Annotated in this window: 99 protein-coding genes, 1 tRNA gene and 1 pseudogene (1 of these 101 running past the window's edge); 42 read left to right on the plus strand and 59 right to left on the minus strand. The window is 72.4% G+C overall.

All coding sequences use genetic code 11. The features are described from left to right. From ACF1AG_RS00005 to uvrC, 11 genes and pseudogenes are all read right to left on the minus strand, one after another. Positions 1-383 (minus strand): annotated as a pseudogene (locus ACF1AG_RS00005) (glucose-6-phosphate isomerase); the annotation flags it as partial. 141 nt (positions 384-524) lie between these two features. After that, positions 525-860 carry an RNA polymerase-binding protein RbpA gene (locus tag ACF1AG_RS00010; protein WP_078066843.1) on the minus strand — a complete coding sequence of 112 codons (336 nt, stop codon included), beginning with the start codon at positions 858-860 and terminating at the stop codon, positions 525-527. A gap of 212 nt (positions 861-1,072) precedes the next feature. Further along, entirely contained in the window at positions 1,073-1,309 is a 237-nt protein-coding gene (secG, locus tag ACF1AG_RS00015; protein ID WP_161107353.1) for a preprotein translocase subunit SecG, read from the minus strand. Between the two features lie 138 nt (positions 1,310-1,447). Then, positions 1,448-2,224 carry a triose-phosphate isomerase gene (gene tpiA / locus ACF1AG_RS00020; protein WP_359601837.1) on the minus strand — a complete coding sequence of 259 codons (777 nt, stop codon included), beginning with the start codon at positions 2,222-2,224 and terminating at the stop codon, positions 1,448-1,450. Positions 2,225-2,230: 6 nt separating this feature from the next. Beyond that, a complete protein-coding gene (locus ACF1AG_RS00025; RefSeq protein WP_359601838.1) occupies positions 2,231-3,442 on the minus strand; it encodes a phosphoglycerate kinase in 1,212 nt (403 codons plus the stop codon). A gap of 158 nt (positions 3,443-3,600) precedes the next feature. Continuing rightward, positions 3,601-4,608 carry a type I glyceraldehyde-3-phosphate dehydrogenase gene (gap, locus tag ACF1AG_RS00030; protein WP_006135274.1) on the minus strand — a complete coding sequence of 336 codons (1,008 nt, stop codon included), beginning with the start codon at positions 4,606-4,608 and terminating at the stop codon, positions 3,601-3,603. Positions 4,609-4,833: 225 nt separating this feature from the next. Further along, positions 4,834-7,788: a M14 family zinc carboxypeptidase gene (locus ACF1AG_RS00035; protein ID WP_391809131.1), complete on the minus strand. Its 2,955-nt coding sequence runs from the start codon at positions 7,786-7,788 to the stop codon at positions 4,834-4,836. A 169-nt stretch (positions 7,789-7,957) separates the two neighbouring features. Further along, complete coding sequence (whiA, locus tag ACF1AG_RS00040) at positions 7,958-8,947, minus strand: DNA-binding protein WhiA (protein ID WP_359601840.1); 990 nt, start codon at positions 8,945-8,947, stop codon at positions 7,958-7,960. Continuing rightward, a complete protein-coding gene (gene yvcK, locus ACF1AG_RS00045; protein ID WP_359601841.1) occupies positions 8,938-10,005 on the minus strand; it encodes a uridine diphosphate-N-acetylglucosamine-binding protein YvcK in 1,068 nt (355 codons plus the stop codon). Before yvcK ends, whiA begins: the two co-directional genes overlap by 10 nt. Further along, a complete protein-coding gene (gene rapZ / locus ACF1AG_RS00050; protein ID WP_359601842.1) occupies positions 10,002-10,985 on the minus strand; it encodes an RNase adapter RapZ in 984 nt (327 codons plus the stop codon). The genes yvcK and rapZ overlap by 4 nt, the downstream gene beginning before the upstream one ends. Continuing rightward, positions 10,982-13,093 (minus strand): excinuclease ABC subunit UvrC, encoded by a 2,112-nt coding sequence (uvrC, locus tag ACF1AG_RS00055; protein ID WP_359601843.1) that lies wholly within the window; start codon positions 13,091-13,093, stop codon positions 10,982-10,984. The genes rapZ and uvrC overlap by 4 nt, the downstream gene beginning before the upstream one ends. A gap of 340 nt (positions 13,094-13,433) precedes the next feature. Between uvrC and ACF1AG_RS00060 the strand changes: the two genes are divergently transcribed. Both ACF1AG_RS00060 and ACF1AG_RS00065 read left to right on the plus strand, forming a co-directional pair. After that, positions 13,434-13,610, plus strand: a complete 177-nt coding sequence (locus ACF1AG_RS00060) for a hypothetical protein (RefSeq protein ID WP_359601844.1) — start codon at positions 13,434-13,436, stop codon at positions 13,608-13,610. Positions 13,611-13,863: 253 nt separating this feature from the next. Continuing rightward, complete coding sequence (locus ACF1AG_RS00065) at positions 13,864-14,811, plus strand: hypothetical protein (protein ID WP_359601845.1); 948 nt, start codon at positions 13,864-13,866, stop codon at positions 14,809-14,811. Between the two features lie 38 nt (positions 14,812-14,849). Here ACF1AG_RS00065 and ACF1AG_RS00070 read toward each other — a convergent pair whose 3' ends face one another. After that, positions 14,850-15,272: a Rieske (2Fe-2S) protein gene (locus tag ACF1AG_RS00070; RefSeq protein WP_359601846.1), complete on the minus strand. Its 423-nt coding sequence runs from the start codon at positions 15,270-15,272 to the stop codon at positions 14,850-14,852. Positions 15,273-15,525: 253 nt separating this feature from the next. Between ACF1AG_RS00070 and ACF1AG_RS00075 the strand changes: the two genes are divergently transcribed. Both ACF1AG_RS00075 and ACF1AG_RS00080 read left to right on the plus strand, forming a co-directional pair. Further along, positions 15,526-16,560, plus strand: a complete 1,035-nt coding sequence (locus tag ACF1AG_RS00075; RefSeq protein ID WP_359601847.1) for a LacI family DNA-binding transcriptional regulator — start codon at positions 15,526-15,528, stop codon at positions 16,558-16,560. Beyond that, positions 16,557-17,477, plus strand: a complete 921-nt coding sequence (locus ACF1AG_RS00080) for a carbohydrate kinase (protein WP_359601848.1) — start codon at positions 16,557-16,559, stop codon at positions 17,475-17,477. The genes ACF1AG_RS00075 and ACF1AG_RS00080 overlap by 4 nt, the downstream gene beginning before the upstream one ends. Positions 17,478-17,541: 64 nt before the next feature. Here the strand turns inward: ACF1AG_RS00080 and uvrA are convergent, their stop codons facing one another. After that, positions 17,542-20,550, minus strand: coding sequence for an excinuclease ABC subunit UvrA (uvrA, locus tag ACF1AG_RS00085; protein WP_359601849.1), 3,009 nt, complete (start codon positions 20,548-20,550; stop codon positions 17,542-17,544). Positions 20,551-20,773: 223 nt separating this feature from the next. Between uvrA and ACF1AG_RS00090 the strand changes: the two genes are divergently transcribed. Both ACF1AG_RS00090 and ACF1AG_RS00095 read left to right on the plus strand, forming a co-directional pair. Further along, positions 20,774-21,463 carry a maleylpyruvate isomerase family mycothiol-dependent enzyme gene (locus ACF1AG_RS00090; RefSeq protein WP_387794762.1) on the plus strand — a complete coding sequence of 230 codons (690 nt, stop codon included), beginning with the start codon at positions 20,774-20,776 and terminating at the stop codon, positions 21,461-21,463. 39 nt (positions 21,464-21,502) lie between these two features. After that, positions 21,503-22,159 carry an MBL fold metallo-hydrolase gene (locus tag ACF1AG_RS00095; RefSeq protein ID WP_359601851.1) on the plus strand — a complete coding sequence of 219 codons (657 nt, stop codon included), beginning with the start codon at positions 21,503-21,505 and terminating at the stop codon, positions 22,157-22,159. A gap of 18 nt (positions 22,160-22,177) precedes the next feature. Here the strand turns inward: ACF1AG_RS00095 and aroQ are convergent, their stop codons facing one another. The 7 genes from aroQ to ACF1AG_RS00130 all read right to left on the minus strand — a co-directional run bounded on the left by aroQ (position 22,178) and on the right by ACF1AG_RS00130 (position 31,345). After that, positions 22,178-22,651: a type II 3-dehydroquinate dehydratase gene (gene aroQ, locus ACF1AG_RS00100; protein WP_359601852.1), complete on the minus strand. Its 474-nt coding sequence runs from the start codon at positions 22,649-22,651 to the stop codon at positions 22,178-22,180. 173 nt (positions 22,652-22,824) lie between these two features. Continuing rightward, a complete protein-coding gene (locus tag ACF1AG_RS00105) occupies positions 22,825-23,925 on the minus strand; it encodes an ionic transporter y4hA (RefSeq protein WP_359601853.1) in 1,101 nt (366 codons plus the stop codon). Between the two features lie 282 nt (positions 23,926-24,207). Beyond that, positions 24,208-25,209, minus strand: coding sequence for a TerC family protein (locus ACF1AG_RS00110; protein WP_359601854.1), 1,002 nt, complete (start codon positions 25,207-25,209; stop codon positions 24,208-24,210). 285 nt (positions 25,210-25,494) lie between these two features. Further along, positions 25,495-27,492: a TerD family protein gene (locus ACF1AG_RS00115; protein ID WP_387794759.1), complete on the minus strand. Its 1,998-nt coding sequence runs from the start codon at positions 27,490-27,492 to the stop codon at positions 25,495-25,497. An 84-nt stretch (positions 27,493-27,576) separates the two neighbouring features. Continuing rightward, positions 27,577-28,155 carry a TerD family protein gene (locus ACF1AG_RS00120; RefSeq protein ID WP_359601856.1) on the minus strand — a complete coding sequence of 193 codons (579 nt, stop codon included), beginning with the start codon at positions 28,153-28,155 and terminating at the stop codon, positions 27,577-27,579. A gap of 135 nt (positions 28,156-28,290) precedes the next feature. After that, a complete protein-coding gene (uvrB, locus tag ACF1AG_RS00125) occupies positions 28,291-30,441 on the minus strand; it encodes an excinuclease ABC subunit UvrB (RefSeq protein ID WP_359601857.1) in 2,151 nt (716 codons plus the stop codon). A 40-nt stretch (positions 30,442-30,481) separates the two neighbouring features. Then, positions 30,482-31,345, minus strand: coding sequence for an MHYT domain-containing protein (locus ACF1AG_RS00130; protein ID WP_359747382.1), 864 nt, complete (start codon positions 31,343-31,345; stop codon positions 30,482-30,484). A gap of 278 nt (positions 31,346-31,623) precedes the next feature. On the opposite strand from ACF1AG_RS00130, the gene ACF1AG_RS00135 reads away from it, so the two are divergent. Next, on the plus strand, positions 31,624-32,502 hold the full coding sequence (locus tag ACF1AG_RS00135; protein WP_387794758.1) for a glycerophosphodiester phosphodiesterase: 879 nt from the start codon (positions 31,624-31,626) through the stop codon (positions 32,500-32,502). Positions 32,503-32,577: 75 nt separating this feature from the next. Then, positions 32,578-33,132, plus strand: coding sequence for a methylated-DNA--[protein]-cysteine S-methyltransferase (locus ACF1AG_RS00140; protein ID WP_359601860.1), 555 nt, complete (start codon positions 32,578-32,580; stop codon positions 33,130-33,132). A gap of 25 nt (positions 33,133-33,157) precedes the next feature. On the opposite strand, the gene ACF1AG_RS00145 is transcribed toward ACF1AG_RS00140, so the two are convergent. Next, entirely contained in the window at positions 33,158-33,586 is a 429-nt protein-coding gene (locus ACF1AG_RS00145; protein WP_387794757.1) for a VOC family protein, read from the minus strand. Between the two features lie 99 nt (positions 33,587-33,685). Here ACF1AG_RS00145 and ACF1AG_RS00150 point away from each other — a divergent pair, with 99 nt between their 5' ends. Both ACF1AG_RS00150 and ACF1AG_RS00155 read left to right on the plus strand, forming a co-directional pair. Then, on the plus strand, positions 33,686-34,597 hold the full coding sequence (locus ACF1AG_RS00150; RefSeq protein WP_359601862.1) for a pseudouridine-5'-phosphate glycosidase: 912 nt from the start codon (positions 33,686-33,688) through the stop codon (positions 34,595-34,597). Beyond that, positions 34,594-35,505, plus strand: coding sequence for a carbohydrate kinase family protein (locus ACF1AG_RS00155; protein ID WP_391809132.1), 912 nt, complete (start codon positions 34,594-34,596; stop codon positions 35,503-35,505). The genes ACF1AG_RS00150 and ACF1AG_RS00155 overlap by 4 nt, the downstream gene beginning before the upstream one ends. Positions 35,506-35,670: 165 nt before the next feature. Here ACF1AG_RS00155 and ACF1AG_RS00160 read toward each other — a convergent pair whose 3' ends face one another. Both ACF1AG_RS00160 and ACF1AG_RS00165 read right to left on the minus strand, forming a co-directional pair. After that, a complete protein-coding gene (locus tag ACF1AG_RS00160) occupies positions 35,671-36,099 on the minus strand; it encodes a CBS domain-containing protein (protein WP_359601864.1) in 429 nt (142 codons plus the stop codon). Between the two features lie 169 nt (positions 36,100-36,268). After that, positions 36,269-36,901 carry a uridine kinase gene (locus ACF1AG_RS00165; RefSeq protein ID WP_387794756.1) on the minus strand — a complete coding sequence of 211 codons (633 nt, stop codon included), beginning with the start codon at positions 36,899-36,901 and terminating at the stop codon, positions 36,269-36,271. A gap of 219 nt (positions 36,902-37,120) precedes the next feature. Here ACF1AG_RS00165 and ACF1AG_RS00170 point away from each other — a divergent pair, with 219 nt between their 5' ends. Together ACF1AG_RS00170 and ACF1AG_RS00175 are read left to right on the plus strand one after the other, a co-directional pair. Continuing rightward, on the plus strand, positions 37,121-37,603 hold the full coding sequence (locus ACF1AG_RS00170; RefSeq protein WP_359601866.1) for an anthrone oxygenase family protein: 483 nt from the start codon (positions 37,121-37,123) through the stop codon (positions 37,601-37,603). Positions 37,604-37,720: 117 nt separating this feature from the next. Next, complete coding sequence (locus tag ACF1AG_RS00175; RefSeq protein WP_391809133.1) at positions 37,721-39,211, plus strand: glutamate synthase subunit beta; 1,491 nt, start codon at positions 37,721-37,723, stop codon at positions 39,209-39,211. 220 nt (positions 39,212-39,431) lie between these two features. On the opposite strand, the gene ACF1AG_RS00180 is transcribed toward ACF1AG_RS00175, so the two are convergent. The 3 genes from ACF1AG_RS00180 to ACF1AG_RS00190 form a co-directional block, all read right to left on the minus strand. Further along, positions 39,432-40,235, minus strand: a complete 804-nt coding sequence (locus ACF1AG_RS00180) for an SAM-dependent methyltransferase (RefSeq protein WP_387794754.1) — start codon at positions 40,233-40,235, stop codon at positions 39,432-39,434. A gap of 92 nt (positions 40,236-40,327) precedes the next feature. Further along, the gene (locus tag ACF1AG_RS00185; RefSeq protein ID WP_033273098.1) at positions 40,328-40,612 is read right to left on the minus strand and encodes a DUF397 domain-containing protein; all 285 of its coding nucleotides are present in this window, start codon (positions 40,610-40,612) and stop codon (positions 40,328-40,330) included. Beyond that, entirely contained in the window at positions 40,613-41,473 is an 861-nt protein-coding gene (locus tag ACF1AG_RS00190; RefSeq protein ID WP_359601869.1) for a helix-turn-helix transcriptional regulator, read from the minus strand. 196 nt (positions 41,474-41,669) lie between these two features. On the opposite strand from ACF1AG_RS00190, the gene ACF1AG_RS00195 reads away from it, so the two are divergent. Further along, positions 41,670-42,362 carry an ATP-binding protein gene (locus tag ACF1AG_RS00195; RefSeq protein ID WP_387794753.1) on the plus strand — a complete coding sequence of 231 codons (693 nt, stop codon included), beginning with the start codon at positions 41,670-41,672 and terminating at the stop codon, positions 42,360-42,362. Continuing rightward, entirely contained in the window at positions 42,359-42,811 is a 453-nt protein-coding gene (locus ACF1AG_RS00200; protein ID WP_359601871.1) for a hypothetical protein, read from the plus strand. The genes ACF1AG_RS00195 and ACF1AG_RS00200 overlap by 4 nt, the downstream gene beginning before the upstream one ends. Positions 42,812-42,840: 29 nt before the next feature. Here ACF1AG_RS00200 and ACF1AG_RS00205 read toward each other — a convergent pair whose 3' ends face one another. From ACF1AG_RS00205 to ACF1AG_RS00215, 3 genes are all read right to left on the minus strand, one after another. Continuing rightward, positions 42,841-43,026, minus strand: coding sequence for a hypothetical protein (locus ACF1AG_RS00205; protein WP_019525306.1), 186 nt, complete (start codon positions 43,024-43,026; stop codon positions 42,841-42,843). Positions 43,027-43,182: 156 nt separating this feature from the next. Beyond that, positions 43,183-43,872 carry a DUF899 domain-containing protein gene (locus ACF1AG_RS00210; RefSeq protein WP_387794752.1) on the minus strand — a complete coding sequence of 230 codons (690 nt, stop codon included), beginning with the start codon at positions 43,870-43,872 and terminating at the stop codon, positions 43,183-43,185. Between the two features lie 103 nt (positions 43,873-43,975). Then, positions 43,976-45,340: an amidohydrolase gene (locus tag ACF1AG_RS00215; RefSeq protein ID WP_387794751.1), complete on the minus strand. Its 1,365-nt coding sequence runs from the start codon at positions 45,338-45,340 to the stop codon at positions 43,976-43,978. 134 nt (positions 45,341-45,474) lie between these two features. Between ACF1AG_RS00215 and ACF1AG_RS00220 the strand changes: the two genes are divergently transcribed. Beyond that, positions 45,475-46,425, plus strand: a complete 951-nt coding sequence (locus ACF1AG_RS00220; RefSeq protein ID WP_359601874.1) for an endonuclease/exonuclease/phosphatase family protein — start codon at positions 45,475-45,477, stop codon at positions 46,423-46,425. Positions 46,426-46,635: 210 nt separating this feature from the next. Here the strand turns inward: ACF1AG_RS00220 and ACF1AG_RS00225 are convergent, their stop codons facing one another. After that, positions 46,636-48,495: an FUSC family protein gene (locus ACF1AG_RS00225; RefSeq protein WP_391809134.1), complete on the minus strand. Its 1,860-nt coding sequence runs from the start codon at positions 48,493-48,495 to the stop codon at positions 46,636-46,638. 344 nt (positions 48,496-48,839) lie between these two features. Between ACF1AG_RS00225 and ACF1AG_RS00230 the strand changes: the two genes are divergently transcribed. Next, positions 48,840-49,742 (plus strand): MIP family channel protein, encoded by a 903-nt coding sequence (locus ACF1AG_RS00230; RefSeq protein WP_359602846.1) that lies wholly within the window; start codon positions 48,840-48,842, stop codon positions 49,740-49,742. A gap of 42 nt (positions 49,743-49,784) precedes the next feature. Next, on the plus strand, positions 49,785-51,302 hold the full coding sequence (gene glpK, locus ACF1AG_RS00235) for a glycerol kinase GlpK (RefSeq protein WP_359602844.1): 1,518 nt from the start codon (positions 49,785-49,787) through the stop codon (positions 51,300-51,302). A 43-nt stretch (positions 51,303-51,345) separates the two neighbouring features. Here the strand turns inward: glpK and ACF1AG_RS00240 are convergent, their stop codons facing one another. Next, complete coding sequence (locus ACF1AG_RS00240; RefSeq protein ID WP_031018510.1) at positions 51,346-51,537, minus strand: hypothetical protein; 192 nt, start codon at positions 51,535-51,537, stop codon at positions 51,346-51,348. A gap of 220 nt (positions 51,538-51,757) precedes the next feature. Between ACF1AG_RS00240 and ACF1AG_RS00245 the strand changes: the two genes are divergently transcribed. Further along, positions 51,758-52,894: a glutathione-independent formaldehyde dehydrogenase gene (locus ACF1AG_RS00245; RefSeq protein ID WP_359747417.1), complete on the plus strand. Its 1,137-nt coding sequence runs from the start codon at positions 51,758-51,760 to the stop codon at positions 52,892-52,894. An 80-nt stretch (positions 52,895-52,974) separates the two neighbouring features. Here the strand turns inward: ACF1AG_RS00245 and pip are convergent, their stop codons facing one another. Both pip and ACF1AG_RS00255 read right to left on the minus strand, forming a co-directional pair. After that, positions 52,975-53,952, minus strand: coding sequence for a prolyl aminopeptidase (gene pip / locus ACF1AG_RS00250; RefSeq protein ID WP_387794750.1), 978 nt, complete (start codon positions 53,950-53,952; stop codon positions 52,975-52,977). A gap of 32 nt (positions 53,953-53,984) precedes the next feature. Continuing rightward, positions 53,985-54,707 (minus strand): uracil-DNA glycosylase, encoded by a 723-nt coding sequence (locus ACF1AG_RS00255; protein WP_359602839.1) that lies wholly within the window; start codon positions 54,705-54,707, stop codon positions 53,985-53,987. 53 nt (positions 54,708-54,760) lie between these two features. Between ACF1AG_RS00255 and ACF1AG_RS00260 the strand changes: the two genes are divergently transcribed. Beyond that, entirely contained in the window at positions 54,761-55,357 is a 597-nt protein-coding gene (locus ACF1AG_RS00260; protein ID WP_387794749.1) for an RNA-binding S4 domain-containing protein, read from the plus strand. A 288-nt stretch (positions 55,358-55,645) separates the two neighbouring features. On the opposite strand, the gene ACF1AG_RS00265 is transcribed toward ACF1AG_RS00260, so the two are convergent. After that, positions 55,646-56,344: a class I SAM-dependent methyltransferase gene (locus ACF1AG_RS00265; RefSeq protein ID WP_391809135.1), complete on the minus strand. Its 699-nt coding sequence runs from the start codon at positions 56,342-56,344 to the stop codon at positions 55,646-55,648. Positions 56,345-56,472: 128 nt separating this feature from the next. On the opposite strand from ACF1AG_RS00265, the gene ACF1AG_RS00270 reads away from it, so the two are divergent. Next, a complete protein-coding gene (locus ACF1AG_RS00270) occupies positions 56,473-56,748 on the plus strand; it encodes a DUF6343 family protein (RefSeq protein WP_359602833.1) in 276 nt (91 codons plus the stop codon). A gap of 10 nt (positions 56,749-56,758) precedes the next feature. Here ACF1AG_RS00270 and ACF1AG_RS00275 read toward each other — a convergent pair whose 3' ends face one another. From ACF1AG_RS00275 to rpsA, 4 genes are all read right to left on the minus strand, one after another. Then, positions 56,759-57,139: a tetratricopeptide repeat protein gene (locus ACF1AG_RS00275; RefSeq protein ID WP_391809136.1), complete on the minus strand. Its 381-nt coding sequence runs from the start codon at positions 57,137-57,139 to the stop codon at positions 56,759-56,761. A 50-nt stretch (positions 57,140-57,189) separates the two neighbouring features. Next, positions 57,190-57,801 (minus strand): dephospho-CoA kinase, encoded by a 612-nt coding sequence (gene coaE, locus ACF1AG_RS00280; RefSeq protein WP_391809137.1) that lies wholly within the window; start codon positions 57,799-57,801, stop codon positions 57,190-57,192. Positions 57,802-57,846: 45 nt separating this feature from the next. Next, a complete protein-coding gene (locus ACF1AG_RS00285; protein WP_359602829.1) occupies positions 57,847-58,785 on the minus strand; it encodes a PAC2 family protein in 939 nt (312 codons plus the stop codon). 204 nt (positions 58,786-58,989) lie between these two features. Beyond that, positions 58,990-60,483 (minus strand): 30S ribosomal protein S1, encoded by a 1,494-nt coding sequence (gene rpsA, locus ACF1AG_RS00290; protein WP_033273080.1) that lies wholly within the window; start codon positions 60,481-60,483, stop codon positions 58,990-58,992. Positions 60,484-60,847: 364 nt separating this feature from the next. Here rpsA and ACF1AG_RS00295 point away from each other — a divergent pair, with 364 nt between their 5' ends. Next, on the plus strand, positions 60,848-61,660 hold the full coding sequence (locus tag ACF1AG_RS00295) for a class I SAM-dependent methyltransferase (RefSeq protein ID WP_359602850.1): 813 nt from the start codon (positions 60,848-60,850) through the stop codon (positions 61,658-61,660). Positions 61,661-61,664: 4 nt separating this feature from the next. After that, complete coding sequence (locus ACF1AG_RS00300) at positions 61,665-64,310, plus strand: ATP-dependent RNA helicase (protein ID WP_391809138.1); 2,646 nt, start codon at positions 61,665-61,667, stop codon at positions 64,308-64,310. A gap of 16 nt (positions 64,311-64,326) precedes the next feature. On the opposite strand, the gene ACF1AG_RS00305 is transcribed toward ACF1AG_RS00300, so the two are convergent. Beyond that, positions 64,327-66,108 carry a lytic transglycosylase domain-containing protein gene (locus ACF1AG_RS00305; RefSeq protein WP_359602825.1) on the minus strand — a complete coding sequence of 594 codons (1,782 nt, stop codon included), beginning with the start codon at positions 66,106-66,108 and terminating at the stop codon, positions 64,327-64,329. 323 nt (positions 66,109-66,431) lie between these two features. Between ACF1AG_RS00305 and ACF1AG_RS00310 the strand changes: the two genes are divergently transcribed. After that, positions 66,432-67,295, plus strand: a complete 864-nt coding sequence (locus tag ACF1AG_RS00310; RefSeq protein WP_359602823.1) for a DUF4184 family protein — start codon at positions 66,432-66,434, stop codon at positions 67,293-67,295. Here the strand turns inward: ACF1AG_RS00310 and ACF1AG_RS00315 are convergent. Next, the gene (locus ACF1AG_RS00315; protein ID WP_359602821.1) at positions 67,213-67,650 is read right to left on the minus strand and encodes a hypothetical protein; all 438 of its coding nucleotides are present in this window, start codon (positions 67,648-67,650) and stop codon (positions 67,213-67,215) included. The two genes, ACF1AG_RS00310 and ACF1AG_RS00315, sit on opposite strands and share 83 nt — an antisense overlap. Before the next feature lie 355 nt (positions 67,651-68,005). Continuing rightward, positions 68,006-70,732, minus strand: a complete 2,727-nt coding sequence (gene polA, locus ACF1AG_RS00320; RefSeq protein WP_387794739.1) for a DNA polymerase I — start codon at positions 70,730-70,732, stop codon at positions 68,006-68,008. 657 nt (positions 70,733-71,389) lie between these two features. Here polA and ACF1AG_RS00325 point away from each other — a divergent pair. The 8 genes from ACF1AG_RS00325 (at position 71,390) to ACF1AG_RS00360 (ending at position 81,572) form a co-directional block, all read left to right on the plus strand. After that, positions 71,390-73,669: an FdhF/YdeP family oxidoreductase gene (locus tag ACF1AG_RS00325; protein WP_359602817.1), complete on the plus strand. Its 2,280-nt coding sequence runs from the start codon at positions 71,390-71,392 to the stop codon at positions 73,667-73,669. Between the two features lie 57 nt (positions 73,670-73,726). Then, positions 73,727-74,209 carry a PaaI family thioesterase gene (locus ACF1AG_RS00330; protein WP_037639034.1) on the plus strand — a complete coding sequence of 161 codons (483 nt, stop codon included), beginning with the start codon at positions 73,727-73,729 and terminating at the stop codon, positions 74,207-74,209. Positions 74,210-74,535: 326 nt separating this feature from the next. Further along, on the plus strand, positions 74,536-74,772 hold the full coding sequence (locus tag ACF1AG_RS00335) for a hypothetical protein (protein WP_391809139.1): 237 nt from the start codon (positions 74,536-74,538) through the stop codon (positions 74,770-74,772). An 889-nt stretch (positions 74,773-75,661) separates the two neighbouring features. Next, on the plus strand, positions 75,662-76,894 hold the full coding sequence (locus ACF1AG_RS00340; protein WP_359602814.1) for a branched-chain amino acid ABC transporter substrate-binding protein: 1,233 nt from the start codon (positions 75,662-75,664) through the stop codon (positions 76,892-76,894). Positions 76,895-77,006: 112 nt separating this feature from the next. Then, positions 77,007-77,939, plus strand: a complete 933-nt coding sequence (locus ACF1AG_RS00345; RefSeq protein WP_033273069.1) for a branched-chain amino acid ABC transporter permease — start codon at positions 77,007-77,009, stop codon at positions 77,937-77,939. 5 nt (positions 77,940-77,944) lie between these two features. Then, positions 77,945-79,771 (plus strand): branched-chain amino acid ABC transporter permease, encoded by a 1,827-nt coding sequence (locus ACF1AG_RS00350; RefSeq protein WP_359602812.1) that lies wholly within the window; start codon positions 77,945-77,947, stop codon positions 79,769-79,771. 5 nt (positions 79,772-79,776) lie between these two features. After that, entirely contained in the window at positions 79,777-80,859 is a 1,083-nt protein-coding gene (locus ACF1AG_RS00355; RefSeq protein WP_391809140.1) for an ABC transporter ATP-binding protein, read from the plus strand. Continuing rightward, entirely contained in the window at positions 80,856-81,572 is a 717-nt protein-coding gene (locus ACF1AG_RS00360; protein ID WP_006135514.1) for an ABC transporter ATP-binding protein, read from the plus strand. The genes ACF1AG_RS00355 and ACF1AG_RS00360 overlap by 4 nt, the downstream gene beginning before the upstream one ends. A gap of 70 nt (positions 81,573-81,642) precedes the next feature. On the opposite strand, the gene ACF1AG_RS00365 is transcribed toward ACF1AG_RS00360, so the two are convergent. After that, complete coding sequence (locus ACF1AG_RS00365) at positions 81,643-82,302, minus strand: response regulator (RefSeq protein ID WP_359601278.1); 660 nt, start codon at positions 82,300-82,302, stop codon at positions 81,643-81,645. A 106-nt stretch (positions 82,303-82,408) separates the two neighbouring features. Here ACF1AG_RS00365 and ACF1AG_RS00370 point away from each other — a divergent pair. Beyond that, positions 82,409-82,481, plus strand: a tRNA-Leu gene (locus ACF1AG_RS00370). Between the two features lie 92 nt (positions 82,482-82,573). Here the strand turns inward: ACF1AG_RS00370 and pyk are convergent. Next, positions 82,574-84,010, minus strand: a complete 1,437-nt coding sequence (gene pyk / locus ACF1AG_RS00375) for a pyruvate kinase (protein ID WP_359601279.1) — start codon at positions 84,008-84,010, stop codon at positions 82,574-82,576. 240 nt (positions 84,011-84,250) lie between these two features. Between pyk and ACF1AG_RS00380 the strand changes: the two genes are divergently transcribed. After that, positions 84,251-86,059 carry a 5'-nucleotidase C-terminal domain-containing protein gene (locus ACF1AG_RS00380; protein WP_359601280.1) on the plus strand — a complete coding sequence of 603 codons (1,809 nt, stop codon included), beginning with the start codon at positions 84,251-84,253 and terminating at the stop codon, positions 86,057-86,059. Positions 86,060-86,136: 77 nt separating this feature from the next. Here the strand turns inward: ACF1AG_RS00380 and pepN are convergent, their stop codons facing one another. From pepN to ACF1AG_RS00395, 3 genes are all read right to left on the minus strand, one after another. Further along, the gene (gene pepN / locus ACF1AG_RS00385) at positions 86,137-88,665 is read right to left on the minus strand and encodes an aminopeptidase N (RefSeq protein WP_391809141.1); all 2,529 of its coding nucleotides are present in this window, start codon (positions 88,663-88,665) and stop codon (positions 86,137-86,139) included. Between the two features lie 48 nt (positions 88,666-88,713). Next, positions 88,714-89,256, minus strand: a complete 543-nt coding sequence (locus ACF1AG_RS00390; RefSeq protein WP_391809142.1) for a two-component system response regulator — start codon at positions 89,254-89,256, stop codon at positions 88,714-88,716. 147 nt (positions 89,257-89,403) lie between these two features. After that, positions 89,404-89,742, minus strand: coding sequence for a chorismate mutase (locus ACF1AG_RS00395; protein ID WP_359601283.1), 339 nt, complete (start codon positions 89,740-89,742; stop codon positions 89,404-89,406). Positions 89,743-89,827: 85 nt separating this feature from the next. Here ACF1AG_RS00395 and ACF1AG_RS00400 point away from each other — a divergent pair, with 85 nt between their 5' ends. From ACF1AG_RS00400 to ACF1AG_RS00410, 3 genes are all read left to right on the plus strand, one after another. Next, complete coding sequence (locus ACF1AG_RS00400) at positions 89,828-90,727, plus strand: hypothetical protein (protein ID WP_359601284.1); 900 nt, start codon at positions 89,828-89,830, stop codon at positions 90,725-90,727. A 229-nt stretch (positions 90,728-90,956) separates the two neighbouring features. Continuing rightward, positions 90,957-91,883 carry a rhomboid family intramembrane serine protease gene (locus ACF1AG_RS00405; protein ID WP_359601285.1) on the plus strand — a complete coding sequence of 309 codons (927 nt, stop codon included), beginning with the start codon at positions 90,957-90,959 and terminating at the stop codon, positions 91,881-91,883. Further along, positions 91,880-92,794: a chitosanase gene (locus tag ACF1AG_RS00410; protein ID WP_387794735.1), complete on the plus strand. Its 915-nt coding sequence runs from the start codon at positions 91,880-91,882 to the stop codon at positions 92,792-92,794. The genes ACF1AG_RS00405 and ACF1AG_RS00410 overlap by 4 nt, the downstream gene beginning before the upstream one ends. Positions 92,795-92,890: 96 nt before the next feature. Here the strand turns inward: ACF1AG_RS00410 and ACF1AG_RS00415 are convergent, their stop codons facing one another. From ACF1AG_RS00415 to ACF1AG_RS00425, 3 genes are all read right to left on the minus strand, one after another. Then, positions 92,891-94,354: a glutamate synthase subunit beta gene (locus ACF1AG_RS00415; RefSeq protein ID WP_359601287.1), complete on the minus strand. Its 1,464-nt coding sequence runs from the start codon at positions 94,352-94,354 to the stop codon at positions 92,891-92,893. Beyond that, positions 94,347-98,960, minus strand: coding sequence for a glutamate synthase large subunit (gene gltB, locus ACF1AG_RS00420; RefSeq protein WP_391809143.1), 4,614 nt, complete (start codon positions 98,958-98,960; stop codon positions 94,347-94,349). The genes ACF1AG_RS00415 and gltB overlap by 8 nt, the downstream gene beginning before the upstream one ends. A gap of 369 nt (positions 98,961-99,329) precedes the next feature. Continuing rightward, the gene (locus tag ACF1AG_RS00425; protein ID WP_359601289.1) at positions 99,330-100,061 is read right to left on the minus strand and encodes a VIT1/CCC1 transporter family protein; all 732 of its coding nucleotides are present in this window, start codon (positions 100,059-100,061) and stop codon (positions 99,330-99,332) included. Between the two features lie 292 nt (positions 100,062-100,353). Between ACF1AG_RS00425 and ACF1AG_RS00430 the strand changes: the two genes are divergently transcribed. Genes ACF1AG_RS00430 through ACF1AG_RS00455 form a run of 6 tightly spaced genes read left to right on the plus strand, consistent with a single transcriptional unit; the run spans position 100,354 to position 107,178 of the window. Beyond that, a complete protein-coding gene (locus tag ACF1AG_RS00430; protein WP_359747463.1) occupies positions 100,354-101,358 on the plus strand; it encodes an ADP-ribosylglycohydrolase family protein in 1,005 nt (334 codons plus the stop codon). Continuing rightward, a complete protein-coding gene (locus ACF1AG_RS00435; protein WP_391809144.1) occupies positions 101,355-102,587 on the plus strand; it encodes an ADP-ribosylglycohydrolase family protein in 1,233 nt (410 codons plus the stop codon). The genes ACF1AG_RS00430 and ACF1AG_RS00435 overlap by 4 nt, the downstream gene beginning before the upstream one ends. 7 nt (positions 102,588-102,594) lie before the next feature. Then, positions 102,595-103,767, plus strand: a complete 1,173-nt coding sequence (locus ACF1AG_RS00440; protein WP_359747467.1) for an ADP-ribosylglycohydrolase family protein — start codon at positions 102,595-102,597, stop codon at positions 103,765-103,767. Next, complete coding sequence (locus tag ACF1AG_RS00445) at positions 103,755-105,131, plus strand: ADP-ribosylglycohydrolase family protein (RefSeq protein WP_359601293.1); 1,377 nt, start codon at positions 103,755-103,757, stop codon at positions 105,129-105,131. The genes ACF1AG_RS00440 and ACF1AG_RS00445 overlap by 13 nt, the downstream gene beginning before the upstream one ends. Continuing rightward, positions 105,128-106,351, plus strand: a complete 1,224-nt coding sequence (locus ACF1AG_RS00450) for a CaiB/BaiF CoA transferase family protein (protein WP_391809145.1) — start codon at positions 105,128-105,130, stop codon at positions 106,349-106,351. Before ACF1AG_RS00445 ends, ACF1AG_RS00450 begins: the two co-directional genes overlap by 4 nt. Continuing rightward, positions 106,348-107,178, plus strand: a complete 831-nt coding sequence (locus ACF1AG_RS00455; RefSeq protein ID WP_387794733.1) for an HpcH/HpaI aldolase/citrate lyase family protein — start codon at positions 106,348-106,350, stop codon at positions 107,176-107,178. Before ACF1AG_RS00450 ends, ACF1AG_RS00455 begins: the two co-directional genes overlap by 4 nt. 63 nt (positions 107,179-107,241) lie before the next feature. Here ACF1AG_RS00455 and lgt read toward each other — a convergent pair whose 3' ends face one another. The 10 genes from lgt to ACF1AG_RS00505 all read right to left on the minus strand — a co-directional run. Further along, the gene (gene lgt, locus ACF1AG_RS00460) at positions 107,242-108,276 is read right to left on the minus strand and encodes a prolipoprotein diacylglyceryl transferase (RefSeq protein WP_359601296.1); all 1,035 of its coding nucleotides are present in this window, start codon (positions 108,274-108,276) and stop codon (positions 107,242-107,244) included. Between the two features lie 85 nt (positions 108,277-108,361). Next, positions 108,362-109,138, minus strand: coding sequence for a thioredoxin domain-containing protein (locus ACF1AG_RS00465; protein ID WP_359601297.1), 777 nt, complete (start codon positions 109,136-109,138; stop codon positions 108,362-108,364). A 102-nt stretch (positions 109,139-109,240) separates the two neighbouring features. Then, a complete protein-coding gene (gene trpA, locus ACF1AG_RS00470; protein ID WP_359601298.1) occupies positions 109,241-110,056 on the minus strand; it encodes a tryptophan synthase subunit alpha in 816 nt (271 codons plus the stop codon). Then, positions 110,053-111,336, minus strand: a complete 1,284-nt coding sequence (gene trpB, locus ACF1AG_RS00475) for a tryptophan synthase subunit beta (RefSeq protein WP_359601299.1) — start codon at positions 111,334-111,336, stop codon at positions 110,053-110,055. The genes trpA and trpB overlap by 4 nt, the downstream gene beginning before the upstream one ends. Positions 111,337-111,461: 125 nt before the next feature. After that, the gene (gene trpM / locus ACF1AG_RS00480; RefSeq protein ID WP_387794731.1) at positions 111,462-111,653 is read right to left on the minus strand and encodes a tryptophan biosynthesis modulator TrpM; all 192 of its coding nucleotides are present in this window, start codon (positions 111,651-111,653) and stop codon (positions 111,462-111,464) included. A gap of 22 nt (positions 111,654-111,675) precedes the next feature. Continuing rightward, positions 111,676-112,482: an indole-3-glycerol phosphate synthase TrpC gene (gene trpC, locus ACF1AG_RS00485; RefSeq protein WP_033273045.1), complete on the minus strand. Its 807-nt coding sequence runs from the start codon at positions 112,480-112,482 to the stop codon at positions 111,676-111,678. A 119-nt stretch (positions 112,483-112,601) separates the two neighbouring features. After that, the gene (locus ACF1AG_RS00490; RefSeq protein WP_359601300.1) at positions 112,602-113,036 is read right to left on the minus strand and encodes a DUF2752 domain-containing protein; all 435 of its coding nucleotides are present in this window, start codon (positions 113,034-113,036) and stop codon (positions 112,602-112,604) included. A 76-nt stretch (positions 113,037-113,112) separates the two neighbouring features. Continuing rightward, positions 113,113-113,364, minus strand: coding sequence for an HGxxPAAW family protein (locus ACF1AG_RS00495; protein ID WP_359601301.1), 252 nt, complete (start codon positions 113,362-113,364; stop codon positions 113,113-113,115). 109 nt (positions 113,365-113,473) lie between these two features. After that, the gene (locus tag ACF1AG_RS00500; protein ID WP_359601302.1) at positions 113,474-114,115 is read right to left on the minus strand and encodes a TIGR02234 family membrane protein; all 642 of its coding nucleotides are present in this window, start codon (positions 114,113-114,115) and stop codon (positions 113,474-113,476) included. Between the two features lie 42 nt (positions 114,116-114,157). Continuing rightward, a protein-coding gene (locus ACF1AG_RS00505) for an anthranilate synthase component I (RefSeq protein WP_391809146.1) crosses the window boundary here: on the minus strand, positions 114,158-114,776 show its 3' portion. Its footprint extends 905 nt past the window's final position; only the last 619 of its 1,524 coding nucleotides appear in the window; its start codon lies off the right edge, out of view; the stop codon is at positions 114,158-114,160.

Here is a 114,776-nt window from a genome sequence, read left to right on the forward strand (position 1 = left end):
CGGTCCAGCACCGCGTGCACGGCCGGGACGACGTTCTCCCCGTCGACCTCGACCACCGCGTCCCGGGGCGCCCGCAGCGCGGTGTGCAGCACCGCGCGGTCCTCGGTGGTGTTGATCCGCTCCCCGCGGAACATCGCGTCCCGCAGACCGAACACGTCCGTGGCCGCGGCCAGTTCCCGCAGCAGCCGCAGCGTCTCGTCGGTGACCAGATGCTTGGAGTAGTCGACGTACAGGTCACCGACCCGGAGGGTGTAGCCGGTGCCGCGGTCCGGGTCGGCCTCGAAAAGCTCGCGCAGCCGCACCTCGCCGAGCTCCTCACGGTGCTTGGCCAGTGCGGTCCACTCGGGCGTCTGGTTGAGCCTGCTACGGCCGTCTGCGTTCATCTCGGACTTCAGCCTTCTTCCTTGGATGTCCCCGCTGTGCCGACTGCCATCAACCTAATTGATCAGTCGTGGGGAGGACGGAAGGGTCCGGAGAGCGAACCGGCCGTGCGGCAGGCGGAGGCGCCCGAGGCCTGCCGGGTCCTAGATCTCGCCCCGCAGCTTGGCGAGCGCCTCGGCGAGGATCGCCTCGCCGTCCGCGTCGCTGCGCCGCTCGCGCACGTACGCGAGGTGCGTCTTGTAGGGCTCGGTGCGCGGCGGGTCCGGCGGGTTGTCGCGGTCCTGCCCGGCCGGGAAGCCGCAGCGTGGGCAGTCCCAGGTGTCCGGCACCTGCGCGTCGCTCGCGAAGCTCGGCTGTGTCTCGTGCCCGTTGGAGCACCAGAAGGAGACGCGCAGCCGCGGCGCGGACTCGCCGCGCTCGGCCTCGCCCATCGGCCCCGCCCCGACCCGGCTTCCCCGGATCGCGTTGCCACTTGCCACGGTCGTAACTCCCTGCGTAATGGTGCCGCGAAGCGAGTCGGCGTACCGCTTCGCTGCGAGCGCCTCAGTCTACGTAAGGCCCAACGCGCGTCCAGTGATAGGAGTTACCTGTCTCCGCATCCAGACGCAAGCCCCATGATAGGCCGCGCTCAGCGGCGCGTACCGAACATGGGGCGTTACGTGGGGAATGCGGGCGGATCGCGCCGCGTGGGTCAGTTGTTCATCTTCATCGTGACGCCGAGCACCACGATGCACGCGAACCAGAGCAGACCGATCACGACCGTGATCCGGTCGAGGTTGCGCTCGGCGACCGAGGAGCCGCCGACGGACGACTGCATGCCACCACCGAACATGTCGGAGAGGCCGCCGCCCTTCCCCTTGTGCATCAGCACCAGCAGCATCAGCAGCAGGCTGAAGACGATCAGGGCGATGGAGAACCCCAGAACCACGGCTGGACCAACTTCCTCGGAAACGGATGGACGACACGGGGCCCAGCACGGGACTGGACCCCGCAAGAGTACGACGGATCGGCCCTGTGGCCTACTCCCGCTCCGGGGTGCGCCCGCGGGCGGGCGCACCCCGGCCGGTCACTGGTCGCGGAAGCGGATGATCTTGACGAACTCGTCGGCGTCCAGCGAGGCGCCGCCGACCAGGGCGCCGTCGATGTCGGCCTGCGCCATGATCTCGGCGACGTTGCCGGACTTCACGGAGCCGCCGTACTGGATGCGGACCTTGTCGGCCAGCTCCTGGGAGTACAGCTCGGCGAGCTTGCCGCGGATCGCCCCGCAGACCTCCTGCGCGTCCTCGGCGCCGCAGACCTTGCCGGTGCCGATGGCCCACACGGGCTCGTAGGCGATCACGACGGACTCGGCCTGCTCGGCCGGGACGTCCTTCAGGCCGCCCTCGACCTGGGCGAGGGTGTGGGCGACGTGGTTGCCCGCCTCGCGGACCTCCAGCTCCTCGCCGACGCACAGGATGGGGGTGATGCCGTGCTTGAAGGCGGCCTTGACCTTGGTGTTGACGACCTCGTCGGTCTCGGCGTGGTACTGCCGGCGCTCGGAGTGGCCGACCGCGACGTAGGTGCACTTCAGCTTGGCCAGCATGGGGCCGGAGATCTCGCCGGTGTAGGCGCCGCCGTCATGGGCCGAGATGTCCTGGGCGCCGTACTTGATCTTCAGCTTGTCGCCGTCGACCAGGGTCTGCACGGAGCGCAGGTCGGTGAACGGCGGCAGGACGGCGACCTCGACGGCCTCGTAGTCCTTGTCGGCCAGGGCGAAGGCGAGCTTCTGGACGTGGGCGATGGCCTCGAGGTGGTTGAGGTTCATCTTCCAGTTGCCCGCCATCAGCGGCGTACGGGTGGTCATTGAGGGTCAGTCCTCCAGTGCTGCGAGGCCGGGGAGCGTCTTGCCCTCGAGGTATTCGAGGGAGGCGCCGCCGCCGGTCGAGATGTGGCCGAATGCCTGCTCGTCGAAGCCCAGGGTACGGACCGCGGCGGCGGAGTCCCCGCCGCCGACCACGGTGAAGCCCGGGGAGTCGAGCAGGGCCTGGGCGACCGCCTTGGTGCCCTCGGCGTAGTCGGGGTGCTCGAAGACGCCCATGGGGCCGTTCCAGAAGACGGTGGCGGCGTCGGCGAGCTTCGAGGCGTAGAGCTTGCGGGTCTCCGGGCCGATGTCCAGGCCCATCTTCCCGGCCGGCATGGCGTCCGCGGCGACGGTCTCGGGGTTGCCCGGCGCCTTGGCCTTCATGTCGGGGAACTCGTCGGCGACCAGGGTGTCGACCGGCAGCACCAGCTCGACGCCGCTCTTCTCGGCGCGCTCCAGGTACTCCTGGACGGCCGGGATCTGGTCCTCCTGGAGCAGCGAGGCGCCGACCTCGTGGCCCTGGGCCTTGAGGAAGGTGTACGCCATGCCGCCGCCGATGAGGATGCGGTCGGCCTTGCCGAGCAGCTGGTCGATGACGGCCAGCTTGTCGGAGACCTTGGCGCCGCCGAGGGCGACCACGTAGGGCCGCTTGACGTCGTCGGTGAGCTTCTTCAGCACACCGACCTCGGTGGCGATGAGGTACCCGGCGTAGTGCGGCAGGCGGGCCGGGAGGTCGAAGACCGAGGCGTGCTTGCGGTGCACCGCGCCGAAGCCGTCGCCGACGTAGACGTCGGCGAGGGCGGCGAGCCGGTCGGCGAAGGCGCCGCGCTCGGCGTCGTCCTTGCTGGTCTCGCCCGCGTTGAAGCGCAGGTTCTCGACGACGGCGACCTGGCCGTCGGCGAGGCCGGCGACGGTCGAGGAGGCGGACTCTCCGACCGTGTCGGTGGCGAACGCGACGTCGGTGCCGAGGAGTTCACCGAGGCGCGTGGCGGCCGGGGCGAGCGAGAAGGCGGGGTCCGGGGCGCCCTTGGGGCGGCCCAGGTGTGAGGCGACGACCACCCGGGCGCCCGCGCCGGCGAGCGCCTTGACGGTGGGCACCACGGCGCGGATGCGGCCGTCGTCGGTGATGGTGGTGCCGTCCAGCGGCACGTTGAGGTCGGCGCGGACGAAGACCCGCTTGCCCGCGACCCCTTCGGAGAGGAGTTCGTCGATCGTCTTCATGAGGGCTCCCTGCTAGAGCAACGTGTTCAGCGACCTGTTCGCTCGTGATCGCTCGTGATCGAAAGAGGGCGACCGTTCCGATACGTGCGTCAGGGCTCGGACGGCGCGTCGTCGCACCGTCCGAGCCCTGCACTCATATCAGGCCGTCCGCTCCGCGATCAGAGCTGGTTGCCGATGAAGACCGTCAGGTCGACGAGGCGGTTGCTGTAGCCCCACTCGTTGTCGTACCAGCCGATGACCTTCACGTTCTTGCCCTCCTGGACCATGGTCAGGGAGGAGTCGAAGGTGCAGGACGCCGGGGCGTTGACGATGTCGGAGGAGACGATCGCGTCCTCCGTGTACTCCAGGTAGCCCTTCAGCTCGCCCTCGGCGGCCTTCTGGAAGGCGGCGTTGACCTCTTCCTTGGTGACCTCGCGGGAGAGCTCGACCACCAGGTCCGTGACGGAGCCGGTGGGGACCGGGACGCGCATGGCCATGCCGTCCAGCTTGCCCTTGAGCTGCGGCAGCACCAGGGCGGTGGCCTTCGCGGCGCCCGTGGTGGTGGGGATGATGTTCTCGGCGGCGGCACGGGCGCGGCGCAGGTCCTTGTGCGGGAAGTCCAGGATGCGCTGGTCGTTCGTGTACGCGTGGACCGTCGTCATCAGGCCCTTGACGATGCCGAAGTTCTCGTCGAGGACCTTCGCCATCGGCGCCACACAGTTGGTGGTGCAGGAGGCGTTGGAGATGACGTGGTGGTTCGCCGCGTCGTACTGCTCGTGGTTCACGCCCATGACGAGGGTGATGTCCTCGCCCTTCGCCGGGGCCGAGATGACGACCTTCTTGGCGCCGCCGGTGATGTGCTTCTCGGCGTCTTCCTTCTTGGTGAAGATGCCGGTGGACTCGATGACGATGTCGACGCCCAGCTCGCCCCACGGGATGTCGGCGGGGTTGCGCTCGGAGAGGACCTTGATCGTCTTGTCGCCGACGGTGATGGTGTCCTCGGTGTGCGAGACCTCCTGCTTCAGACGGCCCAGGATGGTGTCGTACTTCAGCAGGTGCGCGGTGGTCGCCGTGTCGCCCAGGTCGTTGACGGCCACGATCTCGATGTCGGCGCCCTGCTCCAGGAGCGCGCGGAAGTAGTTCCGACCGATGCGGCCAAACCCGTTGATGCCTACGCGGATCGTCACGAACCGATCTCCTCGTTGGTACGCCGGCTCTGACGCCGGCGAGCTGTATTTGGGATGTCCCCGACCACTGTCGACCCTACCTCTCCGGGGCCCTGGCCGTGACATCGAGTTGTCCCATACCCGGCAGTGCGGTCCGTACCCGCCAGTAGGGTACGGACCGCCCCAGGGCGACGGTCTTCGGTCACCCGTTTTCGCCGTGCGTGTCCGCTTCGACGGACGCGGATGTCACCCTCTGACCGCGGCCAGCGCCTTCCTCAGCAGGGCCGCCCGGTCGGCCGCCGAGGTGAGGTGTTCCAGGCCGAATCCCAGCAGCACGGTGTCCCTGGTGGTGACCGCAGCGTAGGTCCGGAACAGCTCGCCGGTGCGGGTCCAGTCCTTCAGGACGGCCGGACTGCCCGGAGGCGGCCCGGAGACCGACCAGGCGCCCAGGGACTCCTCGAAGCCCTCGGTCGCGGTGACCGTCCCGCCCACGACCAGGGAGGCCTCGTCGGCGAGGACGCCCCGGCCGCCGCTGCCCGGGTCGGTGACGTAGGCGACCGACACCTCGGCCGTCCGGCCCGCGTAGGCGCTCAGGTCGAACTCCACCTGCTGCCAGCCGCCGGAGGACCCGGTGAGGGCGTTCCACGCGCCGGTGGTGCCGGTGGCGGTGCAGCCGTCGGCGCCGAGCGTCAGGTAGTGCTCCAGCCAGGGGTGCCCGGCGATGTAGAACCCGGCCGCGCACTCGGCGGGCACGGTGGCGCGGGTCGCGCCGCCCGCCTCGGGCAGGGTCGTCCAGTCGTCGCCGCCGGCGGTCCGCGCCTCGACGATCACGTTGTCGTACCCGGGCTCGGTGTCCCACAGCAGGCGGGTGCGCAGCGTGGGCCGCTCGGCGGCGGTGACACCGGTGAGGTCGACGGTGCGGGTGAGGCGCTTGTAGCCGTCGTCGGTGTGCACGGCGGCCGCCATGGAGGAGCCCGCGTAGGGCCCGTACGGGTTGACCGTGCCGGTGAACGACCCGGCGCCGGCGCTCGTGAACTGCGGGTACGCGGCGGGCGGCAGCTCGTCCGAGGTGAGGGCGAAGCTGCCGGGCCGGTCGAGCGGGTTCCCGGGCGCGTCGTCCAGCGGCCCGCCGCTGCCGGCGAGGCGCCCGGCGCCCGTGAACGCGGTGGCGCCGGAGGTGGCGGTGCGGGAGTAGGCGCCCAGGTAGTACTGGCTGAAGTCGTCGGACAGGACTCCGTCTCCGAGGTCCACGCTGCCGCCTGCCTGCTCGCCCGCCTCGATCAGCCGGCCGCCTTCGTTCAGGTAGGCCCGCAGCTGGAGCTGGGTGGGGACGCCCGGGACAGCGGCCCCGGTGTGGTGGACGACGGTGCGGAAGTGGCTCAGCACGCCGAGCGCGTCCGGCGCGCCCTTCTCGGCCACGTCCCAGACGACGGCGCTGCGCCCGTTCGCCCGCAGCGCGTCGACGTACGTCTTCGTGGTAGCGGCCTTCGCGCCCTCCTCGGACACGACGAGGACGTCCGCGCGGGGCCGCTGCGCCACGGTGTACGTGAACGGCTTGCTGGACGCCTTCTCGGCGGCCCGGGCCTTGCCGGTGAACCAGACCTCGACCCGGTCGCCGGGCCCGGCGTGCCGGACCTTCGCACGGTACTCGTCGAAGTAGAGGTCGTCCTCGCCGCCGTAGCGCTCGCCGCCCCGCCAGGCGTTGAGGTCCGCGCTGTGCGTGCGTCCGCCGTTCACCCGGTACCGCAGCTCCTTGTCGCGCACCGACTTGCGGGCCACGACGGAGACCTCCTGGTCCTCACCGCGCGCGTAGGACGTCGTGAAGGCCGCCGGGGTGAAGTCCGCGGCCTCCAGGCCGGCCGCGGAGGACGGCCGGTCGGGGTGCGCGGCGGACTCGGCGACGGACAGCGCGAACGGGACGTTCTTGGAGAACTCCTGCTGGATCAGCTTCTCGTCGTCCGGGAAGGTGAAGATCGAGCGGCAGTCGCCGGGCTCCCAGGCGTCGTCGGGGTCGTACGCCGAGGCGGTCTGGCAGGTCGACATCTCCGGGGTGAACATCGCCATGCCGTTGACGTTGGCCGCGTGCCCGTCCGCCTCGCCGTTGGTGGTGTACAGCTCGGAGGAGAGCTGCGGATGGTAGCCGGGGATCGCCGAGTCGTCCGGCGTGCCCGCGAGCGCCTCGTACAGCACGTCGTCGGGGGTCGGCGTGGCCACCTGCCAGCCGACGCCGTAGAGGAGCAGCTCGGCCGCGGAGTGGTAGTTGATGCCGTAGGTGAAGCCGACGCGCTTCTGGAAGGCGTCGATCGCCTTGGTCTCGGGCTCGGAGCCCGGGGAGGCGCCCCGGTACGTCTGGCTCGACGGGCTGGGCGAGGAACCTTCGTCGTCGTAGCCCCACTTGTAGGGGAAGTTCCGGTTGAGGTCGACGCCGTCGCCGGAGCCGATCCTCCCGTCGCCGTTGACGTCCCGCAGGTTCTTGCGCCACAGACGGTTGGCGTCGTCGGCGAACGTGTGGTCGTAGCCGTCGGGGTTGGCGGAGAGGACGAACCACAGCTCGGTGGTGTCGACGATCCTCTTGATCCGCCTGTCGGTCCGGTAGCGGTCCAGGTAGTGGTGCATCAGCCGGCGGGTCATCTCCGGCGTGATCCACTCACGGGCGTGCTGGTTGGCCATGTAGAGAACGGCCGGCCTGGAGCCGTCCTTCTTCGTGCGGGCCTGCTTGCTGAGCTTCAGGGCGAGGATGTCCTTGCCCTGCACGGTCTTCCCGATGGAGACGACCTTGGTGAGGGAGGGATTGCGCTGCGCGGTGCGCAGGATCTCCTCCCTGAGGCCGCCCTTGCCGCTGTACGGCCGGAACACGCCCTCGGCCGCGTCCGCCACGCGCTTCTCCACCCGCGCGGGCAGCGTGTGCTCGGTGAGGCCGACGCCCTGCTTCTCCAGCTTCCGGGCCTGTCCCTCGGTGAGGTACACCTCGACGGCGGCCGTGCCCCGTTCGGGCACCCGTTCGCCGAGTTCATGACCGTCCTGCCCCGCCGCCAGCAGCAGGGGTACCTGCTGCCGTGTGACGTCGGCGCGGTAGACCTTGACCTCGCCGGGGTCACCGGACGAGGGCGGTGCGGGCTGTGCCTGGGCGACGGGTGCGAAGCCGGCTCCGCCGAGCAGGAGCGTGCCGACAGCGAGGATCGATCTCGCTCTTCGTCTCATGAGCCCCCCTGAAAGAGGTCCGCCACGACAGCGAACAGATGCCAGGCTCATGACACAACATGATCGAGTCAAGGGCGCCGCCACGACACACGGAACCGGCGCCGTTCACCCAAGCGGGCGGCGGCGCCGGTGTGTTGATCGTCCGTCAGGAGACGGTCACCCGTCCGGGTCAGACGCCGATCTTGTCGTCCAGTTCCTCGCCGAGGTTGGCCTCCGTGCCTGGGATCCCGAGGTCCTGGGCGCGCTTGTCCGCCATGGCCAGCAGCCGGCGGATGCGCCCGGCCACCGCGTCCTTGGTGAGCGGCGGGTCGGCGAGCGCGCCCAGCTCCTCCAGGGAGGCCTGCTTGTGCTCCATGCGCAGCCTGCCGGCGGCGGCGAGGTGCTCGGGAACGTCGTCCGCGAGGATCTCCAGGGCCCGCTGGACCCTGGCACCCGCCGCGACCGCCGCGCGGGCGGAACGGCGCAGGTTGGCGTCGTCGAAGTTGGCCAGCCGGTTCGCCGTGGCCCGCACCTCTCGGCGCATCCGGCGCTCCTCCCAGGCCAGCACCGACTCGTGCGCGCCGAGCCGGGTGAGCAGCGCGCCGATCGCGTCGCCGTCCCGGACGACCACGCGGTCCACGCCGCGCACCTCACGCGCCTTGGCGGCGATGTGCAGCCGGCGGGCGGCGCCGACCAGGGCGAGCGCGGCCTCGGGACCGGGGCAGGTCACCTCCAGGGAGGAGGAGCGGCCGGGCTCGGTGAGGGAGCCGTGCGCGAGGAAGGCGCCCCGCCAGGCCGCCTCGGCGTCACAGGTGGCCCCCGAGACCACCTGCGGGGGCAGGCCGCGGATCGGGCGGCCCCGCCCGTCCACCAGGCCGGTCTGACGGGCGAGCTGGTCACCGCCCGCGACCACGCGCACCACGTAGCGAGAGCCCCGGCGCAGTCCGCCCGGCGCCATCACGATCAGTTCGGAGCTGTGGCCGAAGATCTCCAGGATGTCCCGCTTGAGCCGCCGGGCGGCCATCGCGGTGTCCAGCTCCGCCTCGATCACGATGCGCCCGCTGACCAGGTGGAGGCCGCCGGCGAACCGCAGAATGGCGGAGACCTCCGCCTTCCTGCAGCAGGTACGGGTGACGGGGAGCCGGCTGATCTCGTCCTTCACCGCTGCCGTCATCGCCATGGGCCGATCCTTCCATGCATCCGAAAAATACGGTCGTACGCGGCGGCCAACAGCTCCGGGTCGTGCCGGGGGCTTCCGTCGGGCCGGGCCACGGGGGCCAGCTCGACCGCGGCGCCGAACCGCTTGGCGGCATCGGTCAGCAAGTCGCGGTCGGGCACGGCGGCCTCGTCGGCCAGCACCACGTCCAGGGCGAGTTTAGGGGCGTGTCGCCCCAAAACCTCCAAATGACGCTGCGGGGAGAAGCCCTCGGTTTCTCCGGGTTGCGGAGCGAGGTTCAGCGAGAGTACCCGCCGGGCCTTCGTCTCGACGAGGGCGTCCAGCAGCTCCGGGACCAGCAGGTGCGGGATCACCGAGGAGAACCAGGAGCCGGGTCCCAGCACCACCCAGTCGGCGTCCAGCACCGCCGCGACCGCCTCGGGCACGGCCGGCGGGTCGTTCGGCACGAGGTGCACCGACTGCACCTCACCGGGGGTGAGGGCGACGGTGGCCTGGCCGCGCACGGTGTCGATGTCGTCGGGGCGCTCCGGGTCGTGCCCTCTGACCAGCGCCTGGAGCTCCAGCGGCACGGCGGACATGGGCAGCACCCGGCCGTGCGCGCCGAGCAGCCGGCCCACCAGATCCAGCGCCTGGACGTGGTCGCCGAGCTGCTCCCACAGGGCGACGATCAGCAGGTTGCCGACCGCGTGCTCGTGCAGGTCGCCCCGGGACTGGAAGCGGTGCTGGATGACGCGCGCCCAGGTCTGCCCCCAGTCGTCGTCCCCGCACAGCGCCGCCAGCGCTTTGCGCAGGTCGCCGGGGGGCAGCACGCCCAGCTCGTCGCGCAGGCGGCCGCTGGAGCCGCCGTCGTCGGCGACGGTGACCACGGCCGTGAGGTCGCCGGTGATCCGGCGGAGAGCGGCGAGCGACGCGGACAAGCCCATGCCGCCGCCGAGGGCGACGACCTTCGGCTGGGCGCCTCTGCGGCGCGGGCGCGCGCCGCGCGTCTCGGCCGGCCGGTCGGCGCGGCCCTCGGGGACCGCCCTGCGCAGCCGGCTCAGCCGCGGAGTACGCCGTGTCATTCCCGTCCCATGTCCCGGTGGACGACCACCGTCTCCACGCCCTCGGCGGCGAGCCGGGCGGCGAGCTTCTCCGACATGGCGACCGAGCGGTGCTTGCCGCCCGTGCAGCCGACCGCGATGGTCACGTAGCGCTTGCCCTCACGGCGGTAGCCCGCAGCGACCATGCGCAGCAGCTCGGCGTACCGGTCGAGGAACTCCTTGGCGCCGGGCTGGTTGAAGACGTACGACGCCACCTCCTCGTTGAGGCCGGTGTAGGGGCGCAGCTCCGGGATCCAGTGCGGGTTGGGCAGGAACCGCATGTCCACGACGAGGTCGGCGTCGACCGGCAGACCGTACTTGAAGCCGAAGGACATCACGGTGGCCCGCAGCTCGGGCTCCTCCTCGCCGGCGAACTGCGCGTGCATCTTGGCGCGAAGCTCGTGGACGTTGAGCCCGGAGGTGTCGATGACGAGGTCGGCGTCGCCGCGCAGCTCGCGCAGCAGCTCCCGCTCGGCGGCGATGCCGTCGACGATCCGGCCGTCGCCCTGGAGGGGGTGCGGGCGGCGCACCGACTCGAAGCGGCGCACCAGGGCGTCGTCGGAGGACTCCAGAAAGACCGTGCGACGGGTGACCCCGCGCGCGTCGAGGTCGGCGAGGGACTCGCGCAGATTGTCGAAGAAGCGCCGGCCGCGGACGTCGACGACGACCGCGATCCGCGCCACGTTCCCCTGGGAGCGCGCGCCCAGTTCCACCATGGTGGTGATCAGCGCGGGCGGCAGGTTGTCGACGACGAACCAGCCGAGGTCCTCCAGGCACTTCGCGGCCGTCGACCGGCCCGCCCCGGACATCCCGGAAATGATCACCAGCTCGGGGATGCCCGCCTCGGGCACCCCGCCGTTGTCCTTGCCCGTCTTCACCTGTGCTCCGTTGTCCTGCCGGGCGCCGGCCCCGTCCGCCTGCTGTGCCGCCCGGTCCCCGGGCCCTGTCTCGTGCTCGGTCATCGCTCCTGCCCCCGTCGTTCGTCCGGGGCGCCCGTGGACACGGGCTCCCCCGGAGAACCCGTCTGCTGCCCGGGTTCTTCCGTGTCATCCATGATCTCGCCCGTGGCCGTGTTCACGGCGGGACCGCCGGGTACCGCCTGGGCGAGCGCCGCGACGATCGCCTCGGCCGTCTTACGGCCTATGCCCGGAACGTCACAGATCTGCTCGATTGTCGCCGACCGCAGCCGCTTCAACGAACCGAAGTGCTTGAGCAGTGCCTGCTTCCGGGTCTCGCCGAGACCGGGGACGTCGTCCAGAGGGCTGGAGCGGAAGCGCTTGGCGCGCTTGGTGCGCTGGTAGGTGATCGCGAAGCGGTGCGCCTCGTCCCTGATGCGCTGCAGCAGGTACAGGCCCTCGCTCGTACGGGGCAGCACCACCGGGTCGTCGTCACCGGGCAGCCACACCTCCTCCAGCCGCTTGGCGAGGCCGCACACCGCGATGTCGTCGATGCCCAGCTCGTCCAGTGCCCGGCGGGCCGCCGCGACCTGCGGCGCGCCGCCGTCCACCACGACGAGCTGCGGCGGATAGGCGAACCGCTTGGGGCGGCCGTCGTCCTCGGTGAGGGTGCTCGCGGGCGGCTCGGCGAGGCCCGCGGAGGCCGTCCCGGGGTCCGCCTGCGCACCGGGCTCGGCGCCCGGCTCCTCTCCGTCGGTCCACTCCCCCGTACGCTCCTTCTCCGCCAGGTAGCGGCGGAAGCGGCGGGTGATCACCTCGTGCATGGACCGCACGTCGTCCTGGCCGGCGAAGCCCTTGATCTGGAAGCGGCGGTACTCGCTCTTGCGGGCCAGCCCGTCCTCGAAGACGACCATGGAGGCCACCACGTCGTCGCCCTGCAGGTGCGAGATGTCGTAGCACTCGATCCGCAGCGGGGCGCTGTCCAGGCCCAGGGCGTCGCTGATCTCCTCCAGGGCGCGCGAACGCGTGGTGAGGTCGGAGGCGCGCTTGGTCTTGTGCAGCACGAGCGCCTGCTGGGCGTTGCGCTCGACGGTCTCCATCAGCGCCTTCTTGTCGCCGCGCTGCGGCACGCGCAGGGAGACGTTCGACCCGCGCCGGCCGGTCAGCCACTCCTGCACCGGCTCCACCGGGTCCGGCAGGGCGGGGACGAGCACCTCGCGCGGCACGGCGTCGCCGGTCTCCTCGCCGTAGAGCTGCTGCAGGGCGTGCTCGACCAGGGCGCCGGTGGTGATCTCCTCGACCTTGTCCGTGACCCAGCCGCGCTGGCCGCGCACGCGCCCGCCGCGCACGTGGAAGATCTGGACGGCCGCCTCCAGCTCGTCCTCGGCGACCGCGATCAGGTCGGCGTCGGTGGCGTCCGCCAGCACCACCGCGTTCTTCTCCATGGCCCTCTTCAGCGCGCCGATGTCGTCGCGCAGGCGCGCGGCCCGCTCGTACTCCATCTCCTCGGCCGCCTCCGCCATCTGCCTCTCCAGACGGCGCAGATAGGTGCCGGTGCGCCCGGCCATGAAGTCGCAGAACTCCCCGGCCAGCTCCCGGTGGTCCTCGGCGGAGATCCGCTCCACGCAGGGCGCCGAGCACTTGCCGATGTATCCGAGCAGGCAGGGGCGGCCGGTACGGGCGGCGTTCTTGAACACGCCCGCGGAGCAGGTGCGCACCGGGAAGACGCGCAGCATCAGGTCCACGGTGTCGCGGATCGCCCAGGCGTGCGCGTACGGACCGAAGTACCGCACGCCCTTCTTCTTGTGACCGCGCATCACCTGCACGCGCGGGTACTCCTCGTTCATCGTCACCGCGAGGTACGGGTAGCTCTTGTCGTCGCGGTACTTGACGTTGAACCGGGGGTCGAACTCCTTGATCCAGGAGTACTCCAGCTGCAGCGCCTCGACCTCGGTCGACACCACCGTCCACTCCACGGACGCGGCCGTGGTGACCATCGAGCGGGTGCGCGGGTGCAGCCCGGCCAGGTCCTGGAAGTAGTTCGCCAGGCGCTGGCGCAGGCTTTTCGCCTTCCCGACGTAGATCACCCGGCGGTGCTCGTCACGGAACCGGTAGACCCCCGGCGAGTCGGGGATCTCACCCGGTCTGGGGCGGTAGCTGGAGGGGTCGGCCATGCAACACACCCTACTGGCGGACACCGACACCACGGCGGGGCCGGGGGAGCGCGAGAGCCGGGCGCACGGCGTGGCCGGGAGGGGGCGGGGAGAGGCACCGCGAGCCTCGCGACAGGGGTCCGCGGGGCCAGGTCGGCAGGTCTGCCGGGGCTGATGCGGGCCGGATGGGTTACGGCGGCCGGTAAGCGGGAATGTGGGGGGTCCGTGCCTCGGGCGATCACCGAAGCCGGCGGACGGACCGCAGCAGCGGTCCGCCCGGCGGTCCGCACCGGCTCTCCTGCCGGTGGTCCGAGGCGGTCGTGACAGCGGTCACTCACGTGGCTGCGAGTCGGGAGGTCGTATGCGCCAGACGCGGATCGAGAAAACACGACGGCCGGCCCGGTACCGCCGGTACTCGGACGAGACGGCTGCCTTCCCCGAGTCCCTCGACCCGCGCGACCCCGACATCGTGCGCGCGAAGCGCCTCCGGGCCGCGGACTCGCGGCTCCGCGGCGGGAACCGTGCCGACGGGGCCTGATCCCGGACGAAGACGTACACACCTGAGGGGGCCGTACCGGCCGCACGGCCGGTACGGCCCCCTCGCGTGTGCCGCTCTTGCCGCCAGACGGTTGTCGGGACTTGGTCAACACGCTTCAATGCGGGGGAACTCGGGGCGCTGAACGACGGCGTACGCATGTGAAGACCGCGCCGTGCCGACGGGGGCGGGCTCCCGGGGTGCTCCGTGCGAACGGTCTGACCAGCCGTTGTGACATTCACAGAAAGGCCCCTGCATGCCGCACGCCACACAGCACGCGGACGCCGTCACCGCAGAACTGGACTCGGCCCTGCGCGGCGGCCCGTTCCACGTCGCCCTGCGCGCCGCCATCGCCGCGCGGGGCCTGCCGTTGCAGCGGGTGCAGCACCACTTGTCGCGTCACGGCGTGAAGGTGGGAGTCACCAGTCTGAGCTACTGGCAGCAGGGCGCCCGCCGCCCGCAGCGCCCGGAGTCGCTGCGCGCCGTCCGCGCGCTGGAGGAGATCCTGCAGCTGCCGGAGGAGTCGCTGATCCGTCTGCTCGCCGAGACGGACGACCGGGCCGGGGACCGCGGCTCCGCCGGCCGCACCTACCGCTCCCTCGTCGAGGCCTCGGGCGTCCTGGACAAGCTCCTGGCCGGGTTCGGCGCCCCGCGCGACGGCGGGCTGCACACCCTGGGCCATCACGAGCGCGTCCGCATCGGCACCCGCCGGGAACTGGCGGAACGCGAGTCCCACCACATCGTGCGCGCCCACCGCGACGGCGTCGACCGCTACATCGCCGTCCACCACGGCGACCCGGGCGCCGACCCGGAGCGCATGTACGTCCGCGCCCTGGAGAACTGCCGCATCGGCCGCATACGCCGGCACCACGACACCGGCGTCCTCGCCGCCGAGCTGCTCTTCGACATCCGGCTGCGCGCCGGCGACACCTTCCTCTTCCGGTACACCGTGGAGGACGGCACGGCAGACGTCTGCCGCGAGTACGTACGGGGCGCCGACTCCCCCGGCGGCCAGTACGCACTCCAGGTCTGCTTCGACACCGCCGCGCTTCCGGTGCGGTGCCACCGTTTCACCCAGCACTCGGCGGCGGCCCCGCGCGGGGGACGCCAGGAGCTGCCCCTCAGCGCCCGGCACCGCTCGGTGCACCTGGTGGAACCACGCCTGCGGGCCGGTTACGTCGGGATCACCTGGGACTGGGAGTGATCCCGGCCGGCCCCGGGTGACGCCTCCCCGCCCGGGAGTCAGTCCTGGGGCCTGGCGACCAGGGTGCCGTTTTTCACCTCGACGGCCAGCGGCTTCAGGGGCGCCACGGCCGGCTCCCGCAGCACCTTCCCGGTGGTGACGTCGAACTCGCTGCCGTGACACGGACAGACCAGTCGGGTCCCGTCCAGCTTGTTGATGGGGCACCCCGCGTGCGTGCACACGGTGTTGTACGCAGTGAAGGAACCGTCCTCGCCCCGGCTGACCACCACGTTGTGGTCCCGGTACAGCTTCGCGCTCCCCGCCGCCACCTCGCTCTGCGGGCCCAGCTCGACGGGCCCCGCCAGGGCGGCGGACCTGTTGTCGTCGCCGCCCCCGCACGCGGTGAGTCCCAGCCCTGCGACGGGTGTCAGGGCGGCGCCTCGCAGGACGGTCCGGCGGGTCGCGGCGGGTCGGGCGGACATGTGGGCTCCCACGGTCGGTACGCGGTGGACGAGTGTTCACCGGGACGATACCGGGGGTGAGCGGGGTGGCTGGACGCGGGTGGTAAACGCTCGCGTAAACGCTTACGCAAGCGTTTACGACCCCCACTCGCATGCGATACCGTCCCCACCCGAGCCGACTCGGCACCGAGCATCCTGCATCCCGGCCGTCCGGCACCGGGCACCCGGCGGTCGGCAGCCGGCCGGCACCCCGCACGAAGGAGAGCCCACGACGATGGCCACCATGGCGGACGTGGCGCGCAGCGCCGGGGTCTCCATCGCGACCGTCTCGCACGTGCTGAACGGCACCCGCCCCGTCCTCCCCCACACCCGCCAGGCCGTCCTGGACGCCGTGGAGGAGCTCGGTTACACCCCCAACACCCTGGCCCGCTCGCTGGTCACGGCCCGCACCCGGTCGATCGGGCTCGCGGTGTCCGCGATCAGCAACCCGTACTTCACGGAGATCCTCCAAGGCGTGGAGGCGGCCGCCCTGGAGCACGGGTACGGCCTCCTCATCGCCGACCCGCACGACGACCCGGCGCACGAGCGCATGGTCGTACAGCTGCTCCACGAGCGCCGGGTGGAGGGCATGATCCTGGCGCCCTCCCCCGAGCCCGGCGAACTCCTGGCCTACCTGAGGCGGCACCGGGTTCCTGCCGTGTTCCTGGACCGGCTGGTCGGCCCGCCCAGCGACGACGGCCCGCCTCTCTTCGACCAGGTCTGCGCCGAGAGCACCGAGCCGACCGCCGGCCTGGTCACCCATCTCGCGGGACTGGGCCACCGCCGCATCGGCCTGGTGGCCGGGCTGCCCGGGCTCAGCACGACCACGGAGCGGATCACCGGTTACCGCCTCGGGCTGGCGGCCTCGGGACTGCCGTTCGACGAGCGGATCCTGGTGCACGGCGACTCGGAGGTCTCGGGGGCCGAGCGCGCCACGGCCGGGCTGCTGCGCCTCGGTTCCCGCCCCACCGCGCTGGTCACCGCCAACAACGCCATGACCATCGGCGCCCTGCGCGCCCTGCAGGCCCACGGTCTGTCCGTGCCCGGGGACGTCGCCCTGTGCTGCTTCGACGACTTCGCCTGGGCCGACCTGTTCTCGCCCCGGCTCACCGCCGTGTCCCAGCCGAGCCGGGACATCGGCGCGCGGGCCGTCCGCATGCTGCTGGACCGTGTCGCCGGCCCGGACCGGCCGGCCCGCACCGAACGCCTCCCGTGCACCTTCGTGCACCGCACCTCGTGCGGCTGCCCGGAAGAAAGGAACCCCTCGTGATCGTCGTCGCCGGTGAGGCACTGATCGACCTGGTACCGCAGGGCGCGGGCGCGCTCGCCGCGCTGACGCCCGCGCTCGGCGGCGGTCCCTTCAACACGGCGGTGGCGCTGGGCCGCCTCGGCTCCCCCACCGCCTTCTGCTCGCGCGTGTCGCGGGACGCGTTCGGTGACGCGCTGCTGGAGCGGCTCAGGGAGACCGGCGTGGACGTGGCGTCCGTGCAGCGCGGTGACGAGCCGACGACGCTCGCCGTCGCCACGGTCGGCGCCGACGGCTCGGCGGCCTACTCGTTCTACGTGGAAGGCACGGCGGACCGGCTGTTCGGCGAGCCCGAGGCGCTGCCCGCCGGCACCCGGGCGGTGTCCTTCGGGACCTGTTCCCTCGTGCTGGAGCCGGGCGCGAGCGCGTACGAGGCGCTGATGCGTGAGGCGTCCGCGCAGGGCGTGTTCACGGCGCTCGACCCCAACATCCGGGCGGGGCTCATCCCGGACGCCGACGCCTACCGGGCCCGGTTCCGGAGCTGGCTGCCGTCGGTGTCGCTGCTGAAGCTGTCCGCGGAGGACGCCGAGTGGCTCGGCGGATCCCCGCGGGAGTGGCTGGCGGCGGGTCCCGCGGCGGTCGTGGTGACCAGGGGCGGGGACGGGCTGACGGCGTACACCCGGGACGGCGGCGAGTACGCGGTGCCGGGTGAGCGGGTGGAGGTGGTGGACACCATCGGAGCGGGCGACACGGTGAACGCGGCCCTGCTGCACGGGCTGGCCGAGCGTGACGCGCTCAGCCACGAAGGCGTGGCCGGGCTCGGCGCCGACGGCTGGGCGGGCCTGCTCCGGTTCGCGGCGCGCGCGGCGGCGATCACCTGCTCGCGCGCAGGTGCGGAGCCTCCGTACGCCCGTGAGCTGGGGGCCCATAAGGCCGTCTGACACGCACGTGCCGTGCCGCGGGGAGCGTCCCGGCGGCACGGCACACGTGCGAACGGCGAGCGGGTCAGGCCTTGGTGCCCCGTGTCGTCTTCCTCGCGGCGGTCTTGCCGGCCGTCTTCTTGGCGGTGGCCCCGACCGTCTTGGTCGTGGACTTCTTCGCCGTCGACCGGGCGGCGACCGTCTTCTTCGCCGCCTTGCGCGGGGCGCGGACCTGCTGGGCGTCGCTGATCCGCTCCGCGCCCAGGATCTCCCGCAGGAACTTGCCGGTGTGGCTGGCCGGCACGCCGGCGACCTGCTCGGGTGTGCCCTCCGCGACGACGAGGCCGCCGCCGGAGCCGCCCTCGGGGCCCATGTCGACGACCCAGTCGGCCGTCTTGATCACATCGAGGTTGTGCTCGATGACGATCACCGTGTTGCCCTTGTCCACCAGGCCGGACAGGACCGTCAGCAGCTTGCTGATGTCCTCGAAGTGCAGACCGGTCGTCGGCTCGTCGAGGACGTAGACCGTGCGGCCGGTGGAGCGCTTCTGCAGCTCGCTGGCGAGCTTGACGCGCTGCGCCTCGCCGCCGGACAGGGTGGTCGCGGACTGGCCGAGCCGGACGTAGCCGAGGCCGACGTCGTTGAGCGTCCGCAGGTGACGGGAGATCGCCGGGACCGCCTCGAAGAAGTGCATGGCCTCTTCGATCGGCATGTTCAGCACGTCGGCGATGGACTTGCCCTTGTAGTGGACCTCCAGCGTCTCCCGGTTGTAGCGGGCGCCGTGGCAGACCTCGCAGGGGACGTAGACGTCGGGCAGGAAGTTCATCTCGATCTTGATGGTGCCGTCGCCCGAGCAGTTCTCGCAGCGGCCGCCCTTGACGTTGAAGGAGAAGCGGCCCGGCATGTAGCCGCGGACCTTCGCCTCCGTGGTCTCCGCGAACAGCCTGCGGACGTGGTCGAAGACGCCCGTGTACGTCGCCGGGTTGGACCGCGGGGTGCGGCCGATGGGCGACTGGTCGACGTGGACGACCTTGTCGACGAGGTCGTCGCCCTCGACGCGCGTGTGCCGGCCGGGCACGGTGCGCGCGCCGTTCAGCTCGCGGGCGAGGTGCGTGTACAGGATGTCGTTGACCAGCGTGGACTTGCCGGAGCCGGACACGCCGGTGACCGCGGTGAAGACGCCCAGCGGGAAGGACACGTCGATGTCCCGCAGATTGTTCTCCCGGGCGCCGCGCACCGTGATGCGGCGCGACGGGTCGTGCGGGCGCCGCAGGTCGGGCAGCGGGATCGCCTTCCTGCCCGACAGGTACTGGCCGGTCTGCGACTCGGCGTTGGCGAGCAGCTCCTTGAGGGAGCCGCTGTGCACGACGTTGCCACCGTGCTCGCCGGCGCCGGGGCCGATGTCGACGATCCAGTCGGCGACCTTGATGGTGTCCTCGTCGTGCTCCACGACGATGAGCGTGTTGCCCATGTCGCGCAGTCGGACCAGGGTCTCGATCAGCCGGTGGTTGTCGCGCTGGTGCAGGCCGATGGACGGCTCGTCGAGCACGTAGAGCACGCCGACGAGGCCGGAGCCGATCTGGGTGGCCAGGCGGATGCGCTGGGCCTCGCCGCCGGACAGGGTGCCCGCCGCCCGGTTCAGCGAGAGGTAGTCCAGGCCGACGTCGACCAGGAACCGCAGGCGTTCGTTGACCTCCTTGAGGACCCGCTCGGCGATCTTCTTGTCACGGGCGGTCAGCTTCAGCTCGCCCAGGAAGTCCGCGCAGTCGCTGATGGACATCCCGGAGACCTCGGCGATGGACTTGCCCATGACCGTGACGGCGAGGACGACCGGCTTGAGGCGCGTGCCCTGGCAGGAGGGGCAGGGCACCTCGCGCATGTAGCCCTCGAAGCGCTCGCGGCTGGCGTCGCTCTCGGCCTCGCTGTGCCGCCGCTTGACGAACGGCACCGCGCCCTCGAAGGCCGTGGTGTAGCGCCGCTCGCGCCCGTAGCGGTTGCGGTAGCGGACCTCGACCTGGGTCTTGTGGCCGTGGAGCAGGGCCTTCTTGGCGCGCTGCGGCAGGCCGGCCCACGGGATGTCCGTGCGGAAGCCCAGCGCGTCCGCCAGGGCGCCGATCAGGCGGTCGAAGTAGTCCTTGGTGTGGCCGTGCGACCACGGGTGGATGGCGCCCTCGTCGAGGCTCTTGTCCGGGTCGGGGACGATCAGCTCGGGGTCGACCTCCATGCGCGTGCCGATGCCGGTGCACTCGGGGCAGGCGCCGAAGGGCGAGTTGAAGGAGAACGAGCGGGGCTCCAGCTCCTCGAACGACAGGTCGTCGTACGGGCAGTAGAGGTGCTCGGAGTACATGCGCTCGCGCTCGGGGTCGTCCTCGGGGAGGTCGACGAAGTCGAGCACGACCATGCCGCCGGACAGGCCGAGGGCGGTCTCCACGGAGTCGGTGAGCCGGCGCTTGGCGCCGTCCTTGACCGTGAGGCGGTCCACGACCACCTCGATGGTGTGCTTCTCCTGCTTCTTCAGCGTGGGCGGGCTGGACAGCTGGACGGTCTCGCCGTCCACCCGCGCGCGGGAGTAGCCCTTGGTCTGGAGGTCGGAGAAGAGGTCGACGAACTCGCCCTTGCGCTCGCGCACCAGCGGGGAGAGCACCTGGAAGCGGCTGCCCTCGGGCAGCTCCAGAACCCTGTCGACGATGGCCTGCGGCGACTGGCGGGAGATGGGCCGGCCGCACTCGGGACAGTGCGGCTTGCCGATGCGCGCGAAGAGCAGGCGCAGGTAGTCGTAGACCTCGGTGATGGTGCCGACCGTGGAGCGCGGGTTGCGCGAGGTGGACTTCTGGTCGATGGAGACCGCCGGGGAGAGGCCCTCGATGAAGTCGACGTCCGGCTTGTCCATCTGACCGAGGAACTGCCGGGCGTAGGAGGAGAGCGACTCGACGTACCGCCGCTGCCCCTCGGCGAAGATGGTGTCGAAGGCCAGCGAGGACTTGCCCGACCCCGACAGGCCCGTGAAGACGATGAGCGAGTCGCGCGGGAGGTCGAGCGAGACGTTCTTGAGGTTGTGCTCGCGCGCTCCACGGACGATGAGACGGTCGGCCACGCCGGTCCGCACCTTTCTTGAAGGGAAGTGACAGGGGCGGGCCCCCGTCTTCTTCAGACTAGGGGGAGCCACTGACAACGCCGGTTCGGATTCACGGATAGTCAACAAACCCCGGCTCTCCAGCATGCCCGACGCCGCACCCGACCTTATAGCACGTGCATTCGATTTCACCGTCCGGTTCACCTCCTTCACCCGAAGGTGTGACGCGGCTAAGGTCGGCGACATGATTGATCACGCTGATGACCTGGCGTCTGTACAGGCCGCGACCGAGCGGCTGCTCCATGCGGTCGGCGCACTGGACAACGCGGCTGTGACCCAGTCGTCACGCCTGCCCGGCTGGACCCGCGGTCATGTGCTGACCCACCTGGCCCGCAACGCGGATGCGCTGGTGAACGTCTTCGAGGACCGCCCCATGTACGTCTCCGCCGAGGCTCGGGACGCCGACATCGAGGCGGGCGCCGCGCGCCCCCTGGACGAACAGCTCGCGGACGTGCGGGAGAGCGCGGAGCGTCTCCGCGCGGCGGCCGCGGTCCCGGCGGACTGGTCACGCACCGTCGAGCTGCGCAACGGCGTCACCGACCGCGCCGAGCGGGTGCCCTTCCGGCGCTGGATCGAGGTGGAGCTGCACCACGTCGACCTGGGCATCGGCTACGAGCTGGAGGACCTGCCGGCCGCCTTCACGGAGCGGGAGATCGGCTTCCTCGCCGCCCGGTTCAGCGGTCACGCGGACGTGCCCGCCACCACCCTGTCCTGCACCGACGGCCGCACCTGGACCACCGGCGGCGGGTCGGACGGCGGCGCGGTCACGGTGGAGGGGACGCCCGCCGATCTGCTCGGCTGGCTCGCCGGACGCCGGGACGGCGCAGCCCTGACGGTGAAGGGCGGCGACCTCCCGAAGCTCCCGCCCCTGTGAGCACTGTCCGGCGCCGGTTCCGGCGTTAGGCTGACGCTCATGACGTACAGCGGGCGGGTGACGGTCGGCGGGCCGGCCGACGTGCACGAACTCAAGGACCTGATGATCACCAAGGTCGCGGTCGGCCCCATGGAGAACAACGCGTACCTGCTGCGCTGCCGGGCCACCGACGAGCAGCTGCTGATCGACGCGGCGAACGAGGCCGGGACGCTGCTGGGCATGATCGGTGACGACGGCATCGCGTCCGTCGTCACCACCCACCGGCACGGCGACCACTGGCAGGCGCTCGCGGAGGTCGTGGCCGCCACCGGCGCCCGCACCTACGCGGGCCGTTACGACGCCGAGGGCATCCCGGTGGAGACGGACGTTCTCGTGGACGACGGCGACGTGATCCGCGTAGGCCAGGTCGAGCTCACCGCCCGCCGGCTGGTCGGCCACACCCCCGGTTCGATCGCCCTCGTCTACGACGACCCCCACGGGCATCCCCATGTGTTCACCGGGGACTGTCTGTTCCCGGGCGGTGTGGGCAACACCCACAAGGACCCGGAGGCGTTCGCCAGCCTGCTGCACGACGTCGAGACCAAGATCTTCGACGTCCTTCCGGACGAGGCCTGGGTCTACCCGGGCCACGGCAACGACACCACGCTCGGCGCCGAACGTCCCCACCTGCCGAAGTGGCGCGACCGCGGCTGGTGAGCGGGCGGCGGGCCCGCGTCACGCCTCGGCCACGCCCGGTCCGGCCAGCGCCGCGATCCGCTCCACCGCGAACACGTACCCCTGGACGCCGCACCCCGCGATGACGCCGTCGGCGCGCAGGGAAACGTAGGAGTGGTGCCGGAAACTCTCCCGCCGATGGATGTTGGAGATGTGCACCTCCATCACGGGCATGCCGTCGCAGGCGTTGAGGGCGTCCAGGATCGCGACGGAGGTGTGCGAGTAGGCGCCCGGGTTGATGACGATGCCGCAGTGCTCGAGCCGCGCCTCGTGGATCCAGTCGACCAGCTCGCCCTCGTGGTTGGACTGGCGGAGGTCCACCGTGCCGTTGTGCGCGGCGGCGGCGCGGGCGCACATCGCCTCGACGTCGGCCAGCGTGTCACGCCCGTAGATCTCCGGCTGCCGCTGCCCGAGAAGATTCAGGTTGGGCCCGTTGAGGATCATGATCGGGGCGTCGGCCAGGTTGCGGGGCACGTTTCCTCCGGTCCGTCGAGGGTGCGGTCCCTCACCCGGAACCGCTGGTCGCCCCGGTGTATCACGTCGCGTCGGGGGCTCGTACGGGACGGCGCCCCGGATCTGACGCCCGCTCGCGGCGGGAACGCCCCGGGGCCGCCCGGACGCGCGGGCGGCCCCGGAGGTCTCGTCGGTCAGGGGTTGATCGTCAGTTCCAGGTAGGCGGCGAGCAGCACCAGGTGTACACCTCCCTGGAGCGGTGTGGCCCGGCCCGGGACCACGGTCAGGGCGCCGACCACCACGGTGAGGGCGAGCAGCACCATGTGGGTGTTGCTGAGGCCGAGGACGAGCGCGCCCGGCAGCCAGAGCGAGGCCACCGCGACGGCCGGGATGGTCAGGCCGATGCTGGCCATCGCCGAGCCCAGTGCCAGGTTCATGCTGGTCTGCACGTGGTTGCGGCGCGCCGCGCGCACCGCGGCGATGGTCTCCGGCAGCAGCACCAGCAGGGCGATGATCACACCGACCACGCCGTGGCCGAGGCCGGCCGCCTCCACCCCGGACTCGATGGTCGGCGAGACGCCTTTGGCCAGGCCGACGACGCCGATCAGGGCGAGGAGCAGCAGTCCGAGGCTGATCAGCGCGGTACGCGTGGAGGGCGCCTCGGCGTGCTGGTCGGGGGAGGGCACTTCCCCCTGCTTCACGACCGGGAGGAAGTAGTCGCGGTGTCTCACCGTCTGGGTCGCGACGAACAACCCGTAGAGGGTCAGTGAGGCGACCGCGGCGAAGGTGAGCTGGACGGTGGAGAACTCCGGGCCCGTCTTGCTCGTGGTGAACGTCGGGAGCACGAGGCTCAGCACGGCCAGCGTGGCCACGGTGGCCAGGGCGGCGCCGGTGCCTTCGGAGTTGAACACGGCCGTCTTGTGGCGCAGCGAGCCGACGAGCAGACTGAGCCCGAGGATGCCGTTGCATGTGATCATGACGGCGGCGAACACGGTGTCCCGCGCGAGGGTCGCGCTCTTGTCCCCGCCGTCGAGCATCAGGGTCACGATCAGCGCGACCTCGATGACCGTGACGGCGACCGCCAGCACCAGGGAGCCGAACGGCTCACCGACCCGGTGGGCGACCACCTCCGCGTGGTGCACGGCCGCGAGCACCGCCCCCGCGAGGACCAGGGTCACCACGGCGACGATGCCGCCTGGGAGGTCCCTGCCCCAGGTCAGGGCGAGGAGGACGACCGCGAGCACCGGAACGGCATGTGTCCAGCGGCCTGCGAGGGACTTGATCCGGTCCATCATGCGGCGATCGTCCCCGGCACGAGGGAATGCCGCACCTCAAGGACTGTCGACCACCGGGCGACCGTGGAGGGCGTCGGAACTGCTGTCACCGCCGAGCGGCGACCCCTTCCGCTCCGCGATCCTGATCGTCTCGGGGTCATCATGGTCACGCATGCCCTCCTTGTACTGGTCGGTTGCGATGGGCGCCGCCCAGGGGCGGCGCAGTGGAACGTGCGAGTCCGGGAGCGGGGCGGCGTCGCGCCTCCCCCGCTCCCGGTGCCCGTGTTCCTGGTGTCGACGGGGTCAGACGTCGATGTCGGTCTTCGCCGGGGTCTCGGCCGGCCCGGCGGCCGCCTCGGCCTGCGCCTGCTTGCGGGAGGCGCGGAGGCTGGTGATCGTGGTGACGATCAGCACCGAGCAGATCACGCCCAGGGAGACCGGGATGCTGATCTCGGGGACGTGCACCCCGGATTCGTGCAGCGCGTGCAGTACCAGCTTCACGCCGATGAAGCCGAGGATGATCGACAGGCCGTAGGACAGGTGGACCAGCTTCCGCAGCAGTCCGCCGATGAGGAAGTACAGCTGCCGCAGACCCATCAGCGCGAACGCGTTCGCCGTGAACACGATGTACGGGTCCTGGGTCAGGCCGAAGATCGCGGGGATCGAGTCCAGCGCGAACAGGACGTCAGTGGTGCCGATGGCGAGCATCACGACGAGCATCGGGGTCATGACCCGCTTGCCGTTCTGCTGGATCCACAGCTTGGTCCCGTGGTAGCGGTCGGCCACGCCGAAGCGGCGCTCTGCCGCCTTGAGGAGCTTGTTCTCCTCGAACTCCTCGTCCTCCTGGTCGGCCCGGGCCTCCTGGATGAGCTTCCAGGCGGTCCAGATCAGGAAGGCGCCGAAGATGTAGAACACCCAGGAGAAGCTGGCGATGATGGCCGCGCCCGCGGCGATGAATATCGCGCGCAGCACCAGGGCGATGAGGACGCCGACGAGGAGCACCCGCTGCTGGTACTTGGAGGGCACCGCGAACTTCGCCATGATCAGGACGAAGACGAAGAGGTTGTCGACGCTCAGCGACTTCTCGGTGATGTAGCCGGCGAAGAACTCGCCCGCCGGCCGGCCGCCTCCGAAGATCAGCAGACCGAATCCGAAGATCGCGGCCAGGACGATCCAGACGACCGTCCAGATCCCCGCCTCCTTGACGGACACGTCATGCGGTTTGCGGCCGATGAAGAAATCGACGGCGATCAGGGCGCACAGGCCCACGATCGTCATGACCCACAGGGTCAGGGAAACATCCACTGCGCCTCCGGCAGTACGTAACACGGCAAATGTCAGCGTCGTCGCTGCCGGAGGTCTCTTCCACCCGGCCCCTCGGGACGCGTGATGCGCTCCGACGGTCCTCGGGCCGACGCCCCGGGATCTGGCCTGATCCGTATTGACGGGGTCGCCGCACAGACAGGGAGTACTCCCCTCCGTGCGGCCAAGACTACCCAATCACCAAGGATTGGTAAAGAGATCGGTAAAGAAAGGCACAAAGACCCAGGTGGGGGTCTTTGCGCGTCCTTGGTCAAAGCACTCGGTCGGTCACCTGTTCCACGTGCGGCGGGCCTCGGCGACCTTGGTGAGGACCTGTCGGAGCACCTCGCTGCCGTGCGGCACCGCCGGCGGCTCGTACGTCCAGGCGTGTCCCACCCACGGGTCGGCGAGGTGGTCGTCGGGCACCGGGGTCAGGCGCAGCAGCGCGCGCCACAGCGGATCGAGCAGCGGACCGTAACCCGCGGAATCCTCGCGGTCCGCGACCATCATCAGGTGGACGCCGACGGACGGCCCCTCGTCGACGAGGTAACGCAGCTGGTTCACGGCCCGGTCGTCGAAGCCGTGCGGGAAGTCGTTGACGATCAGCAGCTGCTGCGAGGCGTCGAAGCCGGGCGGCAGTGCGTCCGGCGCTCCGCCGCGCAGCGCCATCTGCACCAGGTCGACCCGCTCGGTGAGCCGGGCCAGCACCTCCGTCACACCCGCGGCGCCCTGGGCGGGCGGCCCTGCGAGGACGCCGGTCTGGGTGAGCGGGGCCAGCGCCTGCGCGCCGGACCCGGCCGGGTCGACGACGTGCACGGTGAACTCACCGGCCGGGTAGACGGCGAGCAGCCGCGCGGCGTGCGCCACCGCGGTGTCCATGGCCAGGCGCCGCATGTCGTGGGAGTCGGTGAACGACCCGTCCAGGGAGTCGGTGCGTCCGCTGTCGATCCACAGTCCGCGCTCCAGCGGCAGCCGGAGCAGCATGGGAATACGGATCGACTCGGCCTCGGGCAGCCGTAGGTCGCCCAGGCGCAGCGCCATGGGTATCTCCATCGGCACCCGGTAGGCGTGCCAGCAGGGGTTGTCCCAGCGGGCGAACGCCGGGGGCAGCGCGGGCTCGACGACCTCGGACTCGGCGACGAGCTGGGCGACGTCCCGGTCGAGGGACGCCCGCGCCTGGTCGACGAGCTGCGAGTACCGCGCGCGGGCCGCCTCGCGGGCGGCGTCGCCCTGGCCGCCGATGCGGCTGCGCGGGTCGGACAGGGCCTGTTCCAGCTCCTTGTCCATCCGCGACTCGGCGAAGTCCGCTGCGCTGCGGTAGGCGGCGGCGGTGCGGGCCAGGTCCTCGAACATGCCCCAGACCTGGTTGTACAGCCGCTCCTCCATGGACCAGCCGGTCGCGTCGCCCGCCACGGGCTGCGCGGGCCGTCCGGGCTGCGCCGGGGGCGCCGCGGGCGGGGGCGGCGGCGGGGCGGACGTCTGCCGCCCGGGGTGGCTGTAGTTGACGGGCCCGCCCGAGGCCGCGTGGGGGTCGGTGGCACCGTCGTAGGCGGGCTGTGCTCCGCCCTGTCCCTGGCCGCCCGACGGCTGCCCGCCGTACGCCGACTGCACGGGGCCGGGGGCGCCCTGCGGCGCGGCGCCCTGGTCGGGGCCGACCGCGGGGGCCGCGGCCTGACGGGAGCGGTCGCCCTCGGACGTTCGGGGCGGCGGCGCCTGGACGGAGCGCGCGAGGCCACGGGCGAGGGCCTCGTCGATGCCGGACGCGAGCTGCGCGGCCTCGGCCAGCCCCTGGTCGGCGAAGAGTTCGGCCAGTCCGCCCGCGTAGCCCTGGCCGACGGCGCGCACCTTCCAGGCGCCCTGCCGCCGGTACAGCTCCAGCGCGACGACGGCGGACTCCAGGTCCAGGCCGGTGATGGTGTAACTGGCCACCTCGGTGCCGTCGAGGCCGGTGACGGCGACGAAGGGGGCGGCCACGGCACCGAAGCGGGCGGGTCCCGCGCCGCCGTTCGGGGCGGGCAGAGCGAGCAGCACGCTGACGCGGTGGACGGCTTCGGTCACGGCGTCCAGGTCCACCGCGAGACGGTGGTCGGCGGCCGCCTGGCGCGACACCTCCAGGCCGGGCTGCACGGGGGCGCCCGGGTGGGCCACCCATTCCGTGCCGTGGATCCGTCCGTTCTCGTCGCTCAGCGCCGCGGCGGCCGCGACCGGCGTGCCGGCCGAGATCCGGATCTCCAGACGGGACTGGGACAGCGGGTGGTTCTGCCCCCGCACCAGCTCGGCCGTCATCGCGTTGGTCCCCCTGTGTCGCGTCGATGTGTCGGGTGCGCCGAACCGGCCCCGCGACGGGGCCGGTTCGTCAGCCGCTGCTGCCTAGAGGACCGGCAGGATGGCCGGCATCAGGTCCTGGAACGTGCGGCCGTTGGCCGGGTTTCCGATGGCCGTCATCGTCCAGCCCGAGCCGGTGCGGTGCACCTTGGCCATGATCTGGGCGGTGTAGGGGCCGCCGCCGGCCAGCGTGTAGCGGGCGAGCTCCTCGCCGTTGGTCTCGTCGACCAGGCGGCAGAAGGCGTTCTGCACCTCCTGGAACGTCTGGCCCGTGAAGGAGTTCACGGTGAAGACGATCTGGTCGATGTGGACCGGGACGCGCGAGAGGTCGACGAGGATGGCCTCGTCGTCGCCGCCCTGGCCGACACCGCCCACGAGGTTGTCACCGGTGTGGCGCACGGAGCCGTCGTCGCTCACCAGGTGGCGGAAGAAGACGACGTCGACCGGCTGCTTGTCGGCGAAGAGGACGGCGGAGGCGTCCAGGTCGATCTCCCGGGTGCGGGAGCCGAACAGGCCACGCCGGGGGGCCGCCTGCCAGCCGAGACCCATGCGAACCGCGGTCAGGCTGCCGCCGTCGTTCTTCTGCAGACTGATGGCCTGACCCTTGGTCATATTGACGGTCACGCGCTGATTCCCCTCTCGACGTCCCCTGTTGCCGCGAAGACCGCGGTTGACCAGAACCCTACGCAGGTGCACCGACGGCGACGAACCCCGGTCCGCACTTTGTGTCGGTCTTGCAACACATTCCGTGTGCGGAGGTCAGGACAGGCCCGCCTCCTGCATCTGCCTCAGTTCCTTCTTCATCTCGGACACCTCGTCGCGCAGCCGTGCCGCGATCTCGAACTGCAGGTCGGCGGCGGCGGCGCGCATGCGCGTGGTGAGTTCCTCGATCTGCCCGGCGAGTTCGGCCGCGGGACGGTCGGTCGGCACGGTCTCGGCGGCCTTGCCCTTGGCGTTCTTCGCGGCCTTGGCGTTCTTCGCGGCCTTGCCTCCGAGGGCGGGCACGGGCGTCCTGGTGCCGCCGCCGTCCTTCTTGGCCTGGCGGTAGCCCGAGCCGAGCAGCTGCTCGGTGTCGATGTCCTCGCGGGCGATCTGCGCGACGATGTCGTTGATCTTCTTGCGCAGCGGCTGCGGGTCGATGCCTCTGGCCTGGTTGTACGCGATCTGCTTCTCGCGGCGGCGGTTGGTCTCCTCGATGGCCTTCTCCATCGCCGGCGTGATCTTGTCGGCGTACATGTGGACCTGACCGGAGACGTTGCGCGCCGCGCGGCCGATGGTCTGGATCAGGGAGGTGCCCGACCGCAGGAAGCCCTCCTTGTCGGCGTCGAGGATCGCCACCAGGGACACCTCGGGCAGGTCGAGGCCCTCACGCAGCAGGTTGATGCCGACCAGGACGTCGTACTCGCCGCTGCGCAGCTCCCGCAGCAGCTCCACCCGGCGCAGGGTGTCGACGTCGCTGTGCAGGTACCGCACCTGGATGCCGAGTTCGAGGAAGTAGTCCGTGAGGTCCTCGGCCATCTTCTTGGTGAGCGTGGTGACCAGGACGCGCTCGTCCTTCTCCACGCGTGTGCGGATCTCGTGCACCAGGTCGTCGATCTGGCCCTCGGTGGGCTTGACGACGACCTCGGGGTCGACGAGTCCGGTCGGACGGATGATCTGCTCGACGAAGCCGTCCGAGCGGGAAAGCTCGTACTGGCCGGGGGTGGCCGACAGGTACACCGTCTGGCCGACGCGCTCCTGGAACTCCTCCCACTTCAGCGGGCGGTTGTCCAGGGCGGACGGCAGCCGGAAGCCGTGGTCGACCAGGGTGCGCTTGCGGGAGGCGTCGCCCTCGTACATGGCGCCGATCTGCGGCACGGTGACGTGCGACTCGTCGATGACGAGGAGGAAGTCGTCCGGGAAGTAGTCCAGGAGGGTGTTGGGCGGCGATCCCGGTGTGCGGCCGTCGAAGTGCATCGAGTAGTTCTCCACACCGGAGCAGGTGCCGATCTGGCGGAGCATCTCGATGTCGTACGTGGTACGCATGCGCAGTCGCTGGGCCTCCAGCAGCTTGCCCTGCTTCTCCAGCTCGGTCAGGCGCTCGACGAGCTCCTTCTCGATGTCGTTGACCGCGCGCTCCAGCCGCTCGGGGCCCGCGACGTAATGGGAGGCGGGGAAGACGTAGAGGTGCTGGTCGTCGCTGATGATCTCGCCGGTGAGCGGGTGCAGCGTGGACAGCGCCTCGATCTCGTCGCCGAACATCTCGATGCGGACGGCGAGCTCCTCGTAGACCGGGAAGATCTCGATGGTGTCGCCGCGCACGCGGAAGGTGCCGCGGGTGAAGGCCATGTCGTTGCGCGTGTACTGGATGTCGACGAAGCGGCGCAGCAGCTCGTCGCGGTCGATCTCGTCGCCGACGCGCAGCGGGACCATGCGGTCCACGTACTCCTGCGGCGTGCCCAGGCCGTAGATGCAGGAGACGGAGGCGACCACGACGACGTCGCGGCGGGTGAGCAGCGAGTTGGTCGCGGAGTGGCGCAGCCGCTCGACCTCCTCGTTGATCGAGGAGTCCTTCTCGATGTAGGTGTCCGACTGCGGGACGTACGCCTCGGGCTGGTAGTAGTCGTAGTACGAGACGAAGTACTCGACCGCGTTGTTCGGCAGGAGCTCGCGGAACTCGTTGGCCAGCTGGGCGGCCAGGGTCTTGTTCGGCGCCATGACCAGGGTCGGGCGCTGGAGCTTCTCGATCATCCACGCCGTGGTGGCGGACTTGCCGGTGCCGGTGGCGCCGAGCAGCACGACGTCCTGCTCGCCGGCCTCGATGCGCTTGGCGAGCTCGGCGATGGCCGCGGGCTGGTCGCCGCTGGGCTGGTAGGGGCTGACGACCTCGAAGGGCGCCACCGTGCGTTCGATCTGGGAAACGGGCCGCATGTCATCCACGGTACGACCCCCCGCTGACAACGGGTCCGGGTCAGCGGCGCTGGGGGGTGCGGGAGCGGTGCTCGACGGGGCCGCGGGCGCGCAGCCGGGAGCGGACCGAGGGGTGGTGCGCCGGGGAGTGGGCGGGTATCCCGGGCAGGCGTTCGGCGGTGGGCGCAGGCTCCCGGCCCATGACGACCAGCGGGTCGAAGATCACTACGATCCCGGCGAGGACGAGGACGGCGAGCGGACCGACCATCATGGGGCCGAGGAGGGCGGTCGCGGACTCCCCCGTGGCGGGTTCGGCGGTGCCGTGCACGTGCACCTCGACGGCGGCCATGCCGATGTAGTGCATGCCGGTGACCGCGAGGCCCATGACCAGGCTGGCGCCGACGCTCCACAGGAACCCTCGGGCCTGTCCCGCCGCCCACAGCGCGGCGCTGGCGGCGGCCATGGCGACGAGGACCGAGGCGGCGACGGCGACGGTGTTGTACTCGACCCGCCCGTCGAGACTCATTCCGGCCATACCGAGGTAGTGCATGGAGGCCATGCCGAGACCGGTGACGGTCCCCCCGGTGAACAGGGCCGTCCCGGTGGCCCCCCGGTATCCGACGATGAAGATGCCTGTGCCCACCATGACGACGGCGACGGCGAGGCTCGCGTAGGTCATCGCGCGGTCGTAGTGGATCGGCGTTCCCTCGACGGTGAAGCCCATCATCGCGATGAAGTGCATCGTCCAGACGCCGGCGCCGATGGCGGCGGCCCCGAGGGCGAGCCAGCCGGGCCGCCAGGAACGCGGCCCGAGTCCGGCCCGGGTGGTGCAGCGCAGCCCGAGCGCGCCTCCGAGACAGGCCATGAGATAGGCCACCAGAGGTGTTACCAGCCCGTAACTGAATCCGTCGACCGTGCCTTGCATGCGCGGCTGCCCTTCCGCCCTGTACGTCCCGCGTTGCCCCGTTGTGCGCCCCCTCCCAGGACCGCTGCGGCGGCCAGGGTTTCGCAGAGAGTATGACCCCCACCGGAATGGTCGAACGACTATCCGGCAAAGAAACACGTCCTTGCCGCAGGTGTGTGGCACCGGTGTGCGGCGTTCGAGGGCCGTCGTTCAGCCTGTGGCCATCCTGCACCCGTCTCGCGTTGACCCTCTGCTGTCACAGTGGTTCCTACTGTGACCGTTCGACGCGAGGAGTACACATGCACGTACGCGCTGTTGCCGCCTCGACCACCGCGCTCGCGGGAGCCGCCGTCCTCCTGCTGCCGCTCTCCCCGGCCCGGGCCGTCGAGGGCGTCGCCGCGCCCGCACCCGTGGTCGTCGCGCACCGGGGCGCCTCCGGCCACGCGCCGGAGAACACGCTCGCGGCCGTCGACAAGGCGGCCGACCTGGGCGCCGAGTGGGTGGAGAACGACGTCCAGCGCACCAAGGACGGCGAGCTCGTCGTCGTCCACGACGACAGCCTGCAGCGCACCACCGACGTCGAGGAGGTCTTCCCCGACCGTGCGCCGTGGAAGGTGAAGGACTTCACCGCCGCCGAGATAGCCCGCCTGGACGCGGGCAGCTGGTTCGACCCGAAGTACGCGGGCGCGCGCGTGCCGACGCTGGAACAGTTCGTGCACCGGATCGACCAGCACCGGCAGAAGCTGCTGCTGGAGATCAAGAACCCGCAGCTGTACCCCGGCATCGAGCGGGACATCCTCAAGGTGCTCACCGACGAGGGCTGGCTCGACCCGGCGCATGTACGGCAGCGGCTGATCGTGCAGAGCTTCGACGCGGACAGCGTGCGCACGGTCCACCAGCTGGCCCCCGCGGTGAAGACCGGCTTCCTCGGCACGCCGCCGGTCGCGGACCTGCCGGCGTACGCGGCCTTCACCGACCAGATCAACCCCTCGCACGCGTCGCTCACCGCCGACTACATGACCGCGGTGCACGCCTTCAAGGGGGCGCACGGCAAGCGGCTGGAGACGTTCACGTGGACGGTGAACGATGCGGCCGCCGCCCGGCGGGTGGCCGGCTACGGGGTGGACGGGATCATCACCAACCACCCCGACGTGGTGCGTGACGCGGTGGGCGGCTGATCCCTCTGCCGTGGCTGTCCGCCCTGGTCGCCGTTCCGGCCGTTGTTGTCGGTGGCGGGCCGTACGGTGGGGCGCATGAACAGCGACGGGCGGTACGAGCAGCGGGTCGTGTGGGCCGTGGTGGACACCCGCATCGGCCCGCTGCTGCTGGCCGCGACCCTGGAGGGCCTGGTCAACGTGGTGTTCCACGCCACCGACGAGGTGCGTGACAAGGCGTTGGAGCGGCTGGCCTCCCGGCTCGGTTCCGACCCCGTGGAGGAGCCCACCTCCCCCCTGCTGGCCGAGGCGATACGCCAGTTCGACGCCTACTTCGCCGGTGAGCGGCACTCCTTCGAGCTGTCGCTGGACTGGTCGCTGATCTCGGGCTTCAACCGCGAGGTGCTGCGCGAACTGGCCACCACCGTGCCGTTCGGCACGGTGGTGGGGTACGGCGACCTGGCGGGCCGGGTCGGTCAGCCGGGCGCCGCGCAGGCCGTGGGCATGGCCATGGGCGCCAACCCGCTTCCCGTGGTCGTGCCCTGCCACCGGGTCGTGGAGAGCGGCGGCGGCATCGGCGGGTTCGGGGGCGGGCTGGAGACCAAGCGGCGGCTGCTCGCCCTGGAGGGTGTGCTGCCGGAGCCGCTGTTCTGACGGCGCGGGGCCTTGGACCCGCGGTTCAGTCGTAGTGGCGCGCCTCGAAGATGTTGCCGTCGGGGTCGCGGAAGTAGAAGCTGCGCTTGGCCGGGCCGCGTGCGCCGAAGGAGTCGTGGGCGATGTCCGACACCGGGACCGACTGTTCCCGGAGGCGGCCGAGCAGCGCGTCGAAGGCGTCCGCGGACAGCGACAGGCAGACGTGGTTGACGGGGTGGCCGGAGCTGTCGGCGGCCCCGGGAAGCATCGTCATGCGGTCCGCCTTGGCGCGCGGCATGAGGTCGAGGATCGTTTCCTCGCTGACGCGGACCGAGGGGAAGGGCGCCTCGCCGACCGAGAAGTCGGCGAGCCTGACCGGCTCCAGGCCGACGGCCTTCTCGTAGAAGTGCGCGGCGGCGATCGGGTCGCTCACCCAGAGGACGATGTGGTCGAGCCGGGTCGCGTGATCTGTCATGACACCAGCCTCCGTGAGCCGCGTGACGCGCCGCAAGGGTTTGGCCCGGCGTGCCGCCCGCCAGAGATGGAGGGAGAGGCGGCAGACGGGAGGCAACGCGTGGTGCTCATGGTGTCGGAAGAGGTACGGGACGCGATCGCGACGGGCCGGCCGGTGGTGGCCCTGGAGTCCACGATCATCGCCCACGGCCTGCCCCGGCCGCGCAATCTCCAGGTGGCGCGCGAACTGGAGGCCGCGGTGCGGCGGGAGGGCGCGGTCCCGGCGACGATCGCCGTGCTGGACGGCACGCCGCGCGTCGGCCTGGACAAGGAGCAGTTGGAGCGGGTCGCCAACGAGGACGGCATCCGCAAGCTGGGCCACCGTGACCTGCCGCTCGCGGTGGCCGCGGGGGCGAGCGGCGCGACGACGGTCTCGGCGACCGCGATGCTCGCGGCGGTCGCGGGCATCCGGGTCTTCGCCACCGGCGGGCTCGGCGGGGTGCACCGCGAGTGGACGGTCACCCAGGACGAGTCGGCCGACCTGGGGCTGCTGGCGCGCACCCGGATCACGGTGGTGTGCGCGGGAGTGAAGTCGATCCTGGACGTGCCGGCGACCCTGCAGCGGCTGGAGACGCTGGGCGTGGCGGTCGCCGGGTACGGCACGGACCGCTTCCCCGGCTTCTACCTGTCGGACTCCGGGCATGGCGTGGACTGGCGGCTGGACACCCCGGACGAGGTGGCCCGGGTGATGCTGGCGCAGGACGCTCTCGCCGGCCCGGAGTCGGCGCTGATCGTCGCCAACCCGGTGCCGGAGGACGAGCAGCTGGATCCCGGGGTGCACGCGCGGGTGCTCGACGAGGCGCTGCGGGCGTGCGAGGCCGCCGGGGTCACCGGTCAGGGCGTCACCCCGTTCCTGCTGGACCACCTGGTGAGGCACACCGACGGCGCCTCCCTCGAGGCCAATCTGGCGGCGGTGCGCGGCAATGTGGCGCTCGCCGCCCGGGTGGCGGCGGCCTGGGCCGCCCGGGCGTGACCGGGCCGGGCGGGGCGCTGCTGGTCGTCGGCGACGTGATCACGGACGTGGTCGCGTGCCATGCCGGGCCGCTCGCCCCGGGCACGGACACGGCGGCCGTGATCCGGACGGTGCCGGGCGGGGCGGGCGCGAACGTCGCCTGCTGGGCGGCCCGCCGGGGTGGATGCGAGGTGCGGCTGCTGGGACGGGTGGGTGCGGACGCGGCGGTCTGGCACGAACGGGAGCTGGCCGCCTGCGGGGTGCGTCCGCGGCTGGTCGTGGACGCCGACGTGCCCACGGGGACGGTCGTCTGCCTGGTCGACGAGGGTGCGGCGGCCGAGCGGACTTTCCTCACCGACAGCGGTGCGTCGCTGCGGCTCGGGCCCGAGGACTGGTCGGACGCCCTGCTGGACGGGGTGGGTCGGCTGCACCTGTCGGGATATCTGCTGTTCGGCGGGAGCAGCCGGGCCCTGCTGGCGGTGGCGGTGAAGGCGGCGGGGGCGCGCGGGGTGCCGGTGAGCGTGGACCCGGCGTCGGCCGGGTTCCTGGCCGAGCTGGGCCCGGACCGCTTCCTGTCGCTGGTGGAGGGCGTGGACGTGCTGCTGCCCAGCCGCGACGAGGCCCGCCTTCTGACGGGGTGTCCGGACGTGGCGGAGGCAGCGGCGTCGCTGAGCCGGTCGGTGCCGCTGGTGGTGGTCAAGCTCGGCGCGGAGGGTGCGCTGCTGGCGCGGTCCGGAAGGGTGTGCGCACGTGTTCCCGCGCTGCCGGTGACGCCGCGGGACACGACCGGCGCGGGCGACGCCTTCACCGGGTCTTTCCTCGCGGCGCTGCTGTCCGGTGCGGATCCCGTGCGGGCGGCGGAGGAGGGGTGCCGGGCGGGGGCGGCGGCGGTGGAGCGGGTGGGTGCACGGCCGCCGGTGCGGGACTGAAGGCCGTCGCCAAGGCGTGTCCCCCCCTTGTCCACAGGCCTTGTCCACGCGGGCCTTGTCCGCGGGCCTTGTCCGCAGGCCTTGTCCGCAGGCGGGCACCGGCCGGAAGCTGCCGTCCGCACAGGCCCGCACGCGCCCTCCCGTCGCCGGTCGCGGGCGGAGGGGTCAGCCGGAGGCGGACCGGGCGTAGACGCTCTCCGCAAAGGCGGCGATCTGTTCGCCCGTCAGGTGCTGGGCCAGATCGGCCTCGCTGATCATGCCGACGAGACGCTTGTCGTCGATGACGGGCAGCCGGCGGATCTGGTGGGTGCGCATCTCGGTGAGGACGTCGTCGACGTCGGCGTCGGACTCGATCCAGCGCGGTGTGCCCTTGGCCATCTCGCCCGCGGTGACCTTGGCGGGATCGTGGCCCATGGCGACGCAGCCGACGACGATGTCGCGGTCGGTGAGGATGCCGCACAGCCGTTCGTTCTCGTCGCTGATGGGGAGCGCGCCGACGTTCAGTTCGCGCATCAGCTGTGCCGCTCGGTCGAGGGTTTCGTGCGCGGGGATCCACTGGGCGCCGCGGTGCATGATGTCTCCGGCGGTGGTCATGAGGTACCTCCCGGTGCCGGACGGCCGGCGCGGCGCGGGGCGCGCCGCGAGTCCCGACGCCCTTCATTGTCGTCGCGCCGCTCCCGGACGGCACCCGCAGCGGAAGCCGGCGCGCCCTCGGCCCCGGCACGGCCCCGACTCCGGCCCGGCCCAGCTCTGCGCCGTGTTCTCAGCCACGCCAGGCCGGGCGGCGGGGATCGTCGGCCCGTACGAGCACGTCGGCGGTGCCGGCCGGGTCGGTCTCCTGCTCGTAGCGCTCGAAGGCGGGCAGGGTCCAGTGCTCTGCCTCCGGGGTACGGCGGCGCAGCGCACCGGGTGAGAGGAGGACGTGGACGCTCAGGTCGAAGGGGAACCAGTGGTGCAGGAGGAGCGGGCCGTGCAGCAACAGCACCCCGCCGGGCGGCAGTTCGACGTACGGGCTGCGGGTGGCGCGGTCGCTGACCGGGTCCCGGAGGTCGGGCAGCACCCGCCCGCTGCCGCCGGGGCCGAGCGGGCCGAACACCTCGCGCCACAGGGCGCCGGTGTCGTACCAGCCGCTGTAGTAGGACTCCAGGTCCTGGTGGCCGTACTCGAGCCGGACCGAGGCGGGGCGCAGGAAGTCCTCCGTGCCGACGACCAGGCCTGCGCGGCCGCGGACGCGCAGCGCCTCGGCGAGCCGTTCGGCGAGGTCTCCCGGGCGGGCGGCCGGGGCGCCGTCGAGGGCGACGCGGGGCCAGGGGGCGCCGTCGGCCGTGTCGAGGTCCAGCAGGCGTTCGGCGAGCAGGTCGACGAGCCGGTCCCAGGTGATCGCTTCGAGTCGCACACGGCCATGATGCGGCACGTCCCGGACGGCACCGGAATCGCCGGGAGGACCGGGCGCCCTGGGCGGGCGCGGGCGGTGGACGCTCGCGCATGGGTGCGCGTCGCACGGCCATGGTCCGGCGCGGCGGGGTCTCGTTCACTGGTGGTGCGGGCGGCCGGGGGAAGGGCCAGCCCGGAGGGACGGGGACGACGGGGACGACAGGGACGACGAGGTGACGACATGGGTGACGGGGCGTACGCCGTACTGACGGCGCTGGGTGTGCTGGGGACCGGGCTGGTGGCCGGGGTGTTCTGCGCGTTCTCGACGTTCGTGATGCGAGGGCTGGCGGCGCTGCCGGCGGCGCGCGGTGCGGCCGCGATGCAGGCGGTCAACGTGGCGGCGGTGCGGCCGCCGTTCATGGCGGTGTTCCTCGGCACGACGGTGCTGAGCGTGGTGCTCACGGTGGTGACGCTCGTGGCGTGGCCGGACGAGGGGGCGGTCGCGTCCGTGGTGGGAGGCGCGCTGTTCCTGTGCGGGTCGTTCGGGCTGACCGTGGCGGCCAACGTTCCCCGCAACGAGCGCCTGGCCCGTCTCGACCCGGGCGGTGCGGAGGCGGCCGCGTACTGGCCGGAGTACGTGCGCGGGTGGACGCGGTGGAACCACGTCCGCACCGTCGCCTCCGCCGGGGCCGCGCTGGCGTACCTCCTCGCCCTCACCGGCTGAGGCGCCGTACGCGCGCTGTCCGGCACGCTGCGTGCCGGGGTGGGCGGACGTATCGTGAGCGCAGGAGTGCCGCCCGACGACGCACGGCCTGTCCCCGCGCACGCAAGGAAGACGGCCATGGCAGATCCCAAGGGTTTCCTCACCACGCCCCGCCAGGAATGGCCGCGCCGGCCGGTGGAGGAGCGCGTACGCGACTGGGACGAGGTGTACGTACCCGGGGGACTGCTGCCGATCATCAGCGAGCAGGCCGACCGGTGCATGGACTGCGGTGTGCCGTTCTGCCACGAGGCCTGTCCGCTGGGCAATCTCATTCCGGAGTGGAACGACCTGGTCTCCCGGGAGGACTGGCGGGCGGCGGCGGAGCGGCTGCACGCCACGAACAACTTCCCCGAGTTCACGGGGAGGCTGTGCCCGGCGCCCTGCGAGGCCGGCTGTGTGCTCGCCATCAACCAGCCGGCGGTGACCATCAAGAACGTCGAGTGCGCCGTCGCCGACAAGGCGTGGGAAGAGGGGTTCGCCGCACCGGCCCCGCCGGACCGGCTGTCCGGGCGGACGGTCGCGGTCATCGGTTCGGGCCCCACCGGGCTGGCCGCCGCCCAGCAGCTGACGCGGGCCGGGCACACGGTCGCCGTGTACGAGCGCGACGACCGGATCGGCGGGCTCATGCGGTACGGGATCCCCGAGTTCAAGATGGAGAAGCATCACCTGGAGCGGCGCGTGGAGCAGATGCGGGCCGAGGGGACGAGGTTCCGCACGTCGACCACGGTCGGGCAGGACGTGGACGCGACGGAGCTGCGGAGCCGCTACGACGCGGTGGTGATCGCCACGGGGGCGACGGCGTGGCGGGAGCTGCCGGTGCCGGGGCGTGGCCTCGCGGGCATCCACCAGGCGATGGAGTACCTGCCGCTGGCCAACCGGGTGTCCGAGGGCGACCTGGAGAGGTCGCCGCTGTCGGCGGAGGGGCGGCACGTGGTGATCGTCGGGGGCGGGGACACGGGCGCGGACTGCCTGGGGACGGCGGTGCGGGAGCGGGCCGCGTCGGTCACCCAGCTGGACATCTACCGGAAGCCGGGCAGTGATCGCGACGAGGAGAACGAGCCCTGGCCGACGTATCCGAAGCTGTACCGGCTGTCGGCGGCGCACGAGGAGGCGGGCGCGCTGCGGACGGCGCCGGCGGCGGAGGCCGACGCGCGGTTGTTCGCCGCGTCGACGCTGCGGTTCGAGGGGGACGAGGAAGGGCGGGTGCGCGGGCTGCACCTGGTCGAGGTGGACGCGGAGCGCAGGCCGGTGGCGGGGACGGAGCGGACGCTGCCCGCCGATCTGGTGCTGCTCGCGCTCGGCTTCTCCGGGCCGGACCAGGGCGACGGGATCATCGCGCAGCTCGGTCTCGAACTGGAGCCGCGCGGCACGATCGCGCGCGGGCCGGACTTCGCCACGAACGTGCCGGGCGTCTTCGCGGCGGGAGACGCCGCCCGGGGGCAGTCCCTGATCGTGTGGGCCGTCGCGGAGGGGCGGGCGGTGGCGGCGTCCGTCGACCGTTGCCTCACGGGTGGCACGACCCGTCTGCCCGCGCCGATCGGCCCGTACGACCGGCCCATGACCGTCTGACCGAGTCCGCGCACATCTCTGCTCGGCCAGGCCCGCACGTCCGTCGTGGCGCGTCGCACCGTGGCCGGAATGCGTCCTCGCACCCACCCGGCGGACGCCTACCCGTCCGCGCTTCCGAAGCGCCGCCCGGCGACGCCCCCGAGGCGCCCGCATGCCGACGCCCCCGGGGATCCCGCCCGAGCCGGGCCCCAGGGGCGTCGAAGCCGAACGCGAAGCGTACCTACGGCTTGCGCGCCACCGCGCCGTAGCCGGGGATGACCCCGTCGTCCTGGCCGGGGACCGGGTCGCCCAGCTCGGGGTGCCACAGGTGCGGCACCTGGACGCCCGGTTCCACGAGGTCGAGGCCGTCGAAGAAGCGGGTGAACTCCTCGCGGCTGCGCAGGGCCAGGGTGACGCCCGCGCCCTTGAGCTTCGCCGTGGCCTCGTCCGACTCCTCCGGGGTGAAGTCGGCCGTGGCGTGGCTGATCACCAGGTGGCTGCCCGCGGGCAGGGCGTCCACCAGCCGCGCCACCAGTTCGTGCGCGCCGTCCTCGTCGGGCACGAAGTGCAGCAGCGCGATGAGCGACAGCGCGATCGGCTCGTCGAAGTCGAGGACCTTGCGCGCGCCCTCCAGGATGGTGTCCGGATCCCGGACGTCGGCCTGGAGGTAGTCGGTGACGCCCTCGTCCGTGCCGCGCAGCAGGGCCGCCGCGTGAGCCAGCACGATGGGGTCGTTGTCGCAGTAGACGACGCGGGCGTCCGGTGCGATCCGCTGGGCTATCTGGTGCAGGTTCGGCTCGGTGGGGATGCCGGTGCCGATGTCGAGGAACTGGCGCACGCCCTGTCCGGCGAGCCAGCGCGTGGCGCGCTGCATGAACGCGCGGTTGACGCGCGCCATGACCGGCACCCTCGGTTCCAGGGCGAGCATCTGCCGGCCCATGGCCTCGTCGACCGGGTAGTTGTCCTTGCCTCCGAGGTACCAGTCGTACATCCGCGCCGGATGCGGTCTGGTGGTGTCGATCTCCACGGGGTTCTGCCCGGTCATGACGGACTCCGTAACTGTCTGCAAGCGTTAGTGATCAATTCAGTGCCAAGTCGGTGCCAAGGGAAAAGCAAAGGTAGTGCGGCAATCGGAGGTCAGGACAGCAGGAAATCCGCCTCTCCGGCCTTGGCCCCTTCGATGAAGGCCGTCATCTCGGCGGAGGTGTAGATGAGCGCCGGACCGTCCGGGTCGGTGGACTGGCGGACGGCGATCCGGCCGTCGTCCAGCTTCATCGCCTCCAGGCAGTTGCCGCCGTTGCCGCCGCTCCAGGGCTTGTGCCAGCCCTCGCTGCCCAGCTCCCGGGCGGGCATGCCGTTGTAGATCCTCCTGGCGTGCGCCCGCGCACCCGGCTGGGTCTTCGGGGGCTTGATGAGTTCCATTCACAGCTCCTTGCGGAGATCCCGGAGGACCTCCTTCGTGCGATGTGCCGTGGCGGCCTGCGCCGCCATGCGGTCCATGACCTCGAGGTGGGTCGCCACCTCGGTGCGCGCGTCCAGGTAGACGGCGCCGGTCAGGTACTCGCTGTAGACCATGTCCGGCAGTTCGGGCATGGCAAATCGGAACAGCACGAACGGCCCGTACGTGCCTGGGTGGGGCCCGCTGTCGAAGGTCGCGATCTGCAGCGTCACGTTGGGCAGCGCCGACGCCTCGAGCAGCTTGTCGATCTGCGCGCGCATCACCTCCGGGCCGCCGACCCGGCGGCGCAGCACGGTCTCGTCCATGACGACCCACAGCCGGGGCGCGTCCTCGCGGGTGAGCAGTTCCTGCCGCCGCATGCGCAGGTCCACGTGGCGCTCTATGTCCTCGGGGCGGGTCTGCCCTATGGCGCCGGAGCGGAGCACGCCGCGCGCGTAGTCCTCGGTCTGGAGCAGCCCGGGGACGAAGTGGGGTTCGTAGCTGCGGATGAGGGAGGCCGCACCCTCCAGGCTGACGTACATGGAGAACCAGCCGGGCAGGATGTCGTGGAAGCGCTGCCACCAGCCGGGCTTGTTGGCGTCCTCCGCGAGCTGGACGAAGGCCTCGGCCTCCTCGTCGGAGACGCCGTAGGCCTTCAGCAGCAGCTGGAGGTAGGGGATCTTGAGCGCCACCTCGGCCATCTCCATGCGGCGCACGGTGGCGGGGGCGACGCGCAGGATGCGGGCGGCCTCCTCCCGCTTGAGACCCGCGCGCTCGCGCAGATCCAGCAGGCGGCGCCCGAGGACGACCTGCCCGACCGTCGGCGCGGACCGGGGTTCGCTCACGCTTCACCTCCCTCGAACAAATCCTGACAGCCCGGCGGCGCCGTCCGGTGATCTGGCGCGGAGATCAACTGATCCGAACACATATTCGAATCGATTTCCGGCGATCCCAACTGGCGTCGCGCGAGGTGCTGTTGCGAGCAGTGTGCCACGCCCGTCCAGACCGTCACACAGCACTCTGCATTTTTCAGAGTGACACTTGCCAAGTGTTCACGACGGGGCGATAGTGGCAAGCGTGATTCCGTCCGCGCCCTTAGGAACAGACGCCGCCGCGGCTCCCGTGGGCCTCGGCGCCGCCCCGGCCACCGCCCCCTCCGGGGCCTCCGCCGAGCGCCGGTTCCGGTTCGAACTGGCCGCTCACCCTGGCTCCCCCGCGCAGGCGAGACGGCTGACACGGGCCCGGCTGACCGGCTGGTCGGTCTGCGAGGACACCTGCGACACGGCGGCCCTGGTCGTCTCCGAACTGGTCACCAACGCCATCGTGCACACCGCGAGCAGCCATGTCGTCTGCGAGCTGCACGACGGCGACGACCTGCTGCGCATCGCCGTGCGGGACGAGGGCTGCGCGCCGGGCCGGCCGCGGGCGAACACCCGGCAGCAGCCGGAGGAGGAGCACGGGAGAGGTCTGCTCCTCGTCGACGCCCTGTGCCACGCGTGGGGCGCCCACGAACACGGCCCCGGCCTGCTGGTCTGGGCGGAACTCCCCCGCACCGCCGACTCCCCCGGCAACCCCGCCGAACCGCTCAACGACCTCGGCTGGGGCGCCCGGCCCAAGCCCGGTCCGGCCACCGGCTCGGAGGACGGCGAGGACGAGACCGGCGACGGCGACGCCGCCCACCCCGCCGAGCAGCGCCTGCACACACCCGCGGACCGGGACGGAGGCCGGAAGTGACCGGCCCCGGCGGCACGCGCGTGCTGAGCCTGGACTCGCTGGTCCGGATCCAGCGCGGGCGGCTGGCGGCGGACGCGCCTCGACGGCTCCCCGTGCCCGACGGCATGACCGCCCCGATGGGCTGCGACGCGGTGGCCGTGCCGGCCCGCTTCGGCCCGCTGGTCCTGCCCCGGCTCCCCCGCGTGGGGTGCGTGTACGCCGACGACGCGCACTGGTGGTGGCTGGTCCCGTCCGACTCGGACTACGCGCTTGAGTGGCCCGCCCCCGCGCACTATGCCGCCGGCGCGGTCCTCCCCGACTCCCCCGGCGACACGGACGCGGCCGGCCTGCCGGGGCTGATCCACCGCCCCGACGGGACGCTCCCCTACACGCCGCCGATACCGCTCTACCTGGCCCTGTGCCGGCTCACCGGCACGACCCCCGTCTGGTCACGCCCCGTCACCGCCTGACGGCCCCGCACGGCGCCGCCCGGCCGGGGTCACGCCACCGCCTCACCGCCGGCGCCCTCGCCGCGGACGATCACCAGGAACATGTCGGTGGCGAGGTCCATGACGACCTCGGCGGGCAGGCCCTCCAGGCGCCGCGCGTGCGCGAACTCCTCCGCGGGCCACGAGCCACGCGGTCCACCTGCGGGAAAGCGTTCGAGCACGGTTCGCCCGTTCACCCTGCCACCTCCATGTAGCGCTGTACTCGTAGAGTTAAACGCCAACCATGGGGCGAACGCCTCGTCCGGTGACGGTACTGAGACGTAGTTGACACCCGTTCACTGCCAAGTGTGAGCGCGCTCTCAGCTTTTCGGAGTAATCCGTCACCGTCCGTGTCAGTCGTCGTACTCGTCGTGGTAGCGGAGCTGCTCCCGCACCACAGGCGCCCCTACGGCGTGCGCGCGCCCCTGGGGCTCCTCCCAGGGCTCCTGTCTGCCGAGCGCGGTGAGGTCCAGCAGGCTGGTGGTGGAGCCCAGACCCTCCAGGCCGCGGCCGGACGCCGAGTAGGTGTGGAAGACGCGGTCTCCGTCGCGCAGGAAGCAGCTCACGCCGGGGCGCTGCGCCGTCCCGGCGTCCTCCTCCGGCAGCACCCCGAAGTCCGCGTCGAAGTCGCCGGGATGCGAGGAGTACCAGGGCGCGGTCCATCCCATCCGGGCCTTGAACGGCAGGATGCGGGTGAACGGCGCACGGGAGACGGCGGCGAACGTGGTGCGCCGCGCGTGCAGGTGGGCCAGGTGCCCGATCTGGTCGAGGAAGGCGGAGCAGCAGCGGCACCCGGTCTCCCACTCCGGGTCGAACACGAAGTGGTGCACAACGAGCTGCTGCCGCCCCTGGAAGAGGTCCAGCAGGGTGGCCTTGCCGTCGCCGCCCTCGAAGACGTACTCACGGTCGACGGGGACCATGGGCAGCCGGCGCCGTTCGGCATGGAGGGCGTCGAGCGCGCGGATGACGGCCTTCTCCTTCTCGAGCAGTTCCTCGCGCGCCGCGCGCCACTCGGCGCGCGGGACGATCTCCGGAAGCGACATGGTTCCTCCTGTGCAACGGTCCCGTTGCGAGGGGTGACCGGGCCGCCGCGCGGAACTCATCGGCCGCGTACGAAATTTTTCCCGCCACCGCGACACGGGCCGCTCAGGTGTCGTACTCCTGGATGCGCCGGCCGTGGGAGCGGTCGACGAGGGCGGGCAGGCGCTCGTCCAGTTCGCGCACGACCTCGGGGACGTCGATGGTCAGCAGGCGCCGGTCGCGCATGAGGACCCGGCCGTCCACGACGGTCGTGCGGACGCCGGCGGCGCGGGCGCTGTGCACCAGGGTCGCGGCGAGGTCGTGCACGGGCTGGGTGTGCGGTCCTGTGAGGTCGGCCAGGACGAGGTCGGCCCGGTGACCGGGCGCGATGCGGCCGACGCTGCCCTCCAGGCCGACCGCGCGGGCGCTCTGCAGGGTGGCGTGGTGCAGGGCCTGACGTGAGGTCAGCCAGCGCGGGTCGCCCTCGGTGGACTTCTGGATCAGCGACGTGAGCGCCATGGACTCCCACACGTCGAGGGAGTTGTTGGACGCGGCGCCGTCCGTGGCGAGCCCGACCGGCACGCCGACCTCCCGCAGCGCACGTACGGGCGTGGTGGTGGGCCAGGCGAACTTCAGGTAGCCGCGGGGCGCTGTCGCCACCGCCGTACGCCCCCGCGCGCGTGCGAGGAGCGGCAGATCGCTCTCGACGATGCCGGTGCCGTGGGCGATGAGCACGTCGGTGTCCAGGACACCGGTGCGGTGCAGCACCTCGACGGGGGTGACCCCGTGCCGGGTGAGGGACGCCTCGGTCTGGTCGCGGTTCTCGGCGGCGTGCAGATGGACGGGCAGACCGTGCTCGTGGGCCTTCTCGGCGGTGGCGGCGAGGTCGGCGTCGTCCACCGTGTAGGGGGCGTGCGGGGCGAGCGCCGTGGTGATGCGCCCGCCGGCCGTGTCCCGGTGGCGCAGCGCGAACTCCAGGGACTTCTCCCGTCCCTGAGGGCCCTGGGAGGAGAAGTACGCCTCCCCCAGCAGGGCGCGCATGCCGCACGCGTCGACCACCTCGGCGACCGCGTCCATGGCGAAGTAGTGGTCGGCGAAGCAGGTGACGCCGGCCCGGATCATCTCCGCGCAGGCGAGCAGCGCGCCGAGGGTGACGTCCCGCTCGGTGAGGTTGGACTCCACCGGCCAGACGACGTCGTTGAACCACGCCTCCGTCGGCAGGTCCTCGGCGAGTCCGCGCAGGGCGGCCATCGGGGCGTGGGTGTGACAGTTGATCAGGCCGGGCAGCGCGACCTGCCCGCGGGCGTCGATCCACTCGTCGGCCGTGCGCCCGGCGACGGCCCCGGCGTCGGTCACCTCCTCGACGACCCCGTCGCGGACGACGACGGCGGCGTCCTCGAGAAAGACGGCCTCTTCTTGATCGTCGTGCGTGAGGACGGTGCATCCGGTGATGATGAGGCCGGCGGGACTCTTCACGGCAGAAGGCGTCATCACGTCAACGTACGACGGGACTCCGACGCCGGGGGAGCCGAACCGCGACATCCCGTCGCGGCTCTGTCGCACGGCGGGCCGGGCGCGCACCCTGGCCTCACCACGAGCCCGCCCACGGCTGAAAGGGGCCCGCCTTGCTCCTCGGCACCTGGAACCTGGAGAACCTGTACCGGCCCGGCGGCCCCTACGGGCCCGACGACGAGGCCGCCTACGCGTCGAAGCTGGCCGCGCTCGCCGCGGTGATCACGGAACTGGATCCGGGGCTGCTCGGCGTGCAGGAGGTGGGCGACCCCGGCGCGCTGGAGGATCTGGCGGGGATGCTCGGTGACGACTGGCACGTCGCGCTGTCCTCCCACGCCGACGGGCGGGGCATACGGGTGGGCTTCCTCAGCCGTACGGAGCTGACGGTGGTCGCCGACACGGCGGCGTTCCCGCCGCGGATGCTGCCGGTGCAGGCGGACGACACCGGGCTGACCGCCTCTCAGGCCGGGCGCGGCTTCCTCGCGGTGGAGGTCGAGGGCGAGCGGGGCCCGTTGCGGGTGGCGGTGTGTCATCTGAAGTCGAAGCTGCTGTCGTACCCGGACGGTCGCTTCCAGCCACGCGACGAGGGCGAACGGGCCCGGTACGGCGCCTACGCGCTGTACCGGCGGGCGGCCGAGGCGGCGGCGTTACGCGCGCTGGCGGACCGGCTGCTGGAGGGTGACGGGCGGGAGCGGGACGTGGCGGTGCTCGGCGACCTCAACGACGAGGTGCAGGCGGCGACCACGCAGTTGCTGCTGGGGCCGCCCGGCTCGGAGATCGGCACGCCGGGGTACGACCGGCCGGACCGGGGGGACGCGGTCCGGCTGTGGGACGTGGCTCCGCTGATCCCGGCGTCGGAACGCTATTCACGGGTGAACTCGGGGCGCCGGGAGCTGATCGACCATGTGCTGCTCAGCCACCGGCTGGTGCGGAGGGTGTCGGCGGCGGGGACGGGACTGCCGTCCGACGGGCCGCCCCGTCTGCCGTCCGTGGGGACGGATCCCGGGGAGCGGCGGGGGGCGGCGGGGTCGGATCATGCGCCGGTGTGGGTGCGGGTGGGGTGAACGCGGGGCGTTCTTCTTTCGGGGGGGTGGGGGGTCTTTGCGGGCGGGGGGCGTTGCCCTGCGGGCGGGTGGGTGCCGGGGTGTTGCCCTGCGGGCGGCTTGGCGGGTCGGCGGGTGCCGGGGTGTTGCCCTGCGGGCGGCTTGGCGGGTCGGCGGGTGCGGGTTCGTGGGGGTTGATGGCGCAGTTCCCCGCGCCCCCTTGGGGCGCTGTCAGCCGACGCCGATGGGGCGGTGGCCGGGGGGCAGGGCGCTGTGGTGGGTCAGTTTGTTCTGGAGGGACGTGAGGAGGCCGAGGTGGTGGGGGTCGAGGGTGCCGGTGTCGTCGAGGTGGACGGCGCAGGCGGTGGTGGTGTCGACGAGCCGTTCGAGGGTCGTGGCGATCTCGTCCGCGCCGTCCGCGTGCCGGGCGAGGGGCGGAAGTTCGGCGGAGGCGAGGGCGATCGCGGCACGGGCCTCGGCGAGGGTGCGGTAGGCCTCACGGCGCAGCGCCCAGCGGGCCTCACGGTCCTCGGACTCCGACAGCACGTGGGCGAGGTACTCGCCTGCCGCGCCGCTCGCCCCGGCAAGCCGGGCGCGGATGGCGTCGCCTCGCCGGCCGGGCGTGGGCAGGTGTCCGACCACCAGCACGATGGCACAGGCCAGCAGGGTTTCGCCGATCCGGGCGAGGGACGCCTGGGGTTCGCCGCCGGCCATCACCAGGGCCAGGACGAGCACGGTGACGACGGCGGTCTGCGCGGCGAAGTGCCGGGTGGCGAGCGGGATCAGCGCCCCGCAGACGGTGACGAGGACGACGAGACCTTCCGGCCGGGGCAGCACCGCGGCGAACCCGGCGAACAGCAGCGCGCCCAGCACGGTTCCGGCGGCGCGTGACAGCACGCGGGAGGCCAGCGGCCCGAGGTCGGGCTTGACGAGGAAGACGGCGGTGGCGGGCAGCCAGTACCAGTGCTCGTGCTGGCCGTACCAGCGTGCGTGGTAGAGGGCCTGGGCGACGGCGGCGCTCACGCCGAAGCAGAGGGCGACGCGCACCCCGTACTCGCGGCCGCGGGCGCCGAGGACGGTCCGCAGGACGGCGGCCCGGGTGCGCCTGCGGCCGTGCAGCCGCCGGCTGTCGGCCCGGTCGAACGCCTCGGCCGCGTACAGCAGGGCGTCGTCCAGGGCGCGCAGGCCGGGCGCGGAGCGGGTGGGGGCGGGCAGCGGGCCGGTGGGGGCTCCGTTGCGCACGGCTGCGGCGAGGCGGCGGGGCGCCTCGGACGTACGGTCCGGCACCGGGTCGCCCGCCCAGGCCAGCGCGGTCGCGGCTTCGGCGAGCGGGAGGGCCGCGGCGTACTGGGCGTGCAGCCGGCGTTCGGCCGCGGAGGAGGGGCGGCGGCGCAGCCGGGGGCCGGCGAGCGCGTCCTGCGCCTGGTCGAGGGCGGCGGTGAGCGCGGCCCTCCGTGCGGTGGCCCCGTCCGAGCCGGCGGCGTCGAGCAGCCCGGCGACGGCCTCGTACACCCCGGCGACTGCGGCGCGCTCCCCGTCGAAGCGCAGCTCGAAGCGGCGGTCTCCGGCGAGGGTGTGGGAGGTGGGCAGCGCGAGCCGCAGCAGGAGCAGCCAGGCGGCGCCCGCGGCGAAGGCGACGGCCCGCAGCCAGCCCGGCTCGGGCAGCGGCATGCCCGCCCCGACGGCGGCGCCCACCAGCAGCTGCGTCCCGGCGGAGGAGCCGACAGGGCCCAGCGCGCTGATCCCCCCGGCGGCCAGACCCAGCACGGTGAGCAGCAGGGTGAGCAGCACGGCGGGCGCGTGGTCCCCGGCGAGGGTGCCCGTCAGCAGCCCGGCCGCTCCCGCGAGGGCGGGCGTCCCGATCCGGGCCACGGAGGCGCGCCGGCTGCCGGGCCGGTCGTTGATCCCGGCGAACATGGCGCCGATCGCGGCGACCACCCCGAGGGTGGGCCGCCCGGCGAGCACGGCGGCGAGCAGCAGCGGCCCGCCGCCCAGCGCCCCACGCAGCACCGCGCTCCGGGAGACCGGCCCCCGCTGGGAACGGAGGGCATGGGCGAGCCACGGGGGTACGGCTGGGGCGGTGCGGGTCACAGGGCTCCTGTCGTCCGGTCGCTGCGGCTGCTCCTTCGGGCAACGCTGACCGGGGCGGAACTCATGCCCCACGGTAGGCGGCCTTCACCGCCGGGAGGGAACGGGCCTGTTTCCCCGGTGTGACAGCCGGGCCGGCCCGCCCGTCCGCCGTCCGCGGACCTCACGGTGGCCCAGGCCCCGGCTCGCTGAAATGCCCAGCAGTATTAGCCGCTTCCTGCCCCCTCGCCCATCGAATTGCGCCGTTGGTGGGAAAGAACGCTCTCCGCGCGCCCAGGGTGTGCGGTGGACCTACGCTGCGGACATGGGGAGGCACAGTCCACGCCATTTCCGTTCGAGGAGAGCTGATGGCTGATCGCGTTACAGCTCCGCGCCGACGCGGCTATCGCGAAGGCATAGGCGGCGAGATGCTCGCCGAATTCCTGGGGACTTTCGTCCTCATTCTGCTGGGTATCGGATCCGTCGCCGTCGCGCTCGTGGGTCTGCCCGGTTCCGGGCGCCAGTTCGTGGACTTCGGCCCGGCGAACTGGCTCATCATCTGCTGGGGCTGGGGCTTCGGCGTCATCTTCGGCGTCTACGTGGCGGGCGGCATCAGCGGCGCCCACCTCAACCCGGCGGTGACCCTGGCCTTCACGGCGCGCAGGGATTTCCCCCTGAAGAAGGTGCCGGCCTACTGGCTGGCCCAGCTTCTCGGCGCCTTCGTCGCCGCCGCACTCGTCTACGCCTGCTACCACTGGGCGATCGACGCCGCCGACGCGAAGGCCGGTCTGGCCCGTGACGAATCACTGGGCACCTATTCCATCTTCGCGACCTTCCCCGCTGAATACTTCGGGGATTCATGGTGGGGTCCGCTGCTAGACCAGATCGTGGGCACCGGAATTCTCCTGCTCCTGATCTGCGCGCTCATCGACATGAAGAATGTCGCGCCCCTCGCGAATCTCCACCCGTTCCTCATCGGCCTGGTGGTCGTCGCCATCGGCATGACCTTCGGCACGAACGCCGGATACGCCATCAATCCCGCGCGCGATTTCGGCCCCCGGCTGTTCACCTACTTCGAGGGCTGGGGAGACATCGCCTTGCCGGGCACGTTCGGGTGGTTCAGCGGCTACTGGTGGATCCCGATCGTCGGCCCGCTGATCGGCGGCGTCGTCGGCGTGCTGGTGTACGACCTGATCATCAAGCCGGTGATCAACGCCAGGACTCGGGCGATGGAGGACCAGGAGGAAGGCCCGGCCACCGAGGAGGTGTGAGGCCCCGGGACCCGTCGTCGTCAGTCAGGAAAGGTTTGAGCGATGCCCGAATTCGTCGGCGCTGTGGACCAGGGGACCACCAGCACCCGCTTCATGATCTTCGATCATGCCGGTAACGAGGTGGCGAAGCACCAGCTGGAGCACCAGCAGATCCTGCCTCGTTCCGGCTGGGTCGAGCACGACCCGGTGGAGATCTGGGAGCGCACCAACACGGTGATCCAGAACGCCCTCCGCGACGGCGGCCTGTCGGCCTCCGACCTGCGGGCCATCGGCATCACCAATCAGCGTGAGACGACCGTCGTGTGGGATCCGCGCACCGGCCGTCCGTACTACAACGCGATCGTCTGGCAGGACACGCGCACCGACAGCATCGCCGCGGCCCTCGAGCGCGAGGGGCATGGCGACACGATCCGCCACAAGGCGGGCCTGCCGCCGGCCACCTACTTCTCCGGCGGCAAGATCAAGTGGCTGCTGGACAACGTGGACGGGCTGCGCGAGGCGGCCGAGGCGGGCAACGCCCTGTTCGGCAACACGGACGCCTGGGTGCTGTGGAACCTCACCGGAGGTCCGAACGGCGGCATCCACGCCACGGACGTGACCAACGCCAGCCGCACCATGCTGATGAACCTGGAGACCCTCGACTGGGACGACGAGCTGCTCGGCATCTTCGGCATCCCGCGCTCGATGCTCCCGGCCATCCACCCCTCCTCGCATCCGGAGGCGTTCGGCCAGGCCCGTACGTCCCGGCCGCTGGGCGCCGCCGTGCCGATCACCGGCGTCCTCGGCGACCAGCACGCGGCCACCGTGGGGCAGGTCTGCTTCTCCCCGGGCGAGGCGAAGAACACGTACGGCACCGGCAACTTCCTGGTGCTGAACACCGGCACCGAGCTGGTCCGTTCGCAGAACGGCCTGCTGACGACGGTGGCGTACCAGTTCGCCGGCAGCCCGGCGGTGTACGCGCTGGAGGGCTCCATCGCCGTGACCGGCGCGGCGGTGCAGTGGCTGCGCGACCAGCTGAAGATCATCGGAAGCGCCCCGGACAGCGAGCAGCTGGCGCGGTCGGTGGAGGACAACGGCGGCATGTACTTCGTGCCGGCCTTCTCCGGCCTCTTCGCCCCCTACTGGCGTTCCGACGCCCGAGGCGCCATCGTCGGCCTGTCCCGGTACAACACGGGCGGCCACATCGCGCGGGCCACGCTGGAGGCGATCTGCTACCAGAGCCGCGACGTGGTCGAGGCGATGGAGCAGGACTCCGGGGTGCACCTGGACGTGCTCAAGGTGGACGGCGGCGTCACCGCGAACGACCTGTGCATGCAGATCCAGGCGGACGTGCTCGGGGTTCCGGTCAGCCGGCCCGTCGTCGCGGAGACCACCGCGCTGGGCGCCGCGTACGCCGCGGGCCTCGCCACGGGCTTCTGGAGCGACGAGAACGAGCTCCGCTCGCACTGGCAGGAGTCCAGGCGCTGGGAGCCGTCGTGGGACGAGGACCGGCGCCGCCAGGGCTACGAGGACTGGAAGCGGGCCGTCGAGCGCACCCTGGACTGGGTGAAGGTCGACTGATCCCGGGGCGACCGGCTTCTCGGCGGTCGCCTCGCGCGACGGCTCAGCGGTCGGCGATGTCCTCACGCAGACCGTCGGAGAACTCCCACCAGGACAGCGGGAGCCAGTCGCCGTTGACGAACGCGTCCACGGTCGCACCGCGGCCGCGGACCGTCACGGTCGTGCCCGGGGGGTACGTGGTGCCGGACAGCCCGGGCACGGCCACCAGCAGTGTTCCCAGCCTCTGAGCTGCCATGTTCCGCCCTTCCCCTCTCGTCGGATGTCGCGTCGGGTGGCGTCCTGATCGCCGGGTGCGACGACCCCGGGAACGGGGCGGGCGTCGCACGATATTCGTCGGACTCTACCGGCTTGCTCCGGCCACAAGACCGGAGAATCATGAGATATCGGTCACGCGGGCCATCGGGAGGGGCGTCGCTGCGCACCACGCAGAACACCAACCGAACGGAGATCGCACCATGAAGGCCGTCGTGTACAAGGGACCGTTCGAGGTCGCCGTCGAGGACGTCGAGAACCCTACGATCCAGCATCCGAACGACGTGATCGTACGGGTCACCTCGACCGCGATATGCGGGTCCGACCTGCACATGTACGAGGGCCGCACGGCCGCCGAGCCGGGTATCACCTTCGGACACGAGAACATGGGCATCGTCGCCGAGGTCGGCCCGGGCGTCACCTCGCTCAAGGAGGGCGACCGTGTGGTCATGCCCTTCAACGTCGCCTGCGGCTTCTGCACCAACTGCGTCGAGGGCTTCACCGGGTACTGTCTCACCGTCAACCCCGGCTTCCCGGGCGGCGCCTACGGCTATGTGGCCATGGGCCCCTGGAAGGGCGGACAGGCGGAGTACCTGCGCGTCCCCTACGCCGACTTCAACTGCCTGAAGCTGCCGGCGGGCACCGAGCACGAGAAGGACTTCGTGCTCCTCGCGGACATCTTCCCCACCGGCTACCACGGCTGCGAACTCGCCCAGGTACGCCCGGGCGACAGCGTCACCGTGTACGGCGCCGGACCGGTCGGTCTGATGGCCGCCTACTCGGCGCTGCTGCGCGGCGCGCGGAAGGTGTTCGTGGTCGACCGCGTCGCGGAGCGGCTGCAGAAGGCCGAGGAGATCGGGGCGGTCCCGATCAACTTCGCGGAGGGCGACCCGGTCGAGCAGATCCACGACCAGACCGAGGGCATGGGGACCGACAAGGGCATCGACGCCGTCGGCTACCAGGCCTCGGCGGGCGGCGGCACCGACCGCGAGGAGCCGGCGACCGTGCTGAACTCGCTGGTCCGCACGGTCCGGGCCACCGGCATGCTCGGCATCCCCGGGCTGTACGTGCCGTCCGACCCGGGCGCCCCGGACGAGCAGTCCAAGCAGGGCATGCTGCTGGTCGCGGTCGGCAAGCTCTTCGAGAAGGGCCTGAAGCTCGGCACCGGCCAGTGCAACGTCAAGCGCTACAACCGGCAGCTCCGCGACATGATCATCGAGGGCCGGGCCGAGCCCAGCTTCGTGGTCTCGCACGAACTGCCGCTGGACCAGGCGCCCTCGGCGTACGACAAGTTCGACAAGCGGATCGAGGGCTACACCAAGGTGGTGCTGCACCCCTAGGGACACCTCTGTCCTAGGGACACCGCTGTCCCAGGGACACCGCTGTCCTAGGACACCGTCTGTCCTAGGGAGACTGTCTGTCAGGGGCGGCGGCGGGCGTACCGGTCCGTCGCCGCCACCAGGGCGTCGTCCCCGACGGCGCCCGCGTCGTGCCCGGCGTCGTCGACGATCACCAGCTCGCTCCCCGGCCAGGCGTGGTGCAGCCGCCACACGATGCCGAGCAGGTTGCCGAAGTCGAGGCTGCCCTGGACCAGGGTGCCGGGGACGCCCTCGAGGAGGTGGGCGTCGCGCAGGACGACGCCCGCCTCTCCCCCGTCGCCGGGGAAGCCGCCGAAGAAGTGGTCGTTGCCCCAGTAATGGGTGACGGTGCGGGCGAAGCCGTAGCGGTACTCCGGGTCCCGGAACCGCTCGACGGAACCCGGCGGGGCGGGGATGATCGCCGTCTCCCAGTCCGTCCACGCCCGCGCCGCCCGCGCCCTGACCTCGGGGTCGGGTGATTCCAGCAGGCGGTTGTACGCGGCGGCCAGGCTGCCGTCGCGCTCGTCCTCGGGCAGCTCGGCGAGGAACCGCTCGAACGCCTCCGGGAAGATCCGGCCGAGGCCCCGGGTCAGCAGGTCGACCTCTGCGGGCGAGCCGGTGGCCACCCCCGTCAGCACCAGCTCGGACACCACGCCGGGGTGGGTCTGCGCGTACCGCAGGCCCAGGGCCGAGCCGAAGGACACCCCCCACACCAGCCAGCGCTCGATGCCCAGGTGTGCCCGCAGCCGCTCCAGGTCCGCCATGAGGTGCGGAGCCGTGTTGACGCTCATGTCGCTGGCGAAGTCGGCGGCCGACGGCCGTGACCGTCCCGCGCCGCGCTGGTCGAACAGGACGATGCGGTAGGCGGCGGGGTCGAAGTAGCGCCGCAGTCCTGCGCCGGCGCCGGAGCCGGGTCCGCCGTGCAGCACCACCGCGGGTTTGCCGTGCGGGTTCCCGCTGGTCTCCCAGTGGAGGCGGTTGCCGTCCCCCACGTCGAGCATGCCCTGGTCGTACGGTTCGATCTCCGGATACCTGCCCATCCCGGCACCGTAGCGCGGCCGGGCGGGTCCGCTCACCCCTGTTTCGCCGGGCGCAGTCCGGCCGCCGTGGCCGCCGTGCGCAGAACGTCCCTGAGCATCTCGGGGGTGAGCTTGCCGGTGAAGGTGTTGCGCTGGCTGACGTGGAAGCAGCCGTGGAGGCCGAGCGGAGGACCGTCGGCGGCGTCCAGCTCGACATGGGCGCCGTGTCCGAAGGCGGGCCGCGGGCGGGGCACGGTCCAGCCGGCCTCGGCGAACGCGGGCAGCGCCGCCTGCCAGCCGAAGGCGCCGAGGACGACGGCCGCCCGGACCGTGGGCCGCAGCAGCCGCAGCTCCTGCACCAGCCAGGGCCGGCAGGTGTCCCGTTCGGCCGGGGTGGGCTTGTTGGCGGGCGGGGCGCAGTGCACGGGCGCGGTGACGCGGACCCCGTACAGCTCCAGGCCGTCGTCGGCGTGCGCGGAGGTCGGCTGGGAGGCGAGGCCCACGTCGTACAGCGCCTGGTACAGCACGTCGCCGGAGCGGTCGCCGGTGAACATCCGGCCGGTGCGGTTGCCGCCGTGCGCGGCGGGCGCGAGACCGATGATCACCAGCCGTGCGTCGGGCGGCCCGAACCCGGGCACCGGCCTGCCCCAGTACGTCCAGTCCGCGAAGGCGGCCCGCTTGGTACGGGCGACCTCCTCACGCCAGGCGACCAGGCGCGGACAGGCACGGCAGCCGGCGATGCGCCGGTCGAGCCGGGCGAGGCCTTCGGGATCCATGGCTCCACGGTAGGGGGTCCGGTCGGCGGGCCGGGCGGGCTAAGGTCGGGAACATGGTTGCGGAGGGTGCGGGGAACGACAGGACGGCCGGCGTGGGCGAGGGCGCGGAGGCCACGCCCGAGGCGGCGGGCCCGCAGAACGGCGAGACCGTGCGGATCGACAGCTGGATCTGGTCGGTGCGGCTGGTCAAGACACGGTCGATGGGGGCCACGGCCTGCCGGGGCGGGCACGTCCGCGTGAACGGCGAGCGCGTGAAGCCGTCGCACTCCGTGCGGGTCGGCGACGAGGTACGGGTGCGGGTGGAGACGCGGGAGCGGGTCGTCGTCGTGAAGCGGCTGATCCGCAAGCGGGTGGGGGCGCCGGTCGCCGTCCAGTGCTACGTCGACAACTCGCCGCCGCCTCCGCCCCGCGAGGCCGTCGCCCCGGCCGGCATCCGCGACCGCGGCGCGGGTCGCCCGACCAAGCGGGACCGCCGCGAGCTGGAACGGCTGCGAGGGCTGGGCGGCCCCGGCCCGTTCGGCGGCCTCGCCGGCCCGCCCGCCCCCGACGACCCGGGTGCGGCTCCGGGCGGACGCGGCGGCGCGAACGGGCGCGGAGCAGGCGGCCGCCGAGGCCGGTCCAAGGGCGCGGGCGGCACGCCCCGCCCGTAGGGACGGCTGCGGCACCAAGGGCGAACCGGCGCCGACGCATCCAGCACGGGAGATCGGCACCGAACTCACCCGGCGACAGCCGGAACAATGGCACCGGCCCTCGCCCGTGAAACCGGGCGCCGAAAGACCAGCACGCATGCCGACGCCCACCGTCGCATCGAACGCAGACGGCCGCCTCCGTCACCGCCCGCACCCGTACCGGGGGGCGGAGGGAGGCGCCGGGGGTGCCTGCCCCGGCCGGAGACCCGGGCGCCGCGTCACCCACGCGTGGGCGGCCGACCTCCCCCGTCAGGCGCGGACCGCCGGCACCGCCCGTACCCAGATCCCGTCCTCCGTCAGGTACCGGTCCACCCTCAGGCCTTCCTCCCCGAGTGCCGTCTCGAACTGCTCCGTCGTCAAAGGACGCGACCGGAACGTCTGGGTCCAGGTCGCGTCCGGGAAGACGTACTCCGCGTGGACCGAGTCGACGCCGTCGCCGACCGGCTCCACGGACACGATCCGCACCGTGAAGCCCGCCGGGTCGACCCGCTCGCGCGGCACGTTCGTGTGGGCGTCGGCGCCCTCTCTCTGGATCAGTACGCACCCGCCCTCCGCGAGATGCCGCACGCAGGTGCGCAGCATGCCCCGGCGCACCTCGGCGTCCCCCGCGTGCACCAGGAACGAGGCCAGCAGCACCACGTCGAAGGTCTCGCCGAGGTCGAGCCGCTCGATCGGGCCGCATATCGTCCGCGCCCCGCGCACCCGCTCCAGCATCTCGGCGGACTCGTCCACCGCCGTCACCTCGAAGCCGCGCTCCAGCAGCGCGTGGGTCATCCGCCCCACCCCGCAGCCCAGTTCCAGGATCCGCGCCCTCGCCGGCACCGCCACCGCGATCACGTCCGGCTCGTCCCCCACGGGAAGCCGCGCGTACAGCTCCACCGCGCACCCGTCCGGGGTGATCGCCCCGGGTCCCGTCCCCTCGTACCCCGCCCGCGTCGTCTTCTCCATGCCCGTCGAACGGGCCGCGCCCGCACGTCCGTTCCACCACCCGCCGATACCACCCGAACGAGTGACCGGGTCGGGGCCGGGCACCCGGAACGTGAGGAAGTTCCGGCCGCCACAGGGTGAGGCTCGTGATGCGTACGGGCAGTGAACCGACGACCGCGCGGAGTCCTCTGCGCGTGCGGTTCTGGCTGAGCGTGTGGGGCGTGCTCTGGACGGTGTCGGGAACGGTGGCGTTCGCTCTCGCCGGGTATCCGGGCTGGGCGCTGGCCTGCGGGATGCTGTTCCTGGTCGTCGTGGCGGACCTGGCGTTCGTGGTCCGGCACATCCGCCAGGGCCCGCACTACCAGCCGGGGCGCGACGTCCCGCCGTACGAGCCCCCGCACGGGCCGCCGACGGACCGGCGCTAGCTGCCCGCGCTCAGCCGTCGAAGCGCGCGGCCTTCAGGTACTCCGGGTTCGGGTCCAGCGCTGCCGCGAGGCGGAAGTGCCGTTTGGCCGGGTGGGTCCTGCCCTGCCGCTCGTAGGTCCGGGCGAGGGCGAAGTGGGCGAAGGCGTTGTCCGGCTCCCGCTCCAGGACGAGCGAGAACTCCAGCTCGGCGGGGCGCAGCTGGGCCGCCGCGAAGAAGGCGCGCGCCCGGAGCAGCCGGGCGGCCGTGTTCTCGGGATGGACGTCGATCACGCCGTCGAGCAGCTTCACGGCGCCCCGCGGGTCGCGGGAGGCGAGCAGGTGCTCGGCGGCGCGGAAGTCGATGACGTGCGTCTCCGGCGTACGTCCGGACGGACCACTAATCTGGGGCACGGCGGAATCCTTCCCTCGCTCGGAAGGATCAACGCCTCACCCGGCGCCCCCTATTCCGGCCGGGGCTCCCGCGTGCGGCGGACCAGGTCGGCCCACACCTCCTCGACGCGGCGTTCCAGCGCGTCGAGGGGCACGTCGTTGTCGATGACGATGTCGGCGACGGCGCGGCGCTGCTCGCGGGTGGCCTGGGCGGCCATGCGGGCCCGTGCGTCCTCCTCGCTCATGCCGCGCAGCCGCGTCAGCCGGTCGAGCTGGGTCTCGGGACTCGCGTCTACGACGATCACGACGTCGTAGAGGGGGGCGAGGCCGTTCTCGGTGAGGAGCGGGACGTCGTGGACGACGACGGCGTCCTCGGGTGCGGCCTCCTCCAGTTCGCGCGACCGGGCGCCCACCAGGGGGTGCACGATCGAGTTGAGCGTGGCCAGTTTCTCCGGGTCGTTGAAGACGAGGGCTCCGAGGCGGGGCCGGTCCAGGCTGCCGTCCTCGGCGAGGATCTCCTCGCCGAAGGCGTCCACGACGGCGGCGAGCCCGGGCGTGCCCGGTTCCACGACCTGGCGTGCGATGCGGTCGGCGTCGATCAGAACGGCGCCGCGCTCCACGAGCAGCCGCGACACCTCGCTCTTGCCGGCTCCGATACCGCCGGTCAGGCCCACTGTCAGCATGGGCAGCAGCCTAGGCGTCGCCCGTGACCGGCGGTCCGGCGGGCGTCAGTTGTCGCCTTCCCGCTCGGCCAGGAACTTCTCGAACTCGCGGCCGATCTCGTCCGCCGACGGGATCTCCACCGGCTCGGCGAGCATGTTGCCCCGGGTCGCGGCGCCCGCGGCCGCGTCGTACTGGTGCTCCAGGCCCTGGACGAGCGCGGTGAGCTCGTCGTCGCCCTCGCGGATCTGCCGGTCGATCTCGGTCTGGGTGCGCTGGGCGTCGGTGCGCAGGGAGTGCGCGACGCCCGGCAGGACGAGCCCGGTGGCGGCCGTGATGGTCTCCAGCGCGGTCAGCGCGGCGTCCGGGTACGGCGAGCGGGCGATGTAGTGCGGCACGTGCGTCGCGACGCCCAGCACGTCGTGCCCGGCCTGCATCAGCCGGTACTCGACCAGGGCCTCGGCGCTGCCCGGGACCTGCGCCTCGTCGAAGACGCTGGTGCTGACCGGGACGAGGTCGGTGCGGTTGCCGTGCGGGGTGATGCCGACCGGGCGGGTGTGCGGGACGCCCATGGGGATGCCGTGGAAGTTGACCGACAGGCGCACCTGGAGGCGCTCCACGATTTGCCGCACGGCGGCGGCGAAGCGCTCCCACTCGACGTCCGGCTCGGGTCCCGAGAGCAGTAGAAAGGGCGCTCCGGTGGCGTCCTGCACGAGCCGCACGGTGATGTCAGGCACCTCGTAGTCGGTCCACCGGTCGCGGGTGAAGGTGAGCAGGGGCCGGCGGGCCCGGTAGTCGACGAGCCGGTCGTGGTCGAACCGGGCGACGACCTGGTGGGGCAGCGAGTCGAGCAGCCGGTCGACGATCTGGTCGCCGGTCTCGCCCGCGTCGATGTATCCGTCGAAGTGGTAGAGCATGACAAGTCCGGCCGACTCCTGGGCCAGCGCCATGTCGACGACGCTCAGACCCTTCGGCTCCCAGGCGTACAAATCCTGCGGATCAAGCACAGTGACCGCTCCTCCTCGTGTTTCACCCACCCACAACGTGGCGCGAAGCACAGGCATTCCCGCGTCCCGCAGGGGCGCGGAGCACCTGCGCGACAAGCCCCCGCCGGCCCGCGGCCGACGACACACCGACCGGGCACGCCTGAGGGGCCGCACCTCGAAAGGTGCGACCCCTCAGATCAACCACTAGCCCTCAGCGGGGAGCGTTCAGCTCTGGCCGCCCGCCAGCTTCTCGCGAAGCGCGGCCAGCGCCTCGTCCGAAGCCAGGGCGCCGGACTGGTCGCCGCCCTCGGAGGAGTACGAACCGCCGCCGGACGCGGCCGGAGCGGCGGGCTCGCCACCCTCGGCAGCGGCCTTCTCGTCCGCCTCGCGGGACTTGATGACCTGCGCCTGGTGCTGCTCGAAGCGAGTCTGCGCCTCGGCGTACTGGCGCTCCCACTCCTCGCGCTGCTTCTCGTAGCCCTCGAGCCAGTCGTTGGTCTCGGGGTCGAAGCCCTCGGGGTAGATGTAGTTGCCCTGGTCGTCGTAGGACGCGGCCATGCCGTACAGGGTCGGGTCGAACTCGACCGCCGTCGGGTCGGCACCGAAGGCCTCGTTGGCCTGCTTCAGCGAGAGGCTGATGCGACGGCGCTCGAGGTCGATGTCGATGACCTTGACGAAGATCTCGTCGTTGACCTGGACGACCTGCTCCGGGATCTCCACGTGGCGCTCGGCCAGCTCGGAGATGTGGACCAGACCCTCGATGCCCTCGTCCACGCGGACGAACGCACCGAACGGAACCAGCTTCGTGACCTTGCCGGGCACGACCTGGCCGATCTGGTGGGTGCGGGCGAACTGCTGCCACGGGTCTTCCTGGGTCGCCTTCAGCGACAGGGAGACGCGCTCGCGGTCCATGTCGACGTCGAGAACCTCGACGGTGACTTCCTGGCCGACCTCGACAACCTCGGAGGGGTGGTCGATGTGCTTCCAGGAGAGCTCGGAGACGTGGACCAGACCGTCGACGCCACCCAGGTCCACGAAGGCACCGAAGTTGACGATCGAGGAGACGACGCCGGAACGGACCTGACCCTTCTGGAGGGTGGTGAGGAACGTCTGGCGGACCTCGGACTGGGTCTGCTCCAGCCAGGCACGGCGGGACAGGACCACGTTGTTGCGGTTCTTGTCCAGCTCGATGATCTTGGCCTCGAGCTCCTTGCCCACGTAGGGCTGGAGGTCGCGGACGCGGCGCATCTCGACCAGGGAGGCCGGGAGGAAGCCACGGAGGCCGATGTCAAGGATGAGACCACCCTTGACGACCTCGATGACGGTACCGGTGACGATCCCGTCCTCTTCCTTGATCTTCTCGATGGTGCCCCAGGCACGCTCGTACTGGGCGCGCTTCTTCGAGAGGATCAGGCGGCCTTCCTTGTCCTCCTTCTGGAGGACCAGGGCCTCGATCTCGTCGCCGACGGCGACGACCTCGTTGGGGTCGACGTCGTGCTTGATCGAGAGCTCGCGGCTCGGGATAACGCCTTCGGTCTTGTAACCGATGTCGAGCAGGACCTCGTCCCGGTCGACCTTCACGATGACGCCGTCGACGATGTCGCCGTCGTTGAAGTACTTGATCGTCTCGTCGATCGCGGCGAGGAAAGCTTCCTCGTTACCGATGTCGTTGACCGCTACCTGCGGGGTGGTGGCGGTGGTCTCGGTGCTGCTCGTCATGTGGGAAAGGGCTCCGGTACGGACATTGAAGTCGTAGGTACTGCTACGCCGGAGCCCGTTTCGCTCTGCAGAAGCCGGACAGCCAAGGAAGCGCCACAAAACTCCGGTGGCGCCTCGACAACCGAGGGGACATACATACAGATGCGAGCGCAGCCTGCTACGTCTGAGGTGCGCAGGCCCGCAGCGCAACTTGTAGCATACGGGGGCGGCCGGGCAGGGTCAATGCGCGAAGCCGCCCACCCGGGGCGGATCGCCGCATAACCGGCACAACTGCCGTCTCCCGAGGCCATGCAGGGGTGAAGAAGACCCCCCGCGGCGACACACCGGGGACCCGGCTGGACGGAAGAGTACGACGAGGGAGCCGATCATCCAAGAGCCCGAAGTCCCCGAACCGGAGGCCACCCGGCGGGAGGCCGGCGTCACGGAGAGCTCCCGGGCCAACCGGGGCTGGTGGGACCGCAACGCCGACGAGTACCAGATCGAGCACGGGACCTTTCTCGGCGACGACCGATTCGTGTGGGGCCCGGAGGGCCTGGACGAAGTGGAGGCGGAGCTGCTCGGCCCGCCGGAGGAGCTGAAGGGGCGCGACGTCCTGGAGCTGGGCGCGGGCGCGGCTCAGTGCTCGCGCTGGCTGGCCGCGCAGGGCGCGCGGCCGGTGGCGCTGGACATCTCGCACCGCCAGCTCCAGCACGCGCTGCGCATCGGCGGGGCGTTCCCCCTCGTGTGCGCGGACGCGGGCGCGCTTCCTTTCGCCGACGCCTCCTTCGACCTGGCCTGCTCGGCGTACGGGGCGCTGCCCTTCGTCGCCGATCCGCGGCTGGTGCTGCGCGAGGTGCACCGGGTGCTGCGTCCGGGCGGGCGGCTGGTGTTCTCCGTGACGCACCCGATCCGCTGGGCGTTCCCGGACGAGCCGGGCCCGGAAGGGCTGAGCGTCTCCGGGTCGTACTTCGACCGCACGCCGTACGTGGAGCAGGACGACACCGGTCACGCCGTGTACGTCGAGCACCACAGGACGCTCGGGGACCGGATCCGTGACGTGGTGACCTCCGGTTTCCGGCTGGTCGACCTGGTGGAGCCGGAGTGGCCGGCCTGGAACACCACCGAGTGGGGCGGCTGGTCCCCGCTGCGCGGCAGCGTGATCCCCGGCACCGCGATCTTCGTGTGCGTACGGGACTGAGCGCGTGATCCGTCACGAGGCGCTGGAGTCCCTTCCGGTGCGCGAGGCGCTGCCCTCGCTCGCCGGGGCGCTGGACGCGCACGGCACCTCGGTGCTGGTGGCGCCGCCGGGCACCGGCAAGACGACCCTGGTGCCGCCGGCGCTCGCCGGTCTGTACGGCGCGGGCCCCGCGCGGCGGGTTCTGGTCGCCGAGCCTCGGCGGATCGCGGCCCGCGCGGCGGCGCGCCGGATGGCGTGGCTGCTGGGCGAGCGGGTGGGCGCCTCGGTCGGCTTCACCGTGCGCGGGGAGCGGGCCGTGGGGCGGGACACGCGCGTGGAGGTCGTCACGACCGGTGTGCTGCTGCAGCGGCTCCAGCGCGACCAGGAGCTGGCCGGGGTGGACGTCGTGGTGCTGGACGAGTGCCACGAGCGGCATCTGGACGCGGACACGGCGGCGGCGTTCCTGTGGGACGTGCGCGAGACGCTGCGGCCCGACCTGCGGCTGGTGGCCGCGTCGGCGACGACGGACGCGGAGGGCTGGGCGCGGCTGCTGGGCGGTGCGCCCGTGGTGGAGGCGCGGGGCGCCGCGCACCCGGTCGACGTGGTGTGGGCGCCGCCCCCGCGCGCGGTGCGGCCGCCGCACGGCATGTGGGTGGACCCGGCGCTGCTCACGCACGTGGCGGCGACTGTGCGGCGGGCCCTGACCGAGCGGGACGGCGACGTGCTGGCGTTCCTGCCCGGGCTCGGGGAGATCTCCCGGGTGGCCGGGATGCTGGGCGGCCTGTCCGGCGTGGACGTCCTCCAGGTGCACGGGCGTGCGCCGGCCGCCGTGCAGGACGCGGTGCTGTCTCCCGGGGAGCGGCGACGGGTGGTGCTGGCGACCTCGGTCGCGGAGTCCTCGCTGACGGTGCCGGGTGTGCGGGTGGTGGTGGACTCGGGCCTCGCCCGCGAGCCGCGCGTCGACCACGCGCGGGGTCTGAGCGCGCTCGCGACGGTACGGGCCTCACGCGCCGCGGGACGCCAGCGGGCGGGGCGTGCCGGCCGTGAGGCGCCGGGTGCGGTGTACCGCTGCTGGGCGGAGGCGGAGGACGCGCGGCTTCCGTCGTATCCCTCCCCAGAGATCAAGGTGGCCGACCTGACGGCGTTCGCGCTCCAGGCGGCCTGCTGGGGCGACCCGGACGCCTCCGGCCTGGCCTTGCTCGACCCTCCGCCCGCCGGCGCGATGGCGGCGGCCCGGGACGTCCTCACGGCGATCGACGCGGTACGGCCGGACGGCCGCCCGACGGAGCGGGGGACCCGCCTGACCCGCCTCGGCCTCCACCCGCGTCTGGGCCGCGCCCTCCTGGACGCGTCCCCGCGCGTGGGCGCCGCCCTCGCCTCCGAGGTGGTCGCCCTCCTCTCCGAGGAGCCACCCCGCGACCACGGCGACGACCTCCCCGCCGCGCTGCGCACGGCCCGCAGGGGCGGCGACGGCTACGCGGCACGCTGGCGGACGGAGGTACGGAGGCTGCGGGGCGCCTTGTCCCAGGCGGAGGGAGCCGGAGGGCTGGGCGGTGACGCCGGGGGCGGGGTCCCGGGTCCGGACGGCCGCCCGGTGCGGGCGGGTGCCGGTGACGCTTCGGCGGTGCCGGGGCACGGGGACGGCTCGCCCCGCGGGGGTGCGGCCGGTGCGGCCGGTCGTGGCGGTGCCCTAGGGGCCGAGGAGAAGGCCGTCGGGCTCGTTGTGGCTCTCGCGTTTCCGGAACGGGTGGCTCGGGTCGACGGGGGGTCGTATCTGATGGCGGGCGGTACGCGGGCCGAGGTCGGGGCCGGGTCCGCGTTGCGGGGGGCGGAGTGGGTGGCCGTCGCCGTCGCCGACCGGCCCGTGGGGCGTGGGCACGCGCGCGTGCTGCTGGGAGCCGCCGTGGACGAGGACGTGGCGCTGTCGGCCGCGGGCACGCTCCTCGACCGGCGTGAGGAGGTGCACTGGGCGGACGGGGACGTCGTGGCGCGCCGGGTCGAGCGGCTCGGGGCGGTCGAACTGGCCGCGCGGCCACTCACGGACGCGGACCCCGTGGCGGTACGCGCCGCGCTGCTGGACGGGCTGCGCGGGGAGGGGTTCGGGCTGCTGCGGTGGCCCGCCGGGGCGGAGGTCTTGCGGCAACGACTGGCCTTCCTGCACGCGCGGCTGGGCGAGCCGTGGCCGGACGTGTCCGACGAGGCGCTCCACGCGCGCGTGGACGAGTGGCTGGAGCCGGAGCTGAGCCGGGCGCGGCGCCGGGCCGACCTGGCGCGGATCGACGCCGGGCAGGCGCTCGCACGGCTGCTGCCGTGGGCGTCGGGCGAGGCGGTCCGCCTCGACGAGCTGGCGCCCGAGCGGATCACCGTGCCCAGCGGGTCGCAGGTCCGGGTCGACTGGTCCGACCCGGAGCGGCCGGTGCTCGCCGTGAAGCTGCAGGAGATGTTCGGTCTGCAGGAGTCGCCCACGGTGGCCGGGGTGCCGCTGCTGGTGCACCTGCTGTCCCCGGCCGGGCGGCCCGCCGCGGTCACCGCCGACCTCGCCTCCTTCTGGCGCGAGGGCTACCAGCAGGTGCGTGCGGAGCTGCGCGGCCGGTACCCGAAGCACCCCTGGCCGGAGGACCCGGCCGCCGCGCGGCCCACCCGCCACACCAACGCGCGGCTGCGCGGGTAGCGGGCAGGGCGCCGGCTCAGGCGGCCGGGGTCCCCGACGGCTCGGTGGACGGGTCCGTCGACGGCTCCGTCGAGGGATCCGGGTCCGCCGACGGGTCCGGGTCGGGGCTCGGTGCGGCCGCCGGCTCCACGGTCAGCTCGACGTCGAGGGTGGCGCCGCCCGCCGTGGTGAGGCGGAGCAGGAACGTGCCGGCGGTGTCGTCCGCGTACAGCTTGGGCAGGGTCAGCTGTCCGTCCGCGTCGGTCCTCAGACCGGTCAGGGTGCGGACCGCCTTGCCGTCGGCGTCCTTGAAGTAGGGGCCCTTGTCGTTCTCGGCGGGGTCGTCGGCGGACGTCACGAGCTTCGCGGTGACGGCGACCTTCCCTGCGGCCTCACCGCCGTAGGTGGCCTTGACCTCGACCGGCTCGGCGAACTCACCGCCCGTGACGCAGGCCAGTTCCTTCTCGCCGACGCGGGTCAGGGCGTCGGCGACGCGCGGGGTGACCGTCACCTTGTAGGGGACGCCCTTGACCGAGCGGCCGACGACCGTCGCCTGGACGGCGAACGCGCCGGTTCTCTCCCCCGCCTGCAGCGCGGGCGCGACCGCGACGCCGGACGCGCCGGTCGTCACGGTCGCCACGCTCTCGCCGCCGGCGAAGGCGGTGTCCGTGTCGCCGACGATCGTGAAGCGGATCCGCACCTTGGCGACCGCCTTGCCCGCCTCCGTCTCCGCGCGCGTCGAGATGCGCTCGGCGAAGGTGCGGCCCGCCATGGCGGTGAGCGTGCCGGTGCCGGCGTCCTCCAGGTGGTGCACCGTGTCGGTGGGCGTCGGCGGGGTGGAGGGCGTGGGCGTGGTGGGCGGCGTGCTCGGGCTGCCGGTGCCGGGTGCGGTCGGGCTCGGCGACGGCCTGGAGCCGGAGGGCTTACCGGGCCGCGCCGGCGGGGTGGTGCCCGGCGCGGACGGGGTGAGACCGGGGCGTGCGTCGCTTCGGTCGTCGGGCAGGGCGCCGGTGCCGTCGGGGATCTCGTGGGTGCCCTTGCGGTAGTACTCCAGCCACGACAGGACGGTGTTCAGGTAGTCCGTCGAGTTGTTGTAGCTGAGGATCGCCTTGCGCAGGTCGCCCGGCTGCGACAGGTCCCAGTCGTTGCGGCACAGGTAGTGGCCGGCGGCGAGGGCGGCGTCGTAGATGTTGTTGGGGTCCTTGCGGCCGTCGCCGTTGCCGTCGCGGCCCGCCCAGGCCCACGTGGAGGGGATGAACTGCATCGGCCCGACGGCCTGGTCGTACATCCGGTTGCCGTCGTAGGCGCCGTTGTCGGTGTCGCGGATGAGGGCGAAGCCGTTGCCGTCGAGCTGGGGGCCGAGGATCGGCGTGACGGTGGTGCCGTCGGCGTTGACCCGGCCGCCGCGCGCCTGACCGGACTCCACCTTGCCGATGGCGGCGAGGAGTTGCCAGGGCAGGTTGCAGCCGGACTTCTTCTCGCGCAGCGCCGCCTCGGCCTTCTTGTAGGCGTCGAGGACGGTCGCGGGTATGCCGGCCTCGGCGGCGCTCCGGTCGCCGCCCGCCTCGCCGGAGCCCGCGGAGGGCGACGGGGCGGGGCTGTTGAGGGGCGGAAGGTCCGTGTAGTACGGCGAGTTGCCGGTCGCGCTGTCGTCGGCGGCCGTGTCGGGCGCGGAGGTGGCGTCGCCGGTGCTCTGCCTGCCCTGGTCGTCGACCGTGGCGCCGGGGGCCTGGGACGCGGACAGGGCCGCCACCGCCGCCGCGGCCACGGCGGTGGTTGCCGCTCCCTTGCGCAGCCTCCTGCCGATGTGCGCCGCCATAGAGTGAACCCCTCCCCGCGGGCGCTGTGGGCGCCCTTCACCGTGCACTGCGTTCGCCCTGTTGTGACGATCTGCCCGCCCCGCCGGTTGCCCTGGGATGCGGGACCGGGTCGACGACCCTCGCGACCCTACGACAACTTCCCTCGCGCGGACACCCGTTGATGCCCGATATTCACCGGTTGGCCATCTTGTCGTCCGGGCGGTTCACGGGGCGGCCGACCGCCGCGCCCCGGTCTGCCGAATACTGAGGTCCGCCCGCACCCACGGCCTTCCGGCCGACGCGGCCGGGCACACCCGGTCAATCCCTGCCGCCAGGAGCCCCGTTGCCCTTCACGCTCAGCCACGCGGCGGCAGTGCTGCCGGCCGTCCGCACCGACGGCACGGGGCGCGGCCCGCTGGTCCCGGCGGTGCTGGTCGCGGGCAGCTTCGCGCCTGACATGACCTATTACGCGGCCAGTGTCGTGTCCGGGGCGATGGAGTTCGGCGACGTGACGCACGCGGGGTGGGGCGTGTTCACCGTGGACGTGCTCATCGCGTGGGCGCTGGTGGGGCTGTGGCTGCTGGTGCGGGAGCCGTTGGTGGCGCTTCTGCCGCGGGCCCGTCAGGGGCGGGTGGCGGCACTGACGCGCTGCGGTGCGCCCCGGGCGCGGCCACGGGCGTCGCTGGTGGCGCGCTGGTACCTGTCCGCCGTGCTGGGTGGTCTGACGCACGTCGTGTGGGACGCGTTCACCCATCACGACCGCTGGGGCACGCGGCTGATCCCGGTGCTGGGCGGGGAGATCGGCGGTTCGCCGGTGTTCTGGTACGCGCAGTACGGCAGTTCGCTGCTGGCCGCGGTCGTCCTCGTGGTGTTCACGGTGCGGGCGCTGCGGCGTACGGTCCCCGGGGGCGCGGTGCCCCCGGGGGTGCCGGTGCTGTCGACGCGCGACCGGTGGGGAGCCGTCGCGCTGCTCGCCGGGTGCGCGGTGGCCGCGGCGGTCCCGCGGGCCGTCCGGTGGTGGGACTACTGGGGCCACATGGCCAAGCCCTACGAGCTGATCCCGACGGTCTGTTTCGGCGCGGGCGCGGGGCTGGTGGCCGCGCTCCCGGTGTACGCGGTCGCCGTCAGGGCGCGGCGTCGGGCCCCGGCCACGGGGGGCCCTGCGGATGCCGGTACGCGAGACCCTCGGCGTACGGCCGCACGCTGAGGGTCTCGCTCGCCGCGACGAACACGGTGACCGTGCGGACCGGGCGTGGCCGGGGCAGCAGGGTGAGGACGAGGGTGAGGTAGGCGCGGGCCAGCTCGGCCCACAGCCGCCACGGGGGCTGGTCGGTCCCCGCACCCTCGGCGGCGGGGGTGCGGCCGGTTCTCCACCGGCCGTCGGTGACGCGCCGGCCGAGCCGGACGGCGGTGTCTCGGAACGCGGCCGTGAGGCCACCGGGGATGCGGGCGGTACTTGCGGCGGCCGCGAAGACCGGGACCGGCGGAAACGCCTGGGTGGTGGGTCCGTCGGCGTCGGCCCGCGGGGGTGCCGCTCTGCGGTGAAGCATGCGTATACCCATGCCTGGCATGCTGGCCGCCCACTCCGGCAAGGGCCCCCCTGCGAGGGCCACGCGAGTGAAGAACAGCAGCCCGACGAACGACGGGACACTCCCCTAGGTGGCCTCTGACCTGGGGTTGTGTCGGCACGGGGACGCTCCGTGAGGGCGCGGTGGCCGGGGTGCCGACCGACCCGGCGTGGTCGCACGCCCGCCCGGCCGGCGCCGGAGGCGTGCCGGTCGCCGCGGGGCGGCAACCAGGGCCGGGGCGCACCCGGACAGCACCCGCGCGGACGGGGCCGGCACAGGCCTTCCGGTGGGGCCCCGCGAACCCGCGTGCCGGGCGCGGCTGAGGCGCCGCGCCCGGCACCGCACCGCCTCAGTGCGCTGCCGACTCCCAGTCCGGGCCCACGCCCACCGAGACGCCGAGGGGGACGCTCAGCTCGACCGCGGAGGCCATCTCCCGGCGGACCAGCTCCTCGACCTGTTCCCGCTCGCCGGGGGCGAGCTCCAGGACGATTTCGTCGTGTACCTGGAGCAGCATGCGGGAGCGCAGGTCCGCCTCGCGCAGGGCGCGGTCGACGTTCAGCATGGCGATCTTGACGATGTCCGCCGCCGTGCCCTGGATCGGTGCGTTCAGCGCCATCCGCTCCGCCGCCTCGCGCCGCTGGCGGTTGTCGCTGTTGAGGTCGGGCAGGTAGCGGCGGCGGCCGAAGAGGGTCGCCGTGTACCCGGTCGCCCGCGCCTCGTCCACGACGCGGCGCAGATAGTCCCGCACGCCGCCGAAGCGCTCGAAGTAGGCGTCCATCAGCTGGCGCGCCTCCGCCGCCTCGATGTTCAGCTGCTGGGAGAGGCCGAAGGCGGACAGCCCGTAGGCCAGGCCGTAGGACATCGCCTTGATCTTGCGGCGCATCTCCGCGTCCACCGCGGACTGCTCGACGGAGAACACCTGGGCGGCCGCCGTGGTGTGCAGGTCCTCGCCGGAGGTGAACGCCTCGGTGAGGCCGGCGTCCTCGGACAGGTGCGCCATGACGCGCAGCTCGATCTGGCTGTAGTCGGCGGTGAGCAGCGACTCGAAGCCCTCGCCGACGACGAAGCCGCGGCGGATCGCGCGGCCCTCGTCCGTGCGGACCGGGATGTTCTGCAGGTTGGGGTCCGTGGACGACAACCGGCCGGTCGCGGCGACGGTCTGGTTGAACGTCGTGTGGATGCGGCCGTCCGCGGCGATCGTCTTGATCAGACCCTCGACGGTGACGCGGAGCTTCGCCTGCTCACGGTGGCGCAGCATGATCACCGGCAGCTCGTTGTCCGTCTGGCCGGCGAGCCAGGCCAGCGCGTCCGCGTCCGTGGTGTAGCCGGTCTTCGTCTTCTTCGTCCTGGGCAGGGCCAGCTCACCGAAGAGGACCTCCTGGAGCTGCTTGGGCGAGCCCAGGTTGAACTCGTGTCCGGCCGCCGCGTGGGCCTCCTTCACCGCCTGCTGCACGGCACCGGCGAACATCTGCTCCATGGCCTCCAGGTGCGCCCGGTCGGCCGCGATGCCGTGCCGCTCCATGCGGGCGAGCAGGGCGGAGGTGGGCAGCTCCATGTCGCGCAGCAGGTCGGAGGCGCCGACGTCCGCGAGGCGCCCCTCGAAGGCCTCGCCCAGGTCGAGGACGGCGCGGGCCTGCACCATGAGCGCGTGCGCCTGCGCGCCGTCGTCCGCGCCGAAGGCGAGCTGCCCGTCGGGCGCGGCGGCGGGCGCCAGCTCCCGGTGCAGGTACTCCAGGGACAGCGCGTCCAGGTCGAAGGAGCGACGACCCGGCTTGACCAGGTACGCGGCGAGCGCCGTGTCCATGGTGACGCCCTCGACCGTCCAGCCGTGCTCGGGGAAGACGCGCATCGCGCGCTTGGCGTTGTGGAACACCTTGGGGCGGGCCGGGTCGGCGAGCCAGGCGCGGAACGCCTGCTCGTCGGCCTCGTCGGTCTCGGCCGGGTCGAACCAGGCGGCCGGGCCCTCCGCCGTGGCGAGCGCGATCTCGGCGACGGAGCCGGTGCCGAGCGCCCACGTGTCGACGGCGGCGAGGCCGACCGGGCCGGTGGCGTGCTCCGCGAGCCAGGCGGCCAGCTCCCCGGTGCCCAGCACGGTGCCGTCGATCTCCACGCCGTCCGCGACGACGGGCGTGGTCTCGGCCTCCTCGGCGCCCGGGTCGACGGCGAACAGCCGCTCGCGCAGCGAGGGGTTGCGGATCTCCAGGGTGTCGAGGATCACCGCCACCCCCTTGCGGTCGTAGGCGGTGCGCTCGAGGTCCCGCACGCCCTTCGGCAGCTCGACCCGGCGCTCCAGCTCGGTGAGGCGGCGGTTGAGCTTGACCGACTCCAGGTGGTCGCGGAGGTTCTGCCCGGCCTTGCCCTTGACCTCGTCGACCCGCTCGACCAGCTCGGCGAAGGAGCCGAACTGGTTGATCCACTTCGCGGCGGTCTTCTCGCCGACGCCGGGGATGCCGGGGAGGTTGTCGGACGGGTCGCCGCGCAGGGCGGCGAAGTCCGGGTACTGCGCGGGCGTGAGGTTGTACTTCTCGAAGACCTTCTCCGGGGTGAAACGGGTCAGCTCGGAGACGCCCTTGGTCGGGTACAGCACCGTGGTGCGGTCGGAGACCAGTTGGAAGGAGTCGCGGTCGCCGGTGACGATCAGCACGTCGAAGCCCTCGGCCTCGGCCTGGGTGGCGAGCGTGGCGATGACGTCGTCCGCCTCGTACCCCTCGACGGCGAAGCGGGGCACGCTCATCGCGTCCAGCAGCTCACCGATCAGCTCGACCTGGCCCTTGAACTCGTCGGGAGTCTTGGAGCGGTTCGCCTTGTACTCGGTGAACTCCTCCGAGCGCCATGTCTTGCGGGACACGTCGAAGGCGACCGCGAAGTGCGTGGGCCCCTCGTCACGGAGGGTGTTGGCGAGCATCGACGCGAAGCCGTAGATCGCGTTCGTCGGCTGGCCCGTCGCGGTGGTGAAGTTCTCCGCGGGCAGCGCGAAGAACGCGCGGTACGCCAGTGAGTGCCCGTCCATGAGCATCAGGCGCGGGCGGCTTCCGCCGGGGGTCTGGTCGGTCTTCTTCGATGCTGTGTCTGCCACGTGTCCGATCCTGCCACGCCTCACTGACACCGGGCTCCGCCCCCGGCGCCGGACGCGTTCCCGCCCACGGGGCAACAGCCACGAGTGCCGGTGCGGCCGGGGTGTTCGCACACCCGGCGCCGCCGCGCCCGCTTTCCCCCCGGCGGGCGGGGCAACAGGTACCGGCGTCGGTGCGGGCCGGGGGAGTCTGCGCAGCCCGGCGTCTGCGGGGTGCCGCCGCGCCCGCCCTCCCCCACTGCCCGCGGATTGCGCGGCGTGTGCCCGCCACCGGTGTCGGTGTGGCCGCACACGGCGGGGAGGGGACGGGGTGGGGGTGGGCGCCCGCAGCGGCTGGCGCGTCCGCGCCCTTCACTTGCCGACAGGCACGATCGCGCCAGACCGAGGACGACCACCCCCACCGCGGCCCCGCACCACCCACCCGCCGTAGGCGCTACGCCCGCCCCCACCGGCCGCAACCCTGCACCGCAGGCACGCGCCCCCAGCCCCCACCGACCGCAACCCTGCACCGCATGCACGCGACCCCAGCCCCCACCGACCGCAACCCTGCACCGCAGGCACGCGCCCCCAGCCCCCACCGGACCGCACCGTAGGCCCGGCCCCTCCCCCGTGCGAGGATCGAAGAGATCCACCTCACACATGCGTGAACAGGAGTGCGCGATGGCAACGAAGCCGCCCCAGGGTGATCCGGTCCAGGACGCGCCGAGCGTGGCCGGGCGGAAGCGGGCCGCCGCCGGGCTGCCCGCGATCGGTCACACCCTGCGCATGGCCCACCAGCAGATGGGTGTGAAGCGCACGGCACTCACCCTCCTCAGCGTCAACCAGAAGGACGGCTTCGACTGCCCGGGCTGCGCCTGGCCCGAGCCGGAGCACCGGCACAAGGCGGAGTTCTGCGAGAACGGCGCCAAGGCGGTGGCCGAGGAGGCCACTCTCCGCCGCGTCACCCCCGAGTTCTTCGCCGCGCACCCCGTCTCCGACCTGGCCCGCCGCAGCGGCTACTGGCTGGGGCAGCAGGGCAGGCTGACCCACCCCATGTACCTCCCGGAGGGCGCCGACCACTACGAGCCGGTCACCTGGGAGCGCGCCTTCGGCATCGTCGCCGAGGAACTGACCGCGCTGTCGTCCCCCGACGAGGCCGTCTTCTACACCTCGGGCCGCACCAGCAACGAGGCCGCGTTCCTCTACCAGCTCTTCGCCCGCAAGCTCGGCACCAACAACCTGCCCGACTGCTCCAACATGTGCCACGAGTCCTCCGGCTCGGCCCTGTCGGAGACGATCGGTGTCGGCAAGGGCAGCGTGCTCCTGGACGACCTGTACCAGGCGGACCTCATCGTCGTCGCCGGGCAGAACCCGGGTACCAACCACCCGCGCATGCTGTCCGCGCTGGAGAAGGCCAAGGCGAACGGTGCGCGCGTGGTGAGCGTCAACCCGCTCCCCGAGGCGGGCCTGGAGCGCTTCAAGAACCCGCAGACGCCCAAGGGGCTCACCGCCGGCACCACGCTGACCGACCTGTTCCTGCAGATCCGCATCGGCGGCGACCAGGCCCTGTTCCGTCTCCTCAACAAGCTGATATTGGACACCCCGGGCGCGGTGGACGAGGAGTTCGTCCGCGAGCACACCCACGGCTTCCAGGATTTCGCCGAGGCCGCCCGCGCCGCGGACTGGGACGAGACGCTCGCCGCGACCGGCCTGGCCCGCGAGGACGTCGAACGCTTCCTGCGCATGGTTCTGGACTCGGAGCGCATCGTCGTCTGCTGGGCGATGGGCCTCACCCAGCACAAGCACTCCGTGCCGATGATCCGCGAGATCGTCAACTTCCTGCTGCTGCGGGGCAACATCGGCCGTCCGGGCGCGGGCGTGTGCCCGGTGCGCGGCCACTCCAACGTGCAGGGCGACCGCACGATGGGCATCTTCGAACGGCCCGCGCCGGCGTTCCTCGACGCGCTGCAGAAGGAGTTCGGCTTCGAGCCGCCCCGCGAGCACGGTTACGACGTGGTCCGGGCGATCCGCGCGCTGCGCGACGGCGAGGCGAAGGTGTTCTTCGCGATGGGCGGCAACTTCGTCTCCGCCTCCCCGGACACCGAGGTCACCGAGGCCGCGATGCGCCGGGCGCGGCTGACCGTGCACGTGTCGACGAAGCTGAACCGCTCACACGCGGTGACGGGCGCGCGCGCCCTGATCCTGCCGACCCTGGGCCGCACGGAGCGTGATCTGCAGGCGAGCGGCGAGCAGTTCGTGACGGTGGAGGACTCCATGGGCATGGTGCACGCCTCACGCGGGCGCCTGGAACCGGCGAGCCCGCACCTGCTGTCGGAGCCGGCCATCGTGTGCCGGCTGGCCCGCCGCGTCCTCGGCGCGGAGGACGACGTGCCGTGGGAGGAGTTCGAGAAGGACTACGCGACGGTCCGCGACCGCATCGCGCGGGTGGTGCCCGGCTTCGAGGACTTCAACGCGCGCGTGGCTCACCCCGGCGGCTTCGCGCTGCCGCACGCCCCGCGCGACGAGCGGCGCTTCCCCACCGCCACCGGCAAGGCCAACTTCACGGTGGCGCCGGTGGAGTACCCGCACCTGCCCGAGGGCCGGCTGCTGCTGCAGACGCTGCGCTCCCACGACCAGTACAACACCACGATCTACGGCCTGGACGACCGGTACCGGGGCATCAGGAACGGGCGCCGGGTGGTGCTGGTGAACCCGGAGGACGCACGCGCGCTGAAGCTCGCGGACGGCTCCTACGTGGACCTGGTGGGCGAGTGGAAGGACGGCGTGGAGCGCAGGGCGCCCGGTTTCCGCGTGGTGCACTACCCGACCGCTCGGGGCTGCGCCGCCGCGTACTACCCGGAGACCAACGTGCTGGTGCCGCTGGACGCCACCGCGGACGTCTCCAACACCCCGGCCAGCAAGTCGGTCGTGGTGCGTCTGGAACAATCGGCGACCGACTGAGCGTTCGCTCAGGGCACAGACGTACCGACGTACCGACGCACGATTGGAGCCGGGCCCATGGGAGAGCCGCAGCAGGTGAAGTTCCCGCAGGAGGTCATCGACGAGTACGCCGCGCTCGGTGTGGACCTCCAGGCGCTGTTCTCGGCGGGCCACCTCGGCACGCGGATGGGCGTGCAGATCACGGAGGCCTCGGCGGAGCGCGTCGTCGGGACGATGCCGGTGGAGGGCAACACCCAGCCGTACGGCCTGCTGCACGGGGGTGCGTCCGCCGTGCTGGCCGAGACCCTGGGCTCGGTGGGCTCGATGCTGCACGGTGGCGTGCACAAGATCGCGGTCGGTGTGGACCTCAACTGCACGCACCACCGCGGGGCCCGCTCGGGTCTGGTCACCGGCGTCGCCACCCCGGTGCACCGGGGCCGGTCCACGGCGACGTACGAGATCGTGATCACCGACGAGGCGGACAAGCGGGTGTGCACCGCCCGGCTGACCTGTCTGCTGCGGGACGTCCGCCCCGGCGACGCGGAGAAGGCGGCCGGCTGACGCCGGGGGTGCGGGAAGCCGCACCCCCACAAGGCCGCCCCCGCCCAACGCGCCCGCCCCCGCCCAACTCGCCCCCACCACCTCCGCACCGCGCCCGTCGCCGCCATTGCCCGCGGCCGACGGGCGCTCTAGCGTTCGGTGCCATGGGACGGGACGGCACCTCTCGAAGCGTCGGGGTTTTCCGGGCGCCCCTCCTGGCCGTGCTCGCGGCGGCCCTGACCGTGACCGGGTGCACGGCTGGCGACTCCCGCGCCCGCCCCCTTCCCTCCTCGCCCTCCACGGCCAACCTCCCGTCCCCCCGGACGACTTCTGACGTCGACCTGTGCGTGAGCATCGTCCGTCACTGGTCGCTCGAGGTGCTCGACGGCCGAGGGTACGGCGACTACCAGTCGATGGGGATGTCCGGCGGGCAGTACGACATCCTGCGCGAGGTCGTGGACGCGGCGCGCGCCGCCCGCCGCCAAGGTTCGCGAGACATCGAGGGGTTGATGGAACGTCAGGCGCGCGAGGGCTGCACCGCCTGGTACCGCTCCGGCGGGCCCGGAGAGGGGCCGTGGCGATGAGCGGGATCGGCCCGGTCGAACCGGACGGCGACACACGCCCGTTGGACCCGCCTCCCGTCGTCCCACACCTCCGGAGCGGGCCGGCGATCCGCCTGCCGAGACGTCACCGGAGAACCACGGCCGCCGCGATCCTCGCTGTCGCCGCGCTCGCGGCCGGGACGCTCCTGTACCTCACCCGCCCCCGCCCGGCCCCTCCGCCCGAACCGCGTTTCCCGAGCCAGACGACGTCGTTCCGGTACCTGTACATGCAGGTCAGAGACGCGAGGACGACTTTGCCAGAATTTGAATTCACAATACAAGCGCTTACGGAATCCGATGCTCCGGTGACCGTCGCGAGCATTTCCCAGCCCTACGCCGGCCTGTCCCTGACCTCCGGGCCGGCAACTCCTTTACGGGTGAAAGGTGGCGGCTCCCGCAAGATCGTCGTCACCGTCCGAGTGACGGAATGCGGGAAAGTGCCACGGAACGCCGGACTCCCTTTCCTGGACGTAACACTGCGTAACACGCGCGCAAAGGAGGCGCACAGCTACATCCTCGGCGCCCGGTACGCAAGGGACCTGTCCGCGGCCCTGGAGGTAGCCTGCGGCGACGAATTTCGGTAATCAGCAAAACGCCTGATACACCTGAACCACCCCTGCCGGTTCCTGCGGTTTCTCACCATGCGGACAGGGCAAATCGGCGGGAATTCTGCTCTTCCCCCCACTCAGTACCGCTCTGCAATACGTCGTGTCATAACAAGAGCGTCACAGCCTTGGCCAGAGTCTCCTCCGCATTCCCCACACACGCTTAGAGTCACGGCCAGTCACCGCGGAGCCTGATTCTCACTCGGCCCAGCGCTCGACTCGGCCGTTTCCACGGGGAAGCGGCTGTCAGGGGAAAGGACTGGATCGTGCGTCAACGTTCGCTCATCGCCATCACCGCCGCCCTGGCGGCGGGTGCACTCACCCTCACCGCCTGCGGCTCTCGCGACGACAACGGCGGCGGCTCGGACTCGGGCAACGGTGACACCACCGTCGTCATCGGCGTCGACGCGCCCATGACCGGCGACCTCTCCGCGCTCGGCCTGGGCATCAAGAACTCCGTGGACCTCGCCGCGAAGGTCGCCAACAAGGAGAAGTACGTCGAGGGCGTCACCTTCAAGATCGAGGCGCTCGACGACCAGGGCCAGGCCTCCGTGGGCCAGCAGAACGCCACCAAGCTCGTCGCCAACAAGGACGTGCTCGGCGTCGTCGGCCCGCTGAACTCCTCCGTCGGCGAGGCCATGCAGAAGGTCTTCGACACCGCCAAGCTGGTCGAGGTCTCCCCGGCGAACACCAACCCCGCCCTGACCCAGGGCGTGAACTGGGCCAAGGAGAAGGAGCGGCCGTACAAGTCGTACTTCCGCACCGCGACCACGGACGCCATCCAGGGCCCGTTCGCCGCGCAGTACGTCTTCAACGAGGCCAAGAAGAAGAAGGTCTTCGTCATCGACGACAAGAAGACCTACGGCGCCGGTCTGGCCGCCACCTTCACCGCCGAGTTCAAGAAGCTCGGCGGCCAGGTCGTCGGCACCGAGCACATCAACCCGGAGAGCAAGGACTTCAGCGCCGTCGCCACCAAGGTGAAGAACTCCGGCGCCGACGTCGTCTACTACGGCGGCGAGTACCCGCAGGCCGGCCCGCTGAGCAAGCAGATCAAGGAAGCGGGCGCGAAGATCCCGCTGGTCGGCGGTGACGGCATCTACAGCGCCGACTTCGTCAAGCTGGCCGGCGCGGCCGGCACCGGCGACCTCGCCACCTCCGTCGGCGCTCCCGTCGAGTCCCTGCCGTCCGCCAAGGAGTTCGTCGCGAACTACGAGGCCGAGGGCTACAAGGAGGCCTACGAGGCCTACGGCGGCTACTCCTACGACTCGGCCTGGGCCATCATCGAGGCCGTCAAGAAGGTCGTCGAGGACAACGACGGCAAGCTGCCGGACGACGCCCGCGCCAAGGTCGTCGACGCCATGCAGGACGTCTCCTTCGACGGTGTGACCGGCAAGGTCTCCTTCGACGAGTTCGGTGACGCCACCAACAAGCAGCTCACCGTCTACACCGTCAAGGACGGCGACTGGGCCACCGTGAAGTCGGGCACCTTCACCGGCTGATCTCCCCCGCACCACTCACACGAGCCGCGCGGGGCGCTGTTCCACTGGCGCCCCGCGCGGACTCGGTTCCGGCCCATCCGTCGAACATTCCGAAAGTCTCGGAGGACATGCGGTGAACGAACTGCCGCAGCAGCTGGTCAACGGCCTGCTACTGGGATCCATGTACGGCCTGGTCGCCATCGGCTACACAATGGTCTACGGCATTGTCCAGCTCATCAACTTCGCCCACGGCGAGATCTTCATGGTCGGCGCCTTCGGCGCCATCACCGTGCATCTGTACGTCTTGCCGGACGGCACCTCCATGTGGGTCGCGCTGCCGCTCATGCTCATAGGCGCCATGATCGCCTCGGTGCTGGTCGCCATCGGAGCGGAACGGTTCGCCTACCGCCCGCTGCGCGGCGCGCCCCGGCTGGCCCCGCTGATCACCGCCATCGGCCTCTCCCTCGCGCTCCAGCAGGCCGTCTGGGCCTTCTACCCGGAGGCGAAGTCCAAGCTGGCCTTCCCGCAGATCGAGGGCGGTCCCTTCTCCATCGGCGGCGCCACCATCCAGACCGGCGACATCTTCCTGATCGTCGCCGCTCCCCTCAGCATGGCGTTCCTCGCCTACTTCGTGATGCGGACCCGCACCGGCCGCGGTATGCAGGCCACCGCGCAGGACCCGGACACCGCGAAGCTGATGGGCGTCAACACCGACCGCATCATCGTGATCGCGTTCGCCCTCGGCGCCGTCTTCGCCGCCGTCGGCGGTGTCGCCAGCGGTCTGAAGTACGGCCAGATCGACTTCAAGATGGGCTTCATCCTCGGCCTCAAGGCCTTCACCGCGGCAGTGCTCGGTGGCATCGGCAACATCTACGGGGCCATGATCGGCGGTGTGGTCCTCGGCGTCGTCGAGACCCTGGCCACCGCCTACATCGCGGACATCCCCGGCCTGGACCAGTTCGGCAGCCAGTCCTGGGCCGAGGTCTGGGCCTTCATCCTCCTCATCCTCGTGCTCCTGTTCCGGCCACAGGGCCTGCTCGGCGAGCGCGTCGCGGACAGGGCGTGACACCGATGACCACACAGACCACAGCGACCAAGACCGTGGCCGCACCCGCCCCGAACACCCCCTCCGGGCTCATCGGCATCCCCGCGCACCTCGGGCGGGCCCTCGCCACCGGCGGCAGCGCCCTCGCCGTCGTCTCCACCTTCCTCGCCTGGACCTGGACGGCCGCCTTCCCCGGCGACCTCACCTACTACGGCTACCCGGGCGGCCTCCAGGTGCTCGTCCTGGTCGGCGGCGCCCTCGCCACCCTGTTCTGCCTCGCCTCCTACGGCGTCAGGGGACTGGGCTGGCTCACTCCGGCCGGCGCCGACGCGGCCGTGAAGTACGCGGTGCTCGGCACCTTCGCCACCGCCTGGTACACCGTCGTCTCGATCACCGTCGAACTCGGCGGGGTCGTCAACCTGGAGCCCGGCGGCTACCTCGTCGCCGCCGCCACGCTGATCGCCCTCCTCGGCGCCCTGGCCCTCCCCTTCCAGCGGCCCGAGCCCGACCCGATCGACCCCGAGGCGAGCGGCTGGGAGCAGTTCAAGCACGACGCCGCGCACGCCATGGCCGTGCTGCGGGCGGCCTTCTCCTCCGGCTCCCCGCGCCCCGTGCGCACCCTGCCGTCCTACGCCGAGATCCTGATCATCGTCGCCGTCCTGGCGGTCGCCCTGGTCGTCTTCACCTACGGCATCGGCACCGAGTACGACGAGCTGTTCGTCGGCTTCCTGATCACGGCCGGCTTCGGCTTCAGCGCGCTGAACCGCTCCGGCCTGATCGCCCACGCCTCCCAGATCAGCGCCCGCCACCAGAACATCACGGTGTGCGGCGCGTTCGTCGCGGCGGCGCTGTTCCCCTTCACCCAGACCGACGACCAGTACGCCACCCTCGGCGTCTACATCCTGATCTTCGCCACCGTCGCCCTGGGCCTCAACATCGTCGTCGGCCTCGCCGGCCTGCTCGACCTCGGCTACGTCGCCTTCCTCGGCGTCGGCGCCTACGCGGCCGCGCTGGTCTCCGGCTCGCCCAGCTCGCCGTTCGGCGTGCACTTCCCCTTCTGGGCCGCCGTCCTGGTCGGCGCGCTCGCGTCGCTCGTCTTCGGTGTGCTGATCGGCGCGCCGACGCTGCGCCTGCGCGGCGACTACCTGGCCATCGTGACCCTCGGCTTCGGTGAGATCTTCCGCATCGCCGTGAACAACACCGACGGCACCTCGGGTCCGGACCTCACCAACGGCTCCAACGGCATCGCGTCCATCCCGGACCTGAACATCCTGGGCTTCGACCTGGGCGTCGCGCACGACATCGGCGGCTTCACCATCGGCCGGTTCGCGAACTACTTCTTCCTGATGCTGCTCATCACGGCCGTGGTCGTCCTCGTCTTCCGGCGCAGCGGCGACTCCCGCATCGGACGTGCCTGGGTCGCCATCCGCGAGGACGAGACCGCCGCGCTCGCCATGGGCATCAACGGCTTCCGGGTGAAGCTCATCGCCTTCGCCGTGGGCGCCACCCTGGCCGGTCTCGCCGGCACGGTCCAGGCGCACGTCACGTACACCGTGACCCCCGAGCAGTACCTGTTCGCCGGCACCACCCCGCCCAACTCCGCCTTCCTGCTGGCCGCGGTCGTGCTCGGCGGCATGGGCACCATCGCCGGACCCCTCATCGGTGCGGCGCTGCTCTTCCTGATCCCCAACAAGCTCCAGTTCCTGGGCGACTACCAGCTCCTCGCGTTCGGTCTCGCGCTCGTGCTGCTGATGCGCTTCCGTCCCGAGGGGCTCATCCCCAACCGGCGCCGCCAGCTGGAGTTCCACGAAGAGGCCGACGCGCCCACAGTCCTGAGCAAGACGGGGGCCTGACCACCATGACCACCGACACCATCACCAAGGACAGCGCCGCGGGCCCGCCCGCCTCCGGGGACGTCGTCCTCGACGCGCGCGGCGTCACCATGCGGTTCGGCGGCCTCACCGCCGTCCGGGACGTCGACCTCACCGTGCGCAGCGGCGAGATCGTCGGTCTGATCGGCCCGAACGGCGCCGGCAAGACCACTTTCTTCAACTGCCTGACCGGGCTGTACATCCCGACCGAGGGCGAGGTCCGCTACAAGGACAAGGTGCTGCCGCCCAAGTCCTTCAAGGTGACCGCCGCCGGCATCGCCCGCACGTTCCAGAACATCCGTCTGTTCGCCAACATGACGGTCCTGGAGAACGTGCTCGTGGGCCGCCACACCCGCACCAAGGAGGGCTTCTGGTCGGCCGTCCTGCGCGGGCCCGGCTTCCACAAGGCCGAGGCCGCCTCCCGCGCCCGTGCCATGGAGCTGCTGGAGTTCGTCGGCCTCGCCGAGAAGGCCGACCAGCTCGCGCGCAACCTCCCCTACGGCGAGCAGCGGAAGCTGGAGATCGCCCGCGCGCTCGCCAGCGAGCCGGGGCTGCTGCTCCTCGACGAGCCCACCGCGGGCATGAACCCCCAGGAGACCCGGGCGGCGGAGGAACTCATCTTCGCCATCCGCGACCAGGGCACCGCGGTCCTCGTCATCGAGCACGACATGCGGTTCATCTTCAACCTCTGCGACCGGGTCGCCGTGCTCGTGCAGGGCCAGAAGCTGATCGAGGGCGACCCGGCCACCGTCCAGGGCGACGAGCGGGTCATCGCCGCGTACATCGGCGAGCCGCTGGCGGACGACCCCGGCGCCGCCGAGGTCGCCGAGGTCGAGGCCGCGGAAGCGGCGGCCGAGGCGGCGGGCCGGCCCCAGTCGCCCGCCAAGACGGTCGGCGCCGCGACTCCCGTGGCCGAGGAGACGGCCGACGCGGACCCGCGGCCGGAGGCGCCCGCCGAGGCCGACGCCTCCGCCGACGCCGGGTCCACGGACGCCGAGACAGAAGCACAGGCGGAGGCGGAGGCCGAGGCCGCCACGGACGCCGCGCCCGGCAAGGAGAACGACCGATGACCGCACTCCTCGAGGTCGAGGACCTGAAAGTCGCCTACGGCAAGATCCAGGCCGTCAAGGGCATCTCGTTCAGCGTCGAGGCCGGCGAAGTGGTCACCCTGATCGGCACCAACGGCGCCGGCAAGACCACCACCCTGCGCACGCTGTCCGGGCTGCTGAAGCCGGTCGGCGGCCAGATCAAGTTCAACGGCAGGTCGCTGAAGAGGGTCCCCGCCCACAAGATCGTCTCGCTGGGTCTTGCCCACTCCCCCGAGGGGCGGCACATCTTCCCGCGCATGACGATCGAGGACAACCTGCGCCTCGGCGCCTTCCTGCGCAGCGACAAGCAGGGCATCGAGCAGGACATCCGGCGCGCCTACGACCTCTTCCCCATCCTCGGGGAACGCCGCAAGCAGGCCGCCGGCACCCTGTCCGGCGGCGAGCAGCAGATGCTCGCCATGGGCAGGGCCCTGATGTCCCGTCCGCAGCTGCTGATGCTCGACGAGCCCTCCATGGGTCTCTCGCCGATCATGATGCAGAAGATCATGGCGACCATCGCCGAGCTGAAGTCGCAGGGCACCACCATCCTGCTCGTCGAGCAGAACGCCCAGGCGGCGCTGTCGCTGGCCGACCACGGCCATGTGATGGAGGTCGGCAACATCGTCCTCTCCGGCACCGGCCGCGACCTGCTCCACGACGAGTCGGTCCGCAAGGCCTACCTCGGCGAGGACTGACCGCGCAAGCGAGAGGCCCGCACCCCGTGTTCGGGGTGCGGGCCTTCCTCGTGCGTGCGGCGACGGGTCGTCAGTCGCCCTTCGATGCCTTCTTCTCCTCGGCGTCGTCGATGACCGCCTGCGCGACCTGCTGCATCGACATGCGCCGGTCCATCGAGGTCTTCTGGATCCAGCGGAACGCGGCCGGCTCGGTCAGGCCGTACTGCGTCTGGAGCACCGACTTGGCGCGGTCCACCAGCTTGCGCGTCTCCAGGCGCTGGCTGAGGTCGGCGACCTCGCGCTCCAGCTCCTTCAGCTCGGTGAACCGGGAGACCGCCATCTCGATCGCCGGCACCACGTCGCTCTTGCTGAACGGCTTGACCAGGTACGCCATCGCGCCCGCGTCCCGCGCCCGCTCGACCAGGTCGCGCTGCGAGAAGGCGGTCAGCATCAGCACGGGGGCGATGGACTCCTCGGCGATCTTCTCGGCCGCGGAGATGCCGTCCAGCTTGGGCATCTTCACGTCGAGGATCACCAGGTCGGGGCGGTGCTCGCGCGCCAGCTCGACGGCCTGCTCACCGTCGCCGGCCTCGCCGACGACCGTGTACCCCTCCTCCTCGAGCATCTCTTTGAGATCGAGCCGGATCAATGCCTCGTCCTCGGCGATGACGACGCGGGTCGTCATCGGCGGCACGTGCGACTTGTCGTCGTCGGGCACGTCTGCGGGCTGGGGCGACTCGGGGGCGCTCAACGTGGGCTCCTTGGTGCGAGGCAGGCCGGTACTGCTGACAAGAGCGTACCCAGCTGCGGTAAGGTGGGGGCACGGCGGGTGACCGTCGACCTTCGTTTTGCAGGGCGCCCCGGTAGCCCAGCGGTAGAGGCAATGGTCTCAAACACCATCCAGCGTCGGTTCGAATCCGACCCGGGGTACTTTTCCTCAGAATCCAAGGTCACCATTTGCCAGCGGATGTCCACCTTTTCGGTGAACATCCGCTTCTTTGCGTATCGGCCGTCCGGCCGCGCTATCGAGGGCTGTCGTCCTCGCCGATGTGGTGGACGCGGACCATGTTGGTGGAACCGGAGACCCCGGGCGGGGAGCCGGCGGTGATCACGACCGCCTCGCCCTTCGCGCAGCGCGCGTACCGCAGCAGCAGCTCGTCGACCTGGTCGACCATCGCGTCGGTGGACTCGACGTGCGGGCCCAGGAAGGTCTCCACACCCCAGGACAGGCTGAGCCGGGAGCGGGTGGCCGGGTCCGGGGTGAAGGCGAGCAGCGGGATCGGCGAGCGGTAGCGGGACAGACGGCGGGCGGTGTCGCCCGACTGCGTGAAGGCGACCAGGAACCGGGCGCCGAGGAAGTCGCCCATCTCCGCAGCCGCGCGCGCCACGGCGCCGCCCTGCGTGCGGGGCTTGTTGTGCTCGCTCAGGGGAGGCAGTCCGCGGGCGAGGATGTCTTCCTCGGCGGCCTCGACGATGCGGGCCATGGTGCGCACGGTCTCCGCGGCGTGCTTGCCGACGCTGGTCTCGCCGGAGAGCATCACCGCGTCGGTGCCGTCGATGACGGCGTTGGCGACGTCGGACGCCTCGGCACGGGTGGGCCGGGCGTTGTCGATCATCGAGTCGAGCATCTGGGTGGCGACGATGACCGGCTTGGCGTTGCGCCGGGCCAGCTTGACGGCGCGCTTCTGGACGATGGGCACCTGCTCCAACGGCATCTCGACGCCCAGGTCGCCGCGGGCCACCATGATCGCGTCGAAGGCGGCGACGATCTCGTCGAGGGCCTCGACGGCCTGCGGCTTCTCGATCTTGGCGATGACGGGGAGCCTGCGGCCCTCCTCGTCCATGATGCGGTGGACGTCCTTGATGTCGCGTCCGCTGCGGACGAAGGAGAGGGCGACGACGTCGAAGCCGGTGCGCAGCGCCCAGCGCAGGTCGTCCTCGTCCTTCTTGGAGAGGGCGGGCACGGAGACGGCGACGCCGGGGAGGTTGAGGCCCTTGTGGTCGGAGATCACCCCGCCCTCGACGACGGTGGTGTGCACGCGGGGGCCCTCGACGGCGGTGACCTCGAGGGTGACCCGGCCGTCGTCCACGAGGACGCGCTCGCCGGGGGTGACGTCCTCGGCGAGGCCGGCGTGGGTGGTGCCGCACATGTGGCGGTCGCCCTCGACGCCGTCCTCGACGCTGATGGTGAAGGAGTCCCCGCGTTCGAGGAGTACAGGGCCTTCGGCGAAGCGGCCCAGGCGGATCTTCGGGCCCTGAAGATCGGCGAGGAGTCCCACGCTGCGGCCGGTCTCGTCGGCGGCCTTGCGCACCCTTCGGTACCGCTCCTCGTGCTCGGCGTGCTCGCCGTGGCTGAGGTTGAAGCGGGCCACGTCCATTCCGGCGTCGACCAAGGCCTTGATCTGGTCGTACGAGTCCGTCGCGGGACCCAGGGTGCAGACGATTTTCGCTCGGCGCATGGTTCGACACTAGGGCTTACCGGCGGGTAGCGATCTGGCGGCGCGTGACGACTCAACGGCGCGTGGGTGAAGGGGTATTGACAAGCGTTGAAATGTGCGCAGGGCCGCTCGGACGAGCGCGCCGGGGGCGGTCACCGGATCGAAACCTGTCAGGGGTGTTCCGGGTCGACGTGTTCAGGTCAGAATCGTCGGGCGAATCTACGCGCGTTGTGCGCCGTCGTCGTACAAGGAGAGCCTGATATGCCGTTCGACCGCCGGAAGTTCCTGAAGAAGTCCGCCGTCACGGGGGCGGGGGTGGCGCTGGCGGGTACGGTGGCCACCCCGGCGGCCGAGGCCGCTCCGCAGGCGGGACGGGGGAAGAAGCCGGTGAAACGGTACGCACTGACCGTGATGGGCACCACGGACCTGCACGGTCACGTCTTCAACTGGGACTACTACAAGGACGACGAGTACCAGGATCCGGCCGGCAACGCGCAGGGGCTGGCCCGCGTGTCCACGCTGGTGAACCGGATCCGCGAGGAGCGCGGCCGGGAGAACACCCTGCTGCTGGACGCGGGCGACACCATCCAGGGCACCCCGCTGACGTACTACTACGCCAAGGTCGACCCGATCACCGCCGAGGGCGGCCCGGTGCACCCGATGGCGCAGGCGATGAACGCGATCGGGTACGACGCGGTGGCGCTCGGCAACCACGAGTTCAACTACGGCATCGAGACGCTGCGGAAGTTCGAGGAGCAGTGCGACTTCCCGCTGCTCGGCGCCAACGCGGTCGACGCGAAGACCCTCAAGCCCGCCTTCCCGCCCTACTTCGTCAAGACGTTCCACGTGAAGGGAGCGCCGCCGGTGAAGGTGGCGGTGCTGGGCCTGACCAACCCGGGCATCGCGATCTGGGACAAGGCGTACGTGCAGGGGAAGCTGACGTTCCCGGGCCTGGAGGAGCAGGCGGCGAAGTGGGTGCCGAAGCTGCGCTCGATGGGCGCGGACGTGGTCGTCGTGTCGGCGCACTCGGGCACGTCGGGCACCTCCTCGTACGGTGACCAGCTGCCGCACGTGGAGAACGCGGCGGCGAACGTGGCGCGGCAGGTGCCGGGCATCGACGCCATCCTGGTCGGCCACGCGCACGCGGAGATCGCCGAGCTGCGGGTGACCAACGAGGAGACCGGCAAGGAGGTCGTGCTGTCGGAGCCGCTGTGCTACGCCGAGCGGCTGACCCTGTTCGACGTGGAGCTCACCTTCGAGCGGGGCCGCTGGCAGGTGGAGTCCGTGAAGGCGTCGCTGCGGGACGCGGCGACGGTGGAGGACGACCCGCGCATCACCCGCCTGCTGGGCGACGAGCACGCGCAGGTCGTGGCGTACGTCAACCAGGTGGTGGGGACGGCGACCGAGACGCTGACGACGGTGGAGGCGCGCTACAAGGACGCGCCGATCATCGACCTGATCAGCAAGGTGCAGGAGGACGTGGTCCGGGAGGCGCTGGCGGGCACGGAGCACTCCTCGCTGCCGGTGCTGTCGCAGGCCTCGCCGTTCTCCCGGACGAGCGAGATCCCGGCGGGCGACGTGACCATCCGGGACCTGTCGAGCCTCTACGTGTACGACAACACCCTGGTGGCCAAGCTGCTGACGGGCGCTCAGGTGCGCGCGTACCTGGAGTACTCGGCGGAGTACTTCGTGCAGACCGCGGCCGGCGCGCCGGTGGACGTCGACAAGCTGACGAACGCGGGCGGGCGTCCGGACTACAACTACGACTACGTGTCGGGCGTGCGGTACGACATCGACATCGCCCAGCCGGCCGGGTCGCGCATCAAGAACCTGACGTTCGACGGCGCCCCGGTGGACGACGCGCAGCAGTTCGTGTTCGCGGTGAACAACTACCGCGCCAACGGCGGCGGTGCGTTCCCGCACGTGGCGTCGGCGCCGGAGCTGTGGGCGGAGTCGACCGAGATCCGCACCCGGATCGCGGAGTGGGCGACGGCCAAGGGCGTGCTCGACCCGAAGGACTTCGCGTCGGAGGACTGGCGCCTCACCCGAGACGGCACGCCGGTGTTCTGACCGTCCCTCGCACGGTGCCTGCACGGGGGCGCCGCCGGTTCGTCCGGCGGCGCCCCCGCGGCGTCTCCCGCCCGGTCTCAGGCCTCCTGGACGCGCAGGGCGCGGGCCAGGTCGTCGAGCCGGTCGGTGAACTGGCGGCGCAGCGCCGGCACGGGGTCGGCCTTGCGCAGCGTCTTCTCGCCGAGCTTCAGGGTCTCGGCCTCCACCGCGTGGGCGGGGAACGCCCAGCGTCCCGCGGCCGTGGCGATGGCGGGGCCACGGCGCGCGGCGACGGCCACGGCGTCCTTGAAGTAGCGCGCCACGTATGGCCGGACCAGTTCGGCCTGCTCGGGCTGCCAGAAGCCCTGCGCGGTGGCGGTGAACAGGTAGTTGGACAGGTCGTCGGAGCCGAACATGGCGTCCCAGGCGCGGGCCTTGGCGTCCGGGTCGGGCAGGGCGGCCCGGCAGCGGGCGGCGCCCTCCTGGCCGGTGGCGCTGGGGTCCCGGCGCAGTTCCTCGGCGACGGCGCTCTCGTCCACCGCGCCCAGCACGGCGAGCCGGGCGAGGATCCGCCAGCGCAGCTCCGGGTCCAGCTCGGGCCCGCCGGGGACGGTGCCCTCGGCGAGCCAGGCGGCGATGGTCTCGGGGCGGGCGGCGGCGTCGATGCAGTGGCGCACCGCGACCAGGCGCAGGCCAGGGTGGTCGCCGTCCTCGGTGCGGCGGATGAGGTCGCGGCACAGGTCGGTGAGGGTGGCGAGCGCGGCGGGCCGCCGGTCCGGGGCGAGGTAGTGGTCGGCGACCTCCCCGGAGGCGAAGGCGAGGACGCCCTGGACGAGGGCGACGTCCGTCTCCTCCGGCAGGTGGGCCGCGGCGGTGACCAGGTACGCGGAGGGGGCCAGGTCGCCGTCGCGGACCATGTCGCGCAGGCTGTTCCAGACGACGGCACGGGTGAGCGCGTCGGGGACGCCCGACAGTCCGCGCAGGACGGTCTCCAGGGAGGTGTCGTCCAGGCGGATCTTCGCGTAGGTCAGGTCCAGGTCGTTGGGGACGACCAGGGAGGGGCGGGTGCCGGGGCGCGGCTCCGGGGCGGCGGCCCGGGGCACGTCGGTCTCGTAGCGCTCGCGCAGGGTGAGGGTGCGTCCGTCGCTGAGGTCGCGGTCGTAGACCCCGACGGTCACCCGGTGCGGGCGGCTGCCCTCGCGGTCCAGGCTGAGGGTCCACCGGCCGGGCACCGCGTCGACGGAGGCGGTGAGCGTGTCGACGCCGCTGGTGCGCAGCCAGGCGTCGGCCCAGGCGTGCACGTCCCGCTCGGTGGCGGAGGCGAGGGAGTCGATGAACTCGGCGAGGCCGGCGTTGCCGAAGCGGTACCGCTCGAAGTGGGTGTTGATCCCGGCGAGGAAGTCCTTCTCACCGAGCCAGGCGACGAGCTGGCGCAGGGCGGAGGCACCCTTGGCGTAGGAGATGCCGTCGAAGTTGAGCAGCGCGGCCGCGGTGTCCTCGACGTGCTCCGGGGCGACCGGGTGGGTGGAGGGCCGCTGGTCGGCGTCGTAGCCCCAGGTCTTGCGGGAGACGCCGAAGTCGGTCCAGGTGCCCTCGCCGCGCCAGCGGGGCGGCTGCCCGCCGGGGCTCGCGGGCGTGACCTCGTTCAGGGTCTGGTAGCCCATGTACTCGGCGAAGGACTCGTTCAGCCAGATGTCGTCCCACCAGCGCAGGGTGACGAGGTCGCCGAACCACATGTGGGCCATCTCGTGGGCGACGACCATGGCGCGCCGCTGCCGCTCGGTGTCGGTGACGGCGGAACGGTAGACGAACTCGTCGCGGAAGGTGACGAGGCCGGGGTTCTCCATGGCGCCCGCGTTGAACTCGGGCACGAAGGCCTGGTCGTAGGAGTCGAAGGGGTACGGCTCCTCGAACTTCTCGTGGTAGCGGTCGAAGCAGGCGCGGGTGATCTCGAGCAGCTCCTCGGCGTCCGCCTCCAGGTGGGGGGCGAGGGAGCGGCGGCAGTGCAGGCCGAACGGCAGGCCGCGGTGCTCGGTGCGCACGGAGTGCCAGGGCCCGGCGGCGACGGCGACCAGGTAGGTGGAGACGGGCGGGGTCGGCGCGGCCTTCCACACCCCGCCGCCGATGTGCTCGGTGACGCCGTTGGCGAGGACCGTCCAGTGCTCGGGCGCGGTGACGGTGAGCTCGAAGACCGCCTTGAGGTCGGGCTGGTCGAAGGCGGCGAACACGCGCCGCACGTCGTCCAGGAAGAGCTGGGTGTAGACGTAGGTCTCCCCGTCGCTGGGGTCGGTGAAGCGGTGCATGCCCTCGCCGGTACGGGAGTAGCGCATGCGCGCGTCGACCAGCAGCTCGTGCTCGCCGGCGGTGAGGTCCCTCAGCGGGAACCGGCCGTCGTCGAGGAGGGCGGGGTCCAGGGACCGGCCGTCGAGCGTGACGGAGCGCAGCTCGGCGGGGTCGATCTCGACGAAGGTGTCCGCGTCCGCGCGGGCGCCGAACCTGATGGAGGTACGGGAGTCGAACGTCTCGTCCCCGGCGGTCAGATCGAGGGCGATCGTGCAGCGGTGGACGTCGATGAGCTGTGCTCGGTGCTGCGCTTCGTCGCGCGTCAGTACGGACATGCACGCCATGCTGCCCGATGGCGTCGGCCCGGCACAGAGGTGGATGGGGTACGCGGCCTATGTCCGGTCCCCGCCGAGCCCCGCGGTGTGCGCCCCCGGGGGCTGTGCGGGGGGCACGTGCGCGTGCGGCAGGGGCGGCGCGGGGCGTGCGGCGGAGGCGGCGGCAGCGTCGAGCCGGGCGCGCAGGGAGCGCATCTCGGCCTCCAGGGCGAGCCCGCGCTGGTGGGTGTCGTAGAGGTGGCGCACCTTGGTGCGCAGCGCCCAGGGGTCGACGGGGGTGGTGACGAGGTCGGCCACGCCGAGACGGTAGGCGGCGGCGCCGAGCCGGTGGTCGCGGGCGAAGCCGGTGAGCAGGACGACGGGTATGTGCCGGGTCTGCTCCAGGCGGCGCATCCAGCGCACGACGTCGAGGCCTCCGGTGCCGGGCATGTGGACGTCGAGCAGGAGCACGCCGACGTTGCCGCGCAGCAGCTGTTTGAGGGCCTCGTCGCCGCTGGTGGCCCGGCCCAGCGGTTGTCCGAGCGGGGCCAGGGCGCTCTCCAGGGCGTAGAGCGTGTCCTCGTGGTCGTCGACGAGGAGGATGCGGGCGGTGGGCGGCATGGGGCACGTCCCTCCCCGTCGGGCCGGACGCGGGGTCCGGGCGCTGACGGACGGTGCTCGTGAGCCGACAAGGCGTGCACAGCGAGCATGCACCGCGCGCGCCGCCCTGTCACTCCCCGCCGCGTCCCGGACCCGTCTCCGACCCGTTCAGGCCCGGCCGCCCGCGGCGTCGTCCGCGATGCGCTCGTGGTGGCGGATCACCTCGGCGATGATGAACGTCAGGAACTTCTCCGCGAAGGCCGGGTCGAGCTTGGCGTCCTCGGCGAGGGCGCGCAGCCGGGCGATCTGGCGGGCCTCGCGGCCCGGGTCGGCGGGCGGCAGCCGGTGCTCGGCCTTGAGGCGGCCGACCTGCTGGGTGCACTTGAAGCGTTCGGCGAGCATGTGGACGACGGCCGCGTCGATGTTGTCGATGCTCTCGCGCAGACGGGTCAGTTCCTCGAGGACCGCGGGGTCGGCGTCGGGTGTGGCGGCGTTGCTGGTGGTCATGGCGGCCCAGCCTACGGCGGCGCGGCCCCCCGGCGGCGGCACGGACCGTACAGTGGACGGTGTCCAGGCGCGGCGGGGGTGCGACGTGGCGAACGGCGGACCGGTGGAGCACGGTTACCCGCATCTGCGGTTGGTGCGGGAGTCGGTCACGGCGCTGTACCGGCGGCTGTCGTGCGACACGGTGCGCACCTTCTCGGCGAGTGTGGCGCCGGCCGACGTGGCGTTCGCGGACGTGGACGACCTGCATCTGGGGGCGCAGCGGGTGGCCCGCGAGATGGTGGCGCACTACCGGCTGCCGGACGCGCGCCTGGTCGTCGGGTTCCGTGAGATGACGCATGCGGCGAACGTCGAGCTGACCGCGGGCCCCGAGTACTTCGTCGAGCTGAACGACCGGTTCCGAGACCACCGCCGGGACATCGGGGCGGCGCTGGCGCACGAGGTGGCGCACGTGTACCTGCACCGGCTGGGGCTGTCGTTCCCGTCGACGCGGGAGAACGAGATCCTCACGGACACGGTGGCGACGTACCTCGGTGCGGGGTGGCTGCTGCTGGACGCGTTCCGGGAGGACGGGGCGTCGTCGCAGAAGCTCGGGTACCTCACGCCGGAGGAGTTCGGGTACGTGCTGGCGAAGCGGGCGCTGCTGTTCGGCGAGGACCCGTCGGTGTGGTTCACCAGTCCGCAGGCGTACACGGCGTACCGCGACGGGCTGGCACTGGCGCGGCGGGACGCGGAGCAGCCGCCGCTGCACGCGGCGGGCTGGACCGGGCGGCTCCGGTACGCCCGGGACCGGCGGCATGCGCAGGGGCACGCGCAGGCGCCGGAGGCGGGGCGGGAGACGGCGTACCGGTTCTCGGCGGGCGGGCACGGCCCGCTGCGGGTGTCGTTCCCCTGTCCCACCTGCCACCAGCGGATCCGGGTGCCGGTGGCCGGGCGGGTGCGGGCGCGGTGCGGTCTGTGCCGGTCCGTGCTGGAGTGCGACACCTGACGTCCGGCTCCCGGCTCCCGGCTCCCGGCTCCCGGCTCCCGGCTCCCGGCTCCCGGCTCCCGGCTCCCGGCTCCCGGCTCCCGCTGTCAACGACCGTCACAAGGGCGGCATTCCACCCCGGCATTCGCCCACTTCTCGGGTGTTCGCTATTTTGTTCGCCGCTGTCGTTCTGTGCGCCGCCGTCCCCCGCCGGCCGTTTTTCGTCCCGACCCCGCCGAGGAGCCGGCCTGTGGAACCCGAGTCCGCCGTCACCACCTGCTACCGCCATCCGCGGGTGGAGTGCCATGTGCGCTGCGTCCGCTGCGAGCGGTACATCTGCCCGGACTGCATGCGCGAGGCCGCCGTGGGCCACCAGTGCCCCGACTGCGTGCGCGAGGGCGCCCGGTCGGTGCGGCAGGCCCGCACCCTGGTGGGCGGCCGGGTATCCGTCGTCCCCGTGGTCACGTACGCGCTGATCGCCCTCAACGTGCTGGCGTACCTGGCGGAGGTGGTCCGGCCGGAGGTCGTGGACCGGTTCGCGATGGTCGGCGCGGGGCTGCTCGGCCCGGACGGCGGCCACTACGTGTGGACGCAGCCGTACCCGGCGGACTTCACCCCGGAGGGGGTCGCGGGCGGCGAGTGGTACCGGCTGCTGACCGGCGCTTTCCTGCACCTGCCGCCCACGGAGGGGACGTTCGGCGTCGTCCATGTGCTGATGAACATGGCGGTGCTGTGGAACCTGGGCCGGGTGGTCGAGCCGATGCTCGGCCGGGTCCACTACCTCGCCCTGTATCTGCTGTCGGCGCTGGGCGGCTCGGTGCTGGTGCTGCTGCTCGCGCCCTCGGACCCCACGGTCGGCGCCTCCGGCGCGCTGTTCGGGGTCGGGGCCGCCTACTACGTGGTGTCCCGGCGGGTGGGCGCCGACATGCGCGGGGTGAACCGCTTCATGACCGGGCTGCTGCTGTGGCTGGTGGTGTCCGCGCTCTTCACCTCGTGGCAGGGCCATCTGGGCGGGCTGCTGGCCGGCGGCCTGGTGGCGCTCGCGTTCGCCTGGGCGCCGCGCGACGGACGGCGCGTGCTGGTCCAGGCCGGCGCGTGCGCGGGGCTGGTGGTGCTGCTCGCCGTCCTGGCGGCGGCCAAGGTGTCGGACCTGACAGGTGGAGGGATCCCCCAGTGAAACGTGCCGGTGTGCTCTTCCTCGCGGGCGTCCCCGTGGTCGCCACGGCGGTGTACTTCGTCCTGCCGTCGGGAGCCGCCGACGCCCCCGCCGTCCCGACGTCGGTCGGCGCGCAGTCCTCCCGCGACGACGCCAAGGACCGGGCGGAGCAGGACCACGAACAGAAGCAGGACAGGGACGACGAAATCATCGCCTCCCTGCCGCCCGGCCTCGCCGCCCCCGACAGGAAGGAGCTGGCCCACCGGCTGGTGTCGAGCGCCGAGCACTCCACCACCGACTGGCGCTCCACCTACGGGATCATCGAGGACCGCGACGACGACTGCGGCTACACCGCCGGCATCATCGGCTTCTGCACCGGCACCCACGACCTGCTCACCCTGGTCGAGCACTACACCGGGAGACACCCCGGCAACGGCCTCGCGCGCTATCTGCCCGCCCTGCGGAAGGTCGACGGCACCGACTCGCACGAGGGCCTCGACCCCGGCTTCACCGACGCGTGGAAGGCGGAGTCGGAGCTGCCGGAGTTCCGCGCCGCGCAGGAGGAGGAGCGCGACCGCGTCTACTTCGAGCCGGCGGTCCGCCTCGCCAAGCTGGACGGCCTGGGCACCCTCGGCCAGTTCGTGTACTACGACGCGATGGTCTTCCACGGCACCGGCACCGACGAGAGCGGCTTCTACGCCCTGCGCGAGCGCGTGCTGGAGAAGGCGAAGACGCCCGCCGCGGGCGGCGCGGAGAAGGCGTACCTGGACGCGTTCCTCGACGTCCGCCGCGCCACCATGCTCACCCGCTACCCGGACCGCGACACCTCCCGCGTCGACACCGCGCAGCGCCGGTTCCTCCAGGCCGGGAACCTCGGCCTGAACACCCCGCTCACCTGGGAGATGTACGGGGACTCCTACACCGTGTCCTGAACATGCTGCGGCGCCTGCCCAGTCGGTCCGGTCGGGGACTGGCGGGCAGGCGCCGCGGTGTTCCGCACGCCTTTGTGCGGGACGTTCTCAGGGGTGTCAGACCGCCAGGGCGCGGTCCGTCGGGCGGATCGGGGCGGGCAGGGCGCTGGCCCCGGTGAGGAAGCTGTCGCAGCCCCGGGCGGCCGAGCGGCCCTCGGCGATCGCCCACACGATGAGCGACTGGCCGCGGCCGGCGTCGCCGGCGACGAACACGCCGGGCACGTTGGTCTGGAAGTCGGCGTCGCGGGCGATGTTGCCGCGCGCGTCCAGCTCCAGGCCGAACTGCTCGACCAGGCCGTTGTCCCGGTCGGTGCCGGTGAAGCCCATGGCCAGGGTGACCAGTTGCGCCGGGATCTTGCGCTCGGTGCCCGGCTTCTGCGTGAGCTTGCCGTCGACGAACTCCACCTCGGTCAGGTGCAGCCACTGGACGTTGCCGTCCTCGTCGCCCTCGAAGTGGGTGGTGGAGACGGAGTAGACCCGCTCGCCGCCCTCCTCGTGGGCGCTGGTGACCTTGTACAGCATGGGGAAGGTCGGCCAGGGCTGGGCGACCGGGTCCCGGTCGTCGTTCGGGCGGGGCATGATCTCCAGCTGCGTCACCGAGGCGGCGCCCTGGCGGTGGGCGGTGCCCACGCAGTCGGCGCCGGTGTCGCCGCCGCCGATCACGACGACGTGCTTGCCCTCGGCGGTGATGGGCGGGGAGACGTAGTCGCCCTCCTGCACCTTGTTCGCCAGCGGCAGGTACTCCATGGCCTGGTGGATGCCCTTGAGTTCGCGGCCCGGCACCGGCAGGTCGCGCGCGGTGGTGGCGCCGACGGCGAGGACCACGGCGTCGTACCGCTTGCGCAGCGCGGTCGCGGGCATGTCGCGGCCGATCTCGATGCCGGTGCGGAACTTGGTGCCCTCCGCGCGCATCTGCTCGATGCGGCGGTTGATGTGCCGCTTCTCCATCTTGAACTCGGGGATGCCGTACCGGAGGAGGCCTCCGATGCGGTCCGCGCGCTCGTAGACGGCGACGGTGTGTCCGGCCCGGGTCAGCTGCTGGGCGGCGGCCAGGCCCGCGGGCCCGGAGCCGACCACCGCGACGGTCTTGCCGGACAGGCGCTCGGGGATCTGCGGCGCGACGTCGCCGGTCTCCCACGCCTTGTCGATGATCGAGACCTCGACGTTCTTGATGGTCACCGGCGGCTGGTTGATGCCGAGCACGCACGCCGACTCGCACGGGGCGGGGCACAGCCGCCCGGTGAACTCCGGGAAGTTGTTGGTGGCGTGCAGCCGGTCGCTCGCCGCGCCCCAGTCCTCGCGGTAGGCGTAGTCGTTCCACTCGGGGATGAGGTTCCCGAGCGGACAGCCGTTGTGGCAGAACGGGATGCCGCAGTCCATGCAGCGGCTGGCCTGCTTGCTGATGATCGGCAGCAGGGAGCCGGGGACGTAGACCTCGTTCCAGTCCTTCTTGCGCTCCTCGACCGGACGGGACGTGGCGACCTCGCGGCCGTGGTTCAGAAAGCCCTTCGGGTCAGCCATTGATCGCCGCCTCCATCATCTTCTCGGTGATCTCGGTCTCGGACAGACCGGCTCGCTCGGCGGCGTCCTTGGCGGCGAGCACTGCCTTGTACGTACTGGGGATGATCTTGCTGAAGCGCTCCGCGGCGGTGTCCCAGTCGGCGAGCAGCTTCTCGGCGACGGTGGAGCCCGTCTCCTCCTGGTGCCGGCGGACCACGTCGTGCAGCCACTGCCTGTCGGCGTCGTCCAGCGCCTCGACGGAGGCGAGGTTGCCGGCGTTGACGTTGTCCCGGTCCAGGTCGATGACGTACGCGATGCCGCCGGACATGCCGGCCGCGAAGTTGCGCCCGGTCTCGCCGAGGACGACCGCGTGACCGCCCGTCATGTACTCGCAGCCGTGGTCGCCCACGCCCTCGGAGACGACCAGCGCGCCGGAGTTGCGGACGCAGAACCGCTCGCCGACCTTGCCGCGCAGGAACATCTCGCCGCCGGTGGCGCCGTAGGCGAGCGTGTTGCCCGCGATGACGCTGTACTCGGCGAGGTGGTCGGCGCCGCGGTCCGGCCGGACGACGATGCGGCCGCCGGACAGGCCCTTGCCGACGTAGTCGTTGGCGTCGCCCTCCAGGCGCAGCGTGACACCGCGCGGGACGAAGGCGCCGAACGACTGGCCGGCGGAGCCGGTGAAGGTGATGTCGATGGTGTCGTCGGGCAGGCCCGCGCCGCCGAACTTCTTCGTCACCTCGTGGCCGAGCATGGTGCCGACCGTGCGGTTGATGTTGCGGATGGCGACCTGGGCGCGCACCGGCTGGGCGTCCTCGGCCCCGGATGCGGAGAGCGCGTCGGCGGCGAGCTTGATCAGCTCGTTGTCGAGCGCCTTCTCCAGGCCGTGGTCCTGGCCGACCACCTGGTGGCGGGCGGCGCCCTCGGGCAGCTCGGGCACGTGGAACAGCGGCTCGAGCTCCAGGCCCTGCGCCTTCCAGTGGTTCACCGCGCGGGTCACGTCCAGCACCTCGGCGTGGCCGACGGCCTCGTCGATGGAGCGGAAGCCCAGTTCGGCGAGGAGCTCGCGGACCTCCTCGGCGATGAACCGGAAGAAGTTCACCACGTACTCGGCCTTGCCGGTGAAGCGGTCGCGCAGCACCGGGTTCTGGGTGGCGATGCCGACCGGGCAGGTGTCCAGGTGGCAGACGCGCATCATGACGCAGCCGGAGACGACGAGCGGCGCGGTGGCGAAACCGAACTCCTCGGCGCCGAGCAGCGCGGCGATCATCACGTCGCGACCGGTCTTCAGCTGGCCGTCGGTCTGGACGACGATGCGGTCGCGCAGGCCGTTGAGCAGCAGGGTCTGCTGGGTCTCGGCGAGGCCGAGTTCCCAGGGACCGCCGGCGTGCTTCAGCGACGTCAGCGGGGAGGCGCCGGTGCCGCCGTCGTGGCCGGAGATCAGCACGACGTCCGCGTGGGCCTTGGAGACGCCCGCGGCGACGGTGCCGACGCCGACCTCGGAGACCAGCTTGACGTGAATGCGCGCCTGGGGGTTGGCGTTCTTCAGGTCGTGGATCAGCTGGGCGAGGTCCTCGATGGAGTAGATGTCGTGGTGCGGCGGCGGGGAGATGAGCCCCACGCCCGGCGTCGAGTGACGCGTCTTCGCCACCCACGGGTAGACCTTGTGGCCGGGCAGCTGGCCGCCCTCGCCGGGCTTGGCGCCCTGGGCCATCTTGATCTGGATGTCGTCGGAGTTGACCAGGTACTCGGACGTCACGCCGAAGCGGCCGGAGGCGACCTGCTTGATGGACGACCGGCGGGCCGGGTCGTACAGGCGCTCCGGGTCCTCGCCGCCCTCGCCGGTGTTGGACTTGCCGCCCAGCTGGTTCATGGCGATGGCGAGGGTCTCGTGCGCCTCCTGCGAGATGGAGCCGTACGACATGGCGCCGGTGGAGAACCGCTTGACGATCTCGGAGACCGGCTCGACCTCCTCGACCGGGATGGGCTCGCGGTCCGACTTGAAGCCGAACAGGCCGCGCAGCGTCATCAGCCGCTCGGACTGCTCGTTCACGCGCTCCGTGTACTTCTTGAAGATGTCGTAGCGGCCCGAGCGCGTGGAGTGCTGGAGGCGGAAGACCGTCTCCGGGTCGAACAGGTGCGGCTCGCCCTCACGGCGCCACTGGTACTCGCCGCCGATGTCCAGCGCGCGGTGCGCCGGGGCGATGCCGGAGGCGGGGTACGCCTTGGCGTGGCGGGCGGCGACCTCCTTGGCGATCACGTCGATGCCGACGCCGCCGATCTTGCTGGTGGTGCCGTTGAAGTACTTCTCGACGAAGGACTCCTCCAGGCCGACGGCCTCGAAGACCTGCGCGCCGCGGTAGGAGGCGACCGTGGAGATGCCCATCTTGGACATCACCTTCAGGACGCCCTTGCCGAGGGCGTGGATGAGGTTGCGGATGGCCTTCTCGGGCTCGCCGTCGACGGCCTGCAGGAAGGTGCCCGCGCGGACCAGGTCCTCGACGGACTCCATGGCCAGGTAAGGGTTGACCGCGGCGGCGCCGTAGCCGATGAGCAGGGCGACGTGGTGGACCTCGCGGACGTCGCCGGCCTCGACCAGCAGGCCCACCTGGGTGCGCTGCTTGGTGCGGATGAGGTGGTGGTGGACGGCCGCGGTGAGCAGCAGCGACGGGATCGGCGCGTGCTCGGCGTCGGAGTGCCGGTCGGACAGGACGATCAGCCGGGCGCCGTTCTCGATGGCGGCGTCGGCCTCGGCGCAGATGTCCTCGATGCGGGCGGCGAGGGCCTCACCGCCGCCGGCCACCCGGTACAGGCCGGAGAGGGTGGCGGCCTTGAAGCCGGGCATGTCGCCGTCGGCGTTGACGTGGATGAGCTTGGCCAGCTCGTCGTTGTCGATCACCGGGAAGAGCAGCGTGACACTGCGACACGCGGCGGCCGTCGGCTCGAGCAGGTTGCCCTGCGGGCCGAGCGAGGAGCGCAGGGAGGTGACCAGTTCCTCGCGGATCGCGTCCAGCGGCGGGTTGGTGACCTGCGCGAACAGCTGGGTGAAGTAGTCGAACAGCAGCCGCGGGCGCTCGCTGAGCGCGGCGATCGGCGAGTCGGTGCCCATGGAGCCGATGGGCTCGGCGCCGGTCCTGGCCATCGGCGCGAGGAGGACGCGCAGCTCCTCCTCGGTGTAGCCGAAGGTCTGCTGGCGGCGGGTGACCGAGGCGTGGGTGTGCACGATGTGCTCGCGCTCGGGCAGGTCGGACAGCTCGATCTCGCCGGCCTCGAGCCACTCCTCGTAGGGGTGCTCGGCGGCGAGCTGCGACTTGATCTCGTCGTCCTCGATGATCCGGTGCTCGGCGGTGTCCACGAGGAACATGCGGCCGGGCTGCAGCCGGCCCTTGCGGACCACCTTCGCCGGGTCGATGTCGAGGACGCCGACCTCGGAGCCGAGGACGACCAGGCCGTCGTCGGTGACCCAGTAGCGGCCGGGGCGCAGGCCGTTGCGGTCGAGCACGGCGCCGACCTGGGTGCCGTCGGTGAAGGTCACGCAGGCCGGGCCGTCCCAGGGCTCCATCAGCGTGGAGTGGTACTGGTAGAAGGCGCGCCGGGCCGGATCCATGGAGTCGTGGTTCTCCCACGCCTCCGGGATCATCATCAGCACGGAGTGCGGGAGCGAGCGGCCGCCCAGGTGCAGCAGTTCGAGCACCTCGTCGAAGGAGGCGGAGTCCGAGGCGTCCGGGGTGCAGACCGGGAAGGTGCGCGCAAGGTCCTTGCCGTCCCGGTCGCTGCCGAACAGGTCGGACATCAGCTGGGACTCGCGGGCCCGCATCCAGTTGCGGTTGCCCTTGACGGTGTTGATCTCACCGTTGTGCGCGACGAAGCGGTACGGGTGCGCCAGCGGCCACGACGGGAAGGTGTTCGTGGAGAACCGGGAGTGCACCAGCGCGATCGCGGAGGCGAAGCGGCGGTCGGACAGGTCGGGGAAGAAGGGCTCGAGCTGGCCGGTGGTCAGCATGCCCTTGTAGACGATGGTCCGGGCGGACAGCGACGGGAAGTAGACGCCCACCTCGCGCTCGGCGCGCTTGCGCAGCAGGAACGCCTTGCGGTCCAGCTCGATGCCGGTGCTCCGGCCGTCGGTGACGAAGAGCTGGCGGAAGACCGGCATGGTGGAGCGGGCGGTGGCCCCCAGCAACTGGGGGGCGACCGGCACCTCGCGCCAGCCGAGGACGGTGAGCTCCTCGGCGGCGGCGATCTCCTCGATGCGGGCGACGGCGGCGTCCGTGCCCTCCCCGGGCAGGAAGGCGATGCCGGCGGCGTATCCGCCCGCCGCGGGCAGCTCGAATCCGGCCACCTCGCGGAAGAAGGCGTCCGGGATCTGGGAGAGGATGCCCGCGCCGTCGCCGGAGTCCGGTTCGGAGCCGGTGGCGCCGCGGTGCTCGAGGTTGCGCAGGACGGTGAGGGCCTGGTCGACCAGGGCGTGGGACGCCTCGCCGGTGAGGGTGGCGACGAAGCCGACGCCACAGGCGTCGTGCTCGTTGCGGGGGTCGTACATACCCTGCGCAGCAGGGCGAGCATCCATGAACGACCAGCTCGCGCGGTCGTTCGAGGAATGCTGGGACGGCTGGCGCGGCGTACGCATCGGCTCTCCCGTCGTCGTCAATTGGCATCTGTGCAAGTGCCGAGGGACGACGTTGGCCCTCTGCGTGGCTAAATTTCGTGCAGGTTACATGATGGAGCGACTCTCGGGAACCGGGATAATCCGTTCCAGCATGCGGACGTCGTCCGGGTCGCGGCGGGGTTCCGCGCCCGTCGACGGAAGCTGTGGAGAGCCTGCCCGGACAGATCGGTGTCCGTCGGCCCGATGACGGGAAGAGGCCTCTTCGCCTCCTCCGCCGGGCACGCCGCCGGCCTCGTTGCCTGTAGCGCGTACGGCTCATGCCCGCTGGTCACACATTCGAAACCAGCAAGTAATGATTGTTTATGCGAAGCTCCGCATAGACGCAAGAGGTCATCCTATGGCGGTTCCGAAAAGCGACCCCAGGGCGTACGTCACACCGGCCGCCGCGCCGCCGAGGGCGAGCTGCCGCAGGCCGCTGTACCACCAGGAGCGCGCCGTGACCTTCGCCACCACGGCCCCGCACAGGAAGAGCCCGAGCAGCGCGACCAGCACGGCCGGCCACAGACTGCTCGCGCCGAGCAGGTAGGGCAGGACCGGCAGCAGGGCGCCCAGCGCGAAGGACCCGAAGCTGGAGACCGCGGCGACGGTCGGCGAGGGCAGGTCCCCGGGGTCGATGCCCAGTTCCTCGCGGGCGTGTATCTCCAGCGCCTGCTCGGGGTCGCGGGAGAGCTGCCGCGCGACCTCGCGGGCCAGGCCGGGCTCGACGCCGCGCGACTCGTAGAGCGCGGCCAGCTCGGCCTCCTCGTCCTTGGGGTGCTTGCGCAGCTCCCTGCGCTCCACGTCCAGCTCGGCCTCGACCAGCTCGCGCTGGGACGCCACGGAGGTGTACTCGCCTGCCGCCATGGAGAAGGCACCGGCGGCCAGTCCCGCGAGGCCGCTGAGGACGACGGTCTGCTGGCCGACGGCGCCGCCGGCGACGCCCGTCATCAGGGCGAGGTTGGAGACCAGTCCGTCCATGGCGCCGAACACCGCGGGGCGCAGCCATCCCCCGTTGACGTCGCGGTGGGTGTGATTGTCGCGGTGCGCCTCGTGGAGCGTCGCCTCGGTCTCGATGATGGCCATGCCGGGTCCCCCTGGACTCTGCGGGCGCCCTCGCTTCCGACACCCGTACGTACGCTATTTGGACTCATTCCAATTTCCGACGCCGCCTAGTCTACGCCTCGGCGAAAGCCCCTGCCAGCAAGGAAAGGCTGCGCTAACCAGCGCTTTTGCCTCCCGCCCCGGTCCGCTCGGACGCCCCGCGCATCTCGTCCGGGTGACGCTCCTGCGCACGAGGCTGCGGCGGACACGGCACCGGGGACAGTTCCGCAAAGGGCCGGCGCCCCACGGGGCGCGCCTGAGAGGAGAGCCGCGTATGGCATCGACCGCCCGCATCCCCTCGGCGCCCGCGCCCGGGGACGCCCTCGGGCTCCGCGCACGGGCCCGCGGCGCGCTGCTCGGCCTGGCCGTCGGCGACGCCCTGGGCGCCCCCGCCGAGAACATGAAACCCTCCGAGATCCGCGCGAAGTGGGGCCGCATCACGGGCTACGTGAGCGACCCCCCGGCCGGCACGGACGACACCGAGTACGCGATCTTCTCGGGTCTGCTGGCCGCCCGGCACGGCTCCGCGCTCACCCCCGCGCACGTCGAGGCGGCCTGGCACGAATGGATCGCGGACCGCGCCGAGGGCCCCTTCCGCGGCGCCGGCTTCAGCGAGCGGGGCACCCTGGAGAACCTGCGCCGGGGCCTGGCCGCGCCCATCTCCGCCCAGCACCGCCACGCCTGGAGCGACGGGCTGGCGATGCGGGCCGCGCCGTACGGCGTGCACGCGGCCGGGCGCCCCGACGAGGCGGCCCGGCTCGCGGCGGTCGACGGCTCGGTCAGCCACGACGGGGAGGGCATCTACGGCGGCCGGGCGGTCGCGGCGGGCGTCGCGGCGGCCATGGCCGGGGCGCCGGTGGTCACGGTCGTGGCCTCGGCGCTCGCGGTGGTGCCGGAGGACTCCTGGACCGCCCGCTCGCTGCGCCGTGCGGTGACCGCCGCCCACCGCGGCGAGCGGGCGGTCCGCACCGCGGTGGTGATCGGCGGCTACCCCTGGACCGACCTCGCCCCGGAGGCGGTGGCCCTGGCCTTCGGCGCCTACGCGGCGGCCGACGGCGACTTCGAACAGGCGGTGCTGACCGCCGTGAACATGGGCCGTGACGCCGACACCACGGCGGCCGTGGCCGGTGCGCTGGCCGGGGCGACCCAGGGAGTCGCCGCCGTCCCCGAACGCTGGGCCGCGGCCATCACCCCGGCCCGCGGCACCTGTCTGCCCGCCATGGCCGGCCACCACGTCCTCGACATCGCGGACCTGCTGACCCCGGAGACCCCCACATGACCTCCACCACCCCCGCCCCCGTCACCGACGACACCCTCGCCCCCGCACCCGGGCAGGACGACGCGGCTCCGGCGCCGCGCACGGCCGACGCGCCCGCACCCGCCCCCCGTCCGCCCCGCGCGGCCGTCGAGGGCCTGCTCCTCGGACTCGCCGCCGGGGACGCGGCCGGCTGGCCCGCCGCCCGGCACCGCGCCGCCCGCATGCCCGAGTGGACCCGGCGCCTCACCCGCGAGCTGGACACCTTCGCCGAGCAGAACGCCACCACCACGCTCCCGGTCCCCATCGCCCTGAACCAGCCCCCCGAGCCGCTCCGCCTCGGCCCGTCCGACGACGCCGAGTGGGCCGCGTTCGCCGCCGAGGCCGTGCTGCGCGCGGGCGACGACATGGTGCTCGGCGACCTGAGCCGGGAGCGCCGCACCCGCGCCGCCATCGACCTCACCTGGAACGCGGTCGCGGCCGAGGTCGCCGCCGCCACCGAGCGGGCCCCCGAGACCGAGTCCGCCGTGCTGCCGCTGCGCGCCCGCATCTCCGTGCGCGCCGGACTCGGCAACCTCGCCACCGGGCTGCGCCCGCCCGCCTCCGGCCACGACAACCCGCACTACTTCGACGACGCCGCCTGCGTCCGGGCCTGCGTGCTGGCCGTGGCCCACCCGGGCGACCCCCGGGCCGCCGCCGACCTCGCCGAGTTCGACGCCCGCTACACCCAGGACGGCGACGGCGTGCACGGCGCCCGCGCCATGGCTGCCGCCGTGTCGCTGGCGCTCGCCGGGGCCGACCCGGACGCCTGCGCGGCCGCCGCCTGCGCCGAGCTGCCCGAGGACACCGAGATCGGCCGCAACGCCCGGCACGCCCTGGCGCTCGCGGCGGACGCCGACAGCGCCTTCGCCCTGGTGCCGCCGCTGGAGCACCAGATCGTCGACCACGTCTACAGCTACGGCGTCGCCGCCGCCGAGACCGTCCCCGTCGCCCTCGCCCTCACCACCGCCGCCCGCGGCCGGATCGCGGAGGCCGTCCCGGCGGCGGCCTGTCTCTCCCGGGTCGCGGACTCGGCCCCCGCCCTGGCCGGCGCCCTCACCGGCGCACTGGGCGGGAGCGCCGCGATCCCCGCGTCCTGGCGGGAGAGCTGCCGCACCCTGTCCGGCTGCGTGCTCCCCCGGCTCACCGGTACGGACCTGGTGGAACTCGCCGGACTGCTGGAAGCCGCCCGACCGACCGCCCCCGGAGGATGATCCCGGCATGACACACGAAGACACCGCAAACACCCCCTCCCTGGACGAGCGGATCACCGGCGCGCTGGTGGGGGCGGCGGTCGGCGACGCCCTCGGCGGCCCGGTCGAGGGGTACTCCCCCGAGCAGATCGTGGAGCGCCACGGCGGCCGCGTCCACGGCGTCGTCGGCCCGTGGCACGGCGAGGACTGGCGCACCGCCCGGCCGATCGCGCCGTACCACAAGGGCGACGGGCACGTCACCGACGACACCCTGATGACCCACGCGCTGGTCCGGGTGTACGCGCGGGTCCGCGACCACCTGGACGCCTACGCGGTCGCCGACCACCTGGTCCCGGACCTGATGACGAACCCGCGCTGGATCCCGGAGCTGGAGGCCGAGACGATCCCGCTGCACCGGGTCTTCCTCGCCGAGAAGTGGCTGGCGGCACGGCTGCACTACGGGCACGTCGACCCGCGCGAGGCGGGCGTGGGCAACATCGTCAACTGCGGCGCCGCGATGTACATGGCCCCCGTCGGTCTGGTCAACGCCGCCCACCCGGCCGCCGCGTACGCCGAGGCCCTGGACGTGGCGGGCGCCCACCAGTCGTCGTACGGCAGGGAGGCGGCCGGGGTGTTCGCGGCGGCCGTGGCGGCGGCCTGCGCGCCGGACGCGACCCCGGACTCCGTCGTCGCCGCGTGCCTGTCCCTGGCCAAGGACGGCACCCGGGAGGCGGTCGAGAAGGTCTGCGAGGAGGCCTCGCGCCACACCGGCGTCGAGTCGGCGCTGCGCCCGCTGCGCGAGGCGGTCGCCCCGTACGACACCGTCGGCCCCGACTACCGCTCCCCCTCGCTGGGCGCCCGGCGTCCCTCCCGGCTGCACGCGATCGAGGAGCTGCCGGTCGCGCTTGGCATGGTGGTGGCGGCCCGCGGCGATTACCGGCACGCCGTGCTGGGGGCCGTGAACTACGGCCGCGACTGCGACTCCATCGCCACCATGGCCGGGGCGGTGACCGGCGCGCTCGGCTCCCCGGTGCCCGAGGAGTGGGCCAAGACCGTGGCGGAGGCCAGCCGCCTCGACCTGTGGGAGCCGGCCGCCACGCTCACCGCGGTGGCCCGGGAGGTCTTCGCCCGGGACGTGGAGCGCCGCCGCGCCCACGAGCGGGCGTTCGCGCGGCTCGGAGGCGCCGGATGCTCCGACTGACCTGGGTCCAGCCCGAGGACCTCGTCGGCCACGAACTGCGCCAGGCCGCGCTGGACGGCCGCGAGGCGTCGGCGGTCGCCGCCCGCTGGCGCGCGGCGGGCGGCCCCCCGGCCCCGCTCACCGCCGGCGCCTCCACCCGCCCGGCCTCCCGCTACCTCCGGCTGCTGGCCTGCGACCTGCTGGACGAGCTGGCCGAGCTGCCGAGCGCCCTCGCCGACGACGAGCCCTCCGACCTCGCCGCGATCCAGGCGCTGTGCCCCGAGTGGCCCCTCTCCCCCGGTGCCCCGGCCGCCTGGGACGGACCCGTGTTCGAGGCGCGCCTGGAGGCGGCCTGGCTCGGCCGCTCGGCCGGCTGCCTGCTGGGCAAGCCGGTGGAGAAGCTGCCGCTCGCCGCGATCCGCGCTCTGGCCCGCGCCACCGGCAACTGGCCGTTGAGCGGCTGGTTCACCGCCCGGGGCGTCCCCGCCGAGCTGCTGGCCGAGCACCCCTGGAACCGGCGCTCCGCCTCCACCTCCCTCGCCGAGAACATCGACGGCATGCCCGAGGACGACGACCTCAATTACCCACTGCTCGCCCTGCTGGTGCTGCGCCGCCACGGCCGCCGCTTCACCACCGCGGACGTGGCCCGCGTCTGGCTCGACGAGCTGCCCGCGGGCCGCACCTTCACCGCCGAGCGCATCGCCTACCGCAACCTGCTCTGCGGGCTCGAACCGCCGCTGACCGCCCGCCACCGCAACCCGTTCCGCGAGTGGATCGGCGCCCTGATCCGCGCCGACGCGCACGGCTGGACCAACCCGGGCGATCCGGGCGCCGCGGCCGGGCAAGCGTACCGGGACGCCACCCTCACCCACACCGCCAACGGCGTCTACGCGGCCATGTTCACCGCCGCCGTCGTCGCCGCCGCGGCGGGCGGTGAGCGGGACGTGCACGCCTGTCTGCGCACCGGTCTCACCGTCGTCCCGCCCCGCTCCCGACTCGCCCGGGCCGTGCGCGACGCCGTGGCACTGGCCCGCGGGCACCGGGACTTCGACACGGTCGTCGACCTGCTGCACGAGAGGCACGGCGCGACCCACCACTGGGTGCACGCCGTTCCCAACACCGCCCTCCTGGCCGCCGCCCTCACCCACGCCGACGGGGACTTCACCGCCTCGATCTGCCGCGCGGTGTCCGGCGGCTGGGACACCGACTCGGTGGGCGCCACCGCCGGCAGCGTCGCCGGGCTGCTCGCCGGCTCGCCCCGCGCGCTCCCCGAGCGCTGGACGGCCCCGCTGAAGAACCGCCTGTCCACCTCCGTCGGCGACTTCGACGGCACCGGCTTCGACACCCTGGCCCGTCTCACCCATCTGGAGGCGTCCCGCCCATGACTCCCCCCGACCCGGCCCCCGCCGCACCGCCCGCCGCTCCCCCGCTGGCCGGTCTGCGCGTCCTGGACCTCGCCACCCTCTTCGCCGGCCCTCTCGCGGCCACCCTGCTGGGCGACTTCGGCGCCGACGTCGTCAAGGTCGAGCACCCGAGGAGGCCCGACCCCTCGCGCGGCCACGGACCGTCCAAGGACGGCGTCGGCCTGTGGTGGAAAGTGCTCGGCCGCAACAAGCGCGCGATCACCCTCGACCTGTCCACGCCGGGCGGCCGGGACACGCTGCTGCGCCTGGTGCGCGGCGCCGACGTGGTCGTGGAGAACTTCCGCCCCGGCACCCTGGAGAAGTGGGACCTGGGCTGGCCCGAGCTGTCCGCGGCGAACCCCCGGCTGGTGCTGGCGCGGGTCACCGGCTTCGGCCAGTTCGGCCCGTACGCGCACCGGCCCGGCTTCGGCACCCTCGCCGAGGCGATGAGCGGCTTCGCCGCGCTCACCGGCGAGCCGGACGCGGCGCCGACCCTGCCGCCGTTCGGCCTCGCCGACTCCGTCGCGGGCCTCACCACCGCGTACGCGATCATGACGGCTCTCGCGGCGCGCGACCGCACGGGGCGGGGACAGGTCGTCGACACGGCGCTGATCGAGCCGATCCTCGCCGCCCTCGGACCCCACCCCACCTGGTACGACCAGCTCGGGTACGTCCAGCCGCGCACCGGCAACCGGTCGCAGAACAACGCACCGCGCGGCACCTACCGCACCGCCGACGGCACCTGGGTCGCCGTCTCCACCTCGGCCCAGTCGATCGCCGAGCGGGTGATGGTGCTGGTGGGCCGCCCCGACCTGATCGAGGCGCCCTGGTTCGCCACCGGCGAGGGCCGGGCCCGGCACGCGGACCTGCTGGACGAGGCGGTCGGCGGCTGGATCGCCCGGCACGGCCGCGCCGACGTGCTGGCCGCGTTCGAGAAGGCGGAGGCGGCCGTCGCCCCGGTGCAGGACGTCCGGGACGTCATGGCGGACCCGCAGTACCAGGCCCTCTCCACCGTCACCACGGTCGACGACCCGGAGCTGGGCCCGCTGCGCATGCAGAACGTGCTGTTCCGGCTCTCCGCCACCCCGGGGGCGATTCGCTGGGCGGGCCGCCCGCACGGCGCGGACACCGAGGAGGTGCTGACCGAGCTGGGCCTCACCCCGGCCGACCTGGTGGAGCTGCGGGCGGAGGGCGCCGTATGAGAAGCGTCCCGCTGACCTGGCTGTACGCCCCCGGCGACCGCCCCGACGTGGTGGCGAAGGCGCTCACGGCGGGGGCGGACGTGGTGGTGGTCGACCTGGAGGACGCGGTCGCGCCGGACCGCAAGGCGTACGCCCGCGCGGCCACCGCCGAGCTGCTGCGCGGCCCGCAGCCGGTGCCGGTGCACGTCCGCGTCAACGCCTTCGCCGGGCCCTGGGGCCCGGCCGACGTGGCGGCCCTGGCCCCGGCGCCGGGCCTGTCCGGGCTGCGGCTGCCGAAGGTGTCCTCCCCGTCCGACGTGGTGCGGGTCGCCCGCCGGGCGGTCGCGGCGCGCGGCGGCTCCCCGCCCCTGTACGCGCTGCTGGAGAGCGCGCTGGGCGTCGAGCACGCCCACGCCGTGGCCACCGCGCACCCGTCGCTGCGCGGGATCGCGCTCGGCGAGGCGGATCTGCGGGCCGACCTGGGGGTGCGCGAGGACGCCGGGCTGGACTGGTGCCGGGCACGGGTGGTGGTCGCGGCGCGCGCGGCGGGGCTGGCCCCGCCCGCCCAGTCGGTGCACCCGGACATCCGCGACCTGGAGGGACTGAAGGCGTCCTGCGAGCGTGGGCGCGCCCTGGGCTTCCTGGGCAGGGCGGCGATCCATCCGCGTCAGCTCCCGGTCATCGAGCGGGCCTATCTGCCCACGGAACGGGAGATCGAGCAGGCGGAGACGGTCCTCAAGGCGGCGGCCGCCACGCAGGGCGCGCAGGCGCTGCCGGACGGCACGTTCGTGGACGCGGCGGTGGTGACGGCGGCGCACCGGACGCTGGCGCTGGCGCACAAGCGGTGACCTGTACGCACAAAGGGCGCCCGGGGTGTCCCCGGGCGCCCTCGGCGCGCGTACGTCGGGCTGTCAGCCCTTCTTGGCCGACCCGGCCCCGTCCTTGGACCCTTCCGGCTCCTCGGCGCCCTCCGGCTCCTCGGGCGCCCCGGGCTTGTCGAGCCTCCCGGGCTTCCCGCCGTCGTCGGTGTCCGCGGCGTCGTCCGTCGTCGCGTCCCCGGCGGGGGCGTCCTCGGCGGGCGCGTCGCCGTCGGTCTTCTTCGCGTCGGACGCCGGGCCCTCGCCGTCGCCGGCGCCCGGCTCGACCACGGCCTCCCGGCCCGGACGCTTCCGGGCGGACAGCACGATGTAGAGCACCGCCAGCAGGAAGACCAGGAGGGCCGTCCAGTTGTTCAGCCGCAGGCCGAGGATGTGGTGGGCCTCGTCGACCCGCATGTACTCGATCCAGAAGCGGCCCGCGCAGTACCCGGCGACGTACAGCGCGAAGGCGCGGCCGTGTCCGAGCGTGAAGCGCCGGTCGGCCCAGATCACCAGCAGCGCCACGCCGACGCACCACAGCGACTCGTAGAGGAAGGTCGGGTGGTAGGTGCCCGGCATCCGGCCGTCGGCGGAGGAGGTGATCTCCACGGCCCACGGCAGGTCGGTCGCCCGCCCGTACAGCTCCTGGTTGAACCAGTTGCCCCAGCGGCCGATCGCCTGGGCGATCGCGATGCCGGGGGCGATGGCGTCGGCGTACGCCGGAAGCGGGATGCCGCGGCGGCGGCATCCGATCCACGCGCCGAGCGCGCCCAGGGCGATGGCGCCCCAGATGCCGAGGCCGCCCTCCCAGATCTTGAAGGCGTCCACCCAGTCACGGCCCTCGCTGAAGTACAGCTGGTAGTCCGTGACCACGTGGTAGAGCCGGCCGCCGACGAGGCCGAACGGCACGGCCCAGACAGCGATGTCCGCCACCGTGCCGGCCCGCCCGCCCCGGGCGATCCAGCGCTTGTTGCCGAGCCAGACGGCAACGAAGACGCCGATGATGATGCAGAACGCGTAGCCGCGCAGCGGAACGGGGCCGAGGTACAGCACCCCGCTCGACGGGCTGGGAATGTAGGCAAGTTCCATGGCAGGACCGACGCTACCGTGCCGGACCGCCCGTACGGCAGGCAGCCTGGCAACGGCTCCATAACAGGCCCCGGGGAGAGGGCCCCTAGGACTTGTTCGCCTCCTCGACCATCTGCTTCAGCTTCTCGGGCGTCATGGAACGGTCCTGGTAGATGTTCTGCCCCTCGAACAGCACCGTCGGGGTGCCGCTGAAGCCGCCCTTCTGGAAGGCCTCGTTGGACTTGACCACCCAGCTGTCGTGCGTGCCGTCCTCGACGCAGGTGCGGAACTCGGGGGTGTCGAGCCCGTCGACCTTGCTCGCCAGGTCGAACAGCTTGTCGTCGCTGGAGAAGGCGTCGTCGCTCTCCATCGGCTGGTTCTCGAACAGCACGTCGTGGTAGGCGGTGAACTTCCCCGCGTCCTGGGCGCAGGCGGCGGCGTTGGCCGCGCTCAGCGAGCCGCTGCCGCCGAGGCCGCCGTCGATCAGCGTGACCAGGTGGTACTCGACCTTCAGCTTGCCGGCCCCGGTCAGCTCGTTGAGCGTGGAGCGGTAGGTCTGCTCGAAGGCCTTGCAGGCGGGACAGCGGAAGTCCTCCCACACCGTGAGGGTGGCCTTGGCGTCCTCCTTGCCGACCGGGATGGCGAGGCCGTCCTTGCCCTGGGCCCCCGAGGGCACCACCACCGGTCCGGACGCCTTGCTCTCGTCGTCCCCGCCGGAGCTGGCCGCGACGACGCCGATCACCGCCGCGAGTCCCAGGACGCCGACCACACTCGCGCCCACGATCAGGGTGCGGCGCCGCTTCTCCGCCGTCTTCTGCTTCTCGCGCTCTGCCGCCATCCGCTCGCGGGCGGTGCGCTTTCCCTCACGGTTCTTGTCGCTCACACCCCGCAGAACGAACCGGGGAGGCGCCCAGCGCCTCCCCGGTCCCAGGTCCACCCGTACGAGGGACCCCGGCGGCCCGTCGCGGAGGGCGGGCCGGTGCGGTCACACCTGTCCGCGCACGCCCTTGGCCAGCTCACCGGCGAGAGCGCGGACGGCCTCGACGCCCGCGGCGTCGTCGGGCGCGTCCAGCATCCGCTTCACGAAGGCGGAGCCGACGATCACCCCGTCGGCGAACCGGGCGACCTCCGCGGCCTGCGCCGGGGTGGAGACGCCGAGTCCGACGCAGACGGGGATGCCGGTGGTGGCGCGGGTGCGCCGCACCAGGTCCTCCGCCTGCGAGCTGACCGACTCACGGGTGCCGGTGACGCCCATGAGGGAGGCCGCGTAGACGAAGCCGCTGCCGGCCGCGGTGATCTCGGCGAGCCGCTCGTCCTTGCTGCTGGGCGCGACCACGAAGACCGTGGCCAGCCCGTGCTTGTCGGCGTGCTCGCGCCACAGGGCGGACTCCTGCACCGGCAGGTCGGGCAGGATGCACCCGGCGCCCCCGGCCTCCGCCAGCTCGGCGGTGAACCGCTCCACGCCGTAGCGGTCGATCGGGTTCCAGTACGTCATGACGAGGATCGGCGCCCCCGTGGCCGCGTGGGCCTCGCGCACCGTGCGCATCACGTCGGCGATGCGCACCCCGCCGCGCAGGGCGATGTCGTCGGCGGTCTGGATGACCGGGCCGTCCAGGACGGGGTCGCTGTGCGGCAGCCCCACCTCGACGACGTCGGCGCCGCCCTCGATCGCCGCCTTGACCGCCTCGATGCCGCCGTCCACGGTCGGGAACCCGGCCGGGAGGTAGGCGATCAGGGCGGACCGGCCCTCTTCCTTCGCCGCGGCGAGGGTGTCGCCCAGCAGCCGCACGTTTCCGCTCACTTGGCGTCCCCCTCGATCTCGGCGGTGCCGGAGGCGTTGTCCTCGACCTCGGCGTCCGTGTCGTACAGCCCGAAGTAGCGGGCCGCGGTGTCCATGTCCTTGTCGCCGCGCCCGGACAGGTTGACGACGATCAGCCCGTCCTTGCCCAGTTCCTTGCCGACCTCCAGGGCGCCGGCCAGGGCATGCGCGGACTCGATGGCCGGGATGATGCCCTCGGTGCGCGACAGCAGGCGCAGGGCCTGCATGGCGGCGTCGTCGGTGACCGCCCGGTACTCGCCGCGGCCGCTGTCCTTGAGGAAGGCGTGCTCGGGTCCGATGCCCGGGTAGTCCAGGCCGGCGGAGATCGAGTACGGCTCGGTGATCTGGCCCTCGTCGTCCTGGAGGACGTAGGAGCGGGAGCCGTGCAGGATGCCGGGCTCGCCGGCGGTGAGGGTGGCGGCGTGCTCACCGGTCTCGATGCCGTGTCCGGCGGGCTCGCAGCCGATGAGGCGGACATCCTCGTCGGGGATGAACGCGTGGAACAGGCCGATGGCGTTGGAGCCGCCGCCGACGCAGGCGATCGCGGCGTCGGGCAGCCGGCCGGCCTGCTCCAGCAGCTGGCGGCGGGCCTCCACGCCGATGACGCGGTGGAAGTCGCGGACCATCGCCGGGAAGGGGTGCGGGCCGGCGACGGTGCCGAACAGGTAGTGGGTGCGGTCGACGTTGGCGACCCAGTCGCGGAACGCCTCGTTGATGGCGTCCTTGAGGGTGCGGCTGCCGGACTTCACGGCGACGACCTCGGCGCCGAGCATCCGCATCCGGGCCACGTTGAGGGCCTGGCGCCGGGTGTCGATCTCGCCCATGTAGATCGTGCACTCGAGTCCGAACAGGGCGCAGGCGGTGGCGGTGGCCACGCCGTGCTGCCCGGCGCCGGTCTCGGCGATGACGCGGGTCTTGCCCATGCGCTTGGTGAGCAGGGCCTGGCCGAGCACGTTGTTGATCTTGTGCGAGCCGGTGTGGTTGAGGTCCTCGCGCTTGAGGAAGACGCGGGCGCCGCCGGCGTGCTCGGCGAAGCGGGGGACCTCGGTGAGGGCGCTGGGGCGGCCGGTGTAGTGCGCCAGGAGGTCGTCGAGCTCCCGGGCGAACTCGGGGTCGGACTTGGCCTTGTCGTACTCGACGGCGACCTCGTCCACGGCGGCGACGAGGGCCTCGGGGATGAACTTGCCGCCGAAGGCGCCGAAGTATCCCGCCGGGGAGGGGGTCTGCCCCTCCGGGTCGGGGATGAAGAAGGTGCTGGGCATGCGTGTACCTCACGGTGAGTGTGTGTGGACGACACTGAGCGCCGTGGGGGCGGGGTGGTTCGTCGGCCGCGGGCCGTCGTGGCTCGCCGCGCAGTTCCCCGCGCCCCTTGTCGGGGCGGGGGTTGTCAGGCCGCTGCGGGTCCGTCGTGGCTGGTCGCGCAGTTCCCCGCGCCCCTGGCGGGGCGCTGCCATCGCCTGCCGTTCACCTGGCCCGGTTCGTCGCCGATGACGTAACGGACCCTGCGGCCGTGGACCCGGCGGGCCGGGGCACGGCAGCCGCGGGGCCGGCAGCCTCGTGCGAGTCGGGAGAGCGTCATCGGGGATCAGCCTGCCGAGGTCTCAGCGGCCGTGCCGGAGGGCCGGGTGCTCGCCCGCGGCGACCAGGTCGGCGACCGCCGTCTTCGGGTCCTTGCCGGTCACCAGGGACTCGCCGACCAGGACGGCGTCCGCCCCGGCGTTGGCGTAGGCGATCAGGTCGTGCGGACCGCGCACGCCGGACTCGGCGACCCGCACGAGGTGCGCCGGGATCTCGGGGGCGACCCTCTCGAAGGTGCCGCGGTCGACCTCGAGGGTCTTCAGGTTGCGCGCGTTGACGCCGATGACCTTGGCGCCGGCGTCGACCGCCCGCTCCACCTCGTCCTCGTCGTGCACCTCGACCAGCGGGGTGAGGCCGATGGACTCGGCGCGCTCGATGAGCGACTCCAGGGCGGACTGCTCCAGGGCGGCCACGATCAGCAGCGCCAGGTCGGCGCCGTACGCGCGGGCCTCCCAGAGCTGGTACGAGGTGACGATGAAGTCCTTGCGCAGCACCGGGATGTCGACCTTGGCGCGGACGGCCTCCAGGTCGGCCAGCGAACCGCCGAACCGGCGCTGTTCGGTGAGGACGGAGATGACGGCGGCGCCGCCCGCCTCGTAGTCGGCGGCGAGGGCGGCCGGGTCGGCGATCGCGGCCAGCGCGCCCTTGGACGGGCTGGAGCGCTTGACCTCGCAGATCACCTTGACGCCGTCGCCGCGCAGGGCGGCCACGCCGTCCTTGGCGGCGGGCGCCTTGGCCGCGCGCTCCTTGAGCTCGTCGAGGCTGACGCGCGCCTGCCGCTCCGCGAGGTCGGCACGGACTCCGTCGATGATCTCGTCGAGCACACTCACGCGAGCGGCCCCCTTCCTGACGGTCGGGCTTGGCTGGTCCCTGCGATGGTATCCGGAGCAGGGCGAATGCCCCGCATCCGGCTGTGGCGACGTCCAGCACCTGGACGATCACCACTCGTTCACGGGTGCAGCCAGCCGCCGAACGGCGTGTTCCGCAGCAGCGTGAAGGCCAGCAGCAGGCCGCCGGCCGTCCACAGCACCGCGGGCGGCGGGTCCAGGCGCATCGGCCGGCCGCGCGCCGCGCGGGTCACCCAGACGGTCCACAGCACGGCGAAGGCGGCGTAGCCGAGGACGGCGGGGGCGTTGGCCTGGAGGGCGGCGGCGAGGTCGCCGTGGGCGACGGCGTGGGCGCTGCGCAGTCCGCCGCAGCCGGGGCAGTACAGGCCGGTGAGGCCGAGCAGCGGGCAGACCGGGTAGTGCCCGGGTTCGTTGGGGTCGACGGCGGCGACGTAGGCGAATGCCGCGGCCACGGCGGCGAGCAGGCCGACGGGCGCGGCCAGCCGGGCGGCCCGGCCGGGGACCGCGTGGGGGCTCGGTACGTTCACGGGAGGCATTGTCCCCCGGACGCACCTCGGGGGCGGCTCCGGCTCACGGCCGGACACCGCCCCCGTACGGAGTGGTCCGCGGGGCTCAGCCCTGGGCGCGGGCCGGCTCGCGGTCGCCGGTGGTCGCGTGCACCGGGTGGTCGCTCTTGGGCTGGCCCAGTCCCATCGAGCGCATGACGGCGCCGACCACGCCGCCGAGAACGACGACGCCCAGGCCGGCCCAGAAGCCCACGGGCCGGGCCATCACCATGAACGCGCCCGCGACGCAGAAACCGATGAAGGCGATGATGACACCGGTCCAGGCGGCCGGGGTGTGACCGTGGCTGCTGCCCGCCATTGCTTGCTCCTCGTTGCCGTGTGCGTGGGTGAGCGGGACGCTCGTCCCCATTGTCCCGCACACGCCGGGCCGCCGTGCGCCGGGGTCGGCCGTGGGCGGGTTGCGCGGCTCAGGCGCCGGTGGGGTCCTCACCTCGGTCGAGGGCCTTCCAGAGCTCCTCGGGGCGGTCCGGGTCGGCGGGGGCGGCCGCCCGGCGCGGACGAGGAGCGCCGTTGCGCTCGTAGCGGCCGGACATGGCGGGCCACAGGCGTCCGTAGCGCAGCGCGAGCAGTCCGGCGACCAGCAGCAGCAGTCCGCCGACGGCGGCGACGTACGGCCAGGCGGTGTGGGAGAGGGCGCCGACGGTCGCGGAGGCGTCCCCGGAGGCCTGCGCGGCCTTCTCGTCGAGGGCGGTGGAGTCGGACGCGCCGAGCAGCGCGGCGGCGACCGTGCCGGCCCCGGAGAGGGCGAGCACGGCGGAGACGGCGAGCCGTCCGGCACGGCGCACGGCGAAGACGGCGACCAGGGCGGCGAGCCCGACGACGGCGAGGGCGGCGGGCACGCCGGTGACGTCACTGCCCTGGGCGGTCAGCGGGAACGCGCCGCCGGCCACCGTCGCGGTGCCCTCCGACCACTCCTGCCGGGTGGCGAGCAGGGCCACGGCCGCGCCGAGGGCGCCGCTCAGCAGGGCGGCGGCGAGGCTCGTACGGCCGGTCCGGGAGGGGCCGGCGGGCTCGGAACGGGGGCTGGGTACGGCAGTCACGCCCTCCACTATGACCCCGTTCCCGGCCCGCGCGGCATCCGGGGGGCTGTGTCAGCCGTCACCCAGGCGGTTCGCGGTGTGCACGGCGCGCAGCACGGCGGCCGCCTTGTTGCGGCACTCGGTGTCCTCGGCGACCGGGTCGGAGTCGGCCACGATGCCCGCTCCGGCCTGCACGTACGCGGTGCCGTCGCGCAGCAGGGCGGTGCGGATGGCGATGGCCGTGTCGGAGTCCCCCGCGAAGTCGAGGTAGCCGACGCAGCCGCCGTACAGGCCGCGCCGGGACGGCTCCAGCTCGTCGATGATCTGCATCGCGCGGGGCTTGGGCGCACCGGAGAGGGTGCCTGCGGGGAAGCAGGCGGTGAGCACGTCGAAGGCGGTGCGGTCGGCGGCGACCCGTCCGGTGACGGTCGAGACGATGTGCATGACGTGCGAGTAGCGCTCGATCGACATGAAGTCGACGACCTCGACGGAGCCGGGTTCGCAGACCCGGCCGAGGTCGTTGCGCCCGAGGTCGACGAGCATCAGGTGCTCGGCGCGCTCCTTGGGGTCGGCGAGCAGCTCGTCGGCGAGCGCCTGGTCCTCCTGCGGGGTGGCGCCGCGGTGCCGGGTGCCGGCGATGGGGTGCACCATCGCCTGCCCGTCCTCCACCTTCACCAGCGCCTCGGGCGAC

This window comes from Streptomyces sp. NPDC014764 (genome assembly GCF_043082785.1).
GTDB lineage: Bacteria > Actinomycetota > Actinomycetes > Streptomycetales > Streptomycetaceae > Streptomyces > Streptomyces althioticus.

Coding starts and splice junctions, on each gene's coding strand:
- tpiA (WP_359601837.1), bottom strand. CDS start 2,224: ATGACCACCCGTACGCCGCTGATGGCGGGCAACTGGAAGATGAACCTC.
- ACF1AG_RS00025 (WP_359601838.1), bottom strand. CDS start 3,442: ATGAAGACGATCGACGAACTCCTCTCCGAAGGGGTCGCGGGCAAGCGG.
- ACF1AG_RS00035 (WP_391809131.1), bottom strand. CDS start 7,788: ATGAGACGAAGAGCGAGATCGATCCTCGCTGTCGGCACGCTCCTGCTC.
- whiA (WP_359601840.1), bottom strand. CDS start 8,947: ATGGCGATGACGGCAGCGGTGAAGGACGAGATCAGCCGGCTCCCCGTC.
- yvcK (WP_359601841.1), bottom strand. CDS start 10,005: ATGACACGGCGTACTCCGCGGCTGAGCCGGCTGCGCAGGGCGGTCCCC.
- rapZ (WP_359601842.1), bottom strand. CDS start 10,985: ATGACCGAGCACGAGACAGGGCCCGGGGACCGGGCGGCACAGCAGGCG.
- uvrC (WP_359601843.1), bottom strand. CDS start 13,093: ATGGCCGACCCCTCCAGCTACCGCCCCAGACCGGGTGAGATCCCCGAC.
- ACF1AG_RS00060 (WP_359601844.1), top strand. CDS start 13,434: ATGCGCCAGACGCGGATCGAGAAAACACGACGGCCGGCCCGGTACCGC.
- ACF1AG_RS00065 (WP_359601845.1), top strand. CDS start 13,864: ATGCCGCACGCCACACAGCACGCGGACGCCGTCACCGCAGAACTGGAC.
- ACF1AG_RS00070 (WP_359601846.1), bottom strand. CDS start 15,272: ATGTCCGCCCGACCCGCCGCGACCCGCCGGACCGTCCTGCGAGGCGCC.
- ACF1AG_RS00075 (WP_359601847.1), top strand. CDS start 15,526: ATGGCCACCATGGCGGACGTGGCGCGCAGCGCCGGGGTCTCCATCGCG.
- ACF1AG_RS00090 (WP_387794762.1), top strand. CDS start 20,774: ATGATTGATCACGCTGATGACCTGGCGTCTGTACAGGCCGCGACCGAG.
- ACF1AG_RS00095 (WP_359601851.1), top strand. CDS start 21,503: ATGACGTACAGCGGGCGGGTGACGGTCGGCGGGCCGGCCGACGTGCAC.
- ACF1AG_RS00105 (WP_359601853.1), bottom strand. CDS start 23,925: ATGATGGACCGGATCAAGTCCCTCGCAGGCCGCTGGACACATGCCGTT.
- ACF1AG_RS00115 (WP_387794759.1), bottom strand. CDS start 27,492: ATGACGGCCGAGCTGGTGCGGGGGCAGAACCACCCGCTGTCCCAGTCC.
- uvrB (WP_359601857.1), bottom strand. CDS start 30,441: ATGCGGCCCGTTTCCCAGATCGAACGCACGGTGGCGCCCTTCGAGGTC.
- ACF1AG_RS00130 (WP_359747382.1), bottom strand. CDS start 31,345: ATGCAAGGCACGGTCGACGGATTCAGTTACGGGCTGGTAACACCTCTG.
- ACF1AG_RS00135 (WP_387794758.1), top strand. CDS start 31,624: ATGCACGTACGCGCTGTTGCCGCCTCGACCACCGCGCTCGCGGGAGCC.
- ACF1AG_RS00140 (WP_359601860.1), top strand. CDS start 32,578: ATGAACAGCGACGGGCGGTACGAGCAGCGGGTCGTGTGGGCCGTGGTG.
- ACF1AG_RS00145 (WP_387794757.1), bottom strand. CDS start 33,586: ATGACAGATCACGCGACCCGGCTCGACCACATCGTCCTCTGGGTGAGC.
- ACF1AG_RS00160 (WP_359601864.1), bottom strand. CDS start 36,099: ATGACCACCGCCGGAGACATCATGCACCGCGGCGCCCAGTGGATCCCC.
- ACF1AG_RS00170 (WP_359601866.1), top strand. CDS start 37,121: ATGGGTGACGGGGCGTACGCCGTACTGACGGCGCTGGGTGTGCTGGGG.
- ACF1AG_RS00175 (WP_391809133.1), top strand. CDS start 37,721: ATGGCAGATCCCAAGGGTTTCCTCACCACGCCCCGCCAGGAATGGCCG.
- ACF1AG_RS00180 (WP_387794754.1), bottom strand. CDS start 40,235: ATGACCGGGCAGAACCCCGTGGAGATCGACACCACCAGACCGCATCCG.
- ACF1AG_RS00185 (WP_033273098.1), bottom strand. CDS start 40,612: ATGGAACTCATCAAGCCCCCGAAGACCCAGCCGGGTGCGCGGGCGCAC.
- ACF1AG_RS00210 (WP_387794752.1), bottom strand. CDS start 43,872: ATGTCGCTTCCGGAGATCGTCCCGCGCGCCGAGTGGCGCGCGGCGCGC.
- ACF1AG_RS00215 (WP_387794751.1), bottom strand. CDS start 45,340: ATGACGCCTTCTGCCGTGAAGAGTCCCGCCGGCCTCATCATCACCGGA.
- ACF1AG_RS00230 (WP_359602846.1), top strand. CDS start 48,840: ATGGCTGATCGCGTTACAGCTCCGCGCCGACGCGGCTATCGCGAAGGC.
- glpK (WP_359602844.1), top strand. CDS start 49,785: ATGCCCGAATTCGTCGGCGCTGTGGACCAGGGGACCACCAGCACCCGC.
- ACF1AG_RS00240 (WP_031018510.1), bottom strand. CDS start 51,537: ATGGCAGCTCAGAGGCTGGGAACACTGCTGGTGGCCGTGCCCGGGCTG.
- ACF1AG_RS00245 (WP_359747417.1), top strand. CDS start 51,758: ATGAAGGCCGTCGTGTACAAGGGACCGTTCGAGGTCGCCGTCGAGGAC.
- pip (WP_387794750.1), bottom strand. CDS start 53,952: ATGGGCAGGTATCCGGAGATCGAACCGTACGACCAGGGCATGCTCGAC.
- ACF1AG_RS00255 (WP_359602839.1), bottom strand. CDS start 54,707: ATGGATCCCGAAGGCCTCGCCCGGCTCGACCGGCGCATCGCCGGCTGC.
- ACF1AG_RS00260 (WP_387794749.1), top strand. CDS start 54,761: ATGGTTGCGGAGGGTGCGGGGAACGACAGGACGGCCGGCGTGGGCGAG.
- ACF1AG_RS00265 (WP_391809135.1), bottom strand. CDS start 56,344: ATGGAGAAGACGACGCGGGCGGGGTACGAGGGGACGGGACCCGGGGCG.
- ACF1AG_RS00270 (WP_359602833.1), top strand. CDS start 56,473: ATGCGTACGGGCAGTGAACCGACGACCGCGCGGAGTCCTCTGCGCGTG.
- coaE (WP_391809137.1), bottom strand. CDS start 57,801: ATGCTGACAGTGGGCCTGACCGGCGGTATCGGAGCCGGCAAGAGCGAG.
- rpsA (WP_033273080.1), bottom strand. CDS start 60,483: ATGACGAGCAGCACCGAGACCACCGCCACCACCCCGCAGGTAGCGGTC.
- ACF1AG_RS00305 (WP_359602825.1), bottom strand. CDS start 66,108: ATGGCGGCGCACATCGGCAGGAGGCTGCGCAAGGGAGCGGCAACCACC.
- ACF1AG_RS00315 (WP_359602821.1), bottom strand. CDS start 67,650: ATGGGTATACGCATGCTTCACCGCAGAGCGGCACCCCCGCGGGCCGAC.
- ACF1AG_RS00325 (WP_359602817.1), top strand. CDS start 71,390: ATGGCAACGAAGCCGCCCCAGGGTGATCCGGTCCAGGACGCGCCGAGC.
- ACF1AG_RS00330 (WP_037639034.1), top strand. CDS start 73,727: ATGGGAGAGCCGCAGCAGGTGAAGTTCCCGCAGGAGGTCATCGACGAG.
- ACF1AG_RS00350 (WP_359602812.1), top strand. CDS start 77,945: ATGACCACACAGACCACAGCGACCAAGACCGTGGCCGCACCCGCCCCG.
- ACF1AG_RS00355 (WP_391809140.1), top strand. CDS start 79,777: ATGACCACCGACACCATCACCAAGGACAGCGCCGCGGGCCCGCCCGCC.
- ACF1AG_RS00360 (WP_006135514.1), top strand. CDS start 80,856: ATGACCGCACTCCTCGAGGTCGAGGACCTGAAAGTCGCCTACGGCAAG.
- pyk (WP_359601279.1), bottom strand. CDS start 84,010: ATGCGCCGAGCGAAAATCGTCTGCACCCTGGGTCCCGCGACGGACTCG.
- ACF1AG_RS00380 (WP_359601280.1), top strand. CDS start 84,251: ATGCCGTTCGACCGCCGGAAGTTCCTGAAGAAGTCCGCCGTCACGGGG.
- pepN (WP_391809141.1), bottom strand. CDS start 88,665: ATGGCGTGCATGTCCGTACTGACGCGCGACGAAGCGCAGCACCGAGCA.
- ACF1AG_RS00390 (WP_391809142.1), bottom strand. CDS start 89,256: ATGCCGCCCACCGCCCGCATCCTCCTCGTCGACGACCACGAGGACACG.
- ACF1AG_RS00395 (WP_359601283.1), bottom strand. CDS start 89,742: ATGACCACCAGCAACGCCGCCACACCCGACGCCGACCCCGCGGTCCTC.
- ACF1AG_RS00415 (WP_359601287.1), bottom strand. CDS start 94,354: ATGGCTGACCCGAAGGGCTTTCTGAACCACGGCCGCGAGGTCGCCACG.
- gltB (WP_391809143.1), bottom strand. CDS start 98,960: ATGCGTACGCCGCGCCAGCCGTCCCAGCATTCCTCGAACGACCGCGCG.
- ACF1AG_RS00425 (WP_359601289.1), bottom strand. CDS start 100,061: ATGGCCATCATCGAGACCGAGGCGACGCTCCACGAGGCGCACCGCGAC.
- ACF1AG_RS00430 (WP_359747463.1), top strand. CDS start 100,354: ATGGCATCGACCGCCCGCATCCCCTCGGCGCCCGCGCCCGGGGACGCC.
- ACF1AG_RS00435 (WP_391809144.1), top strand. CDS start 101,355: ATGACCTCCACCACCCCCGCCCCCGTCACCGACGACACCCTCGCCCCC.
- ACF1AG_RS00440 (WP_359747467.1), top strand. CDS start 102,595: ATGACACACGAAGACACCGCAAACACCCCCTCCCTGGACGAGCGGATC.
- ACF1AG_RS00445 (WP_359601293.1), top strand. CDS start 103,755: ATGCTCCGACTGACCTGGGTCCAGCCCGAGGACCTCGTCGGCCACGAA.
- ACF1AG_RS00450 (WP_391809145.1), top strand. CDS start 105,128: ATGACTCCCCCCGACCCGGCCCCCGCCGCACCGCCCGCCGCTCCCCCG.
- ACF1AG_RS00455 (WP_387794733.1), top strand. CDS start 106,348: ATGAGAAGCGTCCCGCTGACCTGGCTGTACGCCCCCGGCGACCGCCCC.
- lgt (WP_359601296.1), bottom strand. CDS start 108,276: ATGGAACTTGCCTACATTCCCAGCCCGTCGAGCGGGGTGCTGTACCTC.
- trpB (WP_359601299.1), bottom strand. CDS start 111,336: ATGCCCAGCACCTTCTTCATCCCCGACCCGGAGGGGCAGACCCCCTCC.
- trpM (WP_387794731.1), bottom strand. CDS start 111,653: ATGACGCTCTCCCGACTCGCACGAGGCTGCCGGCCCCGCGGCTGCCGT.
- ACF1AG_RS00490 (WP_359601300.1), bottom strand. CDS start 113,036: ATGCCTCCCGTGAACGTACCGAGCCCCCACGCGGTCCCCGGCCGGGCC.
- ACF1AG_RS00495 (WP_359601301.1), bottom strand. CDS start 113,364: ATGGCGGGCAGCAGCCACGGTCACACCCCGGCCGCCTGGACCGGTGTC.